General features: G+C 55.1%; 107 protein-coding genes, 1 other RNA gene and 1 other annotated feature (1 of these 109 cut by a window edge). Of the genes, 62 read left to right on the top strand and 46 right to left on the bottom strand.

Going from position 1 to position 113284, the window contains the following annotated elements; genetic code table 11:
* Positions 1–162 precede the first annotated feature (162 nt).
* The gene (gene rdgC, locus HFD95_RS03470; RefSeq protein WP_022625153.1) at positions 163–1074 is read right to left on the bottom strand and encodes a recombination-associated protein RdgC; all 912 of its coding nucleotides are present in this window, start codon (positions 1072–1074) and stop codon (positions 163–165) included.
* A 146-nt stretch (positions 1075–1220) separates the two neighbouring features.
* Here rdgC and mak point away from each other — a divergent pair, with 146 nt between their 5' ends.
* Entirely contained in the window at positions 1221–2132 is a 912-nt protein-coding gene (gene mak, locus HFD95_RS03475) for a fructokinase (RefSeq protein WP_010255298.1), read from the top strand.
* Between the two features lie 83 nt (positions 2133–2215).
* Here mak and eat read toward each other — a convergent pair whose 3' ends face one another.
* Positions 2216–3580: an ethanolamine permease gene (gene eat, locus HFD95_RS03480; RefSeq protein WP_010671181.1), complete on the bottom strand. Its 1365-nt coding sequence runs from the start codon at positions 3578–3580 to the stop codon at positions 2216–2218.
* Between the two features lie 249 nt (positions 3581–3829).
* On the opposite strand from eat, the gene HFD95_RS03485 reads away from it, so the two are divergent.
* Both HFD95_RS03485 and HFD95_RS03490 read left to right on the top strand, forming a co-directional pair.
* Positions 3830–4834 (top strand): phosphotransferase enzyme family protein, encoded by a 1005-nt coding sequence (locus HFD95_RS03485; RefSeq protein WP_010671182.1) that lies wholly within the window; start codon positions 3830–3832, stop codon positions 4832–4834.
* 162 nt (positions 4835–4996) lie between these two features.
* The gene (locus tag HFD95_RS03490) at positions 4997–6064 is read left to right on the top strand and encodes an AraC family transcriptional regulator (protein ID WP_167429835.1); all 1068 of its coding nucleotides are present in this window, start codon (positions 4997–4999) and stop codon (positions 6062–6064) included.
* Here HFD95_RS03490 and HFD95_RS22025 read toward each other — a convergent pair.
* The 3 genes from HFD95_RS22025 to sbcD form a co-directional block, all read right to left on the bottom strand.
* The gene (locus tag HFD95_RS22025) at positions 6061–6291 is read right to left on the bottom strand and encodes a cell envelope integrity TolA C-terminal domain-containing protein (RefSeq protein ID WP_010255303.1); all 231 of its coding nucleotides are present in this window, start codon (positions 6289–6291) and stop codon (positions 6061–6063) included. The two genes, HFD95_RS03490 and HFD95_RS22025, sit on opposite strands and share 4 nt — an antisense overlap.
* A 286-nt stretch (positions 6292–6577) precedes the next feature.
* A complete protein-coding gene (locus HFD95_RS03500; protein ID WP_167429836.1) occupies positions 6578–10252 on the bottom strand; it encodes an AAA family ATPase in 3675 nt (1224 codons plus the stop codon).
* The gene (sbcD, locus tag HFD95_RS03505; RefSeq protein WP_167429837.1) at positions 10249–11448 is read right to left on the bottom strand and encodes an exonuclease subunit SbcD; all 1200 of its coding nucleotides are present in this window, start codon (positions 11446–11448) and stop codon (positions 10249–10251) included. Before sbcD ends, HFD95_RS03500 begins: the two co-directional genes overlap by 4 nt.
* A gap of 197 nt (positions 11449–11645) precedes the next feature.
* Here sbcD and phoB point away from each other — a divergent pair, with 197 nt between their 5' ends.
* From phoB to HFD95_RS03540, 7 genes are all read left to right on the top strand, one after another.
* A complete protein-coding gene (gene phoB, locus HFD95_RS03510; RefSeq protein ID WP_003852491.1) occupies positions 11646–12335 on the top strand; it encodes a phosphate response regulator transcription factor PhoB in 690 nt (229 codons plus the stop codon).
* 14 nt (positions 12336–12349) lie between these two features.
* Positions 12350–13663: a phosphate regulon sensor histidine kinase PhoR gene (gene phoR / locus HFD95_RS03515; protein ID WP_010255313.1), complete on the top strand. Its 1314-nt coding sequence runs from the start codon at positions 12350–12352 to the stop codon at positions 13661–13663.
* Between the two features lie 19 nt (positions 13664–13682).
* A complete protein-coding gene (locus HFD95_RS03520; protein ID WP_010671186.1) occupies positions 13683–14603 on the top strand; it encodes a PstS family phosphate ABC transporter substrate-binding protein in 921 nt (306 codons plus the stop codon).
* Between the two features lie 165 nt (positions 14604–14768).
* Positions 14769–15875: a cobalamin-independent methionine synthase II family protein gene (locus tag HFD95_RS03525; protein ID WP_167429838.1), complete on the top strand. Its 1107-nt coding sequence runs from the start codon at positions 14769–14771 to the stop codon at positions 15873–15875.
* A 391-nt stretch (positions 15876–16266) separates the two neighbouring features.
* Complete coding sequence (brnQ, locus tag HFD95_RS03530; RefSeq protein ID WP_010255323.1) at positions 16267–17586, top strand: branched-chain amino acid transporter carrier protein BrnQ; 1320 nt, start codon at positions 16267–16269, stop codon at positions 17584–17586.
* A gap of 70 nt (positions 17587–17656) precedes the next feature.
* Positions 17657–19009, top strand: a complete 1353-nt coding sequence (proY, locus tag HFD95_RS03535; protein WP_010255326.1) for a proline-specific permease ProY — start codon at positions 17657–17659, stop codon at positions 19007–19009.
* A gap of 441 nt (positions 19010–19450) precedes the next feature.
* Complete coding sequence (locus HFD95_RS03540) at positions 19451–21019, top strand: sensor domain-containing diguanylate cyclase (RefSeq protein ID WP_194709460.1); 1569 nt, start codon at positions 19451–19453, stop codon at positions 21017–21019.
* Positions 21020–21086: 67 nt separating this feature from the next.
* Here HFD95_RS03540 and HFD95_RS03545 read toward each other — a convergent pair whose 3' ends face one another.
* Together HFD95_RS03545 and HFD95_RS03550 are read right to left on the bottom strand one after the other, a co-directional pair.
* Positions 21087–21545 carry a hypothetical protein gene (locus HFD95_RS03545; RefSeq protein ID WP_010255330.1) on the bottom strand — a complete coding sequence of 153 codons (459 nt, stop codon included), beginning with the start codon at positions 21543–21545 and terminating at the stop codon, positions 21087–21089.
* Positions 21538–22461 carry a winged helix-turn-helix domain-containing protein gene (locus tag HFD95_RS03550; protein ID WP_022626131.1) on the bottom strand — a complete coding sequence of 308 codons (924 nt, stop codon included), beginning with the start codon at positions 22459–22461 and terminating at the stop codon, positions 21538–21540. Before HFD95_RS03550 ends, HFD95_RS03545 begins: the two co-directional genes overlap by 8 nt.
* 391 nt (positions 22462–22852) lie before the next feature.
* On the opposite strand from HFD95_RS03550, the gene HFD95_RS03555 reads away from it, so the two are divergent.
* The 6 genes from HFD95_RS03555 to HFD95_RS03580 all read left to right on the top strand — a co-directional run bounded on the left by HFD95_RS03555 (position 22853) and on the right by HFD95_RS03580 (position 29048).
* Positions 22853–23407 (top strand): fimbrial protein, encoded by a 555-nt coding sequence (locus HFD95_RS03555; protein WP_010255336.1) that lies wholly within the window; start codon positions 22853–22855, stop codon positions 23405–23407.
* A 38-nt stretch (positions 23408–23445) separates the two neighbouring features.
* Positions 23446–24117: a molecular chaperone gene (locus HFD95_RS03560; protein ID WP_010255337.1), complete on the top strand. Its 672-nt coding sequence runs from the start codon at positions 23446–23448 to the stop codon at positions 24115–24117.
* An 18-nt stretch (positions 24118–24135) separates the two neighbouring features.
* Positions 24136–26619, top strand: a complete 2484-nt coding sequence (locus HFD95_RS03565) for a fimbria/pilus outer membrane usher protein (protein WP_010255338.1) — start codon at positions 24136–24138, stop codon at positions 26617–26619.
* A 10-nt stretch (positions 26620–26629) separates the two neighbouring features.
* On the top strand, positions 26630–27919 hold the full coding sequence (locus HFD95_RS03570; RefSeq protein ID WP_010255339.1) for a fimbrial protein: 1290 nt from the start codon (positions 26630–26632) through the stop codon (positions 27917–27919).
* On the top strand, positions 27919–28656 hold the full coding sequence (locus tag HFD95_RS03575; protein ID WP_010255341.1) for a molecular chaperone: 738 nt from the start codon (positions 27919–27921) through the stop codon (positions 28654–28656). The genes HFD95_RS03570 and HFD95_RS03575 overlap by 1 nt, the downstream gene beginning before the upstream one ends.
* A gap of 104 nt (positions 28657–28760) precedes the next feature.
* A complete protein-coding gene (locus HFD95_RS03580; protein WP_010255342.1) occupies positions 28761–29048 on the top strand; it encodes a helix-turn-helix transcriptional regulator in 288 nt (95 codons plus the stop codon).
* 333 nt (positions 29049–29381) lie between these two features.
* On the opposite strand, the gene HFD95_RS03585 is transcribed toward HFD95_RS03580, so the two are convergent.
* From HFD95_RS03585 to HFD95_RS03595, 3 genes are all read right to left on the bottom strand, one after another.
* Positions 29382–30638, bottom strand: coding sequence for a histidine-type phosphatase (locus tag HFD95_RS03585; protein WP_060679580.1), 1257 nt, complete (start codon positions 30636–30638; stop codon positions 29382–29384).
* Positions 30639–31451: an inositol monophosphatase gene (locus HFD95_RS03590; RefSeq protein ID WP_064689915.1), complete on the bottom strand. Its 813-nt coding sequence runs from the start codon at positions 31449–31451 to the stop codon at positions 30639–30641.
* Between the two features lie 207 nt (positions 31452–31658).
* Positions 31659–32240, bottom strand: a complete 582-nt coding sequence (locus HFD95_RS03595; RefSeq protein WP_064689916.1) for an ACP phosphodiesterase — start codon at positions 32238–32240, stop codon at positions 31659–31661.
* Between the two features lie 103 nt (positions 32241–32343).
* Here HFD95_RS03595 and queA point away from each other — a divergent pair, with 103 nt between their 5' ends.
* The 5 genes from queA to secF all read left to right on the top strand — a co-directional run bounded on the left by queA (position 32344) and on the right by secF (position 37825).
* Positions 32344–33414: a tRNA preQ1(34) S-adenosylmethionine ribosyltransferase-isomerase QueA gene (queA, locus tag HFD95_RS03600; protein WP_167429839.1), complete on the top strand. Its 1071-nt coding sequence runs from the start codon at positions 32344–32346 to the stop codon at positions 33412–33414.
* A 78-nt stretch (positions 33415–33492) separates the two neighbouring features.
* Entirely contained in the window at positions 33493–34641 is a 1149-nt protein-coding gene (tgt, locus tag HFD95_RS03605; RefSeq protein WP_010255351.1) for a tRNA guanosine(34) transglycosylase Tgt, read from the top strand.
* On the top strand, positions 34641–34973 hold the full coding sequence (gene yajC, locus HFD95_RS03610) for a preprotein translocase subunit YajC (RefSeq protein WP_010255353.1): 333 nt from the start codon (positions 34641–34643) through the stop codon (positions 34971–34973). The genes tgt and yajC overlap by 1 nt, the downstream gene beginning before the upstream one ends.
* 25 nt (positions 34974–34998) lie before the next feature.
* On the top strand, positions 34999–36846 hold the full coding sequence (gene secD, locus HFD95_RS03615) for a protein translocase subunit SecD (protein WP_010255355.1): 1848 nt from the start codon (positions 34999–35001) through the stop codon (positions 36844–36846).
* A 10-nt stretch (positions 36847–36856) separates the two neighbouring features.
* A complete protein-coding gene (secF, locus tag HFD95_RS03620) occupies positions 36857–37825 on the top strand; it encodes a protein translocase subunit SecF (protein WP_010255357.1) in 969 nt (322 codons plus the stop codon).
* 66 nt (positions 37826–37891) lie between these two features.
* Here the strand turns inward: secF and HFD95_RS03625 are convergent, their stop codons facing one another.
* Positions 37892–38461 carry a DUF3251 domain-containing protein gene (locus tag HFD95_RS03625; RefSeq protein ID WP_050680158.1) on the bottom strand — a complete coding sequence of 190 codons (570 nt, stop codon included), beginning with the start codon at positions 38459–38461 and terminating at the stop codon, positions 37892–37894.
* A gap of 16 nt (positions 38462–38477) precedes the next feature.
* Entirely contained in the window at positions 38478–38915 is a 438-nt protein-coding gene (lysM, locus tag HFD95_RS03630; RefSeq protein WP_010671197.1) for a peptidoglycan-binding protein LysM, read from the bottom strand.
* 188 nt (positions 38916–39103) lie between these two features.
* Between lysM and nrdR the strand changes: the two genes are divergently transcribed.
* From nrdR to pgpA, 6 genes are all read left to right on the top strand, one after another.
* Positions 39104–39553, top strand: coding sequence for a transcriptional regulator NrdR (gene nrdR, locus HFD95_RS03635; protein WP_009091750.1), 450 nt, complete (start codon positions 39104–39106; stop codon positions 39551–39553).
* A 3-nt stretch (positions 39554–39556) separates the two neighbouring features.
* Positions 39557–40657, top strand: a complete 1101-nt coding sequence (gene ribD / locus HFD95_RS03640) for a bifunctional diaminohydroxyphosphoribosylaminopyrimidine deaminase/5-amino-6-(5-phosphoribosylamino)uracil reductase RibD (RefSeq protein ID WP_010255367.1) — start codon at positions 39557–39559, stop codon at positions 40655–40657.
* A 90-nt stretch (positions 40658–40747) separates the two neighbouring features.
* The gene (ribE, locus tag HFD95_RS03645; protein ID WP_010255369.1) at positions 40748–41218 is read left to right on the top strand and encodes a 6,7-dimethyl-8-ribityllumazine synthase; all 471 of its coding nucleotides are present in this window, start codon (positions 40748–40750) and stop codon (positions 41216–41218) included.
* Positions 41219–41237: 19 nt separating this feature from the next.
* Entirely contained in the window at positions 41238–41657 is a 420-nt protein-coding gene (nusB, locus tag HFD95_RS03650; RefSeq protein ID WP_010255372.1) for a transcription antitermination factor NusB, read from the top strand.
* Between the two features lie 55 nt (positions 41658–41712).
* Positions 41713–42690 (top strand): thiamine-phosphate kinase, encoded by a 978-nt coding sequence (gene thiL / locus HFD95_RS03655; RefSeq protein ID WP_010255374.1) that lies wholly within the window; start codon positions 41713–41715, stop codon positions 42688–42690.
* Positions 42680–43174, top strand: coding sequence for a phosphatidylglycerophosphatase A (gene pgpA / locus HFD95_RS03660; RefSeq protein WP_031293112.1), 495 nt, complete (start codon positions 42680–42682; stop codon positions 43172–43174). Before thiL ends, pgpA begins: the two co-directional genes overlap by 11 nt.
* 64 nt (positions 43175–43238) lie before the next feature.
* On the opposite strand, the gene HFD95_RS03665 is transcribed toward pgpA, so the two are convergent.
* The 4 genes from HFD95_RS03665 to xseB all read right to left on the bottom strand — a co-directional run bounded on the left by HFD95_RS03665 (position 43239) and on the right by xseB (position 47322).
* On the bottom strand, positions 43239–44213 hold the full coding sequence (locus tag HFD95_RS03665) for an aldo/keto reductase (RefSeq protein WP_010255378.1): 975 nt from the start codon (positions 44211–44213) through the stop codon (positions 43239–43241).
* Positions 44214–44295: 82 nt separating this feature from the next.
* The gene (dxs, locus tag HFD95_RS03670; RefSeq protein WP_010255380.1) at positions 44296–46161 is read right to left on the bottom strand and encodes a 1-deoxy-D-xylulose-5-phosphate synthase; all 1866 of its coding nucleotides are present in this window, start codon (positions 46159–46161) and stop codon (positions 44296–44298) included.
* A 19-nt stretch (positions 46162–46180) separates the two neighbouring features.
* The gene (gene ispA, locus HFD95_RS03675; RefSeq protein ID WP_122459138.1) at positions 46181–47080 is read right to left on the bottom strand and encodes a (2E,6E)-farnesyl diphosphate synthase; all 900 of its coding nucleotides are present in this window, start codon (positions 47078–47080) and stop codon (positions 46181–46183) included.
* On the bottom strand, positions 47080–47322 hold the full coding sequence (xseB, locus tag HFD95_RS03680; protein ID WP_010255382.1) for an exodeoxyribonuclease VII small subunit: 243 nt from the start codon (positions 47320–47322) through the stop codon (positions 47080–47082). Before xseB ends, ispA begins: the two co-directional genes overlap by 1 nt.
* 235 nt (positions 47323–47557) lie before the next feature.
* Between xseB and thiI the strand changes: the two genes are divergently transcribed.
* Positions 47558–49006 (top strand): tRNA uracil 4-sulfurtransferase ThiI, encoded by a 1449-nt coding sequence (gene thiI / locus HFD95_RS03685; protein WP_033766637.1) that lies wholly within the window; start codon positions 47558–47560, stop codon positions 49004–49006.
* A gap of 80 nt (positions 49007–49086) precedes the next feature.
* Here the strand turns inward: thiI and yajL are convergent, their stop codons facing one another.
* Together yajL and panE are read right to left on the bottom strand one after the other, a co-directional pair.
* The gene (gene yajL / locus HFD95_RS03690; protein ID WP_010671202.1) at positions 49087–49683 is read right to left on the bottom strand and encodes a protein deglycase YajL; all 597 of its coding nucleotides are present in this window, start codon (positions 49681–49683) and stop codon (positions 49087–49089) included.
* A complete protein-coding gene (panE, locus tag HFD95_RS03695; protein ID WP_033756769.1) occupies positions 49637–50557 on the bottom strand; it encodes a 2-dehydropantoate 2-reductase in 921 nt (306 codons plus the stop codon). The genes yajL and panE overlap by 47 nt, the downstream gene beginning before the upstream one ends.
* 135 nt (positions 50558–50692) lie before the next feature.
* Between panE and HFD95_RS03700 the strand changes: the two genes are divergently transcribed.
* On the top strand, positions 50693–51184 hold the full coding sequence (locus tag HFD95_RS03700; RefSeq protein ID WP_003852530.1) for a YajQ family cyclic di-GMP-binding protein: 492 nt from the start codon (positions 50693–50695) through the stop codon (positions 51182–51184).
* Positions 51185–51869: 685 nt separating this feature from the next.
* Here the strand turns inward: HFD95_RS03700 and HFD95_RS03705 are convergent.
* The 8 genes from HFD95_RS03705 to HFD95_RS03740 all read right to left on the bottom strand — a co-directional run bounded on the left by HFD95_RS03705 (position 51870) and on the right by HFD95_RS03740 (position 60698).
* The gene (locus HFD95_RS03705; protein WP_010255391.1) at positions 51870–53234 is read right to left on the bottom strand and encodes an MFS transporter; all 1365 of its coding nucleotides are present in this window, start codon (positions 53232–53234) and stop codon (positions 51870–51872) included.
* Positions 53235–53366: 132 nt separating this feature from the next.
* A complete protein-coding gene (gene cyoE / locus HFD95_RS03710; protein ID WP_010255394.1) occupies positions 53367–54254 on the bottom strand; it encodes a heme o synthase in 888 nt (295 codons plus the stop codon).
* Between the two features lie 13 nt (positions 54255–54267).
* Complete coding sequence (locus HFD95_RS03715; protein WP_008924889.1) at positions 54268–54597, bottom strand: cytochrome o ubiquinol oxidase subunit IV; 330 nt, start codon at positions 54595–54597, stop codon at positions 54268–54270.
* Positions 54597–55214: a cytochrome o ubiquinol oxidase subunit III gene (locus tag HFD95_RS03720; protein WP_009091720.1), complete on the bottom strand. Its 618-nt coding sequence runs from the start codon at positions 55212–55214 to the stop codon at positions 54597–54599. The genes HFD95_RS03715 and HFD95_RS03720 overlap by 1 nt, the downstream gene beginning before the upstream one ends.
* Positions 55214–57196, bottom strand: coding sequence for a cytochrome o ubiquinol oxidase subunit I (gene cyoB, locus HFD95_RS03725; protein ID WP_010255400.1), 1983 nt, complete (start codon positions 57194–57196; stop codon positions 55214–55216). The genes HFD95_RS03720 and cyoB overlap by 1 nt, the downstream gene beginning before the upstream one ends.
* A 4-nt stretch (positions 57197–57200) precedes the next feature.
* Positions 57201–58127, bottom strand: coding sequence for a cytochrome o ubiquinol oxidase subunit II (gene cyoA, locus HFD95_RS03730; protein ID WP_010255402.1), 927 nt, complete (start codon positions 58125–58127; stop codon positions 57201–57203).
* 444 nt (positions 58128–58571) lie between these two features.
* The gene (ampG, locus tag HFD95_RS03735; RefSeq protein ID WP_010255404.1) at positions 58572–60062 is read right to left on the bottom strand and encodes a muropeptide MFS transporter AmpG; all 1491 of its coding nucleotides are present in this window, start codon (positions 60060–60062) and stop codon (positions 58572–58574) included.
* Positions 60063–60119: 57 nt separating this feature from the next.
* The gene (locus HFD95_RS03740) at positions 60120–60698 is read right to left on the bottom strand and encodes a lipoprotein (protein WP_010255406.1); all 579 of its coding nucleotides are present in this window, start codon (positions 60696–60698) and stop codon (positions 60120–60122) included.
* Positions 60699–60984: 286 nt separating this feature from the next.
* Between HFD95_RS03740 and bolA the strand changes: the two genes are divergently transcribed.
* The 9 genes from bolA (at position 60985) to HFD95_RS03785 (ending at position 71400) form a co-directional block, all read left to right on the top strand.
* Positions 60985–61299 carry a transcriptional regulator BolA gene (bolA, locus tag HFD95_RS03745; RefSeq protein ID WP_008924895.1) on the top strand — a complete coding sequence of 105 codons (315 nt, stop codon included), beginning with the start codon at positions 60985–60987 and terminating at the stop codon, positions 61297–61299.
* Positions 61300–61592: 293 nt separating this feature from the next.
* On the top strand, positions 61593–62897 hold the full coding sequence (gene tig / locus HFD95_RS03750) for a trigger factor (protein WP_010255408.1): 1305 nt from the start codon (positions 61593–61595) through the stop codon (positions 62895–62897).
* Positions 62898–63233: 336 nt separating this feature from the next.
* Positions 63234–63857, top strand: coding sequence for an ATP-dependent Clp endopeptidase proteolytic subunit ClpP (gene clpP / locus HFD95_RS03755; protein ID WP_010255410.1), 624 nt, complete (start codon positions 63234–63236; stop codon positions 63855–63857).
* Positions 63858–63991: 134 nt separating this feature from the next.
* Positions 63992–65263, top strand: coding sequence for an ATP-dependent protease ATP-binding subunit ClpX (gene clpX / locus HFD95_RS03760; protein WP_010671205.1), 1272 nt, complete (start codon positions 63992–63994; stop codon positions 65261–65263).
* 186 nt (positions 65264–65449) lie between these two features.
* A complete protein-coding gene (lon, locus tag HFD95_RS03765; protein ID WP_010255415.1) occupies positions 65450–67804 on the top strand; it encodes an endopeptidase La in 2355 nt (784 codons plus the stop codon).
* A gap of 214 nt (positions 67805–68018) precedes the next feature.
* Positions 68019–68291, top strand: coding sequence for a nucleoid-associated protein HU-beta (hupB, locus tag HFD95_RS03770; protein WP_009091701.1), 273 nt, complete (start codon positions 68019–68021; stop codon positions 68289–68291).
* A 247-nt stretch (positions 68292–68538) separates the two neighbouring features.
* Positions 68539–70407: a peptidylprolyl isomerase gene (gene ppiD, locus HFD95_RS03775; RefSeq protein ID WP_064689920.1), complete on the top strand. Its 1869-nt coding sequence runs from the start codon at positions 68539–68541 to the stop codon at positions 70405–70407.
* Positions 70408–70547: 140 nt separating this feature from the next.
* Positions 70548–70901 (top strand): helix-hairpin-helix domain-containing protein, encoded by a 354-nt coding sequence (locus HFD95_RS03780; protein WP_167429840.1) that lies wholly within the window; start codon positions 70548–70550, stop codon positions 70899–70901.
* 100 nt (positions 70902–71001) lie between these two features.
* Positions 71002–71400 (top strand): YbgC/FadM family acyl-CoA thioesterase, encoded by a 399-nt coding sequence (locus HFD95_RS03785; RefSeq protein ID WP_010255851.1) that lies wholly within the window; start codon positions 71002–71004, stop codon positions 71398–71400.
* Between the two features lie 50 nt (positions 71401–71450).
* On the opposite strand, the gene queC is transcribed toward HFD95_RS03785, so the two are convergent.
* Positions 71451–72146: a 7-cyano-7-deazaguanine synthase QueC gene (queC, locus tag HFD95_RS03790; RefSeq protein WP_167429841.1), complete on the bottom strand. Its 696-nt coding sequence runs from the start codon at positions 72144–72146 to the stop codon at positions 71451–71453.
* Positions 72147–72187: 41 nt separating this feature from the next.
* Positions 72188–73906, bottom strand: coding sequence for an SgrR family transcriptional regulator (locus tag HFD95_RS03795; RefSeq protein ID WP_167429842.1), 1719 nt, complete (start codon positions 73904–73906; stop codon positions 72188–72190).
* Positions 73907–73998: 92 nt separating this feature from the next.
* On the opposite strand from HFD95_RS03795, the gene cof reads away from it, so the two are divergent.
* The gene (gene cof, locus HFD95_RS03800) at positions 73999–74820 is read left to right on the top strand and encodes an HMP-PP phosphatase (RefSeq protein WP_167429843.1); all 822 of its coding nucleotides are present in this window, start codon (positions 73999–74001) and stop codon (positions 74818–74820) included.
* Positions 74821–74854: 34 nt separating this feature from the next.
* Here the strand turns inward: cof and HFD95_RS03805 are convergent, their stop codons facing one another.
* On the bottom strand, positions 74855–75889 hold the full coding sequence (locus HFD95_RS03805; RefSeq protein ID WP_167429844.1) for a PLP-dependent cysteine synthase family protein: 1035 nt from the start codon (positions 75887–75889) through the stop codon (positions 74855–74857).
* Positions 75890–76006: 117 nt separating this feature from the next.
* Here HFD95_RS03805 and HFD95_RS03810 point away from each other — a divergent pair, with 117 nt between their 5' ends.
* From HFD95_RS03810 to amtB, 5 genes are all read left to right on the top strand, one after another.
* Positions 76007–76468, top strand: coding sequence for an Lrp/AsnC family transcriptional regulator (locus HFD95_RS03810; protein ID WP_031592177.1), 462 nt, complete (start codon positions 76007–76009; stop codon positions 76466–76468).
* Positions 76469–76492: 24 nt separating this feature from the next.
* Entirely contained in the window at positions 76493–78262 is a 1770-nt protein-coding gene (locus HFD95_RS03815; protein WP_045140709.1) for a SmdA family multidrug ABC transporter permease/ATP-binding protein, read from the top strand.
* Positions 78255–80030 (top strand): SmdB family multidrug efflux ABC transporter permease/ATP-binding protein, encoded by a 1776-nt coding sequence (locus HFD95_RS03820; protein WP_167429845.1) that lies wholly within the window; start codon positions 78255–78257, stop codon positions 80028–80030. Before HFD95_RS03815 ends, HFD95_RS03820 begins: the two co-directional genes overlap by 8 nt.
* A 257-nt stretch (positions 80031–80287) precedes the next feature.
* A complete protein-coding gene (gene glnK, locus HFD95_RS03825) occupies positions 80288–80626 on the top strand; it encodes a P-II family nitrogen regulator (protein WP_003850469.1) in 339 nt (112 codons plus the stop codon).
* 34 nt (positions 80627–80660) lie between these two features.
* Positions 80661–81947, top strand: a complete 1287-nt coding sequence (amtB, locus tag HFD95_RS03830; RefSeq protein ID WP_010255877.1) for an ammonium transporter AmtB — start codon at positions 80661–80663, stop codon at positions 81945–81947.
* 49 nt (positions 81948–81996) lie between these two features.
* Here amtB and tesB read toward each other — a convergent pair whose 3' ends face one another.
* On the bottom strand, positions 81997–82860 hold the full coding sequence (tesB, locus tag HFD95_RS03835; RefSeq protein ID WP_045140707.1) for an acyl-CoA thioesterase II: 864 nt from the start codon (positions 82858–82860) through the stop codon (positions 81997–81999).
* A gap of 190 nt (positions 82861–83050) precedes the next feature.
* On the opposite strand from tesB, the gene HFD95_RS03840 reads away from it, so the two are divergent.
* Complete coding sequence (locus HFD95_RS03840; protein ID WP_010255881.1) at positions 83051–83608, top strand: YbaY family lipoprotein; 558 nt, start codon at positions 83051–83053, stop codon at positions 83606–83608.
* A gap of 39 nt (positions 83609–83647) precedes the next feature.
* Here HFD95_RS03840 and HFD95_RS03845 read toward each other — a convergent pair whose 3' ends face one another.
* Positions 83648–83959: an MGMT family protein gene (locus tag HFD95_RS03845; RefSeq protein ID WP_031293095.1), complete on the bottom strand. Its 312-nt coding sequence runs from the start codon at positions 83957–83959 to the stop codon at positions 83648–83650.
* Between the two features lie 175 nt (positions 83960–84134).
* Between HFD95_RS03845 and ffs the strand changes: the two genes are divergently transcribed.
* Positions 84135–84231, top strand: an RNA gene (gene ffs, locus HFD95_RS03850) — signal recognition particle sRNA small type.
* Between the two features lie 134 nt (positions 84232–84365).
* Here ffs and HFD95_RS03855 read toward each other — a convergent pair.
* The 3 genes from HFD95_RS03855 to HFD95_RS03865 form a co-directional block, all read right to left on the bottom strand.
* Positions 84366–84581 carry an HHA domain-containing protein gene (locus HFD95_RS03855; protein WP_003850458.1) on the bottom strand — a complete coding sequence of 72 codons (216 nt, stop codon included), beginning with the start codon at positions 84579–84581 and terminating at the stop codon, positions 84366–84368.
* 24 nt (positions 84582–84605) lie between these two features.
* Positions 84606–84983 (bottom strand): Hha toxicity modulator TomB, encoded by a 378-nt coding sequence (gene tomB / locus HFD95_RS03860; protein WP_003850455.1) that lies wholly within the window; start codon positions 84981–84983, stop codon positions 84606–84608.
* A 147-nt stretch (positions 84984–85130) separates the two neighbouring features.
* Complete coding sequence (locus HFD95_RS03865) at positions 85131–85484, bottom strand: hypothetical protein (RefSeq protein ID WP_010255885.1); 354 nt, start codon at positions 85482–85484, stop codon at positions 85131–85133.
* Positions 85485–85825: 341 nt separating this feature from the next.
* Between HFD95_RS03865 and HFD95_RS03870 the strand changes: the two genes are divergently transcribed.
* From HFD95_RS03870 to HFD95_RS03880, 3 genes are read left to right on the top strand one after another with little or no spacing between them, the layout of a single operon-like run.
* Positions 85826–86494 carry a metal ABC transporter ATP-binding protein gene (locus HFD95_RS03870; RefSeq protein WP_033766689.1) on the top strand — a complete coding sequence of 223 codons (669 nt, stop codon included), beginning with the start codon at positions 85826–85828 and terminating at the stop codon, positions 86492–86494.
* On the top strand, positions 86491–87330 hold the full coding sequence (locus HFD95_RS03875) for a metal ABC transporter permease (protein ID WP_045140706.1): 840 nt from the start codon (positions 86491–86493) through the stop codon (positions 87328–87330). The genes HFD95_RS03870 and HFD95_RS03875 overlap by 4 nt, the downstream gene beginning before the upstream one ends.
* A 15-nt stretch (positions 87331–87345) precedes the next feature.
* On the top strand, positions 87346–88224 hold the full coding sequence (locus HFD95_RS03880; protein WP_010255893.1) for a metal ABC transporter substrate-binding protein: 879 nt from the start codon (positions 87346–87348) through the stop codon (positions 88222–88224).
* A gap of 45 nt (positions 88225–88269) precedes the next feature.
* Here HFD95_RS03880 and ykgO read toward each other — a convergent pair whose 3' ends face one another.
* From ykgO to HFD95_RS03900, 4 genes are all read right to left on the bottom strand, one after another.
* Positions 88270–88410 carry a type B 50S ribosomal protein L36 gene (ykgO, locus tag HFD95_RS03885; protein WP_010255896.1) on the bottom strand — a complete coding sequence of 47 codons (141 nt, stop codon included), beginning with the start codon at positions 88408–88410 and terminating at the stop codon, positions 88270–88272.
* Positions 88411–88421: 11 nt separating this feature from the next.
* Positions 88422–88676, bottom strand: a complete 255-nt coding sequence (locus tag HFD95_RS03890; protein WP_010671219.1) for a type B 50S ribosomal protein L31 — start codon at positions 88674–88676, stop codon at positions 88422–88424.
* Positions 88677–88838: 162 nt separating this feature from the next.
* Positions 88839–91994, bottom strand: a complete 3156-nt coding sequence (locus HFD95_RS03895) for a multidrug efflux RND transporter permease subunit AcrB (protein WP_010255902.1) — start codon at positions 91992–91994, stop codon at positions 88839–88841.
* A gap of 16 nt (positions 91995–92010) precedes the next feature.
* Positions 92011–93204, bottom strand: coding sequence for an efflux RND transporter periplasmic adaptor subunit (locus tag HFD95_RS03900; RefSeq protein WP_010255904.1), 1194 nt, complete (start codon positions 93202–93204; stop codon positions 92011–92013).
* Positions 93205–93346: 142 nt separating this feature from the next.
* Between HFD95_RS03900 and acrR the strand changes: the two genes are divergently transcribed.
* Entirely contained in the window at positions 93347–93985 is a 639-nt protein-coding gene (acrR, locus tag HFD95_RS03905; RefSeq protein ID WP_010255906.1) for a multidrug efflux transporter transcriptional repressor AcrR, read from the top strand.
* On the opposite strand, the gene rsmS is transcribed toward acrR, so the two are convergent.
* From rsmS to priC, 3 genes are read right to left on the bottom strand one after another with little or no spacing between them, the layout of a single operon-like run.
* The gene (gene rsmS / locus HFD95_RS03910; RefSeq protein ID WP_010255907.1) at positions 93982–94134 is read right to left on the bottom strand and encodes a pleiotropic regulatory protein RsmS; all 153 of its coding nucleotides are present in this window, start codon (positions 94132–94134) and stop codon (positions 93982–93984) included. The two genes, acrR and rsmS, sit on opposite strands and share 4 nt — an antisense overlap.
* A gap of 8 nt (positions 94135–94142) precedes the next feature.
* Positions 94143–94388 (bottom strand): membrane protein, encoded by a 246-nt coding sequence (locus tag HFD95_RS03915; RefSeq protein ID WP_010255909.1) that lies wholly within the window; start codon positions 94386–94388, stop codon positions 94143–94145.
* 57 nt (positions 94389–94445) lie between these two features.
* Complete coding sequence (gene priC, locus HFD95_RS03920; RefSeq protein WP_010671220.1) at positions 94446–94967, bottom strand: primosomal replication protein PriC; 522 nt, start codon at positions 94965–94967, stop codon at positions 94446–94448.
* 57 nt (positions 94968–95024) lie between these two features.
* Between priC and HFD95_RS03925 the strand changes: the two genes are divergently transcribed.
* The 6 genes from HFD95_RS03925 (at position 95025) to htpG (ending at position 101330) form a co-directional block, all read left to right on the top strand.
* Positions 95025–95414, top strand: a complete 390-nt coding sequence (locus tag HFD95_RS03925) for a DUF454 family protein (RefSeq protein WP_167429846.1) — start codon at positions 95025–95027, stop codon at positions 95412–95414.
* A gap of 144 nt (positions 95415–95558) precedes the next feature.
* The gene (gene apt / locus HFD95_RS03930; RefSeq protein ID WP_010671221.1) at positions 95559–96110 is read left to right on the top strand and encodes an adenine phosphoribosyltransferase; all 552 of its coding nucleotides are present in this window, start codon (positions 95559–95561) and stop codon (positions 96108–96110) included.
* Between the two features lie 158 nt (positions 96111–96268).
* Positions 96269–98365 carry a DNA polymerase III subunit gamma/tau gene (dnaX, locus tag HFD95_RS03935; RefSeq protein ID WP_033766645.1) on the top strand — a complete coding sequence of 699 codons (2097 nt, stop codon included), beginning with the start codon at positions 96269–96271 and terminating at the stop codon, positions 98363–98365.
* Positions 97707–97768 (top strand) — a sequence feature (DnaX frameshifting element). (Overlaps the previous gene by 62 nt.)
* 55 nt (positions 98366–98420) lie before the next feature.
* Positions 98421–98753: a YbaB/EbfC family nucleoid-associated protein gene (locus HFD95_RS03940; protein WP_003850423.1), complete on the top strand. Its 333-nt coding sequence runs from the start codon at positions 98421–98423 to the stop codon at positions 98751–98753.
* A complete protein-coding gene (gene recR / locus HFD95_RS03945) occupies positions 98753–99358 on the top strand; it encodes a recombination mediator RecR (protein ID WP_167429847.1) in 606 nt (201 codons plus the stop codon). Before HFD95_RS03940 ends, recR begins: the two co-directional genes overlap by 1 nt.
* 97 nt (positions 99359–99455) lie before the next feature.
* The gene (gene htpG, locus HFD95_RS03950) at positions 99456–101330 is read left to right on the top strand and encodes a molecular chaperone HtpG (RefSeq protein WP_029519428.1); all 1875 of its coding nucleotides are present in this window, start codon (positions 99456–99458) and stop codon (positions 101328–101330) included.
* Between the two features lie 280 nt (positions 101331–101610).
* On the opposite strand, the gene HFD95_RS03955 is transcribed toward htpG, so the two are convergent.
* Entirely contained in the window at positions 101611–102480 is an 870-nt protein-coding gene (locus tag HFD95_RS03955) for a LysR substrate-binding domain-containing protein (RefSeq protein WP_167429848.1), read from the bottom strand.
* Positions 102481–102666: 186 nt separating this feature from the next.
* Here HFD95_RS03955 and HFD95_RS03960 point away from each other — a divergent pair, with 186 nt between their 5' ends.
* The 4 genes from HFD95_RS03960 to HFD95_RS03975 all read left to right on the top strand — a co-directional run bounded on the left by HFD95_RS03960 (position 102667) and on the right by HFD95_RS03975 (position 106734).
* Positions 102667–103527 (top strand): DUF6024 family protein, encoded by an 861-nt coding sequence (locus HFD95_RS03960; protein ID WP_010255933.1) that lies wholly within the window; start codon positions 102667–102669, stop codon positions 103525–103527.
* A gap of 129 nt (positions 103528–103656) precedes the next feature.
* Complete coding sequence (gene adk, locus HFD95_RS03965) at positions 103657–104301, top strand: adenylate kinase (RefSeq protein WP_010671225.1); 645 nt, start codon at positions 103657–103659, stop codon at positions 104299–104301.
* A gap of 113 nt (positions 104302–104414) precedes the next feature.
* On the top strand, positions 104415–105374 hold the full coding sequence (hemH, locus tag HFD95_RS03970; protein WP_060679599.1) for a ferrochelatase: 960 nt from the start codon (positions 104415–104417) through the stop codon (positions 105372–105374).
* Between the two features lie 58 nt (positions 105375–105432).
* Positions 105433–106734 (top strand): inosine/guanosine kinase, encoded by a 1302-nt coding sequence (locus HFD95_RS03975; protein WP_010255936.1) that lies wholly within the window; start codon positions 105433–105435, stop codon positions 106732–106734.
* Positions 106735–107093: 359 nt separating this feature from the next.
* On the opposite strand, the gene ybaL is transcribed toward HFD95_RS03975, so the two are convergent.
* Entirely contained in the window at positions 107094–108788 is a 1695-nt protein-coding gene (ybaL, locus tag HFD95_RS03980; RefSeq protein WP_010259074.1) for a YbaL family putative K(+) efflux transporter, read from the bottom strand.
* A gap of 531 nt (positions 108789–109319) precedes the next feature.
* Here ybaL and ushA point away from each other — a divergent pair.
* Positions 109320–111086, top strand: a complete 1767-nt coding sequence (gene ushA / locus HFD95_RS03985) for a bifunctional UDP-sugar hydrolase/5'-nucleotidase UshA (RefSeq protein ID WP_167429849.1) — start codon at positions 109320–109322, stop codon at positions 111084–111086.
* A 34-nt stretch (positions 111087–111120) separates the two neighbouring features.
* Here ushA and HFD95_RS03990 read toward each other — a convergent pair whose 3' ends face one another.
* Positions 111121–111552, bottom strand: coding sequence for a multidrug/biocide efflux PACE transporter (locus tag HFD95_RS03990; protein ID WP_022626100.1), 432 nt, complete (start codon positions 111550–111552; stop codon positions 111121–111123).
* Between the two features lie 89 nt (positions 111553–111641).
* Here HFD95_RS03990 and HFD95_RS03995 point away from each other — a divergent pair, with 89 nt between their 5' ends.
* A complete protein-coding gene (locus tag HFD95_RS03995; RefSeq protein WP_010259071.1) occupies positions 111642–112511 on the top strand; it encodes a LysR family transcriptional regulator in 870 nt (289 codons plus the stop codon).
* On the opposite strand, the gene ybaK is transcribed toward HFD95_RS03995, so the two are convergent.
* Both ybaK and HFD95_RS04005 read right to left on the bottom strand, forming a co-directional pair.
* Positions 112508–112987 carry a Cys-tRNA(Pro)/Cys-tRNA(Cys) deacylase YbaK gene (ybaK, locus tag HFD95_RS04000; RefSeq protein ID WP_010259070.1) on the bottom strand — a complete coding sequence of 160 codons (480 nt, stop codon included), beginning with the start codon at positions 112985–112987 and terminating at the stop codon, positions 112508–112510. The genes HFD95_RS03995 and ybaK overlap by 4 nt on opposite strands.
* Before the next feature lie 174 nt (positions 112988–113161).
* A protein-coding gene (locus HFD95_RS04005) for a TraB/GumN family protein (RefSeq protein WP_064704609.1) crosses the window boundary here: on the bottom strand, positions 113162–113284 show its 3' end. The gene runs 681 nt beyond the window's last position; 123 of the gene's 804 nt are visible here — the last part of the coding sequence; the start codon falls outside the window, past its right edge — the gene reads right to left on this strand; the stop codon is at positions 113162–113164.

A 113284-nucleotide genomic window follows, 5' to 3' on the forward strand; every position in this document is an offset into this window, starting at 1 on the left:
CAGGCGAATGAAGTGAAGGAACCGCGCAGCGGCGCGAGGACCGCCAGCCCCTGAGCGGCACCAGACTGCGTTATCACCTGTCGCTTAACTGACTGACATTACCGCTAAGCGGCCCTTTTTTTGGCGAATATCGTCTGTCAGGATGATTCTGCCGGTGGCTGATTAACGCTGGGCTTCGCCGCCCAACGCTTCTACCAGATTGCTGGTCAGTGCGGCCAGTTCGCTGGTCATCAGAATAAAATCCGCATCAAAGCGCTGTGCAAAATCTTCGCGGTCAATATCGTCGTTCTGGTCGCGCAGGGTGTCGCTGAACTTCAGACGCTTCACTGAACCATCATCGGCCAGCACGAACTGAATGCGCTCCTGCCAGTCGAGCGCCAGTTTGGTTACCAGCTTGCCCGCTTCGATGTGGTTGGCGATCTCATCGCACACCAGATCCTGTTTCTTGCAGCGGATAACGCCGCCATCTTCCAGCAGCGCTTTCAGCTCCGCTTCATCCATCAGGGCGAATCCGGCAGGCAGCTCGCCTGAACGTACCCATTCTGTCAGGGTCAGTTCAATCGGGCTTTCCAGCGTCAGCGGCACCACCGGCAGTGAGCCCAGGCTTTTGCGCAGTAGCGCCAGGGTATCTTCCGCTTTTTTTGCGCTGGCACAGTCAACCATAATCAGGTTGTTGACCGTGTCGATCCACAGGTAGGTCTGGCTGAAACGGCTGAAGGCGCGCGGCAGCAGGCTATGCAGCACTTCATCTTTCAGCGAATCTTTTTCGGTCTTTTTGAGCTTGCGGCTCTGCTCAGATTCCAGCTTGTCGATTTTCGCTTCCAGCGCCTGTTTCACCACCGGCGAAGGCAGGATTTTCTCTTCTTTGCGAGCGCAAATCACAATCTGGCCTTTGTTTTCATGGGTCAGCGCATCGCTGCGGTTGCCCATCGGCGAGACCCAGCCGGTCTTGCTCATATCCTGACTGCCACACGGTGAAAACGTGAAGGCGTCGAGCTGCTTTTCCATCTCATCTGCGGACAGCGGAATGTCACGATTCAGACGATAAACCATCATATTTTTAAACCACAACATCGGGATTCCTTACCGTGGCGCGATCGGGCGCACAAGTCTGCGAGAGTCAGCGCGCATGATAGCGAAACATCGGAGTGGTTTCATTGCCTTTCCGGCAGACGCCTTTTACTGTATCTCTCACCTGAACGAATAACGAGGACGTAATCTTGCGCATAGGCATAGATCTGGGTGGCACCAAGACAGAAGTGATCGCATTGTCGGATAAGGGAGAGGAGCTGTTCCGCCACCGGGTGAATACCCCGCGTGATGACTATCAGGCAACGGTACAGGCGATTGTCGATCTGGTCACGCTGGCGGAGCAGAAAACCGGCGAAACCGGCACGGTCGGCCTCGGTATTCCCGGCACGCTTTCGCCTTACAGTAAGCGGGTAAAAAATGCCAACTCCACCTGGCTCAACGGTCAGCCGCTGGATAAAGATCTGGCGCAGGCGCTGAACCGGGAAGTGCGTATCGCCAACGACGCCAACTGCCTGGCGGTGTCGGAAGCGATCGACGGTGCCGGTGCCGGACAGTCGCTGGTGTTTGCCGTGATCATCGGCACCGGATCGGGCGCCGGTGTGGCGATCAACGGTGAGTCGCGTATCGGGGGCAACGGCAATGCCGGTGAGTGGGGCCACAATCCGCTGCCGTGGATGGATGAGGATGAGCTGCGCTACCGTCAGGAAGTGCCCTGTTATTGCGGGCAGCAGGGCTGTATTGAGACCTTTGTTTCAGGCACCGGTTTTGGTATCGACTATCAGCGGCTGAGCGGCGTGCATCGCAAAGGTGCGGAGATCGTCTCGCTGCTGGCGCAGCAGGATCCGATCGCCGAACTGGCGATGAGCCGCTATGAGTTGCGGCTGGCAAAATCGCTGGCGCAGGTGGTAAACCTGATCGATCCCGATGTGATTGTACTGGGCGGTGGGATGAGCAATGTGGATCGTCTCTATCAGACCGTGCCGGTGCTGATGAAGAAGTGGGTATTTGGCGGGGAGTGTGAAACGCCGGTGCTGAAGGCGCAGCATGGCGACTCCAGCGGCGTACGCGGTGCGGCGTGGCTCTGGCCGCTTAACGGCTGAGTTACCCGAGCATCCGCTGACGATTCAGCGCCAGAGAGACCCGGCGCTGAATCGTTAACCCAAGGCACTCACCCGCGCCGCTTTTATTCGCCGACCAGCATACTGTCCTGCGGCGCCCGATCGCGCTGCGCTTTGGTGGCGAGGAAGTAGAGATAGCCTGCCAGCATGATGGCGAAAAACAGCGCGCCAATCACCGGATTAAACCACAGCATCGCCAGCAGACAGACTACCGACAGCAGCAGGGCGATGCCCGGAACAATCGGATAGCCCGGCGCGCGGAAACTGCGGACCATCTCCGGCGCGCTGCGGCGCAGTTTAAACAGGCTCAGCATACTCATGATGTACATCACAATCGCGCCAAATACCGCCATGGTGATCATCGCCGCCGTCAGCGTCATCCCCTGCAGATTAATCACACCATCGCTGTAAATCGCCGCGATACCCAGCACGCCGCCGAGAATAATCGCCCGATGCGGGGTCTGGAAACGCGACAGTTTGGCCAGAGAAGGTGGCAGATAGCCCGCGCGTGCCAGGGCAAAAAACTGCCGTGAATAGCCGAGGATGATGCCGTGGAAGCTGGCAATCAGGCCAAACAGTCCAATCCACACCAGCATATGCATCCAGTTAGAGTGTTCGCCGACAATCATTTTCATCGCCTGCGGCAGCGGATCGTTAATATCGGCAAGTTTGCGCCAGTCGCCCGCGCCGCCCGCCATCAGCATCACACCTATCGCCAGCACCACCAGCGTCAGAATTCCGCTGATGTAGGCGCGGGGAATGGTCCGGGTCGGATCTTTCGCCTCTTCGGCCGCCATCGCCGCGCCTTCAATGGCCAGGAAAAACCAGATGGCAAAAGGAATGGCGGCGAAAATGCCGGAGAAGGCGGGCAGTCCGAAGCTGTCACTGCCTGCCCAGCCGTGCGCGGCGAAGTTCGCCAGGCTGAAGCCGGGTGAAACCACACCCATAAACACCAGCAGTTCAATCACCGCCAGCACCGTCACAACCAGTTCAAACATCGCCGCCAGTTTTACGCCGAGAATATTCAGCGTCATAAACAGCAGGTAAGCCCCGACCGCCGCAGTTTTCGGGTTCAGTTCGGGATACTGCACGTTGAGATAAGCCCCTATCGCCATGGCAATCGCCGGTGGCGCAAAGACAAACTCAATCAGCGTCGCCAGACCGGCAATCAGTCCGCCGGTTTCGCCAAAGGCGCGGCGACTATAGGCAAATGGCCCGCCTGCATGGGGGATCGCGGTGGTCAGTTCGGTGAAGCTAAAGATAAAACAGGTATAGAGTGTGGCGATCAACGCGGTGGTAACCAGAAATCCCAGCGTGCCCGCCACGGCCCAGCCGTAACTCCAGCCAAAATATTCGCCTGAAATGACCAGGCCAACCGCAATCCCCCACAGATGCAGGGTGCCCAGAGTGGGCTTGAGTCTGTTTGTCATTCTGTTATCCCCGTCGTTGTTGGTCTCACGCGGCGTTACACCGCCATTACGCTACAGTAAGGGGATAATGCCGTTGCATTACTCGCCACGACTTGACGCGGGCGCAGTGACTTCTGTCCTCCACGGTCAACTCACGGGCAACAACCGGGCCAGCTGCACGCTGCGGTCAACTTTGTCTCTTCCGGAGTCAAGCAGCTCACCTTCCGGCAACGCATGCTGAGATAACGCAAGTGACAAGGAGCCGGACTGATGAGCGCTAAACAATATGACAACCTGACTGATTCCCAACTCACCCTGATGGCGCAGCAGGCGCTGGCCTGTTATCCCGCCGCGCTGCAGGGCCAGCTCAGCCTGCTGTGCCGCTCAGAGAACGCCACGTTTCTGCTGCAGGCGGCAGGCCGGCGTTATGCGCTGCGACTGCATCGCGGCGATTATCATCAAAAAGCCGACATCGTCAGCGAACTGCTGTGGCTCAATGCGCTGCGCGAAACCGGCATTATGGTGCCGGAAGCGGTGCCGGACAAAGAGGGCGAAACCGTGCTGACGCTGCGGCTGCCGGAGGGCGGTGAACGCTACGTGGTGCTGTTTCACTGGATCGACGGAGAGATGCCGACCACCGACGTCGATCCCCGCGCTTTTCAGCAGCTCGGCCAGATCACCGCGCGGCTGCATCAGCACAGTAAACAGTGGCAGCCGCCTGCGGGTTTCCAGCGCATCATCTGGGATCACCACACCATGACCAGCGCAGAGAGTCACTGGGGACGCTGGCAGGATGCGCCGAATCTGAATCCTGCCGATCATGGCGTGGTAGAGCAGGCGATAAGCCAGGTCGGCGCGGCGATGACGCAGTTCGGTAAAGGATCGGATCGCTATGGCCTGATCCACGCCGATCTGCGGCTGACCAATCTGCTGCTGCACAAGGGCGAAACGCGGGTGATCGATTTCGATGACTGCGGGCTCGGCTGGTATCTGCACGATCTGGCGGCGGCGATCAGTTTTGTTGAGCATCATCCGCGCGCGCCAGAGTGGATCGATCACTGGATCCGCGGCTATGAGCAGGTGGCGCATATCAGCGATGCGGAGATGGCCATGCTGCCCGCGCTGTTAATCCAGCGTCGTATCCAGCTCACCGCGTGGGTGGGATCACATGCCGAAACCGAAATGGCGCGCAGCCTGGGATCGGCGTGGGCCAGCCACTCGGTCCGCCTCTGCCGCCGTTATCTGGAAGGTGAGCAGCTGCCGGTCGGCGTCTGATGCACCAGCGGCGGGCGTCGCTGCGCCGCCGCAGTGCCCTGCGCGTAGCCCGCGCGCCGCCCGGACAGTCCGCAGGCGGCGCGTCGGGCATCAGGGACCTGGTATGGAAATTGCTCGGATAGAAGTGACGGGTGATCCACCTGAATTCTGACTGAGGCGACCATGAATCCGACACTGATAAAGCCCGATGCGTTTGCGGCCTGCTCGGCAGCGGCGGGGGCAGGCAATCACGGCGTGCTGGCAGCGGCGGCGACCGGCTTAGGCGACTTTATTCATACCCAGGGCGGCGATGTTGATCGTATCTTCGGCATCAGCGGCATCGATCCGGAGCGCCTGGCCAGTCCGACGCTCAGCCTGGGGCTGGTTAACTACTGTCGGGTGCTGGAGGAGGCGGCGCGTCACTCCGGTTTTGATAACTTCGGTTTGCACTACGGCAGGCAGTTTAAACCGCAGTCATTAGGCCTGATCGGCTACATCGGTTTGTGCTCCGCCACGCTGGAACAGGCGCTGCATAATGTGGTCAACGCATTTCCCTGGCATCAGCACGACACCTTAACCCGGCTGGTGGATAAGGGAGAGTGTTGGCGGCTGGATTATCAGGTGCGACATGGCGCGATCCTGTCGCGCCGACAGGATGCAGAGCTGACGCTGGGGATGTTTATGAATCTGATCCGCCACGTGGCAGGCAGACACTGGGCGCCGCGCGAAGTCCACTTTGAGCATCCGCGTCCCGGCCAGTGGCACGATCACTGCAAAGTGTTTGATGCGCCGGTCTGGTTCGATCAGCCGTTTAATTCACTGGTGATCCCCAAGCGCGATCTGCTGCGCGCCATGCCGGAGAGCGATCCGATCCTGTTAATGGTGATGCAGGATGCGATCCGACGGCTTAACCGTGTGACGTCACAGCAGAGCATGATTGAGCAGGCGCGTTCGCAGGTTAATTTATCGCTGATGCAGTGTGAGCCGGTGCTGGAAGAGGTGGCGGATAAGCTCGGACTGTCGAGCTGGTCACTGCAGCGGCGGCTGCGCGAAGAGGGCAGCAGCTTTACCGCGCTGGTCGATCAGGTGCGCTGCGAAATGGCGACATACTATCTGCAGCAGAAGCAGCTGCCCATCTCTGAGATGGCGCTGCTGCTGGGCTACTCGGAAGTCAGCGCGTTTTCACGCGCGTTTCGTCGCTGGTTTGGCATCAGTCCGCGCCAGTGGCGTCAGGAAGGTCTGGCCAGCTAACCGCGCGGCGCAAAGCCGAACCACGCCGGTTGTCCAGGCTCCGGCGGCGGCGGCAGATCGCGGGTCTGCGCGACCAGTTGCCAGGCGCGCAGGCAGAGCGCTTCATCACCCTGCGTCTGGGTCACCGCATAATGTCTGCTGTGTGGTTGCCACTCCATCCGTACCAGACATTGCTGACCGGCGTAACGCGCCGCATCGCTGAACTGCCGGTTCAGTACTGGCTGCATTTGATTAGTCCAGTGACAGGATTGGCTGTCTGGATCTTTCGACGGCTGACAAAGGTTTGCCACGCTATCCCGTTGCTTTGTCACAGGTTGCTGACAGGCGCTGAGCGACATTGCAATAATCACTCCCGGCAACATTCTCATCGTTATATTAATTAAATTCATTTAACTGGCCAACTTTCCTTAAAGATCTTCCGGTATGCTGCCGACAGTCTACAGACCGGCATCATGAATGCTATGGCATTACTCCGACTGTCGACAGAACCAGAATTTACCGCCCTGGCGCCCGCTATCCCTGCGGCAGTTCCAGCTGGCTGTAACCCAGCCCATTCATCTTGCGTACTTTAATCTGAACCGGAATGCGCTCTTTCATCGCTTCCACGTGGCTGATCACCCCAATGGTTTTGCCGCTGGCGTTGAGTGCATCGAGTGCGTCCAGCGCGGTGTCGAGCGTCTGCGCATCCAGCGTGCCAAATCCCTCATCCAGAAACAGCGATTCGATGCGCGTTTTGTGGCTGACCAGATCCGACAACGCCAGCGCCAGCGCCAGACTCACCAGGAAGCTCTCACCACCCGACAGCGTGCGGGTATCGCGCGCCGCATCGGCTTGCCAGGTATCGACCACATCCAGCTCCAGCAGATCCTGCGCCCGTCGCTGCAGCAGATAGCGGCCATGCAGCCGATCGAGCTGACGGTTAGCCAGGGCCACCAGGTGATCCAGCGTTAAGCCCTGGGCGAAGCGCCGGAATTTATCGCCGCTGGCGGAGCCAATCAGATCGTTGAGCAGGCTCCACTGCGCCAGCGTCACACCATCCTGTTCAATCTGTGTCATCAGGCTCTGCTGGCGCACACGAAGGCTGGCATCGCTCTGTAGCTGCTGCTGAATCTGACCCTGCTGGCTGGCGTTGTCGCGCAGTGCCAGCCGTAACTGCTCCAGCTGTTGCGCCAGCGCCTCGGCGGATTCCGGCATCGCAGCGGGTTTCGCCTGCTGATGGAGACTGAGCCGCTGACGCAGATCCGCCAGTCGCGCCTGCTGCTGCTGGCATTGCTGATCGAGCTGCTGCAACTGCTGACGCAGTTGCACTGCGGTCTGCTCATCCAGCAGCGCCGCGCGCAGGCTGGCTTCATCCGCGAATCCGGCGCTCTCCAGTGCCTGCTGCAGCGCGCTTTCCGCCTCTGCCAGTTTGCTATTGAGCGTCTGCCGCTGATTTTCCAGTCCCGAAAGCTCACCCTGCAGGCGACTGACCTCGGCCTGCGCCTGTTGCAGGGCCGTGAGCTGCTGTGCCAGTTGTTCATCAGCCTGCTGAACGCGGGCCTGCATCTGCTGACGGGCGTGGGTGACCTCGCGGTCGCCAAACAGCGCCTGACGGGCACGGCGCATCTCGCTGAGCTGCGTCTGGCGCTGGTTTTGCTGCTGCTGACGAGTGGTGAGCTGCTGCTGCTCCAGTTCTGCCTGCTGTTGCAGGGCAGTGAGCTGGGTTTCCCCCTTTAACAGCTGCGGTTGCAGGTTAGCGAGCAACCGCTCACTTTCCTGCCAGCGCTCCCAGCGCCGCTGCTGTTCTGTCAGCCATGCATCGCGATGGGCGGCGTCGGGCAGGGCAAGGTTGTGTGCACTGAACTGCTGCTCCAGACGACTCTGCAATTGCGCCATGGCCTGCTGGTCCTGCTGCTGACGCTGTTGCAGCGCATCCAGCGCCTGTTGCAGGCTGGACAGCGACTGCTGCGCCAGCTGTTCTGCCTGCAAATGCTGCTGCCAGGCCTGTGACTGCTGAAGATAGTAATCCTTTGCGGCCTGACGCGCCTGTTCGGCGGCTTCCTGCGCCTGTCGCTGTTGCTCAAGCTGGCTTTCACGTTCGCTTTGCTGCTGCTCCCACGCGGTTAAGGTATCCCGATCGGCGAGCGGGAAGGTAAGTGCCAGCTCACCGCTCAGCGCCTGCCATTGCTGCTCAAGCCGATCGAGCTGTTGCTGCATCTCCGCGATTTCATCGCGCAGGGTCTGCTGCTGCACGGCTGACTGTTTCAGCTGTTCGCTTTTTGCCGTGCCCGCTTCGCGCAATGCCTCGGTTTGTTGTTGCAGTGCAGCCCGGCGCTGCTGGTTAGCACTTACTTCCAGCGTGCTGTAGGCCTCAACGGCGGGATGCGTGCAGGAGCCGCACAGCGGACAGGGCTGATCGGCGGCGAGCCGGGCGCGGTAATCGCTGAGATCGACAATCTGCTGCTCCAGCGCGCAGATTTTTTCGACATCATCCAGCTGCTGTTTCTCGCGTTTCCACGTCTCGCGCAGAGCCTGGAGTTCCGCTTCACTCTGCTGATGCGCTTTTGCGAGCGTAGCCAGCCGCTGCTGGCGCTGGCCCAGCTGCTGGTGCAGCGGCTGCCACTGGGTTGAAAGCAGCAGCAGTTGCTGACGAGCCGGACGGCTGTTCTGCAACTGGCTTAATGCCTGACGCAGTGCGGCAGGCGGATGCTGTTCCTGTAGCGAAGTTAGTACTTGCTCCGCCTGCGAGAGTGCCTGGCGGGCCTGTTGCTCCGCCTGCTGGCGCGGGAGCGCCTGTTCTGCCTGCTGCTGCTGTTCCGCCTGCTGGGCAGCGATCTGTCGCTGCTGCTGCTCGCGCTGTTGCGCCAGTCCGGCCAGGGTCGCTTCACGCTGCGCCAGCAGGGCAAAGTTCTCCTGCCACACCGGCAGCGAAGCGCCCCATTGGGCGAGATCGGCAAGCTGCTGGCGTAACTGATGCTGTTCGGCAATCGCCTGCTGCCATGTCTCAACCTGGCGCTTCTGCTCTGCCAGGCTGGCCTGTGTCTGATCAGCATGCTGCTGCTGCCGGGCGTTTTCCTGCTGCTGCTCCGCAAGCTGCTGCTGCAGTGCGCTGATCCGCTGATCCAGCGGCAGCACCTGTTCTGTCAGCAGACTTTCCTGCTGCTGCTGTTCCTGCAGCGCCTGCTGGCGGGCACTCTGGGTCGTCGCGTAGTGCTGTTGATGCTGCTGCTGTTGGCTCTGCGCCTGCTGCTGCGCCGACGTGAGTTGCTGACAGCGGCTCACGACCTGCTGCTGTTCGGTGCGTAACGCGTCGCGCTGCTGCAGTTTTACCCGCAGCTTTTCAGCCGGTTCGCTGCGTGCAAGACGCTGACGATCGGCCTCTGCCGCCTGGGATGCAGCCTGGGCCTGCTGCAGCGCGACGTCAGCCTGCGCATCTTCCTGCTGTAACTGCTGCGCCTGCTGTTGCCACTGCTGCTGTTGCTGCGCCTGCTGATAGTGCGCGCTGAGCTGCTGTTCCGCATCGGTCAGATCGGTGAGCTGCTGTTGCAGCGCGGCGCGTGCGTCGCTATCCAGCAGCGCCATCGCTCCCGCCTGGCTGCGCAGCAGATCCAGCTGGGTTTTTGCCTCTTTGTGGCGCTCGTAGATGGCGGCGGAAATCAGACCGTAAATTTCGGTGCCGGTCAGCTCCTCAAGCAGTTCCGCGCGCTCACTGGCTTTCGCGTTGAGAAAGGCGGCGAACTGGCCTTGTGACAGCATCATCGAGCGGGTAAACCTTTCAAAATCTAGCCCGGAGAGGGTTTCGATCAGCTTCAGCTTGTCACCGACTTTATCGGCAACAATAGTGTTGTCAGCGCAGCGTGCCAGCTCAACGCGCGGCGCCTGAAGTTTGCCGTCGGCAGTGCCGCGCGCGCGGTTCTGGCTCCAGAAGGCGCGCCAGGCTTCTCCTTTGATCTCAAACTCCACCTCGGCCAGACATTCGGCACAGTCGCGGGTCATCAGCGCATTCTGGCTCTGTGAAATCGCGCCCAGGCGCGGCGTCTGGTGATAGAGCGCCAGGCAGATGGCGTCCAGCAGGGTGGTTTTACCGGCGCCGGTGGCACCGGTAATGGCGAACAGGCCGTTGCTGGCGAAAGGTTCGGCGCGGAAGTCGATGAACCATTCACCGCGCAGGGCATTGAGGTTTTTGAACCGTAGCGTGAGGATCTTCATTGGGTCTCTTCCATGGCGGCTAGCGTCTGGCGGAACAGGGTGGTCATCTCGGCGATTTGCTCTGGTTGTAGCTCCTCATCCAGCGCCAGCCGGCGGGCAAAGACCTCCTCCACCTTCAGCTCACTCAGGGTTTCGTTGTCGAGCCGCGCCAGGCTCTGTTGCCGCTGTTCACGGCTGCGGCGGAGCAACAGGACTTCGACCGGCAGCGTGGCGGTCAGGGTTTCTACCTGACGCTGCAGATCGCTGAGGTACTCTTGGGTGGTGACTTCGATGTCGAGCCAGGTCGGCTTCTCCTGCTCTGCCGTGCTGAAGGCATTTAACTGTTCTGCAATCTGCGCCAGCGATCCTTTCAGCACCTGCATCGGCTGCGCCTGTGGCACCACCAGCGGCGTGACTGATTGCAGGCCGCTGGTGGTGAGTTCCAGCAGGAAGACGCTTTTTTCTGTGCCCAGCTCATCAAAGCTCAGCGGAATCGGTGAGCCGCTGTAGCGGATATGCTCGCTGCCCGCGACGCGCTGGGCGCGATGAATATGCCCCAGTGCGATATAGTCAGCCGCGGGAAACGCGCTGGCCGGAAAGGCATCCAGCGTGCCGATATAGATGTCGCGCACCGAATCGCTCTGGCTGACGCCGACGGTGGTGAGATGGCCGGTGGCGATAATCGGCAGTGCATGGCCCAGCGCCTGGGCGGCGGCGAATCGCTGCTGATAGTGGTGGGCGATCGCTTCCAGCAGCGAGGTCTGCTTGTCGCGTCCCGACTGACCCGCCCGGCTGCGCAGGATATCGCGCGGCCGCAGATAGGGAATCGCACACAGCAGCGCGCCCGGCTCGCCCTGGCGGGTGTTGAGCAGCAGCACATCATCCTTCTCCTGCGGGGTGGCGATCACCCGGGTATTGAGACAGGCGAGCAGCTCACGCGACTCATTCAGCGTGGCAACGGAATCGTGGTTGCCCGCCAGCACAATCAGCTGACAGCCGCTGGGCTGCAGCGCCACCACAAAGCGGTTGAACATTTCGCGGGCGTAGCTGGGCGGTGTACCGGTATCAAACAGATCGCCTGCGATGATCAACGCATCCACCTGATGCTGTTCAATCTGGATCAACAGCCAGTCGAGAAATGCCTGATGTTCGGCTGCCCGACTTTTGTTGTAGAAGAACTGCCCCAGATGCCAGTCCGCAGTATGAATGATGCGCATGATGAGTCCCTGCCGTTGTGATTCGCCCGGCGATTATACTGGCTCTGCGGCCAAAGCAAAAAATTGTCGCTGCGCTGTCATAAATGATTACCAGTGAGGTTACAGGCAGGTTATGTTTTTCATAAAAGTGTCACAAATCTGACGCATAATGGCGCCGCGAATCTCAGTGACATCCGTCATAATCAGCAGGAGTAATAATGGCTAAGCGCATTTTGGTTGTGGAGGATGAAGCCCCCATCCGTGAAATGTTGTGTTTTGTTCTGGAGCAGAACGACTATCAGCCAATCGAGGCGGAAGATTATGACAGCGCCGTTGGCAAGCTGATTGAACCCTGGCCCGATCTGATTTTGCTGGACTGGATGTTACCCGGTGGCAGCGGTATTCAGTTTATCAAACATCTGAAACGCGAGGCGATGACACGCGATATCCCGGTGATGATGCTCACCGCGCGCGGCGAAGAGGAGGATCGGGTGCGCGGCCTGGAAGTGGGTGCCGATGATTACATTACCAAACCCTTTTCACCTAAAGAGCTGATGGCGAGGATCAAAGCGGTGATGCGCCGTATTTCGCCGATGGCCGTGGAAGAGGTGATTGAGATGCAGGGGCTGAGTCTGGATCCCTCCTCACATCGCGTGATGTCCGAAACCACGCCGCTGGAGATGGGGCCTACCGAATATAAGCTGCTGCACTTCTTTATGACCCACCCGGAACGCGTTTACAGCCGCGAACAGCTGCTGAACCACGTCTGGGGCACCAATGTGTATGTGGAAGATCGTACTGTCGATGTTCACATCCGCCGTTTACGTAAAGCGCTGGAAGTGTCCGGCCACGATCGCATGGTACAAACCGTTCGCGGAACAGGGTATCGTTTCTCTGCCCGCTACTAAACGGAGCCTTTACCGTGCTGGAACGCCTCTCCTGGAAGAGATTACTGACAGAACTGCTGCTGGTCTGTCTGCCCGCAGTGCTGCTGGGCCTGCTCTTCGGCGGTCTGCCCTGGTGGCTGCTGCTGAGCGTGCTGACGGTGCTGTTGTGGCATTTTCACAATCTGATGCGGCTATCGCACTGGCTGTGGCTGGACCGCACCATGACGCCACCGGCCGGGCGTGCCAGCTGGGAACCGCTGTTTTATGGTCTTTACCAGATGCAGCTCCGCAACCGGCGGCGACGGCGTGAACTGGGCAATCTGATTAAGCGTTTCCGCAGCGGTGCCGAGTCGCTGCCGGATGCGGTGATCCTGACCACCGAAGAGGGCACCATTTTCTGGTGTAACGGCCTGGCGCAGCAGCACCTGGGTCTGCGCTGGCCGGAAGATAATGGCCAGAATATCCTCAATCTGCTCCGTTATCCGGAGTTCTCGCGCTATCTTCGCCAGCGCGATTTCGACAAGCCGCTGACGCTGGTGCTGAACAACAAACTTCATATGGAGTTCCGCGTCATGCCCTACAGCGAAGGGCAGTGGCTGCTGGTGGCGCGTGATGTCACGCAGATGCATCAGCTGGAAGGGGCGCGCCGCAACTTCTTTGCCAACGTCAGCCATGAATTGCGCACACCGCTCACGGTGCTGCAGGGCTATCTGGAGATGATGAACGACTCGGTGATGAGCGAGCCTTCGCGCAGCAAAGCGCTGCACACCATGTCGGAGCAGACGCGCCGCATGGACAGCCTGGTCAAACAGCTGCTGACGCTATCGCGCATTGAAGCCGCGCCCGCAATCGATCTGAAAGAGAAGGTCGATGTGCCGGTGATGCTGAAACTGCTGCAGCATGAGGCGGCAACGCTGAGTGGCGGCCGTCACGACATCCACTTCCATACCGATCCCCATCTGAAAGTGTTCGGCAACGATGAACAGCTGCGCAGCGCCATCTCCAATCTGGTTTACAACGCGGTAAACCACACACCGGATGGCACGCGAATTGATATCAGCTGGCTGCGCGGCAAACAGGGGGCTATCTTCCGGGTGTGCGACAACGGGCCGGGCATCGCCTCAGAACATATTCCGCGTCTTACCGAGCGTTTCTACCGGGTCGATAAAGCGCGTTCGCGTGCGACCGGCGGCAGCGGGCTGGGGCTGGCGATAGTGAAACATGCTCTGAGCCACCATAACGCCCGGCTCGATATCACCAGCGTGCCGCACAAGGAGACCTGTTTTACCTTTACGCTGCCAGCGAGGTTGATTGTCAGCAGCGTGATGCAGGAGAATGCCGTTCATTAATCGCTGCCGGATCTCCCTGATGCGCATCCTTCTTTTGTTGATCGTTACTCTGCTGCCGGGCCTGGCACTGGCCCAGCCCGGCGCGCTCTCCGGCAATCTCAGCAGCGTCGGATCCGATACGCTGGGTTATCTGATGACGCTGTGGGGCGAAGATTTCAGTCGCCAGGCGCCGGGCGTCAATGTCCAGGTTCAGGCCTCCGGCTCTTCTACTGCGCCGACCGCGCTGGCGGCGGGTGCAGCACAACTCGGTCCGATGAGCCGCCCGATGCAGGCAGATGAACGCCAGGCCTTTGAGGCGCGCTACGGCTATCCGCCGCTGGCGGTTCCGGTGGCTATGGATGCGCTGGTGGTAGTGGTGAATCAGCGCAATCCGCTACAGCAGATTGAACCGCGACAGCTCGATGCCATCTTCTCGATTACCCGTCTGTGTGGCGCACACAGCGTGCCGCTGCGCTGGGGCGATCTCGGCTTAACCGGCGCGCAGTGGAGCAAACGGCCGATTCAGCGCTATGGACGTAACTCCGCCTCCGGCACCTGGGGTTTCTTCAAGCAGCAGGCGCTGTGCAAAGGTGATTTTCGCAGCGACGTGGCGGAGTTTCCCGGTTCGGCCGCAGTGGTGCAGGCGGTGGCCGGTAATTCACGCAGCATCGGCTACGCCAGTTTTGGCTTTCATCTCAGCGGCGTAAAAATGCTGGCGGTGATGAATGATCAGGGGCAGGCGATTACCCCGGATGCCGAGGCCATCCGCAGTGGCCGCTATCCCTGGGCGCGCCCGCTCTATCTCTATGTGAATAAAGCGCCCGGCAAACCTTTGCCGCCGCTGGTGGCCGCGTTTCTGCAGCAGGTACTTTCGGCGCAGGGACAGCGGCGGGTCAGCGAAGCGGGCTATCTGCCGCTCTCTGACAGTCAGATGACGCAGGCGCGCGCCGCGCTGCGCTAATCCCCCGAACGTGAATTTTTTTCATCATCACTGAATTTTCTTCAGTTGCAGAAGAAAGCCGCCCATGCCACTCTGTGTTCAGACATGTAGCCATCCAGATGGCTATTTATATCAGGATGCAACTATTTCCTGCCGTCATTACCGGCAGGGGAGACAGGAGTGATCATGCAAAGAGAAACCGCCCCGTTCCGTGCCGATACCGTTGGCAGCTTTCTGCGTCCCGCCGCCATTAAGCAGGCGCGCGAACAGTTTGCAGCCGGAGAGATCGATGCGGCTGCCCTGCGCCAGGTTGAAGATGAGGCGATTCGCGATGTGGTAGCGAAACAGCGGGAAAATGGCCTGAAAGTGGTCACTGATGGCGAGTTTCGTCGCGGCTGGTGGCACTTCGACTTCTTCTATGGCCTGAATGGCGTAGAGCGCTATGAAGCGGAGCAGGGCATTCAGTTTAATGGCGTGCAGACCAAAGCGCATGGCGTGAAAGTGGTGAGCAAACTCGGTTTCCCGGCGGATCATCCGATGCTGGCGCATTTCCGCTTCCTGCAGAGTATTGCCGGTGATGCGATGCCGAAGATGACCATTCCCAGCCCCAGCGTGCTGCACTTTCGTGGTGGCCGTAAGGTGATCGACGCGGAGGTCTATCCCGATCTGGCGGACTACTTCGACGATCTGGCGCAGACCTACAAAGCGGCTATTCAGGCGTTTTATGACGCGGGCTGCCGCTATCTGCAACTGGATGATACCGTCTGGGCTTACCTCTGTTCTGAGGATCAGAAGCGCGATATCCGTGCGCGTGGCGACGATCCTGACCAGCTGGCACAGACTTATGCTCAGGTGTTGAATAAAGCGCTGGAAGGTAAACCTGCCGATCTGACCGTGGGTCTGCATGTCTGTCGCGGCAACTTCCGCTCAACCTGGATCTCTGAAGGCGGCTATGGGCCGGTCGCAGAAATCCTGTTCGGCAGCGTCAACGTGGATGCCTTCTTCCTGGAGTATGACAACGCCCGTTCCGGCGGTTTTGAACCACTGCGTTACATTAAGCCAGGTCATCAGCAGGTGGTGCTGGGCCTCATCACCACGAAAGTGGGTGAACTGGAAGATCCGGCGCAGGTGAAAACCCGGCTGGAAGAGGCGGCGCAGTATGTCAGTCTGGATCAGATCTGCCTCAGTCCGCAGTGTGGTTTTGCCTCAACCGAAGAGGGCAACAGCCTGACCGAGGCGCAGCAGTGGCAGAAGATTCGCTTAGTGGTCGATATCGCGAATCAGGTATGGTAGTGCTGTAACGTTGTGCAGACAGGCGCGTAAAACGCGCCTTTTGTGTATCTTCAGGCCCGTTTATGCGGGGATTTCTCGCGCTCTGTCTATTATTTAGGCACATCATCTTGTGTGCCTGCTGCAAAAATTAACGCTATCCACTGCCTTTTGAAAAAATGGCGGCATAACCTTCTGGTTTTCCGATCCCGTATTGCCTTTCACCGCTATAAACGTTTTACTTAGCGCCGTTGTCGATCCATCCCTCTGTGAACAGAATAAAAGCAGCTCAAATCACCTGTGCTTTACCCTGCGACGAGCATAATGCGCTGACATTGTCAGCCTGGTCGCGGTTTACACGCAGCGAGGGGACAACACTAACCCAACTTCCACCGCAACATCAGTGACAGGCCGTATGACACATCGTTTAACTTCGAAGGACATTCTCGCGCTGGGCTTTATGACATTCGCCCTGTTTGTTGGCGCGGGCAACATCATTTTCCCGCCCATGGTCGGTATTCAGTCTGGCGAACACGTCTGGACTGCCGCGATTGGTTTTCTGATTACCGCAGTCGGTCTGCCCGTGATGACCGTGATTGCGCTGGCCCGCGTCGGCGGCGGCGTGGATGCACTCAGCACCCCGATTGGCAAGGTCGCTGGCATCGTGCTGGCCACCGTTTGCTATCTGGCTGTCGGGCCGCTGTTTGCCACACCGCGTACGGCCACGGTCTCGTTTGAGATGGGTATTGCCCCGCTGACCGGTGATGGCGCGCTGCCGCTGTTTATCTATAGCCTGATTTACTTCACGCTGGTGATTGGCGTATCGCTCTATCCCGGCAAGCTACTCGACACGGTAGGGCACTTCCTTGCGCCATTAAAAATTATTGCGCTGACCGTGCTGGGCGTTGCTGCTTTGGTGTGGCCTGCTGGCGGCACGGTTCCGGCTACCGCTGATTATCAGCGTGCGGCCTTCTCCAGCGGTTTCGTCAATGGCTATCTGACCATGGATACGCTGGGCGCGCTGGTATTTGGTATCGTAATTGTCAACGCCGCCCGTTCGCGTGGCGTCGATAATGCCGCGTTGCTGACCCGTTACACCGTGCTGGCGGGGTTAATCGCCGGTCTGGGCCTGACGCTGGTCTACCTCTGCCTGTTTAAGCTGGGCGCGGGCAGCGGTGCGCTGGTGGATCAAAACGCTAACGGCGCAGCGATTCTGCACGCGTATGTTCAGCACACCTTTGGCAACATGGGCAGCTTCTTCCTTGCCGCGCTGATCTTCGTCGCCTGTATGGTGACCGCCGTTGGCCTGACCTGTGCCTGTGCGGAATTTTTTGCGCAATACCTGCCGTTATCGTATAAAACGCTGGTGTTTATTCTGGGTCTGTTCTCCATGGTGGTGTCGAATCTCGGCCTGAGCCACCTGATTCAGATCTCCATCCCGGTACTGACGGCGATTTATCCGCCCTGTATCGTGCTGGTGGTGCTGAGTTTCACCCTCAACTGGTGGAATAAGAGCAGCCGGATTATCGCGCCAGCCATGTTAATCAGCTTGCTGTTCGGTATTGTTGATGCGATTAAAACCACCGGGTTTAAAGATTTGCTGCCCGCTTTCAGTCAGAATCTGCCGCTGGCCGATCAGGGTCTCGCCTGGTTGCCGCCGTCGCTGGTGATGCTGCTGATTGCCGCTGTTGTTGATCGGGTGAAAGGGCCGGAACAGGTGACCGTTCACTCGTAGCAGAGAGCACTGATTTTTCTTTAACCACGGGCCTGCCCGTGGTTTTTTCATTTCACAGGTACAGGTTGTTATGCAAGAAACCAACAAGCTCAAACGCGGACTGAGCACGCGCCACATCCGCTTTATGGCGCTGGGATCGGCGATTGGCACCGGGCTGTTCTACGGTTCCGCTGACGCGATAAAAATGGCCGGACCGAGCGTGCTGCTCGCCTATATCATCGGCGGGGCAGTGGCTTACATCATCATGCGCGCACTGGGTGAGATGTCCGTTAACAATCCTCAGGCCAGCTCCTTCTCACGTTACGCGCAGGACTATCTTGGGCCGATGGCAGGCTACATCACCGGCTGGACGTACTGTTTTGAAATCCTGATCGTGGCGATTGCGGATGTCACGGCGTTCGGCATCTATATGGGCGTCTGGTTCCCTGAGGTGCCGCACTGGATTTGGGTGCTGAGCGTGGTGCTGATCATCGGTGCCGTCAATCTGATGAGCGTGAAGGTGTTCGGCGAAGTGGAGTTCTGGTTCTCCTTCTTCAAAGTCGCCACCATTATCGTGATGATTCTGGCCGGTTTCGGCATGATCATCTGGGGTCTCGGCAACGGCGGCCAGCCGACCGGCATCCACAATCTCTGGACTAACGGCGGCTTCTTTGCGCACGGCGTAGTCGGTATGCTGCTGTCGCTGCAGATGGTGATGTTTGCCTATGGTGGCATCGAAATCATCGGTATTACCGCCGGTGAAGCGAAAGATCCGGAGAAGTCGATTCCGCGCGCCATCAACTCGGTGCCGTGGCGCATTCTGGTGTTCTACGTCGGCACGCTGTTTGTGATTATGTCGATCTACCCGTGGAATCAGGTAGGAACTTCGGGCAGCCCGTTTGTGCTGACCTTCCAGCATCTGGGTATTGCGGCGGCTGCCTCTATCCTCAATTTTGTGGTGCTGACCGCGTCACTCTCGGCGATTAACAGCGATGTGTTTGGCGTGGGCCGCATGCTGCACGGGATGGCGCAGCAGGGACATGCGCCGAAGGTCTTTATGAAGGTCTCCTCGCGCGGGATTCCGTGGGTGACGGTGGTGGTGATGATGTTCGCCATGCTGATTGCGGTTTATCTCAACTACCTGATGCCGGAAAAAGTCTTCCTGGTGATCGCCTCGCTGGCGACCTTTGCAACAGTGTGGGTCTGGATCATGATTCTGCTGTCGCAGATCGCGTTCCGTCGCAAAATTGGCAAAGAGGCTGCCAGTAAGCTGCAGTTTGCGCTGCCAGGCGGCAGCTGGACTGCTGGCGTCGGCGTAGCCTTCCTCTGCTTTATTATCGGTCTGATTGGTTATTTCCCCGATACCCGCATTTCCCTCTATGTCGGTATGGTGTGGATAGTGGTGCTGCTGCTGGGCTATAAGCTGGTTCGTAAAGTCCGCTAAGGATGTTTTCCATGCTGGCTGGAGTGAGACTGTTGAAGCCCGGCTGCAGATAATGCTGCGGCTGGGGCTGTTTTTTTGGCCTCCCTGATCGGGTTTTGTCTGAAGGCGTTCGTCAGCGCCCGGAGGGGAATTCTGGCCGCGAGCCTGGCCACTGGCGCAGGGGAGTGAAAGTAATGGTCATCGGGCGTTAGCGGGACTATCGTTCAGGCGCGCAGACGGGCGTAACCGGCCGTCCATCTGTAGTGATCGATATCGATGTGGCGCTTATGACAGTCAATCCGCGCTTTATTTCGCTGGATTGACGCCTGCAAATGCGTCTCAGGCTCTATTCGTATCAACAATAATGCTGATTTACTAATTGCCTGACCGCCCCTATCTTGTTAACTGTCCGTGCCAGCATTAATTCGGCAACACAAATAACAAGTCATTCAGGGACAAACCATGTTCAACAAGCCCTCACTAAAGAGTCTGCTGTGCCTGCACTCTGTGTGCTGCATACTCCTTACAGCAATTCTGCTTTCCACAGTGACCGGCTTTGTGCTGAGGAACCAGGCAGAACAACGTCTCCTTGAATCCAGCACTGCATATGCACGTAAACTGGCCAACACTGCCGATAACATGTTCCGGACGGCCCAGAAGGAACTGGCTTTCAGCGCCGCACAGATAACCAGCTACAGGGATTTGCAGGTTCTGCAGCATGAAACCGACAGGCTACGTCTGCAGTCAGACATGTTCAGTTCCGTGCTGGCCCTGTCGCCCGAGGGGCGGGTCGTGGCCGCTTCTCCCTTAAATTTCATTCCATCCGGTACGTCGCTGAGTGTGGCGTCCGGGCAGCTGGAGGCCGTAAAAAAAGGCCCTTTTGTTTCTGACCCACTCACCCCCTATACGGGAAACTATCTCGTCTTTTTGTCGAACCCGGTCTATTCGCCGTCAGGCGAATATCTGGGGTATCTGGCAGGCTCAATCTATCTGACCAGGAGCAGTATGCTGAGCCGTCTTCTGAACCAGCACTTCTATGCTGATAAGACGACTGTCAGCATTGTTTCCGATACCGGTGAAGTGGTTTACTCCGCGGATGAGGCTCTGACCGGAAAAAGCATCAACCTGAGTGCGGATCTGTCGGCGCAACTGAAACAGAAAAAATATGGCGCAGTGAAAACCCTGTTTAATCAACAGAGTTGCCTGCTGGGTTATTCGGACGTTGTGAAAACGAACTGGCATGTATTCGTCTGCGTTTCATCTGACGTGACGAGCGCAATTCTCAACCGCATCGTAAGTGATGTGATCCTCTACGGGCTGGTGCTGGCGCTTCTGTTGGTCATTGTGAGTCTTTACATCTCCGCCAGAATTTCACAGCCACTCGAAAATCTGGCCCGCCTGACCAGCTCAGGCGCGATCGGGCGATTATCAGGAAAAATGGACGGAATTAAAACGTGGTACAAAGAAGCTGACAGGCTAAAAAAAGCATTTCAGGCTTATTCAGCAGCCATCGATAAAACATTTTCTATACTGCGCGATGATGCTCTGACGGATCATCTGACGAAATTACACAACCGGCGGGGCTTCGATCAACTCACGGCACCTTTTGTCGGGGGACAGGGTTCACACAGCCTGGCTCTGTTTGATATCGACCACTTTAAACAGGTTAATGATCAGTTCGGACACGATACAGGGGACGAGGTACTGGTGGCCGTATCAGATCTATTAAAAAAAGGATGCCGTACTCAGGACATCATCTGCCGGTTTGGCGGTGAAGAGTTTGTCATTTTTTTTCCAGACACAACGCTGACCGAAGCCGGATTGGTTGTAAACCGTATACGTGAAAACATTGCAAACGCGCAGTTTCCCGCAGTGAAGCACATTACGATTTCAGCAGGCGTTTGTGGGCTCGCTCACGATGGCGATGACAGAGAAAAAGCGCTGGTTGTGGCAGACCACCTTCTGTACAGGGCCAAGCATGAAGGCCGGAACCGGGTGGTGACCCAGGCACATTCGGTTCACTCACCCTGAGGTACGTTTTTATGATCCGCTTCAGTCGAATGCAGAGTCCGCGTGTAGTTACCCGTCAGCCTGGCCGTTAATTGCTTCTCTCACAGATGAAAAGCGGTGTGTTTTCGGCATAAAAAATCCAGGCATCTTTACCATAAGGCCTGATCTTGAGTACCAGCGGCATATTGTTATCTGTAAAAAAGTCGGGTAACCATTTCTTCTGATCGGAAAGGCTCATCGTCATCTGAGGGGAGTTCATGATCAGCTCAGACCTGAAGTAGTAAAAAAATTGGTTCTGTAAGTATGAAAATGAAATCGTTTTACTCAGATAAGATTTTGTTTCATTTTTATCATATAAGATCCCAGACATTGAAAGAACGCCTTTTCCGTCAAGAAGGGTTTGCGTAATAAGTAAGTCCATCCGGTCCTGCTTCCATTGATAGGACACATCAGCTGTACAAGAAATGGTGTTTTCACCGTTCCTGCTGAATGGCGCGAAAGAATAGATGACAATGCACAAGATAATCAGGAGGATAACTTTAATCATTATTCAGTTTCTTCACAAAGTAATACGAACGGCAATTTGCTCTGACATGTCCATTCAACGGATGCTCGCAGTTAAAATAAGAAAGACTGTCTGCATGTTTGAATGCGGTAAGGTAGATATAAGGTGCTATACTGCAATTTAATTTCATCTCATCAACCTGTTCCTTCACCTCATCCTTTTTCAGCCACCCATCCGCATTATTGAAGATTATGCAGCCTTTGTAGTTAGTGCTGTAAATAAACACAGTGTCATTATGATTCGGTCCGGATCTGAAATATAAAAAAGACGAAAAAAAAAGTGCCAAAAAAAGCATAAAGGTTGCGATCATCATTTTTTTTGACTTAAAAAAAGCTGAAAAAAACGGATGTTGTGTCAGGGGTGAATATGAAGAAATCTTGTTTTCAGAATCTGATTTTTGCTCATTCTGAGTATTCCTCATTCTTTCATCATGGAGGCTGTGCTCTGGCATTTCATTGCCGCCGGCGGAGAGAGAATGGGCACTTTCCGACTCAGTGCTGACAGATGTAAAGGAAAAAAGACTTTCTCTCTCAACGGTTGTCTGTGGAGAAAGGAGAAACCCCTTCCGCGGCATGGTCCGGATGATATCTTCCTGAAGACCGGCTTTATTCAGCGCGCGTCTCAGCGCCGAGATATTCTGATAAAGAGTCGTTGAGGCCGGTTCCGTACCAAACCGACGCCATACATAGTCATAGAACTGTTGATGTGTGACAAGTTGCCCTACATTATCAATGAGAAGTTCCAGACACAGTGATGCGGATGCGCTGATAACCGCCGGGTTGCCCCTGCCGGTAATTCTTTTTTTATCCGGTTCAAATATCAGAAAACTGTTAAGAGTGATTTTTCTGCTCAAAGCATTCTCCACCAGTGAAAGAAATAAAGACCCCGCATAAAACATACGGCTAATGCGCAGGTGAAAGTTTTGTGAAATAGAAAAATTGTAAGCCTGAAGCTAATCAGATCAGTTTAAATAAGTATATCACATCTTTTTATTGCAAATTTATTTTTATGTTTTGCATGATTTTTTATGTGGGTACTGCAAGTAACTCATTGTTTTTTATGAAGATAATATTGAATATAAAATTCATATAAATTTAAACAAGATTAGAGAAATTCAAAGGTGTGTTTATCTCACTTCGCTCGTAAGATGCTTTCGCTGGCTTAATTGTGTCTATGAATTTAAGTGCCCTGACAGTATTAACCATGTTGGATTTTCTCTCTCCTGGTTTATTTACTCAGGCATCAGTCAGCATGTCTATTAACAGAAAAAAATTTCAAGGAGTACTGGAATGTTTAAAAAAACTTTATTGACCGGGTTCGTTGCCCTGACCGCATTATCGGCCAGCAGTGTATATGCAGCACAGGAAAACAGTATCCGCTTCAAAGGTGAAGTTTCTGCCCAGACGTGTAACGTCAGCGTCAACGATTCAACTTCAGCTGCACCTGTTATCTTGCTGCAGACGGCAAAGGTCAGCGATCTTTCCGCGACGGGGAATACGTCTACACCCACAAATTTCAGCATGAAGCTGACAGGATGTACGGATCCTAAAACAGCGACTCAGGACATTAAAATTCATTTTGCATCATCCAATGTTGATGCTTCCGGTAACCTGAAAAATATTGCAACTGACTCTCCGGCAAGTAACGTCGCGATTCAGTTACTGGACCCTGACAATAATGTCATTGATTTAAAATCAGGCGAAGCAACTGCTAAGGCATTCTCGCTCAATCCGAATGAAACCAGCGGAGAAGCACAGTATACCGCTCGGTATATTGCTACCGGTGGGGCTGCAACAGCCGGTAAGGTTGAAGCGACCGTTCAGTACGCTATCAGTTATCTTTAAAAACTGCGCCCCGCGTTTTCGCGGGGCTGGAATAAATTATGAAACTTGTGACTTATCTGAAAATAATTTCAGTTTTCTTTTTTTTAATCAGTGGCGTAACTCAGGCTGCGGTAGTCATGAATGCTTCGCGTATTGTGATGGCGGGTACGCTTGAGAAGACCATTATGTTTGATAACACCAGTGACAATCCGTTTATTGTTCAGGTTGAATCGGATAATAAAGACAAACCAGATTTTGTTGCCGTGCCGCCTGTTTTTAAAATTAAAGAGAAAGGGGGGCAGACGGTAAAAGTTAAACTGTTATCCAGTGAGTTGCCTCAGAATAGAGAGTCGCTCTTTTATCTGGACTTTACTCAGATTCCGGGCGTCAGGAAAAATGAAAATGACGATGACCGGCTTAATATCATCATCCGGAGTCGGCTGAAAGTTATTTACAGACCGGCTGCAGTCAATGCTTTTTCTTCGAAAGATGAAAATAAAGTTTCATACCGATTGCAGGGAGGAGCTTTAGTGATCAGCAACAAATCGCCGAATATTCTATCCATCAGAGATATCAGCAATGGAAAGCGGATCCTGGCAGAAAAATTGACGCTATTGCCGGGTGACGATTATTCCGCAGTCCTCAAGGGCGATCGTCTTAGTGGTCCGCTTAATGCGGTGATGATCAATGATTATGGCACGCCAGTAAATTTCCTGATTAAAGATAAATGATGTGATGTTGTTACGAAAATGAAAATCAGAATTTATTACCTGCTTATTTCTCTCTGCTCGTTTTCTATTTATGCGGAAGAATATGAATTCAGCCCCGCCATGCTCAGTGCGGGCGGCCTGAGCGATATTTCCGCATTGTCAGGAGAAGACACATTTTATAACCCCGGTGAATATGACGTTTCTGTTTACATAAACAATAAATTATTTTCAAAAAAGTCGCTGACTTTTGAACGGAAAGGTAAGTCGCTGACGCCGTTATTTACAGGTGAGTTTATCAACAGTTTACCTCTTAAAAAGAAGCCAGAAGCCCTGGTTAATGACAGAAAATACGCGCTTGAAGCTGTTCTGCCGGAGGTAAAGACTTCGCCCGACCTTTCTTCTCTGCGGGTAAACATTACTGTGCCTCAGTCTCTGCTGGTATACCGTCCGGATGATTATATTCCCTCAAGTGAGTTTGAGGCAGGCAGTACCGCCTTATTTTCGAATTACACGGTCAACCAGTATGAGTCACATAGCACCCATACAGGCGGAGTGAGTTCGACGTATGTTGGACTTAGCAGCGGCTTTAACGCAGGAAAGTGGCAGTTCCGGCAGCAGGGGAATTTCAACCGTAACCGTTTTGGGTCCAGATGGCACTCCTCACGCCTGTACGCCAGTCGGGGCTTGCCGTCACTGCGAAGTGAGCTGCTGCTAGGCCAGCTCAGTTCGGGCTCTGATGCATTCAGCGGGCTCGGTTTTACCGGTGTAAGTCTCAGGACCGATAACCGCGTGTTACCCCCTTCCATGGTTCAGTATGCGCCGACGGTGAGAGGTACAGCGAGAACCAATGCGAAAGTCGAAGTCTTTCAAAAAAAATACAAAATCTATGAGACGACTGTTCCACCGGGTAACTTCAGAATTGATGACCTGGCACCGGCTTTCTACGGTGGAGACCTCAATGTCAGGGTGACGGAAAGTGACGGAAGCCTCACTGAGTATTCAGTACCTTACTCTACACTACCGGGTTCCGTCCGCCCCGGACGCCTGGACTATAGCTTTTCAGCCGGCGAGATCAATGATTACAGCCGTGACAACCAGTTTACCGAGCTTTCCGTCAAGTATGGCGTTTCTAATGCGGTAACGGCAAACAGCGGGTTACGTATCGGCAGTGGTTATCAGGCGGCCAGCGGTGGGGCCATCTATTCTTCGTCACTCGGTGCATTCGGTTCTTCTGCAACCTGGTCCAATGCGCGACTCAGAAATGGCAGCGCCACGCAGGGGTGGATGGTGAATACCGAGTACAGTAAAACGCTGGGTCCGGTTGGCACCACCATCAGTTTTGCCGGCTACCGGTATTCCACCCGTGGCTACCGGGATCTTCAGGATATCGTTGCCCTGAACAACTCGGACACCCCGCTGTCGTCGGTGGAGGGGGGAACGTACATGCAAAAAAACCGTCTTCAGCTCAATGTCAGCCAACCGCTAGGTTCACTGGGCAGCATTTACGTTTCCGGCTCATCGCAAAATTACTATGACGGACGAAACAAAGACACCTCTTATCAGGTGGGATACAACACGGCATTGCCTTACGGCATTCACATGGATTTCAGTATTTCCAGACAGTACCGCACCCGGATTTCTGACGCGCAGAGATGGGGAGTACCTGACGAAAAACGGCACAAGGAATATTACAAAGACACCCAGTTTGCGCTGAATTTTTCTGTGCCTATCGGGCGTGATACCCGTAATACAACCCTGTCTGCGTCATACATCAATAGTAATAGTGAACACAGCTACCAGACCTCGCTGTCCGGCAGCGCAGGTAAAGACAACACGACCCAGTGGGGTGTGAATTACAGTCGCGACCGCTCAGGAAACAGTTCGGGTCTGAATCTGGCGACCATTCTGCCCAAAGCCAACGTGAGTGGAACGGTCTCAAAATCTCCGGGAAACTGGCAGGCATCCGGTTCGATGAGCGGTGCCATCGCGTTGCACAGTGGCGGGATCACACTGGGGCATACCGTGAGTAACACGTTTGCCATTGTGGAAGCAAAAGGGGCAGAGGGCGCCACGGTACTCAATGGCCAGAACATTAAAATCGACAGTTCAGGTTATGCAATCGTTCCTTCGCTGATGCCTTACAGACGTAACAACATCAACCTTGATGCGCCGGAAGGGGCATCCGCGGATGTCGATATTATTGACAGCCAGCACGTTGTGACGCCATACGCGGGTTCCGTCAACCGGGTGGTCTTCAAAACGCGCCAGGGCATACCGGTCATGATGCAGCTCAGGCGGGCGAATGGCAGCTATGTCCCCCTGGGGTCAGATATTTTCGATTCCGGTGGAAATAACGTTGCAACGGTAAGCCAGGCCGGTAATACCTATCTGCGGCTGGAAAACCGTCAGACACTGACCGCCCGGTGGGGCAGCGCGCCCGATGAACAGTGCACCATCCGTTATACGCCTGTAGATACTCAGTCCACGAAAGCGCTGAATTATATTACCGCAGTCTGTCAATAAGGCCTTATGCATGAAAAAGTATGCAGTCATTTTTTCCCTGCCGATCGTGGCGTTTTTTACATCGTCAGCCTTCGCCACATGCCAGCCTGTCTATAAAGCCAGACAGGGCGATGACAGTAAAGGCGGTGTGCCTCTGATTTTTGGTTCAATAAAACTTCAGCCCGCGGAGTTTATGCCAACTGGACTGATTGGCTCCACTACGGCCACGGTAGGGCAGGCTCAATCCTTGCCTGAAGGGGAGAACCAGCTGTTATACACCTGTGATCTTGCCGATCAGGGACAGACCTATGAGTATTTTGCCACTAACGGCGACAGTAACGTGGGGGGCAATATCAGCGCGGGAGAGGGCGTCTATCAGACCTATTTTCCTTTTATCGGCATCAAACTGATTCGTGACAGTGACGGTAAGGTGTTCTCAAGGTACTGGCAGCATTCACCAATTGAAGGGCACCGGGAGGGTAACAAGCTCAACTTTTATGCCCGTGACTTCAGCGGTGTGACGGCAGAAATTTACCGCTTACCATCCACAATGAGAGGAGGCGATCCGGTTGCGTATTGGGGATGTAATGGCCCTGCGGATGATTCCGCCAGCGGTATTGCATATACCTGTCCCCAGCCCAACGGCTATACGGTTTTTGTCGGGCCGGGCTGGAACGACAAAAAAAATATCACTATCCCAGGTGCTGACAGTAACACGAACTGGGACGGGTTCAGTAACTGGAACTGGATTGGCTTTGGGATGCAATACTCTACGGCAAACACGTTCGTGCAAACGCCCTGGGGATGTCGCGTCTACAGCTATACAAATCCTGTCATTTTACCGCCAGTCACTGTCACTGCGTTGAAGTCTGATTTTGAAACAATAGGTAAGGACTTTACTGTAACCTATCGGTGCGGTGGGGAGCTCGTTAATGGCTTTATCAACCGGAATGCAGGTGTTGGACCTGATAAAATTTCGGTCGCATTCAGCACTGATCATCCTATGTCCGGGAACAACGTTTTGTGGTCACGTTATGCGTTATCGGATAATTATGGACAGGATGGATATGCGTCAAACGTCGGCATAGGTGTGTCTGTTGCCGGTAAGACGGTCGGATTTATAACCAACGCATACACTAATGATTATACAAAAGGCTGGTTTTCTCTTCTGGATGGGGAAATCTCGCGTTCTCAAAATACCCCCACTCAGGTAGATATCACGTCTCAGTATTTCGCATTCTATGGCATCGTTGACCCCGCAAAACCTGTCACGCCTGGGAAAATAGATGCGACGGCGCATATTATTGTGAGGTACTGGTGATGAGATATTTTTTATATTGGGTGAGTTTTATTTTTCTGTTTAATGCGGCGGAACTCCATGCCACGATTATGCCGTTGCAGGACAGGGTGCTGTTCAGCAGCAAGGACAGCGGCAGGCGCCTGCTCATCGTCAACAACGACAGTCAGGCGCCGGTGTTACTTCAGAGCTGGGTTGATGATGGAAGCGCCGGCGATATTAATAAAGAAAAAAATTACCCTTTTGCTATTATTCCAGCAGTCGCCAGGATGACACCGGGTAAAATTCTGAACCTTAAGATACTGCCGACGGAAAAAATACTTGATTTACCCCGTGATCGTGAGTCCGTATTCTGGATAAATCTCTATGAAATTCCGGGTGTCAAATCTTCTCAGCAGGAGAAAACGGCCAATAAAATAGAAGTCGGATTAAACACCCAGCTGAGAATTACCTATCGGCCTTTCAATAGCAGTATGGACATTAACAGTATTGGCGGCGCTATAAACGTCCGCATTGCCGACAACGGTCATTCACTCGAGCTGAGTAATCCTACGCCCTATTTTGTGACGCCTGTTTCATTAAAAGTTACGTCATTGGCTGGAGAGCAGTCACTAAAACTGGGCATGGACAGAATGATTGCTCCTTATGACAATAAAGGTTTTAGTTTGCCTGAAGTAATAAAAAATAAAAAAATGACCGTTGAATACACGCTGGTCGATGACGTCGGAAAAGAGGCCGTTTTCACTAAAAACCTGAATTAGTTTTCACCTTATATACGCTGGTTCCAGACTGGCAGAATAACGCTGTTTACAGCTTTTACAACATTATTTAATCCGTTTTAAGCAATGGAGGAACTGTGACGTTTATGGATAATACCCAACGCTGCATGTCATTTACTGAGAATGAAGTCGCTGTCACCTGGTTCTTTATGACCGGCATGACCCTGAAGCAGATAGCCGAATGGTTAGGGCTGACTGAGAAGTCCGTTAGTTATTACAAAAGAAGGGTGATGAGGAAAATAGGAGTAAAAAACAATAATGAATTTATTATGTGGTATCTGGGGAATCGATCGATATATCAGGACAGTGCCGCGGAATTCAGTATTCTGCGCCGAAGTGTTCCTGACTCCCGTAATCAGCAGGTAAGGGATTAACAGGTTGATTTTAAGGAGGCAATTAAATTCAACCTTACTATTTTCCAGGCCGGGTATGTAGCTTCAGGCGAGAGCGCGTGTGGGTACATGGGCACAGGGGGAGAAGACAGAAAGAGAGAAATAAAAAACGGCGAAACCAGTCGCCGAAATACTCAAGAATTACAGGAAAATAGTTAATAAAGGGATGATTGACGGGTCTATCGTAAAACAAAACGAGTGGCGCTGATAGTCAGGCGATTTAAATAAGAAAAGGTCGGAATGGCGTTAATTAACAGCGGTTAACATTATTCAGGCCGCGTTGATGCTGCGGCCTGAATTTGATTAGCCACAGACTCAGGGCAATATAACCGAAACCGGCAGCACAGCGCTGTTATCCAGCTTTTTTCGTAGCTGAGTCAGCGTGGATTGATAAGGGCAGAGCAGGCCGACATCGGTGATTCTGCAGTCATGCTGATGCCACTCCTGACGTAATAACGGATGTTTATCATCAATCGGTTGCAGCTGACGAATCCCATCCAGACTCTGCGCCTGGAAATAGAGCCGCAAAAAACGTTCGCCGCTGTGGGTGTCGCGCCAGCGCTCCAGCACCAGACTACTGCCCGGTGGAATGTTGCCGCGTGAATAGCCTGGCAACTGCCAGCTAAAGCCCATCAGGGTGCGCACCATCGCAATATTGGTGTCATGTGCCACCAGAATCAGCCAGCGGCCCGGCGCGCTATCGGAAGCAATCGCCTCCAGCAGGGCGTTGAGCAATATTGAGCCACGGCGCTGTGCCTGATAGAGCACGTCGTTGCTGAGATCGTAGTTTGCGGTCAGCAGCGGCAGCAGCGTGGTGATCTGCGCGGCCGAGGTGATGTGTCCCCAGGCGAGCTGGTCCAACGGCAGGTTTTCGCTGTAGCCCAGTCGCAGCGTCTCCACCATGCTTGCCATCACACTCAGCCCGTAAACGTATGTGTTGCCGTTACGGGTTTGCCGGAACGACCAGGGCGCATCAAAGAGGGGGCAGTCAGTCGCGGGCGGGCAGACGGCGGCTTTCAGCTGCTGAATGGCGGGTTGCAACTGCTGTTGCAGCCGCGCCAGATCGCCCGCTTTCTGCTGCTTAGCCGCCAGCTCCTGAGCAGGATCGCTCTGGGTGATCGTCAGCTTTTCACTCTGAAACAGGGGATCGACTTCGCCCGCTACGTGATGCACCGGCACGCCGCAGCCGGGAAAGGCCCCATCAGTCAGCGCTGTGGCCGTGGCACGGGTGCGCTGCAGCGGACTGGCGCGCACGTAGACCTGTGCCGCATCAGGACAGCCCGCGCCCAGCAGGCCGAGCTGGCGATAGTGCTCGCCTTGCCAGCGTCCTTTATTGACCACCGCGCTGTAGCCATGACCGGTCAGCTCACCATCGGCGGTGGTCCACTGCGTCCAGGGTTGCTGGCTGGCGGCTTCAATCTCTTTACGATTGCCGGGGGTGGGCGGACGGACACCGTGACGGCTCAGTTCGACCACTTTCTCCAGCTGGTAATCCGCCGCCTGTGACACCGGACTTAACAGCCAGAGAGAACAGAGGATCAGCGCGCAGCGGTACAGGCCTGGCAGCGTCATTTACTCCTCCAGCGCGCGATTATCGGTCAGCGCTTTGATTTTTGGATAAAGAGTCGCATTGGCCAGCAACACCGGGTTGCCGTTTTTGAGTCCTTCGTTGCGCAGATAATCATTAGTAACGCCGCCCGCTTCGCGCATCAGGACGATGCCCGGCAGACTATCCCAGGGATGCATATGCGCTTCATAGTAGCCAATCAGTCGCCCGGCGGCCGCCCAGGCGCTGGTCAGCGCGCCAGAACCGATGCGGATAAACATGCCACCCTGTTCAGTTAAGCCGCTAATCAGGCGCGAGACGCTTTCGGCAGGGGTGCGACTGGAGTTGCTGATGCCGAGCAAACCCTCGTTGAGATGCGTCGCGCTATGAACCTGCAAACGGCTCTCATTAACCCACGCACCCTGACCTGCTCGTGCGTGAAACAGCTCCTGATGATTGGGATCGCAGACCACGCCGATCACTGGTTCGCCGTCACAGACCACCGCCAGCGAGACGCACCAGTTAGGCAGGCCGTTGACGAAGCAGGCGGTGCCGTCGATGGGATCGACCACCCAGATAAAGGGCGCGCCCTGAACCTCACCGCCGCTCTCTTCGCCATAGACAGCATCGTCAGGAAAGCGCTCAGCGATTAATGTCTTAATCAATGCCTCAACGTTACGATCAGCCTCGCTGACCACGTCCTGCAAATCCCTTTTGTGTTCCACCACCAGTGTCTGACGCTGCTGATACCACGAATAAGCCCGGCTGGCCGCCGCACGGGCGATGTCGCAGGCGTAACGGTAACGCGCGTCAATTTCAGAATGCGAAGCGGATGACATCTTTTCCTCTTATGTCTTTTGGTCAAAACGAACGGAAGGCACGCCTGAACAGGCGGTCTGGCTGTGATATTTACTTAACTATTGTTAAGAAAGGCTTCATTAAGCCGCAGATAGGCAGCAATGGCAAGATGATGCGGGGGTCGGGTGAGGCGCTTTCCCGGCGGACGAAAGCTGGCGTCCGCCAGCCCGGCAGCAGAGGATCGTGTTTTACAGGGTTCTGCTGGTCGCCAGCGCCATTAAACGCGGATAAAAAACAAAAAACAGCGCTTCCAGCTGATCATAGTGTTGCGTGAAATCGTGGTAGGAGTCGCGCAGGGCCGCCAGGCGTGGACGGCGGCTGGCCATGCCGTGCAGCACCCGCTCCAGCCGCGCGGGCTGGGCATAATGCTCAAACCAGCGCTCGCGCCACATCACCGCGTTGAGTTCCTGAAACTCGATGGGGGTGTCTGTCAGTTGCGGCATGATCTCGCGCTCGGCGGCGGCAGAAAAGTGCACCAGGGTCTGGCCGGGCGTGAAGTGCTGCCAGTGCCGGGCCAGAAAATGGTCCCAGATGACGTCCAGCGTAATGGGTGCCACGCGATAGGTTTCGGCACGGAATAGCTGACGGGCGCTGCGCACTTCCGGCAGCGCATCGGTCATCACATCGAGACGACGGTGCATCAGAATGCCGTCCGCGACGGGCGCAGACCAGTGCTGGTGCGGGTTGCCACGCACAAAATCGGCCATTAAATTGCCGAGTAAGGAGCTGTCGGCCAGCTTAGCCAGATGGAGATGAGCAAGAAAGTTCATGCCGCATTATAGGCTGAACTGCCTTTGCGCAGCCAGTTGTTCAGAATTGGTCGATTTTCCGCTAAACTGTGCCGCCTGTTTTTGCCTGAGAAAGAACTCTTTCATGCGTGTCGCCGATTTTGCTTTTGAACTGCCCGAATCCCTGATTGCTCACTATCCCCAGGCGCAGCGCAGCGGCTGTCGTCTGCTGTCGCTCGAGGGTCCCAGCGGGACGCTGTCGCACGGTGTGTTCACCGACGTGCTGGATAAGCTGAATCCGGGCGATCTGCTGGTGTTCAACAACACCCGTGTGATTCCGGCGCGCGTCTTTGGCCGCAAAGCCAGTGGCGGCAAAATCGAGATGCTGGTGGAGCGGATGCTTGACGACAAGCGTGTGCTGGCCCATGTGCGCGCCTCGAAAGCGCCGAAGCCGGGAGCAGAACTGCTGCTGGGCGAAGATGAGAGCGTGAAAGCGACGATGGTGGCGCGTCACGATGCGCTGTTTGAGATTGTGTTTGATGATGAGCGCGCGGTGCTCGACATCCTCAACAGCGTCGGCCATATGCCTCTGCCGCCTTATATCGACCGTCCGGATGAAGAGGCGGATCGCGAGTTGTATCAGACGGTTTACAGCGCCCGTCCGGGTGCCGTTGCGGCACCGACAGCCGGTCTGCATTTTGATGAACCGCTGCTGCAGGCGCTGAAAGAGAAGGGCATTGAGATGGCGTTTGTGACGCTGCATGTCGGTGCGGGAACCTTCCAGCCGGTGCGCGTCGACACCATCGAAGAGCATCACATGCATGCTGAATATGCCGAAGTGCCGCAGGAGGTTGTTGATGCGGTGCTGGCCTGTAAAGCACGCGGCAATAAAGTAGTCGCTGTCGGCACTACCTCTGTCCGTTCGCTGGAGAGCGCCGCTAAAGCGAGTCAGGATGCCCTGATTGCGCCGTTCTTCGACGATACCCAGATTTTTATCTATCCGGGCTATGAGTATCAGGTGATTGATGCGCTGATCACCAACTTCCATCTGCCCGAATCGACTCTGATTATGCTGGTCTCGGCGTTTGCCGGTTATCAGCACACCATGACCGCGTACCGCGCAGCCGTGGCTGAGCAATATCGTTTCTTCAGTTATGGTGACGCGATGTTTATCAGCAAAAATCCGCAGGCGCCGCTGGAAAAAGTGGGCGACTGATTTATTAACCGATAGCCGGAATCGACTGAGAGCGACTGAAGGTTATCTGCATCGGACTGTTTCTCCGATGGAGGCTTTGTGAAATTTGAACTTGATACCACAGACGGGCGCGCACGCCGTGGCCGTCTGATTTTTGATCGCGGTGTGGTGGAAACCCCTGCGTTTATGCCTGTTGGCACCTATGGCACCGTCAAAGGCATGACGCCGGAAGAAGTGCAGGAGACCGGCGCGCAGATCATTCTGGGCAATACCTTCCACCTCTGGCTGCGTCCGGGCCAGGAGATCATGAAACTGCATGGCGATCTGCATGACTTTATGCAGTGGAAAGGGCCGATCCTGACCGACTCCGGCGGCTTCCAGGTCTTCAGCCTGGGCGACATCCGTAAAATCACCGAAGCGGGCGTGCATTTCCGTAACCCGATCAACGGCGACCCGATCTTCCTCGATCCGGAAAAATCGATGGAGATTCAGTACGACCTCGGTTCCGACATCGTAATGATTTTCGATGAATGTACGCCCTATCCGGCGGACTGGGACTATGCCAAACGCTCGATGGAGATGTCGCTGCGCTGGGCGCAACGCAGTCGTGACCGTTTTGACAGCCTGGGCAATAAAAATGCGTTATTTGGCATTATTCAGGGCTCGGTTTACGAAGATTTACGAGATGTCTCGGTGAAAGGTCTGGTAGAGATTGGCTTTGATGGGTACGCTGTGGGCGGCCTGGCGGTGGGTGAGCCTAAGCAGGACATGCACCGTATTCTTGAGCACGTCTGTCCGCAGCTTCCGCAGGATAAACCGCGTTATCTGATGGGTGTCGGCAAGCCAGAAGATCTGGTCGAGGGCGTCCGTCGCGGCGTCGATATGTTTGACTGCGTGATGCCGACCCGTAATGCCCGAAATGGTCATCTGTTTGTGACTGAGGGTGTGGTGAAAATCCGCAACGCCAGATACAAAGATGACACTGCGCCACTGGATGCGGAGTGTGATTGTTACACCTGTCGCAATTATAGTCGTGCCTACTTGTATCATCTCGACCGTTGTAACGAAATACTGGGCGCGCGTCTGAACACTATCCACAATTTGCGCTATTACCAGCGCCTGATGGCAGGTTTACGCCAGGCCATCGAAGAGGGTAAATTAGAGCGCTTTGTAAACGAGTTCTACCAACGGACGGGCAAAGAAGTTCCGCCTTTAACGTCTGATAATTCATCAATGAGGGAAATTTAATGAGCTTTTTCATTTCTGACGCCGTGGCCGCAGCAGGCGCACCGTCTCAGGGAAGTCCGTATTCTCTGGTGATCATGCTGGTGGTGTTTGGTCTGATTTTCTATTTCATGATCCTGCGTCCGCAGCAGAAACGTGCGAAAGAGCACAAGAAGCTGATGGATTCTATCTCTAAGGGTGATGAAGTGCTGACCAGCGGTGGCCTTGTAGGCCGCGTAACAAAAGTCTCTGACACGGGCTACGTAGCTATCGCGCTGAATGACACCAATGAAGTCGTCATTAAACGTGATTTCGTCGCCGCCGTGCTGCCTAAAGGCACTATCAAGGCGCTGTAATTCTTTCTTCCCTAAGGGAACTGCCGTGTTAAATCGTTATCCTTTGTGGAAGTACGTGATGCTGGTCGTCGTGATTCTCGTCGGCCTGCTCTATGCGCTTCCCAACCTGTATGGTGAGGATCCGGCCGTTCAAATCACTGGTGCGCGCGGAAGCGCCGCCAGTGAGCAGACGTTGGATCAAATTCAGTCCGCATTAAAACAAGACAATATCCAGAGCAAATCTGTTGCGCTGGAAAATGGTGCGATTACCGCGCGCTTCAATAATACGGATGTGCAGTTACGCGCCCGTGAAGCGATCATGAAAGCGCTGGGTGAAAACTACGTTGTTGCGCTGAACCTCGCGCCAGCCACGCCTCGCTGGCTGTCGATGCTGTCAGCAGAACCGATGAAACTCGGTCTCGATCTGCGTGGTGGTGTGCACTTCCTGATGGAAGTGGACATGGACACCGCACTCGGCAAACTGCAGGAGCAGAATGCTGACTCGCTGCGTAGCGACCTGCGCACCAAAAGTATCCCTTACACCACCGTCAACAAAATCGCGAACTACGGCGTGGAAATTCGTTTCCGTGACGCAGCCAGCCGCGATGCGGCGATCTCCTGGCTGACCTCGCGTCATCAGGATCTGGTGATCAACAGCAGCGGCAGCGATGCCCTGCGTGCCACCATGAGCGATGCTCGTCTCAGCGAAGCGCGTGAATATGCGGTTCAGCAGAACATTACTATTCTGCGTAACCGTGTGAACCAGCTGGGCGTGGCCGAACCGCTGGTACAGCGTCAGGGTTCCGATCGCATCGTAGTTGAGCTGCCGGGTATTCAGGATACGGCACGCGCTAAAGAGATTCTGGGTGCAACGGCGACGCTGGAATTCCGTCTGGTAAACACCAGCGTGGATCCAACCGTAGCGGCCAGTGGTCGTGTACCGGGTGACTCTGAAGTTAAAGACATGCGTGATGGCCAGCCGGTGGTGCTCTACAAGCGGGTGATCCTGACCGGTGACCATATCACCGACTCGACTTCCAGCATGGATGAGTACAACCAGCCACAGGTGAACATTTCACTGGATGGCGCAGGCGGTAACATCATGTCGAACTTCACCAAGGACAACATCGGCAAGCCGATGGCGACCCTGTTTGTGGAGTACAAAGACAGCGGTAAGAAAGATGCCAACGGCCGTTCAATTCTGGTGAAACAGGAAGAGGTGATTAACGTCGCCAACATCCAGTCTCGTCTGGGGAACAGCTTCCGCATCACCGGTATCAACAACCCGAACGAAGCGCGTCAGCTCTCGCTGCTGCTGCGTGCCGGTGCGTTGATTGCGCCCATCCAGATTGTGGAAGAGCGTACTATCGGGCCGACGATGGGTCAGCAGAATATTACTCAGGGTCTGGAAGCCTGCCTGTGGGGTCTGCTTGCGTCGATCCTGTTTATGGTGGTGTTCTACAAGAAGTTTGGTCTGATAGCGACCAGCGCGCTGCTGGTTAACCTGGTGCTGATTGTCGGCATTATGTCGCTGTTGCCGGGTGCGACCCTGACCATGCCGGGTATTGCCGGTATCGTGTTAACGCTGGCGGTGGCGGTGGATGCCAACGTGCTGATTAACGAACGTATTAAAGAAGAGCTGCGTAACGGGCGCTCGGTTCAGCAGGCAATTCATGAGGGCTATAAAGGCGCCTTCTCCAGTATTGTCGATGCAAACGTGACCACCCTGATCAAAGTTATCATTCTTTATGCAGTCGGCACCGGTTCGATCAAAGGCTTTGCTATTACCACCGCAATTGGTATCGCAACCTCAATGTTCACCGCGATTGTCGGTACCCGTGCCATTGTTAACCTGGTTTACGGTGGCAAACGCATCAACAAGCTGTCTATCTGAGGAGTGCGTTGTGGCACAGGAATATAACATTGAGCAGTTGAACCACGGGCGTAAAGTCGTCGACTTTATGCGCTGGGATAAGCTGGCCTTCATCATTTCGGGACTGCTGATTCTCGCCGCGATTGCTATCGTGGGTGTGCGTGGTTTTAACTGGGGCCTCGATTTCACCGGTGGTACGGTGATTGAGATCGCGCTGGAAAAACCGGCCGATCTTGAAGTCCTGCGTGGTGATCTGGTGAAAGCGGGCTTTGACGAGCCGCTGGTGCAGAACTTTGGCAGCAGCCGTGACGTCATGGTGCGTATGGCACCGGTTACCGGCCCGGCGGGCACCGAGTTAGGCAATAAAGTGGTGTCGGTGATTAACCAGACCACCCAGCAGAATGCTACCGTTAAGCGCATTGAGTTCGTGGGTCCGAGTGTGGGCAGCGACCTGGCGCAGGCGGGTGCGATGGCGCTGTTGTCCGCGCTGATTGCGATTCTGATCTACATCGGTTTTCGCTTTGAGTGGCGTCTGGCGCTGGGTACCGTGCTGGCGCTGGCGCATGACGTGATCATCACCTGCGGCCTGCTGGCGCTGTTCCGCATTGAAATCGACCTGACGATTGTTGCCTCACTGATGTCGGTGATTGGCTACTCGCTTAACGATAAAATCGTGGTGTCGGACCGTATTCGTGAAAACTTCCGCAAGATCCGTCGCGGCAGCTCTTACGATATTACTAACGTGTCACTGACCCAGACGTTAAGCCGTACGCTGATTACCTCGCTGACCACGCTGGCGATGATCCTCATCCTCTTCGTGTTTGGTGGTGCGCTGCTGAAAGGCTTCTCACTGACCATGCTGATTGGTGTGACGATTGGTACGATTTCATCAATTTATGTCTCTTCGGCGCTGGCGCTGAAGCTGGGCATGAAGCGTGAACATATGCTGGTGCAGAAAGTCGAGAAAGAGGGCGCCGATCAGCCTTCTATCCTGCCTTAATCGCCGCAGAGAAATAAAAACGGGCAGCCATGTGGCTGCCCGTTTTTTTTTGCACCTGTGATCAGATCAGGGTGCAGCAGGAGAGGTCTGGGCAGGTGCGTCGCCGGTGACGTTATGCACGCGGACATAACCTGATTGATCCGGCGTAAGGCCGCTGAGTCGCAGCGGTATGCTCACCGAATGCTGGGGCAACAGCGAGGCAGGCACCGCTATTGTCTGACTCAGACTGCCGTTACTCAGTGGTTTACCGGTTGCCGGATCGAGTTCGCCCCAGTTCACCGTAGCGTGCAGGGCGGGCAAAGGGCGATCGTCCATTGAGCGTACCGTCAGGGTTGCCCGCGAGCCGCTGGCTTCAGCGGTGACAGGCGAGAGCGTCAGTCGCAGCGTGCCGAGCTGGGTTTGCAGCGCCACCGGCGTGTTCGCCTGCGGGATCAGCCACGCGCCTTGCTGCGAATGGCTGTTTAGCTGCCCCTGAATCTCCAGCGCGCTGGCCTGCGTGGTCAGGTGCTGCATCTGCTGATTAAGCTGACTCACTTCCTGATGCAGCTCTCTGACCTGCGGGTTGCTGGCGCTACTGCTGCAACCGCTCAGCATCACCAGAGAGAGCGCCACCGGAACCCAAACCATCCTGCTCATAAGTTATCCTTGTCCGTTATTTTGGAATACGTAAAACCTGGCCAGGATAGATCTTATCAGGATGAGAGAGCATTGGCTTATTCGCTTCGAAAATCTTGTTGTATTCGTTGGCATTTCCATAAACCTGTTTGGAAATTGCGCTCAGCGTGTCGCCTTTTTTCACGGTGTAAAGTTCTGACTCGGCCGCGCTGTCTGTCACAGTCACCTTATCTTCTACTTTGGTGATGCCTGCAACGTTACCGGCTGCGATCAGAATCTTCTCTTTCAGCTCCTGGGAAAGGCCATCGCCCGTCACGGTCACGGTATCGCCGTTGACCTTCACATCCACTTTGTCGCTGTCGGGTAAACCGAGCTTGTTGATGTGATCCTGCAGCTTTTTATTCTGGTCATCGCCGCCATTCACGGCATCCCATAATTTCTCACCGGCTTCTTTCACAAAATTAAACAGACCCATACAACCTCCAGTGTGTTAGTGGATATACGCCGTCTTTCGGCTCTATAAGCGTAGACCCTTTTGCCGTCGCTGATATTTAACATCATTTATGCTGTGCGTGGTGGCACAGGAAAGGCACGGAAGAGATTTTGTTGATTCGCAGTTCGCGCTACACTGTCTGGCCCATCTCTCTCGCGTCAGGAAACGTCATGCATTGCCCATTCTGCTCCGCTGTGGACACCAAAGTGATTGATTCTCGTCTGGTTAGTGAAGGCTCTTCGGTGCGCCGCCGCCGCCAGTGTCTGATGTGTCATGAGCGTTTTACCACCTTCGAGGTGGCGGAACTGGTGATGCCACGCGTGGTGAAAAGCAATGACGTGCGCGAACCGTTTAATGAAGACAAAATGGCCAGCGGGATGATGAAAGCGCTTGAGAAGCGTCCGGTCAGCGCCGATGCGGTTGAAAGCGCCGTAAACCATATTAAAACCCAGCTGCGTGCCACCGGTGAACGTGAGATCCCCAGTAAGCTGATCGGCAATCTGGTGATGGATGAGCTGAAGAAGCTCGATAAAGTCGCCTACATCCGTTTTGCCTCGGTTTACCGCAGCTTTGAAGACATTCGTGATTTTGGCGAAGAGATCGCCCGGTTACAGGATTAAACCATGGATGAACTTTACATGGCGCGTGCGCTGGAACTGGCGCGACGCGGCCGCTTTACGACGATGCCGAACCCCAATGTGGGCTGCGTGATTGTGCGCGATGGCGAGGTGGTCGGTGAGGGCTGGCATCAGCGCGCCGGTGAACCGCATGCTGAAGTCCACGCCCTGCGCATGGCGGGTGAGAAAGCGCGTGGCGCAACCGCCTATGTCACGCTGGAGCCCTGCAGCCATCATGGCCGTACGCCACCCTGCTGTGATGCGCTGATCGCCGCTGGCGTTACCCGTGTCGTGGCCGCCATGCAGGATCCGAATCCGCAGGTGGCGGGGCGCGGACTGCACCGTCTGCATCAGGCGGGCATTGAGGTCAGCCACGGTCTGATGATGCCGGAAGCGGAGGTGCTGAATCGCGGTTTCCTCAAACGCATGCGCACTGGCTTCCCCTGGATCCAGCTCAAGCTGGGTGCCTCACTGGATGGCAGAACGGCAATGGCCAGCGGCGAAAGTCAGTGGATAACCTCGCCGGCTGCCCGTCGTGATGTGCAGCGCCTGCGTGCGCAGAGCGCCGCCATTCTCAGCAGCAGCGCCACGGTGCTGGCGGACGATCCTTCCCTGACGGTACGCTGGTCTGAACTTAATGCGGAGAGCCAGGCACTGCTTGATGAGCAGCAACTGCGTCAGCCGGTGCGGGTGATTATCGACAGCCAGAATCGCGTGACGCCGCAGCATCGGCTCATTGAGCAGCCAGGCGAAACCTGGCTGATGCGTCATCAGCCCGATCAGCAGAGCTGGCCCGCTGACGTGACGCAAATCGCTGTTCCGCTGCGCGAACAACAGCTGGACCTGGTGGCGATGATGATGCTGCTGGGACAGCGACAGATTAACAGCGTCTGGGTTGAAGCGGGCGCAACGCTGGCCGGTGCCCTGTTGCAGGCCGGACTGGTCGATGAACTGATTGTTTATCTGGCGCCTAAGCTGTTAGGTCATGAAGGACGCGGGCTGTGTAAGCTGCCGGGACTAAGCCAGCTGGCTGACGCACCTGCCTTCCGTTTCAGTGATGTCCGCCAGGTCGGTGACGATTTACGCCTGACCCTGACACCACAATAACACGGTCGGAAAAGCGAGAGCACGCCGCCCAAGAGTATGATAGAATCCGCCCCCCTGCGCGGGGCCAACCAAACCCCTGAAAGGATAAGTATGAAAGTTATCGAAGCTGCTGTTGCAACGCCTGAGGCCAATGTTGCCATCGTTATCGCGCGTTTTAACAACTTCATTAATGACAGCCTGCTGGATGGCGCAGTTGATGCCCTGAAACGTATCGGCCAGGTCAAAGATGACAATATCACCGTAGTCTGGGTGCCTGGTGCATACGAACTGCCTCTGGCAGCACGCGCGCTGGCCAACACCGGCAAATATGATGCGATTATCGCACTCGGTACGGTTATTCGTGGTGGCACTGCGCACTTCGAATATGTGGCGGGTGAAGCCAGCTCCGGTATCGCCAGCGTTGCCATGAACAGCGAGATTCCTGTCGCGTTTGGCGTGCTGACCACTGAAAGCATCGAGCAGGCCATTGAGCGTGCCGGCACCAAAGCGGGTAACAAAGGTGCTGAAGCGGCTCTGACTGCGCTCGAAATGATCAACGTATTGAAAGCCATTAAAGCCTGATTTTTGTAAGGGGAATTTTGTGAAACCTGCTGCTCGTCGTCGCGCCCGTGAGTGCGCTGTTCAGGCGCTTTACTCCTGGCAGTTGTCGAATAACGACATTGCCGATGTGGAATACCAGTTTCTGGCGGAACAGGACGTCAAAGACGTCGACATTACCTACTTCCGCGAACTGCTGTCCGGTGTGGCGACCAACAGTGCGTATCTGGATGGACTGATGAAGCCCTATCTGTCGCGTCAGCTCGAAGAGCTGGGCCAGGTAGAAAAAGCTATCCTGCGCATCTCGCTGTATGAGCTGAGCAAACGTAATGATGTGCCTTATAAAGTGGCCATCAACGAAGGGATTGAGCTGGCGAAAGTCTTCGGTGCCGAAGACAGTCATAAATTTGTTAACGGCGTGCTTGATAAAGCCGGTCCACAAATTCGACCCAATCGCAAATAAACAAAAAGGCCGGCTTGCCGGCCTTTTTTCATGAAGGGTTAAGCGGAACGCAATTATGTCTTGTGGTGAATTTGAACTCATCGCACGCTACTTCAACCGCAGAACACGCAGCCGCCGTGATGTCGAACTCGGCATCGGTGACGATTGTGCGTTACTTAGCGTGCCGGAAAAACAGACGCTGGCGATCAGCACCGATACCCTGGTCGCGGGTGTGCACTTCTTAAGGGATATCCATCCTGCCGATCTGGGTTACAAAGCCCTGGCTGTGAATCTCAGCGACCTTGCTGCCATGGGCGCCGACCCTGCTTGGCTGACGCTGGCCTTAACGCTGCCGCAGGTCGATGAGAGCTGGCTCTCTGCCTTCAGCGAAAGCCTGTTTGAACTGCTGGAATATTATGACATGCAGCTGGTCGGCGGCGACACCACCCGTGGCCCGCTGAGCCTGACGCTGGCGATTCACGGTCTGGTGCCGCAGGGCCGTGCCCTGAAACGTTCAGGCGCGAAGCCGGGTGACTGGATTTACGTGACCGGTACGCTGGGTGACAGCGCGGCGGGCCTGGCGCTGCTGCAGCATCACTGCCGCATCAGCGATCCGGCGGTGCATGAAGCGCTGATTAAACGTCATCTGCGTCCTATGCCGCGCATTCTGCAGGGCCAGGCGCTGCGTTCGCTGGCCTCCTCAGCGGTGGATCTTTCCGACGGCCTGATTTCCGATCTCGGCCATGTGCTGAAAGCCAGCGGCTGTGGCGCACGGCTTAATCTGGATGCGTTGCCCCTTTCGGCTGCGCTGCGCGATCATTTCGACCCTGAGCAGGTCCTGCGCTGGGCGCTGAGTGGCGGAGAAGATTACGAACTCTGCTTTACGGTGCCCGAGGTCAATCGCGGCGCGCTCGATGTGGCGCTGGGTCATCTGGGCGTGCCCTATACCTGCATCGGGCAGATGGCACCGGAGTCGGAAGGCTTAACGCTGCTGGATAATGGCAAGCCCGCCACATTCCGTCATAAAGGGTTTGATCACTTTGATGCTAAATAACGACGTGGCGAAGAGTCGCCTGCGGATGAGCAATCCCTGGCATCTGCTGGCGACCGGTTTCGGCAGCGGATTAAGCCCGGTCGTGCCTGGCACCATGGGATCGCTGGCGGCCATTCCGTTCTGGTGGCTGATGACCTATCTGCCGCAGGATCTCTATTCGCTGGTGGTGCTGGTCGGTATCTGCGTTGGCGTCTATCTCTGCCATCGCACCGCTAAAGATATGGGCGTACACGATCACGGCAGTATTGTCTGGGATGAGTTTATCGGCATGTGGATCACGCTGATGGCGATTCCGGTCAACAGCTGGCAATGGGTTCTGGGTGGCTTTGTGCTGTTCCGTATTCTTGATATGTGGAAGCCGTGGCCGATTCGCTGGTTTGACCGCAATGTGCATGGCGGCATGGGCATTATGGTGGATGACATTATTGCTGGCGTGATTTCAGCTGCCATGCTGTATGGCTTTGGGGTCTGGCTGGCAGGTTAACTGCCAGGGCTCATCACACCGCGACAGAAGGTGACGCCCGGGCAGGGCGTCTCCTTCTCTGATTTTATTCGAATCCTACCGGCTGATGCGGCTGATAGACCTCTTCCAGCAGTGCAACTTCCTCGTCACTCAGCGTGACATCCACCGCCTTCACCAGATCCTCAAACTGCTCAGCACGCGACGCACCAATAATCGGTGCCGTGACGGCAGGCTTGCTCAGCAGCCAGGCCAGAGCCACCTGCGCCCGCGTTACACCTTTATCTTCCGCCACCTGCGCCAGCCGCTCTGCAATCACAGCATCATTCTCTTCGGTATTGTCATAGAGCGACGCCATCACTTTGTCAGAGGCGGAACGCGCGGTATTTTCCCCCCACGGGCGGGTCAGCTTACCGCGTGCCAGCGGACTCCACGGCAGCACGGCAATCTGCTCTTGCAGGCAGAGCGGATGCATTTCACGCTCCTCTTCGCGCTGAATCAGGTTGTACTGATCCTGCATGCTGACAAAGCGATGCCAGCCCTGTTCCGACTGCATCTGCAACGCCTGAGCAAACTGACTGGCGTGCATCGACGAGGCACCGATATAACGTGCTTTGCCAGACTGCACGACTTCATGCAGCGCTTCCAGCGTCTCTTCCAGCGGCGTCTCATAATCCCAGCGGTGAATCTGCAGCAGGTCGACATACTCCATGCCGAGACGCTGCAGGCTGTCATCAATGGATTGCAGAATATTCTTGCGCGACAATCCCTGTGACAGATTGGTCAGCGGGAAATAGACTTTGGTGGCGACCACGATCTCTTCACGGCGGGCAAAGTCTTTCAGCGCCCGGCCCAGGATCTCTTCGCTGCTGCCATCTGAATAGCTGTTGGCGGTATCGAAAAAGTTGATCCCCGCGTTCAGCGCCTGCTGGATCAGCGGACGGCTGCTCGCTTCCGGCAGCGTCCAGGCATGGTTGCCGCGCGTGGGTTCGCCATAAGTCATGCAGCCAAGACAGAGACGCGACACCTGTAGATCGGTGGTACCCAGTTGAATCGTTTTCATGGTGGAGGCTCCTGCGAAAGTGCAAAGGTCTTAGCATAGCAGGATGTTGCGCTCCCCGAGGGGGGAGCGCAGAGAGGGGAGGTTACTGCGCCAGCCAGTGGGCGATCTGCTGCTGAATGCCCTCCGCGTCCAGCAGATAGTCATGACGCACTTCATCCTGCGTCCCCTGCGGGATGAACTCATCAGGCAGACCGATGTTCAGCACCGGAACAGCCAGACGTTTCGCCATGACAAACTCATTGACGCCACTGCCGGCACCGCCTTTGATGGCGCCTTCCTCCAGCGTAATCAGCGAGTCGTGCGTGGCGGCGAGCTCGGCGATCAGCGCCTCATCCAGCGGCTTCACAAAGCGCATGTCGACCAGAGTCGCATTCAGCGCTTCCGCCGTGGCGGCCGCTTCCGGCAACAGGGTGCCGAAATTCAGAATCGCCAGCTTTTCACCCTGACGTTTCACCACGGCTTTACCCAGCGGCAGGCTCTGCAGCGGAGCCAGTGGCGTACCGACACCAGTGCCGCGCGGATAGCGCACCGCACTTGGACCATCCTGATAGTGATAGCCGGTGTAGAGCATCTGCCGACACTCATTTTCATCGCTGGGGGTCATGATCACCATATCCGGCACGCAGCGCAGATAGGCGAGATCAAACGCGCCCTGGTGAGTCTGACCATCCGCGCCAACAATACCACCGCGATCGATAGCAAACAGGACCGGCAGTTTCTGGATGGCGACGTCATGGATCAGCTGATCGTAGGCGCGCTGCAGGAAGGTGGAGTAGATAGCAACAATCGGTTTATAGCCGCCAATCGCCATACCGGCAGCGAAGGTCACGGCGTGCTGCTCGGCAATCGCCACATCGAAATATTGTTTCGGAAATTCGCGTGAGAAGGCCACCATGCCGGAGCCTTCGCGCATTGCTGGCGTAATCGCCATCAGTTTCGGATCGTCGGCGGCCATTTCGCACAGCCAGTTACCGAAGATTTTAGAGTAGCTCGGCAGGCCTTCCGCGCTTTTTGGCAGTTCGCCAATCGCAGGATCGAATTTAGGCACGGCGTGCCAGGCAATCGGATCTTCCTCTGCCGGGGCGTAGCCTTTACCTTTCTTCGTCATGATATGCAGGAACTGCGGCCCTTTCAGGCTGCGCATGTTGCTCAGTGTATTGACCAGCGTCAGCACATCGTGACCATCTACCGGGCCGATATAATTAAAGCCCAGCTCTTCAAACAGCGTACCCGGCACGACCATGCCTTTGAGATGTTCTTCGGTGCGCCTTACCAGCTCTTTGATCGGTGGCAGGCTGGTCAGCACACGCTTGCTGCCTTCGCGCAGTCGCGCATAGGTTTTACCCGACAGGATCTGCGCCAGACGGTTATTCAGCGCGCCGACGTTTTCGGAGATCGACATCTCGTTGTCGTTGAGGATCACCAGCATGTCCGGCTTGATATCACCGGCATGGTTCATCGCTTCAAACGCCATGCCAGCGGTGATGGCGCCATCGCCAATAATACAGGCGGTGCGACGACCCTGACCTTCACGTTCTGCCGCCGCGGCCATGCCGAGACCGGCACTGATGGAGGTTGACGAGTGTCCGACGCTCAATACGTCATATTCACTTTCGCCGCGCCATGGAAACGGGTGTACGCCATTTTTCTGACGAATCGTACCGATGCGATCGCGGCGACCGGTCAGAATTTTATGGGGATAAGCCTGATGACCCACATCCCATACCAGATGGTCGAAGGGGGTGTTATAGACATAATGCAGCGCGACCGTCAGTTCGACCACGCCCAGACCCGACGCAAAATGGCCGCTGGAGCGGCTTACACTGTCTAACAGATACTGACGCAGTTCATCACAGAGCGCAGGCAACTTCTCTTTCGGCAGGGCGCGCAGCTCCTGAACCGTGTTTGCCAGCGCCAGTGTCGGGTATTTAGCAATATCAAAACTCATCAGAGACTCATTATGGAAGTTATTTGTCGCGTTCAATTATGAAGCTCGCCAGCGCCTGCAGTGCTGTAGTGTTATAAGAGTGCGCAGCGAGCATTTCTAACGTATCAAGTGCTTCCTGATACAAATCCCGCGCTTTAGCTTGGGCATTTTCAAGGCCTAACAGTGAAGGATAGGTGCTTTTTCCCAGATGCTGATCGGCACCCTGGCGTTTTCCTGTCACCGCTGTGTCACCGATCACATCCAGAATGTCGTCCTGCACCTGAAACGCGAGACCAATGGCCTCTGCATAGCGGTCGAGCAGCGGCAGGGCTTCCCGGCCAGCATCGCCCGCCGTTAAGGCGCCTAACCGTACCGCTGAACGGATCAGCGCGCCGGTTTTATGACGATGGATCTGCTCCAGCTGGTCCAGATCCACAGATTTACCTTCCGCCGCTAAATCAAGCGCCTGTCCGCCACACATGCCGGCCACGCCGCTGGCTTTCGCCAGTTCAGAGAGCATCATCAGACGATATTCAGCGCTGACACCGGGCATTGCTTCGTCGGCCAGAATTGAAAAGGCCAGCGTCTGCAGGGCGTCGCCCGCCAGAATCGCGGTATCTTCGCCATATTTAATGTGACATGTTGGCTGCCCGCGACGCAGTGCATCGTCGTCCATTGCGGGGAGATCGTCATGAATCAGAGAGTACGCATGAATGCATTCAACCGCGGCGGCGGGGGCATCCAGACTCGCCGGGTCGGCGTGGAGCATTTCGCCGGTAGCGTAGACCAGAAAAGGACGCAGGCGTTTACCGCCTAATAATGCCCCATAATGCATGGCATTCACCAGAGGAGAACTCTGAAAAGGAAGTGGCTCTATAAAACGCGTCAGCGCGGCATTAACCTGCTGCTGATACGCGTCGAGTAATCGGGCGAAATCCATTAGCTGTTTTCCGGCGTGAAAGCAGTGAGGTCGGCATCTTTATCATCGTTCAGCAGAATACGGACCCGCTGTTCAGCCTGCTGCAGCGTCTGCTGGCCAGTCCGCGCCAGCTGCACGCCGCGCTCAAATTCGTTCAGGGCTTCTTCCAGCGGCAGTTCACCACTTTCCAGACGGCTGACAATCTGCTCCAGCTGCTGCAATGACGTTTCAAAGCTGGCTGGCTGTTCGGCTTTTTTCGGCATATTTCGTGTCGACTCACGGTTGGGACATTATCTCGCAATCGGTCATGGTAGCTGAGACCCTATGATTAGCAAAATAATCAATGCGGCGGCTGATGAAGAAGCAGTCACCTGACAAAGGTGATATACTCCCGCGCCTCGGATGCGGTTGCGCCTTGCAGCCCGCAATTTTGTGATTTTACCAGCTAAGTGCTGCCTGTTTTAGCACTTATTTGCCCAACGAAGCTGTGTCGCCGCCATGAAGTTTATCATCAAGTTATTTCCTGAAATCACCATCAAGAGTCCGTCGGTGCGTTTGCGCTTTATTAAGATTCTTGCCAGCAATATCCGCAATGTCCTGAAAACCGTTAGCGACGAAATCGCCGTTGTGCGTCACTGGGATCACATTGAAGTGCGTTCGAAAAATCCGGTGCTGCGGGACATTATTCCCGATGAGCTGACGCGCATTCCGGGGATTCATCACGTTTTAGCGGTTGAAGATCGTGAGTACACCGATATTCATCACATCTTTGAACAGACTTTAGTGCAGTATCGCGACAGCCTTGAAGGGAAGAGCTTCTGCGTGCGTGTTAAGCGTCGTGGTAAGCATAGCTTCAGTTCACAGGATGTGGAGCGCTATGTTGGCGGTGGTCTGAATCAGCATATTGAAAGCGCCCGCGTACAGCTTAAAAACCCGGACGTGACGGTGAATCTTGAAGTTGAAGAGAATCGTCTGACGCTGGTGACTGCGCGCTACGAAGGTCTGGGCGGGTTCCCGATCGGCACGCAGGAAGATGTGCTGTCACTGATTTCCGGTGGCTTTGACTCCGGCGTCTCCAGCTATATGCTGCTGCGTCGCGGCAGTCGCGTACATTACTGCTTCTTTAATCTTGGCGGTGCCGCCCATGAGATTGGCGTCCGTCAGGTTGCGCACTATCTGTGGAATCGTTTTGGTCGTTCACACCGCGTGCGGTTCGTGGCGATCAATTTTGAGCCGGTAGTGGGTGAGATCCTCGAAAAAGTGGATGACGGCCAGATGGGCGTGGTGCTGAAGCGCATGATGGTGCGTGCCGCCTCGACGATTGCTGAGCGCTACGGCGTGCAGGCGCTGGTTACCGGTGAAGCGGTGGGTCAGGTGTCGAGCCAGACGCTGACCAATCTGCGCCTGATTGATAACGCCTCTGATACGCTGATTCTGCGTCCGCTGATCTCTCATGACAAAGAGCACATCATCAGGATTGCCCGTGAGATTGGCACCGAAGATTTCGCCAGCACCATGCCTGAATATTGCGGTGTCATCTCAAAAAGCCCGACCGTGAAAGCGGTGAAAGAGAAGATCGAGGCTGAAGAGCAGAATTTCGACTTCACGATTCTGGATCGGGTCATTGAAGAGGCGACCAACGTCGATATCCGTACCATCGCTGAGCAGACAGAAGAGGAGGTGGTTGAAGTTGAGACCGTCGCCATGCTGAGTGAGAACGACGTGGTGCTGGATATCCGCTCTATTGATGAGCAGGAAGAGAAGCCTCTGGCACTGAAAGCTACGGAAGTGAAATCGCTGCCGTTCTACAAACTCAGTACGCAGTTTGGCGATCTCGATCAGAACCGGACCTGGTTGCTCTACTGCGATCGTGGTGTGATGAGCCGTCTGCAGGCACTCTATCTGCATGAGCAAGGCTTTAAAAACGTCAAAGTCTACCGCCCGTAGTGACAGTTTAGAGCCAGTCAGCGCCTGTTCAGGTCTGACTGGCTGCATTGCCTTAAACAGAGCGTTTTAACTCAGCGTGTTTACGCCTGATAGTCATAAATGCCGGGAGCAAGCACCAGCTGTGCGGCCACTTCGCGCGCCATCTCTTTTCCCACCAGCAGATCGATCAGCTTCAGCGCAAAATCCATTGCCGTGCCAGGCCCCTGGCTGGTCAGCAGATTGACGCGCGGATCCCAGACCACACGCCGCTCCATCCACTTGTCTGACGGAATGGTCTCTTTTAAGCCGGGAAAGCCAGTCATGTTACCGACCGGGAAGAGATCGTGGGGGATGAGTACCGTGCCTGCTGCTGCGCAGATAGCGGCGACGATCCTTTCATTGAGGTGAAACTGGCGTACCGTTTCGACTAACAGCGGACTGTCACGGAAGGTTTCGGCGCCTTTCAGGCCGCCGGGCAGGACGATGGCGGCGAAATCATTGTCGGCGACTTCAACCAGCGTCACGTCAGCCAGCAGACGAACACCGCGTGAGCAGACGATCTCCCGGTTGCCGTCGCTTTCGACGCTGGCGGTGACAACGTTCAGCCCGGCGCGTACCAGCAGGTCGATGGTGGTGACAGCTTCGGTTTCTTCACTGCCATGTGCCAGGCAAACCAGCACTGATGCGTTCGCGGTCATAATGGGACTCCTTGCGTTTTACAATGTCATACAGACGGGTATTCTCCGTCAGCACCAGGCCGTGCGTCCGGGCGCGGCGCAGCAGAAAACCGCTGATATAGTCGATTTCGGTGAGACGCTGGGCGCGTATGTCCTGCAGCATCGAAGAGGTGTTGGCCGCGGTGCTTTCAATCACGTCGAAGATGATGTCCTGCAGGCTTTCGCTGGCAACGTTCTGACCTTCGCGCTCCATGACCCAGCTGATCTCTTCGCACAGTTGCGCGATCTGCTCCGGATAAGCGCGCAGGGCACCGTTCTGGCACTCATACTCCACGCTAAGCGGATTGATGATGCAGTTCACTGCCAGCTTGCGCCAGCAGGCCGCCCGGATGTTGTCATGCCAGGCGACATCAGGCAGGGCATGATGCAGGATATCGGCGAGATCGCTGTAAGCGGCGCTTTTGCGGTTACCGGGGCCGATGTGGGTAATGCCACTGGCAATGTGTTTAATAACGGTGCCGTCGCGCATCGCCGCATGGGTGGTGACGCCGCGCAGCAGCGGCTGAGTCAGCCCTTTCAGCTCTTCCAGCGTTCCCATGCCGTTGTGCAGCAGGAGCACCGGGCAGTTTTCTGGCAGCACGCTTTCCAGATTTTTCACCGCGGGCGAGACCTGCGGGGCTTTGAGCGTAACCAGCAGCAGCTGGCTTTCTGCCAGAAACAGCGGATCGTTGGCGATAAACGTGCGGTTCGAAATGTTACCCTGTGGATCAATCACATTGGCTGAACAGTAGGGCTGCGGCACCCGCAACCATCCCTGCACCTCATGTCCCTGGCGGGCAAGGGTTGTCATCCAGATCTGACCCAGAGCACCGCAACCTAACACGGTAATTTTCATGCTGCCTCCCGCTGGCGGGCTATCCATCTATTATTTACTGTCACACTGTCATTATAGCGTTGTGTGCAGCCTGATTTTATTTAGCACCTTAAGACGCGTATTATGCATGTCACTTTAGCGTCAGGAGAAGAAGAGATGCCATCTTTCGATATCGTTTCAGAAGTCGATCTGCAGGAAATTCGCAATGCGGTGGAAAATGCCAACCGTGAAGTGTCTACCCGCTTCGATTTCCGCAACGTGAGCGCCGAGTTTGAGCTCAACGAAAAGAATGAAACCATCAAAATCACCAGCGAGTCCGATTTTCAGGTTAAGCAGCTGGTGGATATTTTGCGTGAGAAGTTACTGAAGCGCGGGATTGAAGGCGGTGCTTTAGAGGTGCCGGAAGAGATTGAGCACAGCGGCAAAAGCTGGGCGGTCGATGCCAAACTGAAAAAAGGCATTGAAAGCGACGTGGCGAAGAAGCTGGTGAAGCTGATCAAAGACAGCAAGCTGAAAGTGCAGACCCAGATTCAGGGTGAAGCATTGCGTGTAACCGGCAAAGCGCGTGATGATTTGCAGGGTGCGATGGCAATCGTGCGCGGCAGCAATCTGGGGCAGCCCTTCCAGTTTAAAAACTTCCGCGATTAAGCGGGGGCCGGCTGAATTTCAGCATGAATGCAGTGATAAAAACCCGGCTAAGGCCGGGTTTTTTGTTGTTGAGTTTGGGTGGGCTTCTGTCGCTTTAAACAAGTCGAAATTCTGGAGAGAGTTGGGAGCTGTAGGGCGTCTGTGCGATCGCGCGCTTGCTCAGGGAGCCTGTGCCTTTCGCAAAGACGCAAAAGCGCCATCCATGGCGGCTCAGCGCGGGCGATTACGCACCTCATCCCTGAGGTGCGCCCGTAGCCGGGCCAACGCGTTGCGTTGTTCAAAAACGCTCCCGGCGTTTTTGTCCCTGGTCCGCGATGCTTTGCTACAGGCACAGGCTCCCATCGCCTTGGATTTATGAGTTGTCTGTAAGAAGGCTTGTGCCGGGTTTGGCGCGGTTGAGCCTATGCTGGCCCCCTTGCTTTGAGTTTATAAGCTGTCTGAAACCAGGATTGAGTTGGATTTGAGTCTATTAACAGATTCAAATCCTGGGGGAACTTAGCAGCAACTCAAAAGCTCAGGGGCGCAGGGAACACGGTCAGAGGAGGAAAGCGTCCCGCGCCAGGAACGGCGCGGGCCGAGCGTGCCATGGATGGCGGCTTTTGCGACTTTCCGATCTGACCGTGTTCCCTGAGCCAGCTCGATCCTGAAGCGAAACGAGCTGACGTCATCACTAAACTTTTTTAAGCTAACAACTACCCAGCAGAGCTTCCAGCTCAGGGCGGCTGGTAACCTTGCTATCAATTTTGATGTAGGCGCTTTTCTCTTCGGGCACGATAAACACAGAGTTAACGCCCGGCTGCGCTTTCAGGCGCTGCTCCAGATTCGGCACGGCCAGTGCGGCATCACTCAGCACGATGCGCAGGCTGCTGACATAAGGCGGTTCCTGCATTGTCATGCTGACAAACAGCCAGGCTGCGGCCACCATCGCGCCAACCAGGAATACGGTCTGCGCATCGAAATGACCAAATACCCAGCCACCCATGCTGCCGCCAACGGCCACGCCCAGGAACTGGCTGGTGGAGTAGATTCCCATCGCCGTGCCTTTGTAGCCTGCGGGCGACTCTTTACTGATCAGCGAAGGCAGAATCGCTTCCATCAGGTTGAAGGCGAAGAAGAAGAGCTGAACACCCACCACCAGCGTCCAGAAATGTCCTTCCGCGCCCCACAATACGATCTCAGCAATGACAATCATCCCGACGCAGCCGACAAAGACACGCTTCATGCGGCGCTTCACTTCGGCATAAATAATGAAAGGTACTACGCCGGCAAAAGCGATCAGCATGGTGGAGAGATAGACTTTCCAGTGTTCGGGAGCCGGGAAGCCTGCCTGTTCAAACTGCCCGGGCAACGCGACAAAGCTCGACATCAGCAGGACGTGCAGGCAGAAAATACCGATATTGAGCTTCACCAGACGTGGGTTAGCCAGCACTTTGCGGAAGCTGCCTTTAACCATGCCTGATTCACGGTTCAGAACATGATGGGAGGCCGATGGCACCACCAGCAGAGTGATCACGATACCCAGCGACGCGAGAATCGCAATCATCCAGAACAGCGCATGCAGGCCCAGTGCGTGAGTAACAATCGGGCCGACCACCATGGCGATCGCGAAGGTAACGCCAAAACTGATGCCGATAAACGCCATCGCTTTGGTGCGGTTCTGCTCACGGGTTAAATCGGATAACAGCGCCATCACGGCAGCGGCAATCGCGCCTGAGCCCTGAAGTGCACGGCCCAGAATAATGCCCCAGATGGAGTCGGTGCAGGCAGCAATAATACTGCCCAGGACAAACAGCAACAGTCCGCCAACGATCAGCGGCTTACGCCCGATGCGATCGGAGAGCAGACCAAAAGGAATCTGAAATATCGCCTGGGCAAGGCCATAAATGCCGATTGCCAGGCCAATTAAGGTTTCACTCGCGCCCTGTAATGCCATGCCATAAGTGGTCAGTACCGGCAGGACCATAAACATTCCCAGCATGCGCAGGGAAAAGACCGTACCGAGGCCCCATGTGGCGCGCAGCTCCACCGGAGTCATTTTATTATCGTTCATTCCAACCTCTGTTAATGTGCTGCATTTATTCTAGGGGGCGGGGCAGGGCGGGTAAAACAATAGTTTTTAAGCAGTGGTAACAAAAAGAAAGGGCGCGAAAATCGCGCCCTTTTCATGCTGTATCGGTGCCGGTTACCAGACGTAAGTCAGCAGGTCCTTCGAGGCCGGAGCCATCGAATCCACCGACATCATCACGCTCAGTGCGGTGATGGTCACGATAGAGAAGACAAACAGTTTACGCGCCCAGACACGGTCATCAGCGGTTTTATAACCCGATAACGCCATGCCCAGCCACCAGACGCTGACCGCAGCAGCCACCACCAGATATTTGTAGCCCGCGTAGCCTCCCAGCGTCAGCATCAGCGTGGCAATCATAAACGCCAGGATATAGAGCGTAATATGATTTTTAGCCACGGAAATGCCTTTCACCACCGGCAGAACCGGGATGTTCGCTGCCTGGTAATCTTTAAAGCGGAAGATGGCAATCGCGTACGAATGCGGCATCTGCCACAGGCTAAAGATCGCCAGCAGGATGAGTGCGCCAGCATCAAACTGGTTAGAGACCGCGCAGTAGCCGATAACCGGCGGCGCAGCACCCGACAGACTGCCAATCAGCGTACCGTAAACGGAATTACGCTTCATGTAGAGACTGTAGATGCCCACGTACACCACGAAGCCCATCACCGCCAGCCACATGGCCAGCGGATTAGCACCGAAGTAGAGCAACGCAAAGCCAGCAATACCCAGCACAGTGGCATAAACCAGGCTTACTTTCGCGGAGATGAGGCCTTTTACCAGCACCCGATTCCTGGTTCTCTCCATCTTGATGTCAATGTCGCGGTCGATCACGTTGTTAAACACACAACCCGATGCAACCACCAGTGACACGCCCACCAGGGTGATGAGAAACAGGGCGTAATCCGTGTTGCCTTTGGAAGCCAACAGAAATCCGCCGATCACAGAAATTAAATTCCCGAAAATAATTCCTGGTTTTGTAACTTGCAGGTATTGCTTAAACATTACGCGTGACTCTTTAGTGAGGCATCATGTTGTAGTTGAGGTTCCACATGATCCACAGTGAGCCTACTACGACAATCAGGATGATGATGGCCGAGAAGACAATGGCTACCATGTTCCAGCCACCCTCAGATTTGCTGTCTAAGTGCAGGAAGTAGACCAGGTGAACCAGCACCTGAATCACCGCACATACCAGAACAACACCAAGGATAGTACCGTGAGATGCACTGCCATCCATTACCATCCAGAACGGGATCGCCGTCAGGATGATAGAGAGGATGAAGCCGATCATGTAGGACTTCACGCTACCGTGTGAAGCGCCATGTTCGTTAACAGAATGACTCATTACATGGCTCCCATCAGGTAAACAACGGTGAAGACGCAAATCCAGACCACGTCCAGGAAGTGCCAGAACAGGCTCAGACACATGATACGAGTGCGGTTAGTCGCGTTCAGGCCACGTTTGGAAATCTGGAACATCAGAACCAGCATCCAGATCAGACCTGAGGTCACGTGCAGACCGTGGGTACCGACCAGCGTAAAGAAGCCAGACAGGAAGCCACTGCGATCCGGACCAAAGCCTTCAGCAATCAGGTGATGGAATTCATAGATTTCCATTCCGATGAAGCCCAGACCGAACAGGAAGGTCAGCGCCAGCCAGCCGATAACGGCACCTTTTTGCTCCTTGTTCATGGAGATAACAGCCATGCCGTAAGTGATCGAACTCAACAGCAGCAGGGCGGTTTCTACCAGAACAAACGGCAGCTCAAAGATATCTTTACCTGCCGGGCCACCGGCAGTGTTGTTGACCATGACAGCATAGGTCGCAAACAGGGTTGCGAAGATAATGCAGTCACTCATCAGGTAGATCCAGAAGCCAAAGACTTTATTGGCTCCTGCATCGTGATGCCCATGCTCCGCATGGGCGTCGTGGTGATGTTTAATCAGAGTTTCAGTTGACATTATTTCAGACCTGCTTTGCTGATTTCGTCAAAGTGCTGGTTCTCAATCTTCTGAACTTCGGCAACCGGAACGTAGTAATCCACGTCTTCGTCGAAGCTCTTCACGATCCAGGAAACGATCATGCCGAGGAATGAAACACCCGCCAGCCACCAGATATGCCAGATCAGCGCGAAACCCATTACCGTTGCAAATGCGCAGATGATAATTGCGGCACCGCTGTTTTTCGGCATATGAATCTCTTCATAAGATTCCGGCTGTTTGTACGCTTCGCCTTTCTCTTTCATTTCCCAGAAAGCGTCACGCTCATGCACATGCGGGATGACAGCAAAGTTATAGAACGGTGGTGGTGAAGAGGTTGCCCACTCCAGCGTACGACCGCCCCATGGGTCACCCGTCACATCACGGTTCTGATCGCGGTCACGTACCGAGACGTAGAACATGGTCAGCTGACACAGAATACCCAGCGCAATCAGACCGGCACCGCCCGCAGCTACCACCAGTAAGGTGTGGAACTGTGGATCGATATCCTGGCTCAGACGACGCGTCATACCCATGAAGCCCAGTGCGTACAGCGGCATAAAGGCAACGAAGAAGCCAATGATCCAGAACCAGAATGCGCGCTTGCCCCAGGTTTCGTTCAGGGTGAAGCCAAATGCTTTCGGGAACCAGTAGGTCACGCCCGCCATACAACCGAACACCACACCACCGATGATAACGTTATGGAAGTGTGCAATCAGGAACAGGCTGTTGTGCAGAATAAAGTCAGCACCCGGAACGGCCAGCAGTACGCCGGTCATACCCCCTACAGAGAAGGTTACCAGGAAGCCAACGGTCCACAGCATGGCAGAGTGCATCTGAATGCGGCCCTGATACATGGTGAACAGCCAGTTAAAGATTTTAACCCCGGTCGGAATCGCGATGATCATCGTCATGATACCGAAGAAGGCGTTAACGTTGGCACCCGCACCCATGGTGAAGAAGTGGTGCAACCAGACGATAAACGACAGCACGGTAATGGCGATGGTCGCCCACACCAGTGAGGTATAACCAAACAGACGTTTTTTGGAGAAGGTCGCGGTAATTTCTGCGAACACACCAAACACCGGCAGTACCAGGATATACACTTCCGGATGGCCCCAGACCCAGATCAGGTTGACGTACATCATCATGTTCCCGCCCATTTCATTGGTGAAGAAATGGAAGCCGAGATAACGATCAAGAGTCAACAGCGCCAGGGTCACGGTCAGAACCGGGAACGCAGCGATGATCAGGACGTTGGTGCACAGCGCGGTCCAGGTAAATACCGGCATTTTGAACAGGCTCATGCCCGGTGCACGCATCTTCAGGATGGTCACGAAGAAGTTAATACCGGTTAAGGTCGTACCAATACCTGAAAGCTGAAGGCTCCAGATCCAGTAATCGACCCCGACCCCGGGACTGTACTCCGCGCCGGAGAGCGGCGGATAAGCCAGCCAGCCGGTCTGTGCGAACTCGCCCACACCCAGAGACAGGTTAACCAGGATCACACCGACCGCAGTAAACCAGAAGCTCAGGTTGTTCAGGAACGGGAACGCAACGTCACGTGCACCAATCTGCAACGGAACCGCGATGTTCATCAGGCCAACCACGAACGGCATCGCCACGAAGAAGATCATAATCACGCCATGCGCGGTAAAGATCTGGTCGTAGTGGTGCGGTGGCAGAATGCCCGCTTCACCGGCCGAAGCCATAACCTGCTGGGTACGCATCATAATGGCATCAGCGAAACCACGAATCAGCATGACGAACGCCATGATGATGTACATGATACCCAGGCGTTTGTGGTCGACTGACGTCAGCCATTCAGACCACAGATATTTCCACTTACCAAAATAGGTGAGCGCAGCAACCAGCGCTGCACCACCTATCAGGATAGCGGCAACCGTAACCATGATAATCGGCTCATGGTACGGCACTGCATCAAGTGTTAATTTTCCGAACATCGTATTATTCCTCGGCTCCCGCGGAAGCGGCGTGACTCATGTCCATACCTTCATGTTTTGGCATGTCCATTTTCCCGTGGCTCATCTTGAACTTGTCGATGACTTGCATGAACAGTTTCGGATCAGCTGAAGAGAAATATTCCACCGGGTGATTTTCGCTTGGCACAGCCACTTTCTCGAAATCATCCATGGTGTTCAGCGTGTTAGGGGCTGCTTTAACTTTAGCCACCCACTGCTGGAATTCCGCATCGTCTTTGGTTGCAATGGCTTTAAACTTCATGCCAGAGAAACCACGACCACTGAAGTTCGCAGAGATACCGTCGAAAATTCCCGGCTCATTTGCAATCAGATGCAGCTTGGTCTGCATACCAGCCATCGCATAAATCTGGCTGCCGAGCGTTGGGATGAAGAAAGAGTTCATGACGGAGTTAGACGTGATTTTGAAGTTCACCGGAGTATTTGCCGGGAAGGCAATCTGGTTCACGGTCGCAATACCCTGTTCCGGGTAAATGAACAACCATTTCCAGTCCAGTGCAACCACATCGATCTCAACCGGTTTCACATCAGATTGCAGCGGTTTGCTGGGCTCCAGTGCGTGGGTTGATTTCCAGGTCAGCACGCTGAGGAAGAGAATGATCAGGATCGGAATGGTCCAGACCACGGCTTCCACTTTGTTAGAGTGTGACCAGTTAGGGCTGTACTTCGCATTCGTGTTGGACGCCCGATATTTCCAGGCAAACACCACGGCCATCAGGACTGCGGGGATGACGACGATCAACATCAGGCCAAAGGCAGTCAGTATCAGCGAACGTTGCTCCAGTGCAATCTGTCCTTTGGGATTTAACAATGCACTATCGCAGCCACTCATTAATAAAGTGCCTGCAATTAATGACAAAATCCCCAAACTTTTATTGTATTTACTGAGTCTCATTTAACGACCTCAATGACAAAGGGCTCTATTGTCGTTTAAGTGTGCGCGCATTTTACGGGAAGGTTTATGCAGTGTAAACCAGCTTAAGGATGTGTCAGATACGTGTTGACACCTTTTGCTAAGGGTGTCACAGATGTTGCGCCAGGTGACAAATAATTAACGCAGACAAGCAGTTGGCATCAATATAACAAAAACCAATGGAAGTAACCGTAAAAAAATCAGGGAAAGGAATAACCCTTACTTTTAACTCCCAAATATTTAACAAGTCTGCATCATTTGCGCGATGAAATTTAACTAAAGTAATTGCTCACCGGTTTTTAGTATTTCCGCTACGCCTCCTCAGGTCATATTGTTATTTTTAAAAAATAACACGCGATGATAAATGGCGGCGACTTATCGGGGTGTCATAAAATAAGCCGCAGCCCGTAAACCTATCGATTTCACTTAAGCATCTGATGCAGGCAACGCAGGGGTTCTCTTCAGCGCCCGATAGTCCAGCAACACTCCCGAAAGCACCGCCAGCAGGGAGAGTGTCATACCCAGCTCAAACAGCCGGGTAAGCAGCGGTGTCAGCGCCGTCACGCCCAACGCATTCAGTGCCAGAGCCACCAGCCAGAGCGCCAGCACGCCGCATCCGGCTGCAAACAGACGATTAGTCCAGCGATAGCCATGAGGATAGTAGCTACGTGTCAGAAAATTGCCACTTTGCTCGACCTGATTCAATGTTTGTCGGCAAAAAGCCAGCAGCACCAGGCCCGGCAGACCCGCCATCACCGTGAATGCATAAAAGGTCGGCCAGCCCCAGAGTTCCACCAGCCAGCCCGCCGCCGGGCCCACATAGACCCGACCCACCGCTGAGAGCGCCGACAACAGGGCGAACTGGGTAGCGGAGAACGACTTATTGCACAGCGTCATTAACAGCGCCACAAAGGCCGCGGTGCCCATGCCGCCACAGAGATTTTCAACAAAGACCGCGCTGGCCATGCTCCACAACTGTTTATCGGTCACCGCCAGCAGCCAGTAACCAAAGTTCGAGACAGCCTGCAGCAGACCGAAAATCATTAGCGCCCGGAACAGGCTCAGACGCTGCATCAGTACGCCGCCATAGAGCGCGCCGATAATGGTCGCCAGCAGACCCAGCGTCTTGTTGACCAGACCGACGTCACCGGCGTTGAAGCCCACGCCGCGAATCAAAAAAGTGGTGGTCAGCGAGGCGGCAAACGCATCGCCCAGCTTGTAAAGAATAATCAGGGTAATCAGCAGCCAGGCGTTGTTGCGCTGAAAGAAATCTTTTAGCGGATCGACCACCGCCTGACGCAGTGAATGGGGTGTGGAGATACGGGTATCTGGCTCGCTCGCCACCAGCGTGGCGATAATGCCCGGCACCATCATCAGCGCCATCAGCCAGTAGGTTGCCTGCCAGCCGAGGTAGCGGTCAGCCAGCCACAACGCCAGCCCGCCGGAAATCAGCATTGCCAGTCGATACCCCAGCACGGTAATCGCCGCGCCGCTGCCACGCTCTTCAGGCGGCAGGATGTCCGTTTTCCATGCGTCAAAAACGATGTCCTGTGAGGCGGAGCAGAAGGCAATCAGCACGGCCAGCGCGGCCATCAGGGTAAGATCGCGTCCCGGTTGCAGAAATCCCATCGCGATTATCCCGCCAACCAGCGCCAGCTGACTGACCAGTAACCAGCCGCGACGCCGGCCCAGAAACGGCGGCGTATAGCGGTCCATCATCGGTGACCAGAGAAACTTAAAGACATAGGCCTGGCCGACCAGCGAAAAGAAGCCGATGGTTTTCAGGTCGACATTTTCCACCGTCATCCACGCCTGCAACGTGCCCGATGTCAGGGCCAGCGGCAGTCCGGAAGCAAAACCAAGAAGCAGCAATACGGCGGCGTTTTTCTGGCTGAAGAGGCGAAGATAGTGGTTCATGCGGATCCTGCAGATAACAAAAAGCCCTGCGCAAGGCAGGGCAGAGGAGAGACTGAATTAACGGGCGTTCTGCTTGATGAAGTCGTTGACGCTGGTGTCCTGAGCCATATCCGCGATCACATCGCTCATAGTGGCGTTCACCGCGTTGGTAATCTTCTGGTTATTGGCGTTGAACGCGCCTTCTACGCTGTAAGTCTGGCGGTAGTTTTTAACCTGTTTGTTGCCGTTTTTCGCTGTTGCGATAATAGAGATGTCCGCTTTGGTGGTGATGCTGTAGCGCACATTGCCCTGAGTGACGTCGGCATAGAGGTTGTTCACCACAATCTGCAGATCGACCGCGCCATTAGGACCAATCATATAGCCGCGTGCTGTCATCTGCTTCTCCAGCACTTCCTGCAGCAGGAAGCGCAGGTCACGCGATGACGTTAAGGTCACTAACTGACCATCACGGTTTACTTTTGCCAGCGCCTGATCTTTACGCTGGTCGGCACCGTTGATGCTGACAGTCACGCCCATCAGGCCTGGGTCCTGCTGCGGTAACTGAATTTTAGGCTGGATAGTCAGGGTATTATTGCTGGTTGCACAGCCGGCTAAAATGAACGCAGCCAACAGTGGGAATAACAGTTTTTTCAACATACTTTTTCTCGTTGGTGTCAGGGGGTTGGTTTGCAAAAACTGCGGTCATCATAGCATTGCCCGGCAGTGAAAAAAGCCCTGTTGCCGGGGAAATTGTGTCTGAAACCGTTTTAAGCCTCTTCTCTGACAGGTCGGTTTGCTGTTCGTTTCAGCTGCGTTATTATGCGTGCCGGAAGCGGCCTGACATAAAATGCAATATTTAGCGTCGGCTTGCGGGTAAGCGCACTAAAAGCGACTAAGATTGAATGAGATGGGGCACTGCGCTCGCCATTGAGGAGTAATAGCCATGATCCGCGAACAAATAGAAGAAAAGCTGCGTGTGGCGTTTCAGCCAGCTCATCTGGAAGTGCACGACGAAAGTTACCGGCACAATGTTCCTGCCGGATCGGAAAGTCACTTCAAAGTGGTCATCGTGAGCGACTGCTTTGCAGGCCAGCGCTTTCTGGCGCGTCATCGCCTGATTTATGGCGAACTGGCCGCTGAGTTAGCGGGCAGCGTACACGCCTTAGCCCTGCATACTTACACCCTGAAAGAGTGGGAAGGGTTGCAGGATACCGTACTGGCTTCGCCTAACTGTCGTGGTGCCGGAACACTCGCCTGATCTCCCTTCTCTGAAACGGCCTGCGGGCCGTTTTTTCTGTTATTTAGCGAAAAACGCGATCCCTGGCTCAAAAAAGCAGCAAACCTGCTGAAAAGTGGTGAGTTAGCATCCTCGACTCATTCCAGCGATGCCGCTATAATGCTGCGTCTATTTTTCCGGAATGTCTTCGGGACGCTTCTGGTAACAGGGATCAGGTTCTCTTCACGGAAGCCGTCCCGGTTGTTGGATACGGCGCATTTCACTATGTGTGGTGTCTGAAGTTGACCGAGCACGTGATTTTTTGAGGTAACAAGATGCAAGTTTCTGTAGAAACCACTCAGGGCCTGGGCCGTCGCATTACGATTACTGTCGCTGCTGACAGCATCGAAAGCGCTGTAAAAAAAGAACTGGTTGACGTTGCCAGGAAAGTTCGCATCGATGGTTTCCGTAAAGGCAAAGTGCCGATGAACATCGTGGCACAGCGTTACGGCGCTTCTGTCCGTCAGGACGTGCTGGGCGAGCTGATGACGCGCAACTTTGTTGACGCCATCATCAAAGAAAAAATTAATCCGGCTGGCGCACCGAACTACGTGCCAGGCGAATACAAAGAAGGTCAGGATTTCACCTACGCGGTTGAATTCGAAGTCTATCCGGAAGTTGAGCTGAAAGGCCTGGAAAACATCGAAGTCGAAAAACCTGTCGTTGAAGTAACTGATGCTGACGTTGATACCATGCTGGACACTCTGCGCAAGCAGCAGGCCAACTGGATCGAAAGCGACGCTGCAGCAGGTCCGGAAGATCGTGCCACTATCGATTTCAACGGTTCTGTGGACGGTGAAGAGTTCGAAGGCGGCAAAGCCTCTGATTTCGTTCTGGCCATGGGCCAGGGCCGCATGATCCCAGGCTTTGAAGAAGGCGTTGTGGGTCACAAAGCGGGCGAAACTTTCACTATCGACGTGAAATTCCCGGACGACTACCACGCAGAAAACCTGAAAGGGAAAGATGCGAAGTTCGAGATCGTGCTGAAGAAAGTTGAAACGCGCGAACTGCCAGAGCTGACTGAAGAGTTCATCAAACGTTTCGGCGTTGAAGATGGTTCAGTTGCCGGTCTGCGTACTGAAGTGCGTAAGAACATGGATCGCGAGCTGAAAGGCGCTATCCGTAATCGCATCAAAACTCAGGCAATCGACGGTCTGGTTGAAGCGAACGAAATCGACGTGCCAGCTGCGCTGGTTGACAGCGAAATCGACGTTCTGCGTCGTCAGGCTGCACAGCGTTTCGGTGGCAACGAACAGCAGGCGCTGGAACTGCCACGCGAACTGTTCGAAGAGCAGGCTAAACGCCGTGTTGTTGTCGGTCTGCTGCTGGGCGAAGTGATTCGTACCCACGAGCTGAAAGCTGACGAAGCGCGCGTAAGCACCATGATCGAAGAGATGGCTTCTGCGTATGAAGATCCGCAGGAAGTGATCGAGTTCTACAGCAAGAATAATGAGCTGATGAACAATATGCGCAACGTTGCGCTGGAAGAGCAAGCGGTTGAAGCGGTCCTGGCGAAAGCTAAAGTGACCGAGAAAGAGACCAACTTCCAGGATCTGATGAATCAGACCGCTCAGGCCTGATCACGCATTTAACCGTCTGTGCTAAGCCCGTGACTGCAAAGTCGCGGGCTTTTTTGTGTTTTGCGTCCGGATAGCCACTCTTCGCCGCTATTTGTTTAATAAACAGGCGAATTATTCACGCATCGCTTTTTCCGGGTTAGCGAACAGGGAAAAGATTGTTATGCTTGAAACATGCGTGCAGCATCCCCAGATACAGGGAGTATGCAGAAATAAGAGTGAGGCTGGCTGATTAACCGTCCTGAAGGTGTCGGAAAAAGGCGCGGCGTGGAGTTTCCCGCGCGTCTTACGTAGAATCGGTACAGAATGTTGCCAATGAAATTTATCCAGGAGACGGTAATGTCATACAGTGGCGATCGTGAATATACAGCACCGCACAATGCGCTGGTGCCAATGGTGGTTGAACAAACTTCGCGTGGTGAGCGTTCTTACGACATCTACTCCCGTCTGCTTAAAGAGCGCGTCATTTTTCTGACTGGCCAGGTCGAAGACCACATGGCTAATCTGATTGTGGCGCAGATGCTGTTTCTGGAAGCTGAAAACCCGGAAAAAGATATCTATCTCTACATTAACTCGCCAGGCGGTGTCATCACGGCCGGTATGTCGATCTACGACACCATGAAATTTATCAAACCGGATGTCAGCACTATCTGTATGGGTCAGGCCTGTTCTATGGGTGCTTTCCTGCTGACGGCGGGGACCAAAGGCAAACGTTTCTGTCTGCCAAACTCACGTGTGATGATCCACCAGCCGCTGGGCGGTTATCAGGGTCAGGCGTCAGACATCGAGATCCATGCGCGCGAAATCCTTAAAGTTAAGCAGCGTATGAATGAGCTGATGGCTGAGCACACCGGTAAAACGCTGGAAGAAATTGAGCGTGACACCGAGCGTGACCGTTTCCTCTCTGCAAATGAAGCGGTAGAGTATGGATTAGTCGATTCAATTCTGACGCATCGCCAATAAGACCCGACTTACCGTTGTCCCTGGTCTATAGTTAACAGGACAACGGTACTATTATGGGTTGAATGAATTTCGGCCGTCTCCGCACGGCCTGAGCCGTACGCGGGTATGGCCTGAGAACAAGAAGAGGTTAACTGATGACAGATAAGCGCAAAGACGGTTCAGGAAAGTTGCTGTACTGCTCTTTTTGCGGCAAAAGCCAGCATGAAGTGCGAAAGCTGATTGCCGGGCCGTCAGTGTATATCTGCGATGAGTGTGTTGACCTGTGCAACGACATCATTCGCGAAGAGATTAAGGAAGTTGCCCCGCATCGTGAACGTAGTGCGTTGCCAACCCCACATGAAATTCGCCATCACCTCGATGATTATGTCATCGGTCAGGAAAGAGCGAAGAAAGTGCTGGCGGTTGCGGTTTACAACCACTACAAGCGTCTGCGCAACGGCGATACCAGCAATGGTATCGAGCTGGGCAAAAGCAACATTCTGCTGATTGGCCCGACCGGTAGTGGTAAAACGCTGCTGGCAGAAACGCTGGCACGCCTGCTGGATGTGCCGTTTACCATGGCTGATGCCACCACGCTGACTGAAGCCGGTTACGTGGGTGAAGATGTTGAAAACATCATCCAGAAACTGCTGCAGAAATGCGACTACGACGTACAGAAAGCACAGCGCGGCATCGTTTACATCGATGAAATCGACAAAATCTCACGTAAGTCTGATAACCCGTCGATTACCCGTGACGTGTCAGGCGAAGGCGTACAGCAGGCACTGCTTAAACTGATTGAAGGCACCGTGGCTGCCGTTCCCCCGCAGGGTGGACGTAAGCATCCGCAGCAGGAATTTTTGCAGGTTGATACCTCTAAAATTCTGTTTATCTGCGGCGGCGCATTTGCCGGCCTGGACAAAGTGATCGCCCAGCGTGTTGAAACCGGATCCGGTATCGGCTTCGGCGCGACCGTGAAAGGGAAATCGCAGAAAGCCAGCGAAGGCGAACTGCTTGCGCAGTGTGAACCAGAAGATTTGATCAAATTTGGTCTGATCCCTGAGTTCATCGGTCGTCTGCCTGTTGTTGCGACCCTGAGCGAGCTGAGCGAAGAAGCGCTGATTCAGATTCTGCGTGAGCCTAAGAACGCCCTGACCAAACAGTACCAGGCGCTGTTTAACCTGGAAGGCGTTGAGCTGGAGTTCCGTGACGAGGCGTTAACCGCCATTGCTAAGAAAGCGATGTCACGTAAAACCGGTGCACGTGGTCTGCGTTCAATTGTAGAAGGCGCGTTACTGGAAACGATGTATGACCTGCCTTCCATGGACGACGTGGAAAAAGTAGTGATTGATGAATCAGTTATTGAAGGTCAGTCTGAGCCCATGTTGATCTACGGTAAGCATGAAGCCCAGGCATCTGGCGAATAATTAAACAGATCGTCCATCTTGTCGTAATAAAAAAGGGGAAAATGTTTCCCCTTTTGCTTTTCTCGCCTCTGTGACGTTGAATGTCGGACAATCATCCCCATATACTCAGATACCTGTGGGTTTAACTGCATACCTGCCTGATGCGGTTCCCATCACCTGGCGGACATTAAACAAAGAGAGAGCTCTATGAATCCTGAGCGTTCTGAACGCATTGAAATCCCCGTGTTGCCGCTGCGCGACGTGGTGGTTTATCCGCACATGGTAATTCCGTTGTTTGTTGGCCGGGAAAAATCAATTCGGTGCCTTGAAGCCGCAATGGATCATGATAAAAAAATCATGCTGGTCGCACAGAAAGAGGCTTCAACGGATGAACCTGGCATTAACGATCTCTTCTCAGTAGGGACCGTTGCATCAGTATTACAAATGCTGAAACTGCCGGATGGCACCGTCAAAGTCCTGGTCGAAGGTTTACAGCGCGCCCACATTACGACGCTGGCCGATAACGGTGACCATTTTGTGGCACAAGCTGAATATCTGGTTTCGCCAGAGATCGAAGAGCGCGAGCAGGAAGTGCTGGTGCGCACGGCGATCAATCAGTTTGAAGGCTACATAAAACTCAACAAGAAGATCCCACCCGAGGTTTTAACCTCGCTGAACAACATTGACGATGCGGCCCGCCTTGCCGACACCGTCGCAGCACATATGCCACTGAAGCTGGCAGACAAACAGTCTGTGCTGGAGATGTCCGACGTCAACGAACGTCTGGAATATCTGATGGCGATGATGGAATCTGAAATCGATCTGCTGCAGGTTGAGAAGCGCATTCGCAACCGTGTTAAGAAGCAGATGGAGAAGAGCCAGCGCGAGTACTATCTGAATGAGCAGATGAAGGCGATTCAGAAAGAGCTGGGCGAGATGGACGACGCGCCCGACGAGTACGAAGCGTTAAAACGCAAAATCGACGCGGCAAAAATGCCGGAAGAAGCGCGCGAGAAAGCGGAAGCTGAGCTGCAGAAGCTGAAGATGATGTCCCCGATGTCCGCTGAAGCAACCGTGGTTCGCGGCTATATCGACTGGATGGTGCAGGTTCCGTGGAACGCGCGCAGCAAAGTGAAGAAAGATCTGCGTAAAGCGCAGGAGACGCTGGATACCGACCATTACGGGCTGGAGCGCGTGAAGGATCGTATTCTTGAGTATCTTGCAGTTCAGAGTCGCGTCAGCAAAATCAAAGGGCCGATTTTGTGCCTGGTCGGACCGCCAGGGGTAGGTAAAACCTCTCTCGGTCAGTCGATCGCCAAAGCGACCGGACGCAAATATGTGCGTATGGCGCTGGGTGGCGTGCGTGATGAAGCTGAAATCCGCGGTCACCGTCGTACTTACATCGGCTCTATGCCGGGTAAATTAATCCAGAAAATGGCGAAAGTCGGGGTTAAAAACCCACTGTTCCTGCTGGATGAAATCGACAAAATGTCCTCTGACATGCGCGGCGATCCGGCTTCAGCGCTGCTGGAAGTGCTTGATCCTGAGCAGAACATTGCGTTCAACGACCACTATCTGGAAGTCGACTATGACCTTTCTGATGTGATGTTCGTTGCTACATCGAACTCAATGAACATCCCGGCACCGCTGCTGGACCGTATGGAAGTGATTCGTCTGTCGGGTTACACCGAAGATGAAAAACTGAACATCGCTAAGCAGCATCTGCTGACCAAGCAGATTGAGCGCAACGCCCTGAAAGCCAATGAAATTACGGTTGAAGACAGCGCGATTGTGGGCATTATCCGTTACTACACCCGTGAAGCCGGTGTGCGTAGCCTTGAGCGTGAGCTGTCGAAACTGTGCCGTAAAGCGGTTAAATCGCTGCTGATGGACAAGACGAAAAAGCACATCACCATCAATGGCGAAAACCTCAAGGATTTCCTGGGCGTTCAGCGCTTCGACTACGGTCGTGCGGACAGCGAAAACCGTGTGGGTCAGGTAACGGGTCTGGCATGGACGGAAGTGGGTGGCGATCTGCTGACCATCGAAACCGCCTGCGTACCAGGTAAAGGCAAGCTGACTTACACCGGTTCTCTGGGTGAAGTGATGCAGGAGTCGATTCAGGCTGCGCTGACCGTGGTGCGTGCCCGTGCCGAGAAGCTGGGCATCAATGGTGACTTCTACGAAAAACGTGATATTCACGTTCACGTACCTGAAGGCGCTACGCCGAAAGATGGTCCAAGTGCCGGTATCGCCATGTGTACTGCGCTGGTCTCCTGTCTGACCGGTAACCCGGTGCGGGCGGATGTGGCGATGACCGGTGAGATCACCCTGCGTGGTCAGGTGCTGCCGATTGGCGGGCTGAAAGAGAAACTGCTGGCAGCGCACCGTGGTGGCATTAAAACCGTGCTTATCCCTGACGACAACAAGCGCGACCTGGAAGAGATTCCACAGAACGTGATTGCCGATCTGGAGATTCATCCGGTGAAACGCATTGAAGAGGTGCTGAATCTGGCACTGGAAAATGCGCCATACGGTATGCAGGTCGTAACAGCAAAATAGTGATTAACGGCAAAAACCGTTAAAAAGCGGAGCTGGCAAGGCAATTGGCGCTTGCCAGCTTTTTTTTGTGCCGTTAATTTAGGTGGCTGCCGACGCGACGTTCTCAGAGAAATTCCGTTGTTTCGGCTCCACAGGCTTGATATAACTTGCTGCGCGTTCGCACCCTGCCGGATGCAGGGTACGATGTGAAATAATAAAAGAGGGGATGAAGAGAGTGAATAAGTCACAATTGATCGACAAAATTGCTGCCGATGCTGATATTTCTAAAGCTGCAGCGGGACGTGTTTTAGATGCATTTATGGGCTCAGTTTCAGATGCGCTGAAAGACGGTGATGAAGTGGCTCTGGTAGGTTTCGGCACATTCTCTGTGCGTGACCGCGCTGCACGTACTGGCCGCAACCCGCAAACCGGTAAAGAGATCACCATCCCGGCCGGTAAAGTACCAGGCTTCCGTGCTGGTAAAGCATTGAAAGACGCTGTCAATTAATAACAACGAATAGATTCATTGACGCATTTTCTTCAGTGGATTAGAGGACGATTAACCCGTTCTCATGTAACATACGGGCACATCAATCAGATGTGCCTTTTTTGTTTTAACCGGTGAGAATCGGGCCGTAAGATGGACCTGGACCGGATTGAGACTGCCAGCTAAGCCAGCAGTTGCGTGAGTCGCCAGCCAATGGCGAATTGCGACCGAGCTTTACATTCACACTACAGCGGAGTGTTGCCATACCATGATGGACAATTTACGCGCGGCGTCGAACCATGTCGTGCTCAAGATTATTTTGGGGCTGATTATCCTCTCCTTTGTGCTGACGGGCGTTGGCAACTATCTGATTGGCGGCAATAACGACTATGCGGCCAAAGTTAACGGCCAGGAGATTAGCCGGGGACAGCTGGAGCAGGCGTTCAACAGCGAGCGCAGTCGTCAGCAGCAGATGCTGGGCGATCAGTTCTCACAGCTGGCCAGCAACGATGGCTACATGCAGCAGATTCGGCAGCAGGCGCTGTCGCAGCTAATCGATCAGGCGCTGCTTGATAGCTACATCAAAGATCTCCACCTCAGCATCAGCGACGATCAGGTGAAGCAGGCTATCTTCAATCAGCAGGCTTTTCAGACCAACGGTAAATTCGACAATGCCAAATATCTGAGTCTGATCAGCAATATGGGCTTCAGCGCCGACCAGTATGCCGAAGCGTTGCGTAAGCAGCTCTCCAATCAACAGCTGATCAATGCCGTGGCTAACACCGACTTCACGCTGAAAGGCGAAGCCAGCAAACTGGTGGACCTGGTTTCACAGCAGCGTGAGATTCGTCAGGCGACGCTGGACGTCAATGCACTGGCGGCGAAGCAGGCCGTTACTGACGACGAAATCAGTCAGTATTATCAGCAGCATAAAACCAGCTTTATGGCACCAGAGCAGTTCCGTGTCAGCTACCTCCTGATGGATGCAGCCAGCATGCAGCAGGATGCCAGCGAGGCCGATATTCAGGCCTGGTACGACCAGCATAAAGCGGACTATTCGCAGCCACAGCGTACGCGCTACAGCGTCATTCAGACCAAAACTGAAGCCGATGCCAATGCGGTCCTGGCGCAGCTGAAAGCGGGTGCCAGCTTCGCTGACGTGGCAAAAGCCAAATCCATTGACCCGATCTCTGCGCGTAAGGGCGGCGATATGGGCTGGCTGGAACCCTCTACGACGCCGGATGAGCTGAAAAATGCCGGTCTGACTGAGAAAGGCCAGATGTCAGGCGTGATCAAATCTTCAGTGGGCTTCCTGGTGGTTCGTCTTGACGATATTCAGCCAGAGCAGGTTAAGCCACTGGATGAAGTGCGCAGCGCCATTGCAGCGAAAGTGAAGCAGGAGAAGGGCGTTGATGCCTTCTACAAAGTGCAACAGAAAGTCAGCGAAGCGGCCAGCAATGACAATGAGTCACTGGCGGGTGCAGAGCAGGCTTCTGGTCTGAAAGCGAAAGAGACTGGCTGGTTCAGTCAGGATACGCTGCCAGATGAGCTTAACTTTGATGCGGTGAAGCAGGCGATCTTTAATGGCGGTCTGGTCGGGCAAAACGGCGCGCCGGGCAACAACTCCGATATCATCACTGTCGATGGCGACCGTGCCTTTGTGCTGCGTATCAGTGAGCATAAACCGGAAGCGGTAAAATCGCTTGAGCAGGTTAAGGCGCAGATCACTGACACGCTTAAGCATGATAAAGCGACGCAGCAGGCGAAAGCTCAGGCTGATAAGCTGCTGGCCGATCTCAAAGCCGGTAAGCAGGATGCGCTGACTGCCGCAGGTCTGACGCTGAGCGCCAGCAAGACCGTTGATCGCAATGCGCAGGATCCGGTGGCACAGACTGCCTTTAACCTGCCTCAGCCTGCGGAAAATAAACCTTCCTGGGGTGTCAGCGAAGATATGCAGGGCAATGTGGTACTGGTGGCGGTTGATAAAGTTAAAACCGGCAGCATGCCGCAGGCGCAGATTGACGAAATGGTCAAAGGCGTCACGCAGAATAATGCCCAGCTGGCGTTTGAAGCGTTACTGCAAAACCTGCGTAAAGAGGCCAAAATTAAGTACGGCGCTGCCGCACAAATGCAGTAAGCCTCGCAGAAACTGCGCAACGACTGTAACAATCAAAGGCCGCATTCGCGGCCTTTTCCATTTCTGAAATCCCGCTTTTGAGCCTTGTGTGCAGTAGTGCCACTCTGTCGCTGCTGTTTACACACAAGGAGAAACACAGCATGGCTAAACCTAAACTCGTTGCCTTTTATCTTTCACTCGCGCTGGGCGGCGCACTCTGTCACAGCAGCGTCTCTGCGGCACCTGAACCTGTCAGCGCAGCCATCACGCAGAGCTCACATCCTGCGTCGAAGCCGGAAGCCGCCGCGCAGCCACAGCAGGATCAGGTCAGCATTAATGAAGCAACAGCCGAACAGCTCTCTGCCGTTATGAATGGGGTGGGGCTGAAAAAGGCGCAGGCAATTGTGAGCTATCGCGAACAGTACGGACCGTTTAGCGCAATTCAGCAACTCAGTGAAGTACCGGGTATCGGCAATGCGTTGATAGAGCGAAATGCGGCCCGGCTGAAATTGTGAAGCAGTACACATCTGTGATGCTTAACCCACGATAGACAGGCGACTCTGCTAAAGTGAACAGGTCCAACCAGTTAATTCACAGCAGCAGGAGAGCATGACCATGCAGACCACCATAAAAGTGCGCGGCTATCATCTGGATGTCTATCAGCACGTCAATAATGCGCGCTATCTTGAGTTTCTTGAGGAGGCGCGCTGGGAATGGCTGGAAGAGGTGGAAGCATTCCACTGGTTGCAGGAACAGAAACTGGCTTTTGTGGTGGTAAACATCAACATCAACTACCGTCGCCCGGCCGTGCTGGGCGACGTACTGACTATCGAAAGTGAGATCACGCAGTTGAATGGCAAAAGCGGCATTATTGCGCAGCGGGTTTTGCTGGCAGGGCAGGAGACCGTGGTGGCGGATGCCGCACTCACTTTTGTCTGTATTGATTTGCGGACTCAGAAGGCGGTTGCGCTGGAAGGGGAGTTGCGTGAGCGACTGATGCGTCTGATGGCATGAGTCGATAAAAAGGCGGCAACCCGGATTCTCTGCCGCCACCTCAGACACTCTTAGTTAAGACCGCTTTTTGCTTTCATTGCCGCCATTACGCCAGCACGATCGTTGAGATAACCCTGCAGGCCATTGGCCCGTAAATGACAGGCTGCACACTCACCACATCCATCACCTTTCACGCCGTTATAGCAGGTCAGCGTCTGCTCGCGTACCAGCGCAAGCTGCTGCCAGTAATCCGCCAGCGCCCAGGTTTCCGCTTTATTGAGCCACATCAGCGGCGTCTCAAAACGAACATCGCGCGCCATGCCCAGCGACACCGCATGGTTCAGCGCTTTGACAAACTCATCGCGACAATCGGGATAGCCGGAGAAATCGGTCTCACAGACGCCAGTGATCACCGCTTCCGCTTCGACCTGATAAGCGTAAACCGAGGCCAGCGTCAGAAAGAGAATATTGCGTCCCGGCACAAACGTACTGGGTAATCCACTGGCCTCGGGATTATAAGTCGGCACCGGAATGTTATCCCGCGTCAGGCTGCTGACGGCGAGTTCGTTCAGCATGGTGACATCCAGCACTTTATGCGCGCGCGCGCCCAATTTAATCGCCAGGTCGCGGGCCACATCGATCTCTTCCCGATGGCGTTGTCCATAGTCGAAAGTGACGCAATGAACGTCATCATATTGCTGTAATGCCTGAATCAGGCAGGTAGTGGAGTCTTGTCCACCGCTGAAAACTACAACAGCGCGTTTCATGGTGTTTTCCTGATAATTAATTTTGCGCTTATGGTAATGCCTCAGTCCGCCGCTGAACAGCTGCATGGCAGATCAATGGGCGGCGGGATCCATGCGCGGCTGAAATCGAACCAGCCCAGCGTATTCAGTTCAATCCCTTCAACGCCCGGCGGCGCGTAGATTTGATAGCGATAATTGAACAGTGGCAGCAGGATGCCGCCCGTCATCAGCTGATGATAAAGCTGATGCAGCGAGCGGGCACGGGTTTCGTTGTCAGCAATTTGCTGGATAGCCAGCAGTTGCGCCTGAATCTCTTCGCCCTGCGGCGTGGGCCACAGCGGCCGCCATAGCGGGTCAGTCTGCAACCAGCTGGTCAGCGTAAAGACCGGCGCATCACCAATCAGTCTGTCGCCCATCACGATATCTGCCTCATCAAGCGGGTCGATGCCGTGCCAGTTTTTTACCGGATGAAAAACTACCTTCAGGGTGCAGCCGTGCTGTTTTAACAGTGCAACCAGCGCCTGTGACATCTGGTGCAGCTCAACCGGCAACTGATAATGCAGCGTCAGGGTCGCCGGTAAGGGAACCGTGACAGCATCAATCAGCGGCACACTCCAGCCAGGTAACAACTCTTTACTGGGAGTGATGAGTCCCTCATCCAGAGGCAACCGGCTGACAATGCCGCTTTGCTGGATCAGCTGGAAAAGCGTGCGCGCCTGATCAGGGGTAAATCCGGCTCGTGGTCGGCAGACCAGATAACAGAAGCCGAGGCTGATACTGCTGCTGACCGGTTGCAGCGTCCTGAGCTCTGTGGCATCGCCTATCGCAATCTGCACCGGATGACGACAGCTGCTGCCGAGAGCGGGATCAAACAGCTGAGGGGTAATCCAGTACTCCACCGCCTGCAGCAGAGGACGCTGCAGATGCCAGCGCGCGTGACTTTCAATCCTGACCAGCTCGGCGCTGAAGTGCCTGAGTTTCCACGGCCCGCTGCCCGTGACGGGATCGATGGGATGGGGCAGCAGGCACAACAAGTGGGCGAGCCGATGGGGCAGCCAGAAATCAGGGCGTCGCAGTACGAAACGCACCGCAAGCGGATGGGGCGCATCCACGCTGACCACATCGGCCAGCAACACACTGACGCGCGTATCCCGCAACAGCTGGCGGAATTGCGCCACCAGTTGTGCGGCCTGCAGAGGCTCGTCGTTGTGCCACATCAGCTGAGGCCGTAACCAGAATAACCAGCCAGATGACGCCTCGTCATATTGCCAGTGATGCGCCAGATCGCCGACCGGCTCATCCTGCTCAAAGCGAGTCAGACCGGAATAGATCTGGCGAGCCAGGTGCTGCTCGGCCCGACCGGTAATCTGGCGCGGCTCTGTGCTCTCCATCGGACGATAGTAGGGGATGCGCAGAACCGGCGTATCGTTCTGCCACTGTCCACCCATTAATGGCCGCAGCATATTGATCAGCCTTTCCGGCGGCAGATCCAGCAGCTGCAAGGCCTCAGCGGCGTCTCCGGCGTCGAGCTGTTGTTGCAGCAACTGCTGCCGTAATTGTTCAGGTGAGCGCAGAAACACTATTTGTCCCTGTTTGCCACGGCCAGGCTCGCCGCGCCAGCTGAGCCAGCCTGCATGCTGCCACAGTGACAGCAACGTGCGCAGATGACGCTCGCTGCAGATACAGTGGCGGGCCATCTCCGCCACGCAGGTTTGCTGTGGGGCGCCCTGACTCTGCTGCCACAGACGCTGGAACTGATTAAGACGGTTAAGCTGGCGCATGTTAAACCCGGAACAGTTTTTTAAAAGTATTCACTATTAGTTCCGCAATTAACAGGCAATAGTGGAGTTCATCTTTCAGCAGGAGGTAAATCATGGTGCGTTTAGCCGCGTTCGATATGGATGGCACATTATTGCTGCCGGATCATCAGCTGGGTCAGCAGACGCTGGATAGCCTGCAGGCGTTGCATCTGCGTGGCGTTAATCTGGCGCTAGCGACGGGCCGCCATCTGCTGGAGATGCAGATCTTACGGGAAAAAATGACACTGCCCGCGTGGCTGATTACCGGTAATGGTACCCGTGTACACGACAGGCAGGGCAATCTGATCTTTGCGCGTGATCTGCCCTCTTCGGTCGCCGAAGAGGTGATTCACCGCCGCTGGTATACGCACGCCACCCTGCATGTTTTCAACGATCAGGGGTGGTTTACCGATCACCCACAGCCTGAACTGCTGGTGGCCCATCAGATCAGCGGATTTGGCTATCAGCTGTGCGATCTTAAAAGGTTGCCCGCGCATCAGGTGACAAAAATCTGCTTTATCGATCAGCATCAGCGCCTCTGTCAGCTAAAAACAGAGCTGGATGCCGCACTGGGCGAGCAGGCTAACATCTGCTTCTCTGCTGTGGATTGTCTGGAGGTGTTGCCCGCCAGCTGCAATAAAGGCAGCGCGCTGGCACTGTTATGTGACCATCTGTCGCTGACCATGGCGGAGTGTATGGCGTTTGGTGATGCGATGAACGATCGCGAGATGCTGGCGCAGGCCGGACAGGGTTTCATCATGGGCAATGCGATGGCGCAGCTGAAAGCCGCGCTACCGCATCTGCCGGTATTAGGGCATTGCGAGACACAGGCGGTGTCTCACTATTTAAATCACTGGCTGGCAACACCCGACCTCGCGTATTCCCCCGAATGCTGAGGATTGCCGTGAACCGGACAGGATGTCCGGTTTTTTATTCCAGCTCGCGCTGCCATGGCGTGATATCGCCAATATGTTTTGCCACCCACTCAGGCTGATAGTAGCTATCGGGATAACGTTCGCCGCTGTCGCACAGCAGTGTCACCAGCGCTCCCTGCTGATTCGCTGCCCGTAGGCGTTTTGCCACCTGCATCATGCCCCAGAAATTGGTGCCGGTAGAGGCGCCAGGCTTGCGTCCCAGAATCTTTTCCATTTTCAGCATGGCGGCCAGCGTTGCACCATCCGGCACTTTGATCATTTCGTCGATCACGTCAGGCATAAACGACGGCTCCACTCGCGGACGGCCAATTCCTTCGATCATGCTGCCGCGCGCGCTGGTCAGGGTAGCATCACGCTGCTGCCAGTAATCAAAAAACACCGAATGCTGCGGATCAACCACCAGCAGTTTGGTTTCCAGTCCCTGATAACGGATATAGCGGCCCAGCGTGGCTGAGGTGCCGCCGGTGCCCGCACTCATGATTATCGTATGGGGAATCGGATAAGGTTCATGCTCCATCTGACGGAAAATGCTCTCTGCAATATTGTTATTGCCGCGCCAGTCGGTGGCACGTTCAGCATAGGTAAACTGATCCATAAAATGGCCATTGAGCTCCCGCGCCAGCCGTTCAGATTCAGCATAGAGCTGGCAGGGATCTTCAACAAAATGGCACTGTCCGCCATAAAAGGTGATCTGCTCAATTTTACGCTTCGCTGTGCTCGCCGGCATCACCGCAATAAAGGGCAGACCCAGCAGCCTTGCGAAGTACGCCTCAGAAACGGCAGTGCTGCCTGACGAGGCTTCGATAATCGGCGTATCCTGTTTAATCCAGCCGTTGGAGAGGCCGTAGAGGAACAGGGATCGTGCCAGCCGGTGTTTGAGACTGCCACTGGGATGGGTACTTTCATCTTTCAGATAGAACCAGATGCCGGGAAAGTCCGCCAGATCGAAACGGATCAAATGGGTCTCAGCCGATCGTTGAAAATCAGCGTTAATTTCGTTGATAGCGTGGCGAATCCAGCAGGTGTGCATCTCAGGCGTCCGGTAAAAAAGTGATGCGGCTATTTTATGGCACGTGCAGGAAAAAGAGATTGCACAATTACCGCTAAAATGGCGGTAATGGAGAAAATGATTCTCCCGGAGCCGCGAATGTTAGATAAAACTGACCTTAAATTGCTCTCACTGCTGCAGCATGACTGCACGCTGTCGCTGCAGGCGCTGGCGGATGCCGTCAACCTCACCACCACACCCTGCTGGAAGCGCCTGAAAAAGCTTGAAGATGATGGCATTATTCGCGCACGGGTGGCGTTGCTGGATGGAGATAAAATCGGACTGTCACTGACGGCGTTTATGTTTGTTAAAACGCAGCAGCACAGCCGCGACTGGTATCAGGCATTTGTCTCGGTGGTGAGCAGCATGCCGGAGGTAATGGCCTTTTACCGTATGGCAGGCGAGTATGATTACCTGCTGCGCATTCAGGTGGCCGACATGAAAAGCTATGATGCTTTCTACAAGCGAGTAGTGAATGGGGTGCCCGGCCTGATTGATGTGACATCCAGCTTCGCCATGGAAGAGATTAAATACACCACGGCTTTACCTGTCGCCCCCTGAGGGCCTGAGATTGAGAGCAGCGTTGTGCGATTATTCAGTCAATTAAGTTGGTATTTTCTGCGGGAGTGGCGGCGCTATCTGGGCGCGGTCCTCCTGCTGATTGTTATTGCTATTCTGCAGCTGCTGCCACCGCATGTGGTCGGGGTGATTGTCGATGGCGTGACGCGTGACAACATGAGCACCAGCCGCATCATGATGTGGATTGGGATCATGCTGGCAACGGCAGTGGTGGTCTATCTGCTGCGCTATGTCTGGCGCGTGCTGCTGTTTGGTGCCTCCTACCAGCTGGCGGTTGAGCTGCGCGAAGATTTCTATCGCCAGCTGAGTCGTCAGCAACCGGCATTTTATCTGCGTCACCGCACCGGCGACCTGATTGCGCGCGCCACCAACGACGTGGATCGGGTGGTGTTTGCTGCCGGGGAAGGAGTACTGACGCTGGTCGACTCGCTGGTCATGGGCTGCGTGGTGCTGCTGGTAATGAGCACGCAGATCAGCTGGCAGCTGACGCTGCTTGCGCTGGTGCCGATGCCCATTATGGCCATCGTGATCCATCGCTACGGTAATCAACTGCACCATCGCTTTAAGCTGGCACAGGCCGCCTTCTCCAGTCTCAACGATCAGACGCAGGAGAGCCTGACCAGCATCCGGATGATTAAATCCTTTGGCCTTGAACAGCATCAGTCGCAGCAATTTTCCGATATCGCCCGCGATACCGGTGAAAAAAACCTGCGCGTGGCGCGGGTCGATGCCCGTTTCGATCCCACTATCTATATCGCTATCGGCTTCTCAAACCTGCTGGCGATTGGTGGCGGCAGCTGGCTGGTCTGGCATGGAGAGATGACGCTGGGGCAGCTCACCAGCTTTGTGATGTATCTCGGCCTGATGATCTGGCCGATGCTGGCGCTGGCGTGGATGTTTAATATTGTTGAACGCGGCAGCGCCGCCTGGAGCCGCATCGGCGCGCTGCTGGCGGAAGCGCCAGCGGTGGAAGATGGCGATAAGTCACTGCCATCTGAACCGGGCACGCTGCAGGTCGCGATTCGTGCCTTTAACTATCCGGCCAGCGTGGGTCCGGTCTTAAGCGATGTCAGCTTCCAGCTGAAACCCGGCGAGATGCTGGGGCTGTGCGGGCCAACCGGCAGTGGCAAAAGTACGCTGCTTAGCCTGATTCAGCGCCACTTTGATATTCAGCAGGGCGACATCCGTTATCACCAGATCCCGCTGCCGCAGTTGCGGCTGGACAGCTGGCGCAGCCGTCTGGCCGTGGTGAGCCAGACACCGTTCCTGTTCTCAGACAGCGTGGCGAACAATATTGCGCTGGGGAAACCGGGCGCAACCCAGCAGGAGATTGAGCATGCCGCCACGCTGGCCTGCGTTCATGACGATATCCTGCGTTTGCCGCAGGGCTATGAAACGGAAGTCGGGGAGCGCGGTGTGATGCTGTCGGGTGGGCAGAAGCAGCGTCTTTCGATTGCCCGGGCGCTGCTGCTGAATGCGGAAATCCTGATTCTGGACGACGCGCTTTCCGCGGTCGATGGCCGTACCGAACACGAAATCCTGCATAACCTGCGCATCTGGGGGCAGGGACGCACGCTGATTATCAGCGCGCACCGCTTATCGGCGCTGACGGAAGCCAGTGAAATCCTGGTCCTGCAGCAGGGCAGAGTGGCGCAGCGGGGCGACCACGACGCCCTGACCGGCAGTGCTGGCTGGTATCGGGACATGTACCGTTACCAGCAACTGGAAGCGGCGCTGGATGATGATGAAAATGAGAAAGGAGTGCCGTATGGCTAAGTCTGCACGCTTGTGGCCTACCCTGAAGCGTCTGCTGAGCTACGGTAAGCCGTGGCGTAAATCCCTGTCGCTGGCGGTAGGGATGCTGTGGATCGCTGCCGCGGCGGAAGTGACCGGACCGGTGCTGGTCAGCTACTTTATCGATAACCTGGTGGCGAAACATCAGATGCCCTGGGGAGTGGTCGCCGGACTGGTGGTCAGTTTTATCCTGCTTCAGCTGCTGGCCGCCGGGCTGCACTACTGGCAGGCGCTGTTGTTTAACCGAGCCGCTATCGGCGTGGTACAGCGGTTACGCAGTGACGTGATGAATGCCGCACTCTGTCAGCCGCTGAGTGCCTTTGATACCCAGCCGGTCGGGCAGATTATTTCACGCGTGACTAACGACACCGAAGTCATCCGCGATCTCTACGTCACGGTGGTTTCAACCGTGCTGCGCAGTGCCGCACTGGTCGGCGCCATGATGGTGGCGATGTTCAGCCTTGACTGGCGTATGGCGCTGGTGGCGATGATGATCTTCCCGCTGGTACTGGTGGTGATGTTCATCTATCAGCGTTACAGCACGCCCATTGCCCGTCGGGTTCGCAGCTATCTGGCAGACATCAATAATGGCTTTAACGAAGTGATCAGCGGTATGAGCGTGATCCAGCAGTTTCGTCAGCAGGCGCGATTTGGTGAGCGTATGGGCGAAGCGAGCCGTTCTCACTATCTGGCGCGAATGGAAACGCTGCGTCTGGATGGTTTTCTGCTGCGTCCGCTGTTGAGCCTGTTTTCAGCGATGGTGTTGTGTGGGCTGCTGATCCTGTTTAGTTTCTCGATGCCTGGCGTGTTTGAAGTGGGGGTACTCTATGCCTTTATTACCTATCTGGGGCGTCTGAATGAGCCGCTGATTGAGCTGACCACTCAGCAATCGATGCTGCAGCAGGCGGTAGTTTCAGGTGAGCGTATTTTCGAACTGATGGATGCTGCACAGCAGCAGTATGGTGCCGATCAACAACCGCTGGCTTCAGGTCGTATCACCCTGAACAATCTGAGCTTTGCCTACCGTGAAAACCGCGATGTGCTCAGTGATATCAATCTTGAGGTTGCCCCACGCGAGTTTGTGGCGCTGGTGGGACATACCGGCAGCGGTAAAAGCACGCTGGCGAACCTGTTAATGGGTTACTACCCGGTAACGCGTGGCGAGATCCGCATTGATGATCGACCCATCAGCAACCTGAGCCATGCCGTGCTGCGCCGCGGTATTGCGATGGTGCAACAGGATCCGGTGGTGCTGGCCGATACGCTGCTGGCGAATGTGCGGCTGGGACGTGACATCAGCGAAGAGGCCGTCTGGACGGTGCTGGAACAGGTGCAGCTGGCTCCGCTGGCGCATGCGTTGCCGGAGGGAATACATACCCGGCTGGGCGAGCAGGGTAATAATCTGTCGGTCGGGCAGAAACAGCTGCTGGCACTGGCCCGGGTGCTGGTTGATCTGCCGCAGATACTGATCCTCGACGAAGCGACGGCCAATATTGATTCCGGCACCGAGCAGGCCATTCAGCAGACGCTTGAGACGCTACGCCAGCACAGCACGCTGGTGGTGATTGCTCACCGCCTCTCAACGATTATTGAAGCAGACAAGATTCTGGTGCTGCATCGTGGTCGTGTGGTTGAGCAGGGTACGCATCAGCAACTGCTGGCGATTCAGGGACGTTACTGGCAGATGTATCAGCTGCAGCAGGCAGGTGAAGATCTGGTATCGGGCGTCGCTGTAACAACTGAAGGCTGAGTTGCACCTTTTTTGCGCACCTTTATCAGATTAATCTGTATAAATGCACTCCTTTGACGCCTGAAGCACCAAAGGAGTGCAGCCCTCCGCTGCAATTACCCCTGTACGGCCTCTCTGTTTCCCATCCTCTTTAAAGCATCCCTTGTCGCGTCTCGCCTGAACAACGGATTACCGTCATTTTCACACTCTGGCACAGGCTTTGCTTATATCCCTGCGTGTCCGTAAACGTTACCTATTTACTCGCTGGAGGGGATCCAATGAAGCTGGTTACCGTCGTAATTAAGCCATTCAAGCTGGAGGATGTACGTGAAGCTTTATCCTCTATCGGCATTCAGGGACTGACCGTCTCCGAAGTGAAAGGTTTTGGCCGTCAGAAGGGCCATGCAGAGCTTTATCGTGGCGCAGAGTACAGCGTGAACTTCCTGCCTAAGGTCAAAATTGATATCGCTATTGCCGACGATCAGTTAGACGAAGTGGTGGATGTCATCAGTAAAGCAGCTTACACCGGCAAAATTGGCGACGGTAAAATTTTCGTGGCTGAACTGCAGCGCGTCATCCGTATTCGTACCGGCGAGACCGACGAAGCCGCTCTGTAATAAAGACTCAGTACTGTGATGGGATGGAATAAAAATGAATAAAATTTTCGCTAAGTTGGGCCTCACCAGCCTGGCACTGTTACCCTCACTCGCAATGGCTGCGCCTGCCGTTGCGGACAAGGCTGATAACGCATTTATGATGATTTGCACCGCGCTGGTGCTGTTTATGTCAATTCCAGGTATCGCGCTGTTTTATGGTGGTTTGATTCGCGGTAAAAACGTGCTGTCGATGCTGACTCAGGTTGCCGTCACCTTCTCACTGGTCTGCGTATTGTGGATGGTTTACGGCTATTCACTGGCGTTCAGTGAAGGCAACGCCTTCTTTGGCAGCTTTAACTGGGTGATGCTGAAAAACATTCAGCTGACCGCCGTCATGGGCAGTTTCTATCAATATATTCATGTCGCGTTCCAGGCCTCGTTTGCCTGTATCACGGTGGGCCTGATTGTCGGTGCTATCGCAGAACGCATCCGTTTCTCTGCCGTACTGATTTTTGTCGGCGTCTGGCTGACCCTGGCTTACCTGCCTATCGCGCACATGGTGTGGGCTGGCGGTTTCCTGGCACAGGATGGCGCGCTGGACTTTGCTGGCGGCACCGTGGTGCATATCAACGCCGCTGTCGCCGGTCTGGTGGGCGCTTATCTGGTGGGCAAACGTGCCGGCTTTGGTAAAGAGGCCTTCAAACCACACAACCTGCCAATGGTATTCACCGGCACCGCCATTCTGTATGTCGGCTGGTTCGGTTTCAACGCCGGTTCTGCTTCTGCAGCAAACGAAATCGCGGCGCTGGCCTTCCTGAACACCGTTGTCGCCACAGCGGGCGCCGTGTTGTCATGGACCTTTGGCGAGTGGGCGGTACGTGGTAAGCCTTCGCTGCTGGGTGCCTGTTCAGGCTTTATTGCCGGATTAGTAGCGATTACGCCTGCCTGTGGTTACGTCGGCGTCGGCGGTGCATTAATCATCGGCCTGGTCGGCGGACTGGCGGGACTGTGGGGCGTGACCACCCTGAAAAAATGGCTGCGCGTGGATGATCCCTGCGATGTGTTCGGCGTGCATGGCGTGTGCGGCATTGTCGGCTGTATCCTGACTGGCGTGTTTGCCTCCTCTTCACTGGGCGGCGTAGGCTACGCAGAGGGTGTCACCATGGGCCATCAGGTTTGGGTACAGCTCTTCAGCGTGGGCCTGACTATCGTCTGGTCGGGCGTTGTCGCCTTCATCGGCTTCAAGCTGGCTGATTTGATTGTCGGTCTGCGCGTTCCGGAAGAGCATGAGCGTGAAGGTCTGGATGTAAACAGCCACGGCGAGAATGCTTACAACCAGTAATGGATGGGCAGTGAAAAGATCAATCGGGGGCGAGTAATCGCCCCTTTTTTTATTCGCTGCGCTGACGCATGACCCCTTCCTGAACCGTTGAGGCCACCAGGACACCCTTCTGATTGTAGAACTCGCCCCGGACAAAACCCCGTGCGCCTGACGCCGAAGTACTGACTACGCTATAGAGCAGCCATTCACTGAAGTCGAACGGGCGGTGGAACCACATTGAGTGGTCGATAGTGGCGACCTGCATGTCCGGCTCTAAAAAGCCTTTGCCGTGCGGCTGGAGCGCGACCGGCAGGAAATTGAGATCGGAAGCATAGCCGAGCAGATACTGATGGATACGTAAGTCGTCGGGCAGTGGGCCGGTGGCGCGGATCCAGACCTGGCGCTCCGGCTTATCCACATGGCCCCGAAGAGGATTGTGAATCTGTACCGGGCGGATCTCCAGCGGACGCTCAGCAATGAATTTTTCACGTAGCTTTTCTGGCAGCAGATGCGCCATTTTCTGCGCCATCGCCTGTTCAGTTAACAGATTCTCTGGCCCCGCCACCTGTGGCATCGGATTCTGATGTTCAAAGCCGCTTTCCGGTGACTGGAACGAGGCGGTCATATAAAAAATCGGCTGCCCATTCTGAATGGCACTGACCCGCCGGGCACTGAAACTTTTGCCATCACGCAACGTTTCAACATCATAAATAATCGCTTTCTGACTATCGCCGGGCCGCAAAAAATAGCTGTGAAAAGAGTGAATAATGCGATCTTCCGCCACGGTTTGCTTTGCGGCATACAGCGCCTGACCCACCACCTGACCGCCAAACACCTGACGAAGGCCAATATCTTCGCTCTGGCCGCGATATAAACCCTCTTCCAGTTTTTCCAGATTTAATAAATTCAGCAGATTTTGCAGTGCCTGACTCATGGCGCGTTCCTCAATATAGTGACCTGCTCAGTGTGAAAGATCGGACCAGTTGACGTCAATCAGACTTTCTCCATTGTCGGTGCCAGGCAAAATTTCATTTTTGTGCCAACATTAAGGACATACGGCGAGTGAAGCGCTGTAAGCAGGATTCGCTGCCGACAATCATTTTGATCAAATGGAGACGACATCAATGAAACTCAGGCATGTGTTCAGTGGAGTAGTTATGGCGGTTGCTGTTGTAGGATGCGCCGACAAGAGTAAACCCGTGCCAACGCCAACTCTGGGTTCTGCGGTTGCAGGACAGACGGCGGCGATTGCGCAGCCCAACGTAAGTGGTTCAGTCTTTATCCGCCAGCGCATTGCGCTGCCGCCGGATGCGGTATTAACCGTGACGCTCTCTGATGCGTCCGTCGCCGATGCACCCTCAAAAGTGCTGTCGCAGCGCGTGGTGCGAACCGAAGGCAAACAGGCACCGTTCCAGTTCGTGCTGCCGTTTAACCCAGCCGACATCAAGCCTGATGCACGCATTCTGTTAAGCGCAGCCATCTCAATCGACGGTAAGCTGGCCTTTATCACTGAAGGCGTGAAGCCAGTGATTAACCAGGGTGGCACCAAAGCAGAGCTGCTGCTGGTACCGGTACCGTCTATGGCGATGCCAACCCAGCCGGGCGCAGCGACCACCGTTCCTTCGACCTCACCGACTCAGGTGACGCCGTCTGCTGCGGTTCCTGCTCCAACCCGTCTGTAATCTCTTTTCGGGGCGACATTGTCGCCCTTTTTTCCCTGTCTAAAATCGCCAGCGATAAGTCTCGAGATCGAGCTGTCCGTCGTCACTCACCTCTATACCTTCCGCTTCCAGTGCATCCCGCTGCCGCAACAGACGGTCACCCTGAAGAGAAATTGTGCCGTGTCGGTTTACGACGCGATGCCAGGGAAGGGTAGTGCCCTCGGGTAAGCGGCTCAGCACGCCACCGACCTGACGCGCCGCGCGCGGAGAACCGGCCAGTAGCGCCACATCGCCATAGGTGGTGACGCGGCCAGCCGGAATAGCGGCAACAATTTGCCAGATGCGTTGCTGGAAAGTGTCTGGCTGATTCATGTACTTATTTCATCAGGAAAAAGGGTTTTAACTTTAGCACGGGGAAAAGGCGGAGAAAGCGTAAAAGCGGTGGTTGTTCAAGAAAACAACGGTTGTCCCGACTACGCTTGCAATTGCTACCTCCTTCCCAGATAATGCCCCCGCTCTCGTAAAGAGGGCTTGTCAATGGGGGCCCTGTTGGTTCTCCCGCAATGCTAGCTTGTGAACTCGGTCAGATCCGGAAGGAAGCAGCCGTAGCAGGTGACGCGTGTGCCGGGATGTAGCTGGCAGGGCCCCCACCACTTTCTCCCTTCGATATTCTCCCCCTAAGCTGCAGACAGGCAAAACCCGCCTGGGCCGATCCTTTGCCGGCAGGCAGGATTATCCGGTACTTTATTGGGGTAAAACTGAGCAGTAAGCGATCAGATTAACGGACAAATTTCCATACTGAACCCGGGACTTTATCGTAGAGCTTGTTCATCGTCAGTTCCGCCAGGCGATGGTCAGCTGCTGAGTAAAATACCGCTAATTCATCTTCCGGTAATTCATACTTATTTTTTTCAATCACCCTTTCCAGGGTATCAAGAGAGCGGCAGCGCCGCAGTCGCATCAAATAATCGGTTTTAGTCAGGGTTTTGTTCATAAATAAACCGTTCTCATGTCTTTACTATAATGAATGGCTCGGTTGCTGGAGAAAAGCGCACTCTTCAGTGAACAGATTAAATAAGCGTTTTGCTGAACGTTGCCACCGCTGAAGATCCGGACTATTGACACCATAATTGCTGAATAGCATAAAAGTATCATCAAGATATTCATCGATTTGCGAAATCAGCGCTTCATCTTCAACGTGCTTAATTTTGTAATTCATGGTGAAAGAGGCGATATGCTCAATCAAATCGTTAAGCTGTAGATTGCTTTCAGAAGTGGGATCATTAACCCAGCCATGATGACTGTCGGTTAATGTTGCCATGCTGTCGTCAAACAGACTCTCACAAAGGTATTTAAGCTGGGCAATATCATGCCGTTTCGGTGAGTATTCGTCCATCTTTTTCCCCTCCATAGCTAGCACAGTTGCCGCAGGGCGGCGAGAGAAGATCACGCGGCCAGGAAGCGATTATTCGGGCAGTTATTAAACGGGATACCTTAAAGATAGTGTAAAACCATTAGTTCTGCTCACCTCCATTACTAAATATTACAATTCATCGCCAGGGGAGGGTTGCTCATTGTCGATCACATCAAACTCAAGTGCACCGGGCTTAATGTGAAAGTTTACCTGTTCTGACTGCGTCACGGTTTCATTTAGATCCAGGCAGGGACTAAATAAATTCCAGTCAAAATCGTAAAGTAATTTAAAACTATTCAGATCCTGGTATTCAACCGAAATGATTTTTAAACTGCCTGGAACTAACCGGGCATTTTGTGAGTACCAGCGTAAATCCCCTACCAGCAAATCGGTTATTTTGAGAATATTCCGCTGAACAATCTCTGCTATTTTTGCGCAGTCCGATTCACCCGCGGCAATATCACATTCAATGCGTGACAGCATATCTGTTCCACTTATAACCGTTAATAAACCTATCATTGGTTTTCTGCAACTGGTTTGCAAGTCAGTTGAGCACAAAACTCTCAGTTTATGAGATTTGCCAGACGCAGCCGCAGGCCTTATCGCCAGCGCGGGTCTGCCAGTGCGTGCAGCTGGTATTTATCTTTTGATACACAATCCCACATTCAACAGAGAGCAACATTAGGTATCTTTACTGTTATGTTATAACATTATGGTGAAGTAATGCGTCAGAGTGGACTACTTATGTCACTGGGCGGGCGGCTGGGAGTAGCACTGCTATTTATCACGCTGCTTGCTGTGGCAATAAAATGGGGGATCAGCGCATGATCCTGTTTAACGCGCTTCGCGCGGGCTACCAGGGACAGGTTGTGACCCCGGCTATTACCGGCCAGCTCGCAGCCGGCTCGATGACCGCGCTGGTCGGCGCGAACGGTAGCGGCAAATCAACCCTGTTAAAAACCATTGCTGGCTTACTGCCACCGATAGCCGGGCGCTGCGAGCTGCAGGTTGCACGCCGGGATATCGGCTGGTTGCCGCAGCGCACCGAACTTGAGACCCGCTTTCCCCTGACGGTATTTGAACTGGTCTCTATTGGCTGCTGGCCACGCTGCGGCTGGTTCGGCGGCATTAACCGGATACTGCGTCGGGAGATCTGGCAGGCGCTGGAAGCGGTTCAGATGAGTGATTATGCGGATGCGCAGCCCGCGACGTTATCCGGCGGACAACTGCAGCGGGTATTGTTTGCGCGGCTGATGCTGCAGCGCAGCCAGCTCTGGCTTCTGGATGAGCCTTTTAACGGCATTGACAGCCAGACGGTGACGCTACTGATGTCGATCCTTGAGCAGCAACAGCAGGCTGGAACAACCCTGCTGGTGGTGCTGCACGATCGTCCGCTGGTGGCGCGCTACTTCAGTAACGTGATGTCGATGGATGAACGTGAGGTTAACTGCACCTGCCTGCCTGCTTCCTCTCTGGGGAGTCGTGCGCCGTGACTCTCATTCAACCCTTTATTGAGTTTGGTTTTATGCGACGCGCGCTGGTGGCCTGTCTGGCGCTGGCCGTCAGCGCCACGCCGCTCGGGGTATTCCTCTCCCTGCGACGTATGAGCCTGATTGGCGATGCCTTATCACACGCGGTGCTGCCCGGTGCCGCCATTGGCTATCTGATCTCCGGATTGTCACTGGTCGCGATGGGTGTTGGCGGCCTGATCGCTGGTTTAGCCGTGGCGCTGCTCTCTGGCGCGGTCAGTCGCTACACGCCGCTGAAAGAGGATGCCAGTTTTGCCGGGTTCTATCTGGGTTCACTGGCGCTGGGCGTCACGCTGGTTTCATTACGCGGCTCAAGTGTGGATCTGCTGCACGTTCTGTTTGGCTCGCTGCTGGCGGTAGACAACGCAGCGCTGTTGCTGGTGGGCGGCATCGCTGCCTTTACGCTGATTCTGCTGGCGGTGATCTATCGTCCGCTGGTCATCGATGCGTTTGACGGCGACTTCCTGCGTGCGCAGGGAAAATGGAGCGCGCCGCTGGTGCATGGTCTGTTTTTAATGCTGGTGGTGCTGAATCTGGTGGCGGGTTTTCAGGTGCTGGGCACTCTGATGTCGGTGGGTTTAATGATGTTGCCCGCCGCCAGCGCCCGCTTCTGGAGTCGCCATCTCGCCGCGATGCTGGTTTTCGCCATTTTCATGGCAATGATTTCGGCGCTGGCCGGGCTGATGCTCTCCTGGCACTTCTCATTGCCGGCGGGTCCCGCTGTAGTGCTAAGCGCCGCCATGCTGTTTTTTTTCTCCATTCTTACAGGGCCGTGCGGCGGAATTTTACGCCGCCATTAATCTTAAGGGGTATCTATGAAAAAATTACCGGTTAGCCTGGCGCTCGCTGCGCTGTTTGCCACGCCTCTGGCGATGGCCAAAACGGTGGATGTCGTGGCCAGCTTTACCGTGCTGGCTGACATCGTTAAGCAGGTCGGCGGCGATCATGTAAAGGTTAAAAGCCTGGTGGGGCCGAATGGCGATCCTCATACTTTTGAACCGACACCGCAGGACAGTCAGGCGCTGGCGAAGGCCGATCTGGTGTTTGTCAGCGGACTGGGACTGGAAGGGTGGATGGATCGGCTGGTCAGCGCCTCAGGGTATCGCGGTCAGCCGGTTGTCGCCTCAACCGGTGTCACCACTCGCAGCATGGAGGAGGAGGGTAAAACCGTTACCGATCCTCACGCCTGGAACAGCATGCAGAACGGCGTTATCTACGCGACCAACGTGATGAATGCGCTGGTCAAAGCCGATCCTGAAGATGCTCCGGCCATTCGTCAGCGTGGACAGAATTACATTCAGCAACTGCAGGCGCTGGATCGCTGGGCAAAAACCGCCTTTGACGCTGTGCCAGCCGATAAGCGTAAAGTGCTGACCAGTCACGATGCGTTTGGTTACTTTGGACAGCGATATGGCGTGACTTTCCTGGCGCCGGTAGGGTTCTCTACTGAGGCGGAAGCGAGTGCCAGCAACGTGGGTAATTTAATCACCCAGCTGAAGCAGCAGCACATCAACCGCTATTTCATCGAGAACCAGACCGACCCGCGTCTGGTAAAACAGATTGCCAGCGCCACCGGGGCTGAGCCGGGTGGTGAGCTCTACCCGGAAGCGTTATCCACGGCCTCTGGCCCCGCAGCCACCTATCAGGCGGCTTTTAAACACAACGTGAATGCGATGCTGAAGAGCATGCACTAAGCATAAAAAAGGCCGGGCAAGCCCGGCCAGTCATCACGACACAAACTAGCGTTTTTTCTTTCTTCCCTGTACTGCTTTAAACCGCGGGTTCGATTTACAGATCACGTAAATACGGCCTTTGCGGCGGACCACTTTACAATCCCGATGGCGATTTTTTGCTGAACGCAGCGAGCTTAATACCTGCATGATCCTCTCCTCTATTTCTTTCCAAGAAAGCGCCCGAAACGCTGGTTAAAGCGCGCGGTGCTGCCCTCTTTGGCAAAATCTTTCTGTTTGCCGGTGTAAAACACATGTGAGGCAGACGACACATCCAGGGTGACGTAGGGCAGCGTTTCGCCTTCGAACTCCACGGTGCGATCGGTTTTGATGGTTGATCCGATTTTGAACCAGACATCAGCCGATGTGTCATGGAAGACCACGTGACGATAGTGAGGATGAATATTCGCTTTCATAATGCACACCTATGTAATGTTATAATATAACAATATTATGCGATGCACAGGCCAGGATTGCAACTGTCCGTGAGACAGGAAAAGCAAGGGGACAGGAAAGGAGAAGGGCAGAATCGCAGGCATAAAAAAAGGCCGCTTGCGCGGCCTCAGATGATTTACAGCTTAGTGAGTCTGGTTATGCTCAACCGGATGACTGTTCGCTGATTCTTCTTTTTTCTTGCCAAAGCGGCGGCGTACCACCACAAAGAACACAGGAACGAAGAAGATCGCCAGTATGGTCGCGGTGACCATACCACCGATAACACCGGTACCTACGGCGTTTTGCGAACCGGAACCGGCACCGGTACTGATCGCCAGCGGCAGTACCCCGAGAATAAACGCCAGTGACGTCATCAGGATAGGACGCAGACGCATACGGCACGCTTCCAGCGCAGCTTCAATCAGCCCTTTACCCTCTTTATCCATCAAATCTTTAGCAAATTCGACGATAAGGATGGCGTTCTTGGTGGAGAGGCCGATGGTTGTCAGTAACCCCACTACGAAGTAGACGTCATTACTCAGGCCACGCAGGGTGGTAAAGATCAGTGCACCAATGACCCCGAGCGGGACAACCAGCATAACCGAGAATGGAATCGACCAGCTCTCGTACAGTGCGGCGAGACACAGGAAGACCACAATCAGCGAGATGGCATAGAGCGCAGGGGCCTGGTTACCTGACAGGCGTTCCTGATAGGACATACCGGTCCAGTCATAGCCGATACCGGCAGGCAGTTTCGCCGCCAGCTCTTCCATCAGGTCCATTGCCGCACCCGAGCTTTTGCCTGGCGCAGCCTGTCCCAGGATTTCCATCGCAGGCAGACCGTTGTAACGCTCAAGGCGCGGTGAACCATATTGCCATTTCGCTGACGAGAAGGCAGAGAAGGGCACCATGGTTCCGCTGCTGTTGCGCACGTACCATTTACCAATGTCGTCCGGCAGCATGCGGGCGTCCGCTTTACCCATGACGTAAACTTTCTTCACGCGACCGCGGTCAATGAAGTCATTGACGTAGGAACCGCCCCAGGAAGCCGCCAGCGTGGTGTTGATATCACTCAGTGATACGCCCAGCGCCTGTGCTTTCTCCTGATCGATCGTCAGCTTGTACTGCGGCGTATCTTCCATCCCGTTAGGACGGACGCCAACCAGCGTATCAGGATGCTGCGCAATCATGCCGAACAGCTGATTACGCGCTTCCGTCAGCTTATCGTGGCCAAGGTTATTCTGGTCGATCAGCTCAAAGTCGAAGCCGGTCGCGTTACCCAGTTCAATAATGGCTGGCAGGTTGAAAGGAATGACCATTGCATCTTTGATCGCGCCCAGCGCCTGCATGGCACGGCCAGCAATCGCCGGTACTTTCATGTCGCTGCCGGTACGCTCATCCCACGGTTTGAGACTGACGAAGGCGATACCGGTGTTCTGTCCACGACCGGCAAAGCCGAAGCCGTTAACGGTAAACACCGATTTAACCGTGTCTTTCTCCTGGGTCAGGAAGTAATCCGTCACCTGATCCAGCACTTTCTGCGTACGCTCCTGGGTTGCACCAGCAGGCAGCTGCGCCTGAGCCAGCAGCAGACCCTGATCCTCTTCCGGTAAGAATGAAGAGGGCAGTCGCACAAACAGAAACGCCATACCGACCACGATCACCAGATAGATCACCATATAGCGACCCGTACTGCGAACCATGTGGCCCACACCATCCACATAGTGGTTGGTGCTTTTGTCGAACATGCGGTTGAACCAGCCGAAGAAACCGGTGGTTTTACCGTGCTCGCCTTTTTTAATCGGTTTCAGCATGGTGGCACAGAGTGCCGGCGTCAGAATAAAGGCGACCAGCACCGATAGCGCCATTGCCGAAACGATAGTGATGGAGAACTGACGGTAGATAACACCGGTCGAACCACCAAAGAACGCCATCGGAATAAATACGGCAGCCAGCACCAGCGCGATACCGACCAGTGCGCCCTGGATCTGCTCCATAGAACGCTTAGTCGCTTCTTTTGGCGGTAATCCCTCTTCCGCCATTACGCGCTCAACGTTCTCGACCACCACGATGGCGTCATCGACCAGCAAGCCGATGGCCAGCACCATCCCGAACATCGTCAGGGTGTTTATCGAATAGCCAAAAGCGCTGATAACGGCAAACGTACCCAGCAATACCACGGGGACCGCAATGGTAGGAATGAGCGTGGCGCGGAAGTTCTGCAGAAACAGATACATGACCAGGAACACCAGCACGATCGCTTCGATCAGCGTTTTCACCACTTCGAAAATCGAGATCTTAACGAAAGGCGTAGTGTCATACGGATAGACCACTTTCAAACCGGCCGGGAACGTCGGCTGCAATTTGGCCAGTTCTTCTTTCACCGCATTGGCGGTATCCAGCGCATTCGCACCGGTGGCCAGCTTGATACCGATACCGGAAGCAGGCTTGCCGTTATAACGGGCAACGATCTCGTAGTTTTCTGCACCAAGTTCAATCCTTGCCACATCACGCAGACGAACCTGAGAACCATCTTCATTCACTTTCAGCAGGATTTTGCCGAATTCATCGGTAGAGGTGAGACGGGTTTGCGCAATGATAGAGGCGTTAAGCTGCTGTCCCGGAACCGGAGGCGTACCGCCCAACTGACCGGCAGCGACCTGGGTGTTCTGCGTATTCAGGGCGCTGATAACATCAACCGGCGTCAGGTTGTAGTTGTTCAGCTTGTGCGGATCCATCCAGATACGCATCGCGTACTGCGCACCGAATACCTGGGTATCACCCACGCCTTTGGTACGGCTGATTGGATCTTTGATGGACGATGAAATAAAGTCAGAAATATCATTCTGCGTCATATTGTCATCGTCGCTGATGAAGCCCGCTACCATCAGGAAGCTACTGGAAGATTTCTTAACCTGAATCCCCTGTTGCTGTACTTCCTGCGGCAACAGCGGCGTCGCCAGCTGCAGTTTGTTCTGCACCTGAACCTGCGCGATATCGGCATCTGTTCCTGACTCAAAGGAGATCGTCAGGGTCAGCGTACCGGATGAGTCGCTGCTTGAGGACATATACATCAGTCCATCAATGCCGTTCATATTTTGTTCGATGACCTGGGTCACCGAGTCCTGCAGCGTTTTAGCATCTGCACCAGGGTAGGTGGCCTGAATCTCAATCGCCGGCGGTGCAACATTGGGATATTGCTCAATCGGAAGTTTGAGAATCGATAGCGCACCGACCAGCATAATGATGATGGCGAGCACCCACGCAAAGATGGGCCGATCGATAAAGAACTTAGCCATGAATCAACGGCTCCTGTTATGACGATGACTTGTCAGACTGCGGCTTTGAATCGGGTGCCGCTTTCGCATCGTCTGAGACTTCTTGTGGGGTAACCTGTGCGCCCGGCTTGGCTCGCTGCAGACCCGTGCTGATCACACGTTCACCCGCTTTAACACCGTCGGTGACTAACCACTTGTCGCCAATCGCCTGAGAGGTGGTGACCTGACGAGCTTCCACTTTGTTATCTGCACCTACCACCATGACCGTTGCCTGACCCGTTGGGGTGCGGGCTACCGCCTGTTGCGGAACCAGCAACGCATTAGGATTGGTACCTTCATCCAGACGAGCGCGAACAAACATGCCCGGTAACAGCGCATGGTTCGGGTTCGGGACAATGGCGCGCAGGGTGATAGAACCCGTGGTTTCATCAACGGTAACGTCAGAGAACTCCAGCGTACCTGTCTGTGGATAGCTGTTGCCGTTCTGCATCAGCAGGGTCACGTTGGCTTTGCCATCGTTCTGCTTCAGCTGACCCGACTCCAGTTCTGAACGTAAGCGCATGAAATCTTCGCTCGACTGGGTGACGTCGACATACATCGGGTCAAGTTGCTGCACAGTGGCCAGAGCGGTGGTTTGTGCGTTTTGTACCAGCGCACCTTCCGTTACTGACGATTTGCCGATGCGGCCACTGATAGGCGAGGTGACTTTGGTATAAGCCAGGTTAATGCGGGCCGTTTCTACATTGGCTTTTGCTACCTGAACCGCAGCATCGTTTTGCGCGGCCGTGGCAACGGCGGTGTCGTAATCCTGCTGACTGATATATTTGGTGCCGAGTAAAGGCTTATAACGTTTGACTGTCAGCTGAGCGATGCGTGCATTGGCCTGCGCCTGAGTTAAATCACCTTTGGCGCTGTCATAGGCAGCCTGATAGGTAGCTGGATCGATCTGATAAAGAGACTGACCCGCTTTGACATCGCTGCCTTCAACAAAGTTACGCTTCAGAATGATACCGGAAACCTGCGGACGGACTTCGGCGACACGATATGCCGAGGTGCGGCCAGGTAATTCAGTCGAGATTTTCAGGGGTTCAGTTTTCAGTGTTACAACCCCCACTGCTGGCGGTTGCTGGGCGGCTTGTTCGGATTTATTGTTGTCACATCCTGTTAACAAAAAGCTGCCTGATAGCATCAGGACGGCCGCCAGAGGCGATAATCCTCTGATTTTATTCATAAATAAACCTCTAGTGTCCGATATCAATTGGTCAATGGATCACAAACTGAAAAACCCATTGCTGTGTCAAGTCGCAGGTCATGCTATGGTACATACATTCGCAAATGTATGTAAACTTACCTGTTTGTAAAAAAAGCCCCTTATGGCACGAAAAACCAAAGCGCAAGCACTTGAAACGCGACATCAAATTCTTGATGCCGCCATTGTTCTGTTTTCGCAGCAGGGCGTTTCAGCCACTTCTCTGGCGGATATTGCAACCGCTGCCAGCGTCACGCGAGGGGCCATCTACTGGCACTTCAAAAATAAAGCCGATGTATTACATGAAATATGGCTTCGTTGTGATGCTGGTCTGGACGATGTGGAACTTGAGTATCAGACAAAATACCCTGGCGATCCACTCTCTGTGTTGCGAGCGATGCTGGTCTATATCTTTGACGCGACAGCAAAGGATCCGCAGCGCCGCGCCTTGATGGAGATCATTTTCCACAAATGTGAATTTGTGGGCGAAATGTCGGCGCTGAAGAATATGCAGCAGAGCTTACTGCTGGAATGCTACGACAAAATTGAAGATGTGCTGCGCCAGTGTATCGAAGCCGGACAACTTCCGGGCAGTCTCAGCACGCGTCAGGCCGCTCTTATCCTGCGCGGTTACGTCAACGGTATGATGGAAAGCTGGCTGTTTGCGCCGGACAGTTTTGATTTAGCCGGAGACGCGCCGACGCTGGTCAATGCTTTTATCGATATGCTGCGCCTCAGTCCGACGCTGACTGCCCACCACTAAGCCGATGGGCGATCACGCTTGTTTTCGAAATCGCGCTGCACCATGGCCAGCGCTGAGAGCACGGTTTCTACTGGCAGTTGATGCTCTTCCAGTAGCTGAATCAGATCAACTGCCAGTTTGACGTCGTCAGGGGCATTTTCCAGTGACATCTCTTCTCCTAAATACGTAGTCGGGCCGCGACCAGCAGCATCACTAATGCACCGAGAATCGCCATGCCCAGTGCGCCAATATGCAGCGTTGCCAGGGTACCCAGGTCAAAATAGGTGGCGATATAGCCGCCAATCAGTGCCCCGATCATCGACAGCGTCAGGGTAGCAACCAGGCCGCCCGGTGGTCCCGGCATCAGCAGGCGCTTCAGCAACCCCAGCAGTAAACCGCTTAACAGCCACACAAGTAAAGCCATGGTTCTTCTCCGCGCCGAATCACACCCAGTATAGGAGCGCTTTTGTCACGCTGCGCTTTATTCGCTGCCGCGCAACGACGAGGCCCATTCGACAGAGCGAATCGCCTGCCGACAGCGTGCCAGTCGCTGCTCTAACGTTTCCAGATCCTGTTTCAGCTGATGCTGTACCGCCAGCGTTTCGGCCAGCGCCAGGCGCTGCTCACGCTGATCGATCATTGCCAGTAAACGCCGTTCAAATTCACGGTACTCCTGATATTTTGCGGCGCGTGGGTTCCTGATGGGCTGTTCGCGTCGGGTACGCAGCTGTTGCGTACTCGCCTCGCGTTGCAGGGCGGCAATCTGATCGACCAGGCGTTCAGCCAGCCACGCACTGCGGGCCAGATCGTGGCTGCTGTCGCACAGGCGGGCAAAATTCTGTTCCACTTCCAGCAGGTAATCAGCCAGCCGCGTGCCTTTGGTGCGAAACAGCTGAGTATCAAAACGTGGCAGACGGCAAACCCCATCTGAATGGCAGGCGAGTTCCTGCCGCAGGGCGATAAGGAGCTGTTGCAGACGCTGTTGTATGGCGATCGCACTCATCGCGTCACGCTCAATTGTGCTAACGTACGCTGATGAGGAAAGAGTTGGGCGGCATTCATGCAACGCATTCTGTTATTAACCCTCGGCTGGCTGGCGATTGTGCTGGGGACGCTGGGCATTGTATTACCTTTATTACCTACCACGCCATTCATGCTGCTGGCTGCCTGGTGTTTTGCCCGTTCATCGCCGCGTTTTCATCGCTGGCTGCTGTGGAAATCGCCATTTGGCCGCTATCTGCGCCACTGGCAGCAGCATCGCGCGATGCCGCCAGGGGCTAAAGTACGCGCTATCTGCCTGATAGTCGCCACCTTTAGTCTCTCACTCTTCCTGGTGCATCAGCTCTGGGTACGCATCATGCTGCTGATCATGCTGGCGGCGCTGCTGCTGTTTATGTGGCGTATTCCGGTGGTGGCAGAAGCAGCGGACGCACCGCCGCCGCCGCGATAAAGTTGCATTTAGCCGGTCATTTGCTTAGATTTGGGCGTCTTCGTGCGTGGCTTCCCTTTGTGAATTGACTTCCGCTGAGCCTGTTATCAGGTATTAGCGCTTTTGAAGCTGCGCGAAACAGAATTTTTTACCAGGCGTATCATTATGACCGACACTGCGCAGCAGCTTGAATTCATTAAAAACAGCATTAAAAGCATTCCCGATTATCCTAAGCCAGGCATCCTGTTCCGCGATGTCACCAGCCTGCTGGAAGATCCCAAAGCCTATGCCGCGTCGATTGCGCTGCTGGTTGAGCGTTACCGTAATAAAGGCATCACTAAGGTGGTGGGGACGGAAGCGCGCGGTTTCCTGTTTGGTGCACCGGTGGCGTTAGGCCTCGGCGTCGGTTTTGTTCCGGTGCGTAAGCCCGGCAAACTGCCCCGTGAAGTCTACAGCGAATCCTATGAGCTGGAGTACGGCACCGATAAGCTGGAATTGCACAAAGATGCCATCCAGCCAGGCGATCTGGTGCTGGTGGTTGACGACCTGCTGGCGACCGGCGGGACGATTGAAGCGACCGTTAAACTGATTCGTCGTGCAGGCGGTGAAGTTAAAGACGCGGCTTTCATTATTAATCTGTTCGATCTGACCGGAGAAACGCGTCTTAATGCCATGGGCGTTGAGAGCTACAGCCTGGTTAAATTCCCCGGCCACTAAGCCACTCTTTCGGCCTTGCCATCCGGCGAGGCCGTCACGCCTTCGGCGTCAAGATAACGAGTGCCAGCCAAAAGCGTAGCTGATAGACTACTGCAATCTTATACAGGGGTTGCAGAGCGTCTGCGCTCATCTTTCCATCCAACTTCGTCGAACTCCACATGAGCTATCAGGTACTTGCGCGAAAATGGCGTCCCCAGGCTTTTGCTGATGTTGTCGGTCAGGAACATGTTCTGACGGCGCTGGCGAATGGATTGTCTCTGGGACGCATCCATCATGCTTATCTCTTCTCCGGCACCCGCGGAGTAGGGAAAACCACTATTGCGCGTCTGTTGGCCAAAGGCCTTAACTGCGAAACCGGTATCACTGCCACCCCCTGTGGTCAGTGTGATAACTGCCGTGAAATTGAGCAGGGCCGCTTTGTCGATCTGATTGAGATTGACGCCGCATCGCGTACCAAAGTTGAAGATACCCGCGATCTGCTCGACAACGTGCAGTACGCCCCGGCGCGTGGCCGCTTCAAAGTCTATCTGATCGATGAAGTGCATATGCTGTCGCGTCACAGCTTCAATGCGCTGTTAAAGACGCTGGAAGAGCCCCCTTCACACGTTAAATTCCTGCTGGCGACCACCGATCCGCAGAAACTGCCGGTGACCATTCTCTCGCGCTGCCTGCAGTTCCACCTCAAAGCGCTGGATGTGGATCAAATCCGTCAGCAGCTTGAGCATGTTCTGAAGCAGGAACAGATTGAGAGTGAAACCCGGGCGCTGCAGCTGCTGGCGCGGGCTGCCGATGGCAGTATGCGCGATGCGCTGAGCCTTACCGACCAGGCCATTGCCATGGGGCAGGGCGCGGTGACCAGCAGTACGGTCAGCGTCATGCTCGGCACGCTGGACGATGAACAGCCGCTGGGGCTGCTGGAAGCGCTGGTCGACGGTGACGGTCAGCAGGTGATGAATCTGTTGAGCCAGGCCGCGTCACGGGGTGTGGAATGGGAAGCGCTGCTGGTAGAAATGCTGCGCCTGCTGCACCAGATTGCGATGGTGCAACTGCTGCCGACCTCGCTTAATGACGATGATGAGAGTAACGCCCTTCGCTTGCGTGAACTGGCGCGGGTGGTGCCGCCCGCCGATCTGCAACTCTATTATCAGACTCTGTTGATGGGCCGCAAGGATCTGCCGATTGCGCCCGATCGTCGCATGGGTGTGGAGATGACGCTGCTGCGTGCACTGGCGTTTCATCCTAAAGCTGCCGTAGCTGAACCCATTGCGCGTCCCGCATTAACTCAGCAGACGGCGCCTGTCGCCCCTGCGCAGACATCACCGGCAGCATCCGGGCCATCGCCGTTAGCACGGCAACCGGCAGCACAGCCAGCCTCACCGTCACCTGCCGCTGCGCCGCCGTCGCACACCGCGTCGCCCGTCGCGCAGCAGACTCAACAGCAGATGCCGGAGCAGACGCAGCAGCAGGTTGCTGCTCAGCCGCAGATGGCCGCGCCCGATGCTGCACCGCAGCATTCGCCGTCGCCAGATGTCACACCGGATACCGCACTTTCCAGTTCCACCAGTCAGCTCCTGCAGGCGCGCACTCAGTTGTTGCGTCAGGGAGCGAACAAGCCAAAAAAGCGTGAGCCGGCAGCGCCAGGTGCGCGGCCGGCCAACTCCGCGCTGGAGCGGCTGGCCTCGGTCACCGAGCGCAGTCAGCAGCGTATCCGCGATCGCGAGCCTGCCGCCCCGGTAAAAGAGGAAGCGTACCGCTGGAAAGCGGTTAATCAGCCGGTGGAAGTGGCGGAGCCGGTGGCGACGCCAAAGGCCTTGCGTTCTGCGCTGGAGCATGAGAAAACCCCTGAGCTGGCGGCGCGTCTGGCCGAAGAAGCGCAGCAGCGCGATCCCTGGGCCGCAGAGATTGCGATCCTGCCGCTGCCGAAACTGGTGCAGCAGCTGGCGTTAAATGCCTGGAAAGAGACCACCGAAACTGGGGTCTGCCTGCATTTGCGTAGCAGCCAGCGTCACCTTAATTCACCGTCGGCGCAGCAGGTATTAAGTGATGCGCTGAGTGAGCATGCCGGGCAGAGAGTTGAACTCTCGGTAGTTGAAGACGATAATTCATCGGTGTTGACGCCACTTGAATGGCGTCAGGCCATTTACGAAGAGAAACTGGCGCAGGCGCGTCAGTCAATCACCTGTGATACCCACATCCAGACGCTGCAGCGCTTTTTTGATGCCGATCTGGATGAGGAGAGTATCCGACCTGTTTGAACACGCTGCTGCTATCTTAACGATAGCGTTGTAGCCTCAGCTGAGAGAGAAAACTATGTTTGGTGGTAAAGGCGGATTGGGCAACCTGATGAAACAGGCCCAGCAGATGCAGGACAAAATGGCCAAGGTTCAGGAAGAGATTGCCGCGATTGAAGTGACCGGTGAGTCTGGTGCTGGCCTGGTAAAAGTCACCATTAACGGCGCGCACAACTGCCGTCGCGTGGAAGTCGATCCCAGCCTGCTGGAAGATGACAAAGATATGCTGGAAGATCTGATTGCAGCCGCGTTCAACGATGCGGCACGTCGCATTGATGAAACCCAGAAAGAGAAGATGGCTTCTGTCTCTTCAGGCATGCAGCTGCCACCAGGCTTTAAGATGCCGTTCTGATGCAAACCAGTCCACTGCTTGAATCTTTGATGGAGTCGCTGCGCTGTCTGCCCGGCGTTGGGCCGAAGTCGGCGCAGCGCATGGCGTTTCAGCTGCTGCAGCGCGATCGCAGCGGTGGCATGCGGCTGGCGCAGGCGCTGACCCGGGCGATGTCGGAGATCGGACACTGCGCCGATTGCCGGACATTCACCGAGCAGGAAATTTGCACCATCTGCGCCAATCCAAGGCGTCAGCAGAATGGTCAAATCTGCGTGGTGGAAAGCCCGGCGGATATTCACGCCATTGAGCAAACCGGCCAGTTTGGCGGTCGCTACTTTGTGCTGATGGGACATCTCTCGCCGCTCGACGGCATCGGTCCGGCTGATATTGGCCTGGATCGTCTGGAGCAGCGACTGGAGAGTGAAGCCCTGCAGGAAGTGATCCTCGCCACCAACCCGACGGTGGAAGGCGAGGCGACCGCGAACTACATCGCGGAACTCTGTGGTCAGTATGGCGTCGACGCCAGCCGTATCGCGCACGGCGTGCCGGTGGGCGGTGAGCTGGAGATGGTTGATGGCACCACGCTGTCCCATTCACTGGCGGGCCGCCAGAAGTTTAAATTTTAATCACTTGCCGGTGTTGTGACAGACACCGGCTTGAAAATCTCCCTGTCACCCCCACATCAACCTCAACGTTTGTTCAACCTGTTTTGTTGAGGTAGCAATGACCATGAAAGGACAAGAGACCCGTGGCTTTCAGTCGGAAGTAAAACAACTTCTGCACCTGATGATCCATTCTCTCTATTCAAACAAAGAAATTTTCCTGCGTGAGCTGATCTCCAACGCCTCGGATGCGGCAGACAAACTGCGCTTCCGTGCCCTGTCAGATTCCAGCCTGTATGAAGGTGATGGCGAGCTGCATGTTCGTCTCTCTGTTGATAAGGACAACCGTACCATTACGCTCAGCGACAACGGTATCGGTATGCGTCGCGATGAGGTCATTGAGAACCTCGGGACTATCGCCAAGTCAGGCACCAAATCCTTCCTTGAATCGCTGGGCTCCGATCAGGCGAAAGATAGCCAGCTGATTGGTCAGTTCGGTGTCGGTTTCTATTCTGCATTCATCGTGGCGGATAAAGTCACTGTGCGTACCCGTGCCGCGGGCGCGTCAGCCGAAGAAGGCGTGTTCTGGGAATCCGCAGGCGAGGGCGAATATACCCTGGCTGAGATTGAGAAAGCCGATCGCGGTACCGAGATCACCCTGCATCTGCGCGAAGGCGAGGATGAGTTCCTGGATGCATGGCGCGTGCGCAACATCATCAGCAAATATTCCGATCACATCGCGCTGCCGGTTGAGATCGAAAGCAAAGATGAAGAAGGCGAAGGGACACACTGGGAGAAGATTAACAAAGCCCAGGCGCTGTGGACCCGCAACAAATCTGAGATCAGCGACGAAGAGTACAACGAGTTCTACAAGCATATCGCCCACGATTACAGCGATCCGGTCGCCTGGAGCCACAATCGGGTGGAAGGTAAGCAGGAATATACCAGCCTGCTCTACATTCCGGCGCGTGCGCCATTTGATATGTGGAACCGCGATCAGAAACATGGCCTGAAACTCTACGTACAGCGCGTCTTTATCATGGATGACGCTGAGCAGTTTATGCCGAACTATCTGCGCTTTGTGCGTGGCCTGATTGACTCCAACGATCTGCCGCTGAACGTCTCCCGTGAGATCCTGCAGGATAGCCGCGTGACCCAGAGTCTGCGCGCCGCGCTGACGAAGCGGACCCTGCAGATGCTGGAAAAACTGGCGAAAGATGACAACGAGAAATACCAGACCTTCTGGAATGAGTTTGGTCTGGTGCTGAAAGAGGGCCCGGCGGAAGATCACGCTAACCAGGAGACGATCGCTAAGCTGCTGCGTTTCGCCACTACCCAGAGCGAAGGTTCAGCACAGACCATTTCGCTGGAAGATTACGTCAGCCGCATGGTGGAAGGTCAGGAGAAGATTTACTACATCACCGCTGACAGCTATGCCGCCGCGAAGAGCAGCCCGCATCTGGAACTGTTCCGCAAAAAAGGCATTGAGGTGCTGCTGCTCTCCGATCGCATCGACGAATGGATGATGAGCTATCTCACTGAGTTCGATGGTAAAACCTTCCAGTCAGTCAGCAAAGCGGATGAATCGCTGAGCAAGCTGGCGGATGAAGAGACTGAAGAGCAGAAAGAGGCGGAAAAAGCGCTGGAGCCTTTTGTTGAGCGGGTGAAAACTCTGCTGGGCGAACGTGTGAAAGAGGTGCGTCTGACGCATCGCCTGACCGATACTCCGGCGATTGTCACCACCGACGCCAACGAGATGACCACGCAGATGGCGAAGCTGTTTGCCGCGGCCGGACAGGAAGTGCCGGAAGTGAAGTACCTGTTCGAAATCAACCCGGATCATCCGCTGGTGAAACGTGTTGCGGATACGCAGGATGAAGCACGCTTCGGTGAGTGGATTGAGCTGCTGCTGGATCAGGCCTTGCTGGCCGAGCGCGGCACGCTGGACGATCCTAACCAGTTTATCCGCCGCATGAACCAGTTGCTGACCGCATAACGGCAACAGGCCGGTGGTTTTCACCGGCCTGAAGTTGCAGCTACGATGCTGGCTCAGGGAGCATACGCCCTCCGCAAAGACGCAAAAAGCCGCCATCCCTGGCGGGCTCAGCGCGGGCCATCCATGGCCCGCGATGCTTTGCTCCAGGCGTATGCTCCCATCGCATTGACTCTGATGCCGTCTGTCTGAATCAGTCAGCGCTGATTGTGAGCGGGATTTCAGGGTTAAAAAGCAGTAAATTTGTCAGCTGTCTGAAGCCGGTGACCCTCACCGGCTTTTTTTATGGTTTTGCGGCATCCTGCAGCCAGTCGCGAAACAGGCTGATCTCCGTATCGTGCCGACGGCTCTGCTTTATCATCATCCATGTGGCCCGCTCGACGCGTACAAAGCCAAGCGGCGCAAGCAGCGTGCCATCCTCCAGCTCTTTGCGTACCAGCAAACGGGGTGCCATCAGGACGCCAAGACCACTTCGTGCGGCCTGAATCCCCAGTGTCAGACTCTCAAAATGCTTTCCGCCGTTAAAGCGGCCACTGACCCCAGCTTTGTCCGCCCACTCTGACCAGGCGTGCAGCCGGGTATCCGCATGCAGCAGGGGCATCGCGGCCAGATCCTCGCCGACCCGCAGTTGCGAAGCAAAGTGAGGTGCGCAGAGCGGCCCAATCTCATCCTCGCTGACCAGCGTGGCGTCTATGTCAGATTCAGGGGGCTCGCCGTGACTGAGGATCAGCACATCCACATGTTCGCTGCGCAGTTGCGAGATCTGCGTCAGCGGCTGGAAGTGAACCTCAATCTCCGGATAGCGTTGATAAAAACTGGCGATACGGGGAATCAGCCATTGCGACAAAAAGCTGGGGGCGCAGGAGACCCGAATCTGCTGAAGCAGCCCGGTACGAATGCTTTCGCAGCTGCTGCGCAACTCACTGAACGCCTGCTGACAGCTCAGCAGCAGACGTTCACCGTGTGAGGTCAGTTTCACGCGGCCATGGCTGCGGATAAAAAGTGGTTTGCCCATCCAGCTCTCCAGCTGGCGAATCTGATGGCTGATGGCGCTGTGCGTAACATGCAGATGTTCAGCCGCCACGCTAAAACTGCTGTGTAAGGCTGCCTGGTGAAAATAGTGCAGCGCTCTCAGTGGCGGCAGTCTGTTCATCCTCTTCCCCTGTGCAAAAATCTAACAGGGATTGTCAATTTATATCATTTTAAAGTCCAGCCGCATTGACCTACTCTGTAGGGCAAATTATGGCGGGTTGACTCAGCCTTATATCTGTGATTTTTCAGGGTATTCCGCCTCGCTTAACCTGCGTTCACGCCGCACACTCCCCGAAGCGAGACAACCATGGCACACCGCTCTTTATCCTCTGAAACTTCAGCAGAGGCGCGCCATCGGTTACGCCTGGCGCTCTCACGCTTTTACCGGCTGGAGCAGTTCGATCTCTTCTTCGCGCCCTCGCTGCATGTGGCGCAGGTCCTTCTTTCTCAGCTCTTTCTGCGGCAGGAACAGGCGCGCAATCAGCACCGTTACGCCTCGCACTTTCCGGTAACCGAACTCAACATCCTGCCAGCAGTTCCGCTGATCGCAGGCAGCATCATGCTGGTACCACATGTCGAATTGCCCAATGGCCGCGTGCGTCCGCTGCGGGATTGCCAGAACCAGGGCGTGACGGAGGCGAGCGAGAGTTTTGCCAGCGTGCTGCATCAGAAACTGATCGACGAAGCCCATCTGTTTGTCACCCGACTGGATCGCCACGCCGAGATCTGCAGCGATCTGGTGCTGGTGGCGTTGCGGACACATGACTTCAGTACGCTGGTGCGCAGCGAACTGCGGCTTTTCGAACAGGGGCTGACCCTGACCGCCACGCATGAGGCACTGCGCCGCTTCGACGATCCGCACTGGCGGCCTTACAATGCCGCCACCGTCGATGCGCTCTCCCTGTCAGACCCGCTGCCGCTGAACTCCTGCCATCAGCCCGGTTTGCCGTTTGCCAGCTTTAATGTCCCGGCCTCCGTGATCACATCGCTGTCAGATGCGGAAGATGTGGTGAAATGGCCGCAGCAGGCGCGGCTGCTGCTGAATGCTAACGTGCGCGGCAGCGGCAAAAAAAGCGTGAATATGACCCATCATCTGAGCCGACGACTGCAATTCCTGCTCGGCTCAGGCGGTAAATCTGAAAAAGCGTCCGGCAGGCCAGGCGGGTAGGGGGCAGGGCCAAAAAGCAGCTCAGGTCGCCCTGCGCGATCCGCGCCCTTCCTTGTGATGAGCGGGTCATAATGGTATGTTCTTTCGCTTCTAAGATAGATCAATGCGATTCGCAAGGGGATTTACGCAATGCGTATTATTCTGCTCGGAGCTCCGGGCGCAGGTAAGGGGACTCAGGCCCAATTCATCATGGAGAAGTATGGCATTCCGCAAATCTCCACCGGCGACATGTTGCGTGCAGCAGTAAAAGCAGGCAGCGAGCTGGGCAACCAGGCGAAAGCCATCATGGATGCTGGCAAACTGGTGACCGATGAGCTGGTGATTGCGCTGGTCAAAGAGCGTATCACCCAGGAAGACTGCAAAAACGGTTTCCTGCTGGACGGTTTCCCGCGCACCATTCCTCAGGCAGATGCAATGAAAGAGGCCGGGATCACCGTTGATCACGTGCTGGAGTTCGCCGTACCGGATGAACTGATCGTTGAGCGTATCGTGGGCCGTCGCGTTCACACGCCATCAGGCCGCGTTTATCACGTCACTTTTAATCCACCGAAAGTGGAAGGCAAAGATGATGTGACCGGCGAAGAGCTGACCATGCGTAAAGACGATCAGGAAGAGACCGTGCGTAAGCGCCTGGTGGAATATCATCAGATGACCGCGCCGCTGATTGCTTACTACAGCAAAGAAGCGGAAGCGGGCAACACTGCCTATCACAAAATCGACGGCACCCGTAAGGTGACCGAAGTCAGTGCCGAGCTGGCTAAGATCCTGGGCTAAGTTCATAGGGGCCGGTATTACTGGCCCCTTTTGCAGTAATCGCTTTTACCTCCCACTAATTCCGCTACAATTTTCCCGTTTTCACGCATCCCCGTTGTTATCAAGGAACTCAAATGAGGCAAGATAAGGCCGGCGTGTTATTGGTTAATTTAGGTACGCCAGACGCGCCCACCACACCTGCAGTTAAACGCTATCTGAAACAGTTTTTAAGCGATCCGCGCGTGGTCGATGCGCCGCGCTGGCTCTGGTGGCCGGTTCTCAATGCCGTTATTCTGCCGTTTCGCTCGCCGCGCGTCTCTAAGCTCTACGCATCGGTCTGGATGGAAGGCGGTTCACCGCTGCTGGTTTACAGCATGCGTCAGCGCGATGCGCTGGCGGCACGGGTCGATATGCCCGTCGAGGTGGGCATGAGCTACGGTAATCCAAGCCTGAAAAGCGCGGTTGATAAGCTAATGGCGCAGGGCGTGACCCGCCTGATTGTGCTGCCGCTCTATCCGCAATTCTCCTGCTCCACCGTGGCGGCAGTGTGGGACGGCCTGACCGCGGTATTCAAAGATTACCGCTCGCTGCCTGATGTGCAGTTTATCCGCGACTACGCCGAACATCCGGCCTATATCGCCGCGCTGAAAGCGACGGTGGAGCGATCCTTTGAGCGGCACGGTCAGCCCGATCTGCTGGTGTTATCCTTCCACGGCATTCCGCAGCGTTTTGCTAACGAAGGCGATGACTACCCGCAGCGCTGTGCGGATACCACGGCGGCCCTGGTCAAAGCGCTGGGCCTGCGTGATGATCAGTATATGATGACCTTCCAGTCGCGTTTTGGTCGTGAGCCGTGGCTGATGCCCTACACCGATAAAACCATGGAAAGCCTGCCCGCTAAAGGGATCAAACATGTTCAGGTGATGAGCCCGGGCTTCTCGTCAGACTGCCTGGAGACGCTGGAAGAGATCAGTGGTGAAAACTGCGAAATCTTTATGCATGCCGGGGGTGAGAAGTTTGAGTATATCCCTGCGCTGAATGCCGATGAGGCGCATATCGACATGATGGTGCAACTGGTCGACGCACGCCGTTAAAGCGCAGGCGGAGAGTGTGATATCATTCTCCGCCTGTTTTTCCAGACGGCACCTCCCGATGAAATTTCCCGGCAAACGCAAATCCAAACACTACTTTCCCGTCAGCGCACGCGACCCCCTGTTACAGCCCGCCCAGCACGACGTTGATGCAGGCAGCTGGGTAGTGGGTATCGACCAGACGCTGGTGGATATCGAAGCCAAAGTCGATGACGCTTTTCTCGCACGTTATGGCCTGAGTGCCGGGCACTCGCTGGTTATCGATAATGCCGTCGCGGAAGCGTTGTACAACGAGCTGATGCAGGAAGCGCTGATCACCCATCAGTTTGCTGGTGGCACCATCGGTAACACGCTGCATAATTTCTCGGTGCTGGCCGATGACCGCTCCGTGCTGCTGGGCGTCATGTGCAATAACATCCAGATTGGCGGCTACGCCTATCGCTATCTCTGTAACACCTCAAGCCGGGTCGATCTTAACTATCTGCAGGGCGTGGATGGCGCCATTGGACGCTGCTTTACGCTGATTGGCGAACATGGCGAGCGAACCTTTGCTATCAGCCCCGGCCAGATGAACCAGCTGCATCCGGATAACGTACCGGAAGAGGTGATCGCCGGAGCCTCTGCGCTGGTACTGACCTCCTATCTGGTGCGCTGTGCCGAAGGTGAACCGATGCCTCAGGCAACGTTACGGGCGATTGAGTATGCCAAACGCCACAACGTGCCGGTGGTGCTGACGCTGGGCACCAAACATGTGATTGGCGACAATCCTCAGTTCTGGCGCGATTTCCTGCGCGAGCATGTCAGCATCGTGGCGATGAATGAAGAGGAAGCGCTGGCGCTGACCGGCGAAAGCGATCCGCTGCTCGCCGCCAATATGGCGCTGGACTGGGTCGATCTGGTGCTGTGTACTGCTGGCCCGATTGGGCTCTATATGGCGGGTTACACCGAAGAAGAGTTCAAACGCAAAACCAACCATCCGCTGCTGCCTGGCGCGATTGCTGAATTCAACCAGTATGAGTTCAGCCGGGTGATGCGCCAGCAGGATTGCCAGCAGCCGCTGCGCATTTTCTCGCACATCGCGCCTTATATGGGCGGACCGGAAAAGATCATGAACACCAACGGCGCCGGAGATGGTGCGCTGGCGGCGTTACTGCATGACATCACCGCCAACAACTATCACAGCCTGAATGTGCCAAACTCCAGCAAACATGCGCGTCCTTACCTGACCTACTCATCGCTGGCGCAGGTATGTAAATATGCCAACCGCGTCAGCTACCAGGTGCTGAATCAGCATTCGCCGCGTCTGACCCGCGGCCTGCCGGAGCGGGAAGACAGTCTGGAAGAGTCTTACTGGGATCGGTAAAGCTGGCAGCTGCCGCGCATAAAAAAGCCCTTCTGAAGAGAAGGGCCTTAGAAGACTGGCAATGTCTGGCTCGGTTAGCGATGAGATCGAGCCTGCTCAGGGAACACGGTCAGATCGGAAAGTCGGTTAAGCCATCCATGGCCGCTCGGCCCGCACGACTACGCACCTCATCCCTGAGGTGCGCCCGTAGCCGGGCCAACGCATTGCGTTGTTCAAAAACGCTCCCGGCGTTTTTGTCCCGGTCGGCGGGACGCTTTCCTCTTCTGCCCGTGTTCCCTGCGTGTTGAGTTTATTCGTTGCGGTAAAATTTACCCTGGTTTTGATAGATCAGTAGCCTGCCAGGTTTTGCTTAACACGAATCAGCGCACGACATCGCAGGGCTGTAAATCTTCGCCCTGGGTCATCTCATCCTGCAGGATTTGCAGCATACTGCTGGCGATCTCACGTTCGCCCATCACCACACGGGTGGCACCCCGTTCCATGATGTACTCGACTTCATCGTCATAGTGGGCGCGGGCGATAATCTCGATATTCTGATGTTTTTCACGCGCGGCGGTGACCACTTCACCCGCTTCATAGCCATTCGGAATAGTCAGTAACAGCCAGCGGGCGCAGTCGAGTCGGGCCAGTTCCATGGTGTCAGCGCGGGCTGCATTACCCAGCACCGCCTTAATACCGCGCTCGCGCAGCGCTTCAACACGGGCGCGGGAGTTTTCAACTACCACCAGCGGAACATTGGCCTCAAGCAGCTTCTGACCAATCAGACTGCCCACCCGGCCGTAACCTACAATTACCGCGTGATTGCAGAAATCCACCGGGATCTGCTTCTCTTCTTCAATCGCCTCTTCCAGCGTCTGCTCTTCCATCGTCTCCGTTTTCGCCAGGAAACGCTCCAGCAGGGTAAACAGGATCGGATTAAGCATAATCGACAGGATGGCGGCGGCCAGCACCAGGTTGCGGCCCTCGTCAGTCAGCAGGCCCAGCGAGATACCCAGACCGGCCAGAATAAAGGCGAATTCACCAATCTGCGCCAGACTGACCGAAATGGTCAACGCCGTACGACGTGAATGGCCGAGCAGCGACACCAGCAGCCAGGCGGCGACAGATTTACCCACCACAATAATCACCAGCGCGCCCAGCACTGCCAGCGGCTGCGTCACCAGAATCGACGGGTCAAACAGCATGCCGACCGAGACAAAGAACAGCACGGCAAAGGCATCACGCAGCGGCAGCGTATCGCGCGCGGCGCGGTGGCTCAGTTCCGATTCGTTCAGCACCATACCGGCAAAGAAAGCGCCCAGCGCAAACGAAACATCAAAGAATTCAACAGCACCAAAGGCGATGCCCAGCGCCAGCGCTAATACCGCCAGAGTAAACAGCTCACGCGAGCCGGTGGCGGCGCTGCGGGCGAGGATCCAGGGGACGGCACGCCGTCCCACCACCATCATCAGCACCATAAAGGCGGCGACTTTGCCGATGGTCCACAGCAGGTCCCAGGCCAGCAGTCCGGCGCTGGCATTGCCCTGTTCCATCATGCCGGCAATCGCAGGCAGCAGCACCAGTGTCAGCACCATCACCAGATCTTCAACAATCAGCCAGCCAATCGCAATCTGCCCGCGCTGGCTATCGATCAGTTGCCGCTCTTCAAGCGCGCGCAGTAACACCACGGTACTGGCGGTAGAGAGGCAGAGACCAAACACCAGGCCGGTCATCCACGACCATCCCAGCGTCCACGATAAGCCCATTCCCAGTAACGTCGCGACCGCGATCTGTGCGATGGCACCGGGAATGGCTATCGACTTTACCGACATGAGATCTTTCATTGAGAAGTGCAGGCCGACACCAAACATCAGCAGAATCACGCCGAGTTCTGCCAGTTCAGGAGCCAGATTGGTATCGGCAACAAAGCCGGGAGTAAAGGGTCCAGCCAGCACGCCTGCCATCAGGTAGCCAACCAGGGGCGAAATACGCAGGCGGTTCGCCAGCATCCCAAGGAGAAATGCCAGAACCAGTGCTCCGACAATGGTAGTGATCAACGGTGTGGTGTGATGCATGCCTGTCTCCTTGTATACAAATGTATCCGCTTGTAACAAATGAGTTTAAAACAAAATCTATTCTTTCGCTGAGCAATTTGCGGGAATACCCTAAAAAAGCAGGAAAAAAAGTCAAATGCACAATCGAAAGGGTGTTTTTGTTCATTATCCATAATATTGGCTGATTTGACGGTTTAAAGCGGTCCGGGTAAATAAAAATTAGCATCCTTAAATGCCGTGGGTATGACACAAATAAGGGTTAAATGCGCGCACAGACAGGGTAAAGCCCGTCAGCGGCACTTTTGCAGGAGTAAACAACTGGTTAACAACAGGTCTGGCTACCCGTTCTGGCTTATCCGGAACAAACCAGTCTGACACGGGCGCGGCCTTGCGGCTGTTGTCATGCTCAGCAAAAGCGGTCCGGAGATAAAAAGAGTGGCATACAGAGACAGGCGAATGTGCGTTGGCCTTGAGTTCGCCGGGGGAATGTGCGACACAGTGGGGCAAACCGGCAGTAAAATCGGGCCAGACGGCAAATTAAGGAGAATCACAGTGTTGTTATCTAAATGGACAGGGGCGGGCGTGGCACTACTGGTGGCCCTGATGCCGCTGTTTTCACAGGCCGCCCAGGCCGATCGCACCTATCGTTTCAGCCTGCTGCACACCAACGATGAGCATGGTCATTTCTGGTTTACTGAGCAGGGTGAATATGGTCTGGCGGCGCAGAAAACCTTGATGGATACGATGCGCTACGATGTGCAGTCCAGAGGCGGCGGCGCATTGATTCTCTCTGCCGGTGATGTGAACACGGGCGTACCGGAGTCCGATGAGCTGGACGCTGAACCCGATTTTCGCGCGATGAACCTGATTGGCTATGATGCCATGGCGCTGGGCAACCATGAGTTCGACAAGCCCATCGCGGTCCTGCGCAAGCAGGAGAAGTGGGCGCGATTCCCGCTGCTCGCCGCCAACGTTTATCAGAAAAGTACCGGTCAGCGCCTGTTTAAGCCCTGGGCGGTATTCAATCGTCTCGGGCTGAAAATTGCGGTGGTCGGGCTGATCACCCCGGATACGGCGAAACTGGCCAATCCGGCGGGCCTGACGGATACCGAGTTCCGCGATCCGATTGCGGAGGCGGAGAAGGCGGTTGCCGAACTGCGCGCCACAGAGAAGCCGGACGTGATTGTCGCGCTGACCCACCTTGGTCACTATGACGACGGTAAGCATGGCAGCAATGGCATTGATGACGTCACCCTGGCGCGCAGCCTGCCTGCCGGCACCATCGATCTGATTGTGGGTGGTCATTCGCATGATGCGGTCTGCATGGAAAAAGAGAACGTCAGCGTTAAAAATTATCAGCCGGGCCAGCCCTGCAAACCCGATCAGCAGAACGGGATCTGGATTATGCAGGCGGATAAATGGGGCAAATATGTCGGACGTGGTGACTTCACCTTCCGTAACGGGCAGGTGACGCTGGAGGCTTATCAGCTGGTGCCGGTCAACCTTAAACATCAGATAAAGAACGCGGATGGCAGCGAAACCTGGCTCACCTGGCAGGAAGAGATCCCGAAAAACACCGCCATGATGAAACTGCTGATGCCATTCCAGAAACGGGCTGAGGCGAAGTTAACCGTGAATGTCGGCAGCGCCGACGGCAACTTCAGCGGTGAAAAAGAGCAGGTTCGCTTTGAGCAGACGAATCTCGGCCAGCTGATTCTGCGCGCCCAGATGGCGCACACCAAAGCCGATTTTGCGGTGATGAGCGGTGGCGGTATTCGCACCTCGCTGAAATCGGGCAAGCTGAGCTGGCGTGACCTGCTGCAGGTCCAGCCGTTTGGCAATCAGGTGGTCTCGGTCAGCCTGACCGGGGCGGAGATCAAAAAATATCTGGATGTGGTCGCCAATATTCAGCCTGACTCAGGTGGCTACGCCCAGTTTGCCGGTATCAGCCTGACCGCAGACGGTAAACATGTCAGCGACGTCAGCATTAACGGTAAACCGCTGCAGGATGCGCAGCATTATCGCATGGCAACCAACAGCTTCAATGCGGCTGGCGGCGACGGTTATCCGCGTCTGGATAATCATGCGGGTTATCTCAACAGCGGGGCAGTCGATGCGCAGGTGTTGCGCGACTGGATCAAGACGCACTCGCCGGTCAAAGCCAGCGACTATCAGCCGAAAGGGCAGATTGTGCATCTGACCGATGAGCAGATCCGGGCGCGGGATGAAGCTGCGGAAAAAGCGCGGAAGCGTAACTATCCCAAAATGATCCTGGCGTGGATCTGGCCGTGGGGGAATGAAACAGCCGCCGCGCATTGAACTGACCGGGAGGCGCTTGCGCCTCCCGTTTTTCTTACGCCCGGCAGGGATGACGTCTGATCCAGCGCTCGCGCAGTTTGTCCCACACCCAGTTGTAGGCCATGGTGTAGGGCAGGAAGAAGAGGAAAAAAGCCACTTCGACCAGGAAAGCCTGACCCAGAGAGATATCCAGCATCCAGGCGGCAATGGGCAGACCAATCAGGATAAATCCGCCTTCAAATCCCAGCGCATGTAATACACGCACGCCCGGGCCACGTTTCTGGCCTGGCGCATAGAGGCGATCAAATCCGCTGTTGTAAATCATGTTCCATAGCATCGCGACCGTAGAGAGCATAATCGCCAGCGATCCCATCTGAAACAGCGGTTTATTCATTGCCCATGCCGCCAGCGGCGAAACGGTCAGAATCGCCAGCGTTTCAAAGCAGACAGCATGAAGAATACGTTCTTTAAGTGAGCGGGTACGCATTGTGAGTTCTCCTTCAATAATGCGGCACATTTTCACACGTCGGAATGCTAAGATAAAATGAACACCTATCGAAAAAAGCGATGGTTCAGATGCGTTACTCCCCGGAATCCCTTGAGGCTTTTATGCAGACTGTGGCGAGCGGTTCTTTCTCTGCCGCTGCGCGCGCGCTGGGTAAAAGTCAGTCCACCATCAGCGCGGCAGTAGCCAGTCTTGAAGACGATCTCGGCTTTGCGCTGTTTGAACGGGCAGGTCGGCAGCCGGTCCTCACCGAGCAGGGACGCCGCGTTATTCCTCAGGTTCAGCAGATCCTGGCGGCCAGCGAGCGGCTGGATGCGCTGGCGATACGTCTGTCGCAGGGCGTTGAACCCCGGCTCAGTTTTGCCATGTCAGACTTCTGGCAAACCGATCATCACGAGCATCTGCTCAGGCAATTTGATGCCCGTTATCCGGAGATTGAACTGGAGGTCATGATTGCCGAGGATGGTGATGTGCTGGATCTGCTGCAGGCCGGGCGGGTACATCTGGGCGTGGTGCGGGCACAGCCCAATCTGCCGGTGGATATTGCCGTGGCGCGACTGCAGGTTGAAGCGCAGATGGCGGTCTTTTTACATCGCGATCATGCGCTGGCCCAGCTTAAGACCCTGAGCGAGAGCGAGCTGGAAGGGGTTCGTCACCTGCGATTAAATACCTGGGTTGAGGCATCTGAACCCGCGCCAATGGGGCGCATCTGGTCGGCACCGACCTATCTGTTACTGCTGGAGATGGCGGAGCAGGGATTTGGCTGGACGATTCTGCCGCGCTGGCTGGTGAAACAGTTTGGTCATGGCGTTCTGAAAGAGTTGTCGATGCCGGGCTGGCCGCAGCATATCGCCATTGAGGTGGTCTGGTCACGCCGTACGCCACCCGGTCCGGCGGGTCGCTGGATGATCGATCAGCTCTGCGCACAGCCACGGGTTTAGTCGTGGCGGGCGATATCCGCAAACGGAGCGTCCAGCAGTCGTGAAAGATCCCGGGGAGCCAGTTCGATATCCAGTCCACGCTTGCCGCCTGAGATAAACATGGCGTCAAACGCGCTGGCAGAGTGGTCGATCACCGTAGGCAGCCGTTTTTTCTGGCCCAGCGGACTGATGCCTCCCACCAGATAGCCAGTGACCCGCTGGGCCAGCTGTGGGTCGGCCATATCCGCTTTCTTCGCGCCCAGCGCTTTTGCCACTTTCTTGAGATCCAGTTGCGTCGATACCGGCGTAATCGCCACTGCCAGCTGTTTTGCCTCGCCATTCAGCGCCACCAGCAGCGTCTTATAGACCTGGCGCGCATCCAGATTGAGTTTACGTACCGCTTCGTCACCAAAATGGGTTTCGCTGCTGTCATGCTCATAGGGATGCAGGGTGAAGCTGACTTTTTGTTTTTCCAGCAATTTTACGGCGGGCGTCATACAGGTTCCTTACTAAGAATAATCTTATTACGCAGAATCGTGGAAAAAGGTGGCGAAACTTTGTTCTTTGAGTGAAAATTAGCCGCGCGCCAGCAATCTGATTGCTGAGCGATAACCAAAATCATAAACAAATTCCTCTTTGACGGGCCGATAATATTATCGGCTCTCTTTTTTTCAGGGCTTCTTCAGCATCTCAGGCAGGTTATCTTCGCCGTAGAGATGCAGAGCACCGACCGCTACCACATAGTTTCCTGCTGATAATCCCTGAAGCCGGTCACGCCACTGCGCATTTCGCTG

The organism is Pantoea sp. EKM10T (assembly GCF_011800685.1).
Classification (GTDB): Bacteria; Pseudomonadota; Gammaproteobacteria; order Enterobacterales; family Enterobacteriaceae; genus Pantoea; species Pantoea agglomerans.

What these genes read in the sequence shown, in the direction of transcription:
- HFD95_RS03890 (WP_010671219.1), bottom strand. Translation starts at nt 88,676, where the DNA reads ATGAAAGCGAATATTCATCCTCACTATCGTCACGTGGTCTTCCATGAC.
- HFD95_RS03795 (WP_167429842.1), bottom strand. Translation starts at nt 73,906, where the DNA reads ATGCGCCAGCTTAACCGTCTTAATCAGTTCCAGCGTCTGTGGCAGCAG.
- HFD95_RS03560 (WP_010255337.1), top strand. Translation starts at nt 23,446, where the DNA reads ATGAAACTTGTGACTTATCTGAAAATAATTTCAGTTTTCTTTTTTTTA.
- HFD95_RS03625 (WP_050680158.1), bottom strand. Translation starts at nt 38,461, where the DNA reads ATGAGCAGGATGGTTTGGGTTCCGGTGGCGCTCTCTCTGGTGATGCTG.
- lysM (WP_010671197.1), bottom strand. Translation starts at nt 38,915, where the DNA reads ATGGGTCTGTTTAATTTTGTGAAAGAAGCCGGTGAGAAATTATGGGAT.
- rsmS (WP_010255907.1), bottom strand. Translation starts at nt 94,134, where the DNA reads ATGTCACTGGAAAATGCCCCTGACGACGTCAAACTGGCAGTTGATCTG.
- tomB (WP_003850455.1), bottom strand. Translation starts at nt 84,983, where the DNA reads ATGGACGAATACTCACCGAAACGGCATGATATTGCCCAGCTTAAATAC.
- HFD95_RS03700 (WP_003852530.1), top strand. Translation starts at nt 50,693, where the DNA reads ATGCCATCTTTCGATATCGTTTCAGAAGTCGATCTGCAGGAAATTCGC.
- HFD95_RS03940 (WP_003850423.1), top strand. Translation starts at nt 98,421, where the DNA reads ATGTTTGGTGGTAAAGGCGGATTGGGCAACCTGATGAAACAGGCCCAG.
- HFD95_RS03865 (WP_010255885.1), bottom strand. Translation starts at nt 85,484, where the DNA reads ATGCTGTCACGCATTGAATGTGATATTGCCGCGGGTGAATCGGACTGC.
- cof (WP_167429843.1), top strand. Translation starts at nt 73,999, where the DNA reads ATGGTGCGTTTAGCCGCGTTCGATATGGATGGCACATTATTGCTGCCG.
- HFD95_RS03925 (WP_167429846.1), top strand. Translation starts at nt 95,025, where the DNA reads ATGCAACGCATTCTGTTATTAACCCTCGGCTGGCTGGCGATTGTGCTG.
- HFD95_RS03570 (WP_010255339.1), top strand. Translation starts at nt 26,630, where the DNA reads ATGAAAAAGTATGCAGTCATTTTTTCCCTGCCGATCGTGGCGTTTTTT.
- ribD (WP_010255367.1), top strand. Translation starts at nt 39,557, where the DNA reads ATGGATGAACTTTACATGGCGCGTGCGCTGGAACTGGCGCGACGCGGC.
- ispA (WP_122459138.1), bottom strand. Translation starts at nt 47,080, where the DNA reads ATGGATTTCGCCCGATTACTCGACGCGTATCAGCAGCAGGTTAATGCC.
- lon (WP_010255415.1), top strand. Translation starts at nt 65,450, where the DNA reads ATGAATCCTGAGCGTTCTGAACGCATTGAAATCCCCGTGTTGCCGCTG.
- cyoB (WP_010255400.1), bottom strand. Translation starts at nt 57,196, where the DNA reads ATGTTCGGAAAATTAACACTTGATGCAGTGCCGTACCATGAGCCGATT.
- phoB (WP_003852491.1), top strand. Translation starts at nt 11,646, where the DNA reads ATGGCTAAGCGCATTTTGGTTGTGGAGGATGAAGCCCCCATCCGTGAA.
- thiL (WP_010255374.1), top strand. Translation starts at nt 41,713, where the DNA reads ATGTCTTGTGGTGAATTTGAACTCATCGCACGCTACTTCAACCGCAGA.
- HFD95_RS03595 (WP_064689916.1), bottom strand. Translation starts at nt 32,240, where the DNA reads ATGAACTTTCTTGCTCATCTCCATCTGGCTAAGCTGGCCGACAGCTCC.
- HFD95_RS03785 (WP_010255851.1), top strand. Translation starts at nt 71,002, where the DNA reads ATGCAGACCACCATAAAAGTGCGCGGCTATCATCTGGATGTCTATCAG.
- HFD95_RS03555 (WP_010255336.1), top strand. Translation starts at nt 22,853, where the DNA reads ATGTTTAAAAAAACTTTATTGACCGGGTTCGTTGCCCTGACCGCATTA.
- tig (WP_010255408.1), top strand. Translation starts at nt 61,593, where the DNA reads ATGCAAGTTTCTGTAGAAACCACTCAGGGCCTGGGCCGTCGCATTACG.
- HFD95_RS03525 (WP_167429838.1), top strand. Translation starts at nt 14,769, where the DNA reads ATGCAAAGAGAAACCGCCCCGTTCCGTGCCGATACCGTTGGCAGCTTT.
- HFD95_RS03855 (WP_003850458.1), bottom strand. Translation starts at nt 84,581, where the DNA reads ATGAACAAAACCCTGACTAAAACCGATTATTTGATGCGACTGCGGCGC.
- amtB (WP_010255877.1), top strand. Translation starts at nt 80,661, where the DNA reads ATGAATAAAATTTTCGCTAAGTTGGGCCTCACCAGCCTGGCACTGTTA.
- xseB (WP_010255382.1), bottom strand. Translation starts at nt 47,322, where the DNA reads ATGCCGAAAAAAGCCGAACAGCCAGCCAGCTTTGAAACGTCATTGCAG.
- queC (WP_167429841.1), bottom strand. Translation starts at nt 72,146, where the DNA reads ATGAAACGCGCTGTTGTAGTTTTCAGCGGTGGACAAGACTCCACTACC.
- HFD95_RS03705 (WP_010255391.1), bottom strand. Translation starts at nt 53,234, where the DNA reads ATGAACGATAATAAAATGACTCCGGTGGAGCTGCGCGCCACATGGGGC.
- HFD95_RS03720 (WP_009091720.1), bottom strand. Translation starts at nt 55,214, where the DNA reads ATGTCAACTGAAACTCTGATTAAACATCACCACGACGCCCATGCGGAG.
- yajL (WP_010671202.1), bottom strand. Translation starts at nt 49,683, where the DNA reads ATGACCGCGAACGCATCAGTGCTGGTTTGCCTGGCACATGGCAGTGAA.
- dxs (WP_010255380.1), bottom strand. Translation starts at nt 46,161, where the DNA reads ATGAGTTTTGATATTGCTAAATACCCGACACTGGCGCTGGCAAACACG.
- HFD95_RS03845 (WP_031293095.1), bottom strand. Translation starts at nt 83,959, where the DNA reads ATGAATCAGCCAGACACTTTCCAGCAACGCATCTGGCAAATTGTTGCC.
- yajC (WP_010255353.1), top strand. Translation starts at nt 34,641, where the DNA reads ATGAGCTTTTTCATTTCTGACGCCGTGGCCGCAGCAGGCGCACCGTCT.
- hemH (WP_060679599.1), top strand. Translation starts at nt 104,415, where the DNA reads ATGAGGCAAGATAAGGCCGGCGTGTTATTGGTTAATTTAGGTACGCCA.
- HFD95_RS03500 (WP_167429836.1), bottom strand. Translation starts at nt 10,252, where the DNA reads ATGAAGATCCTCACGCTACGGTTCAAAAACCTCAATGCCCTGCGCGGT.
- HFD95_RS03585 (WP_060679580.1), bottom strand. Translation starts at nt 30,638, where the DNA reads ATGACGCTGCCAGGCCTGTACCGCTGCGCGCTGATCCTCTGTTCTCTC.
- pgpA (WP_031293112.1), top strand. Translation starts at nt 42,680, where the DNA reads ATGCTAAATAACGACGTGGCGAAGAGTCGCCTGCGGATGAGCAATCCC.
- proY (WP_010255326.1), top strand. Translation starts at nt 17,657, where the DNA reads ATGCAAGAAACCAACAAGCTCAAACGCGGACTGAGCACGCGCCACATC.
- HFD95_RS03740 (WP_010255406.1), bottom strand. Translation starts at nt 60,698, where the DNA reads ATGTTGAAAAAACTGTTATTCCCACTGTTGGCTGCGTTCATTTTAGCC.
- HFD95_RS03550 (WP_022626131.1), bottom strand. Translation starts at nt 22,461, where the DNA reads ATGTTTTATGCGGGGTCTTTATTTCTTTCACTGGTGGAGAATGCTTTG.
- HFD95_RS03975 (WP_010255936.1), top strand. Translation starts at nt 105,433, where the DNA reads ATGAAATTTCCCGGCAAACGCAAATCCAAACACTACTTTCCCGTCAGC.
- HFD95_RS03590 (WP_064689915.1), bottom strand. Translation starts at nt 31,451, where the DNA reads ATGTCATCCGCTTCGCATTCTGAAATTGACGCGCGTTACCGTTACGCC.
- HFD95_RS03990 (WP_022626100.1), bottom strand. Translation starts at nt 111,552, where the DNA reads ATGCGTACCCGCTCACTTAAAGAACGTATTCTTCATGCTGTCTGCTTT.
- sbcD (WP_167429837.1), bottom strand. Translation starts at nt 11,448, where the DNA reads ATGCGCATCATTCATACTGCGGACTGGCATCTGGGGCAGTTCTTCTAC.
- HFD95_RS22025 (WP_010255303.1), bottom strand. Translation starts at nt 6,291, where the DNA reads ATGCAGCCAGTACTGAACCGGCAGTTCAGCGATGCGGCGCGTTACGCC.
- HFD95_RS03490 (WP_167429835.1), top strand. Translation starts at nt 4,997, where the DNA reads ATGAATCCGACACTGATAAAGCCCGATGCGTTTGCGGCCTGCTCGGCA.
- ybaL (WP_010259074.1), bottom strand. Translation starts at nt 108,788, where the DNA reads ATGCATCACACCACACCGTTGATCACTACCATTGTCGGAGCACTGGTT.
- htpG (WP_029519428.1), top strand. Translation starts at nt 99,456, where the DNA reads ATGACCATGAAAGGACAAGAGACCCGTGGCTTTCAGTCGGAAGTAAAA.
- HFD95_RS03840 (WP_010255881.1), top strand. Translation starts at nt 83,051, where the DNA reads ATGAAACTCAGGCATGTGTTCAGTGGAGTAGTTATGGCGGTTGCTGTT.
- apt (WP_010671221.1), top strand. Translation starts at nt 95,559, where the DNA reads ATGACCGACACTGCGCAGCAGCTTGAATTCATTAAAAACAGCATTAAA.
- HFD95_RS03545 (WP_010255330.1), bottom strand. Translation starts at nt 21,545, where the DNA reads ATGATTAAAGTTATCCTCCTGATTATCTTGTGCATTGTCATCTATTCT.
- panE (WP_033756769.1), bottom strand. Translation starts at nt 50,557, where the DNA reads ATGAAAATTACCGTGTTAGGTTGCGGTGCTCTGGGTCAGATCTGGATG.
- HFD95_RS03805 (WP_167429844.1), bottom strand. Translation starts at nt 75,889, where the DNA reads ATGCACACCTGCTGGATTCGCCACGCTATCAACGAAATTAACGCTGAT.
- nrdR (WP_009091750.1), top strand. Translation starts at nt 39,104, where the DNA reads ATGCATTGCCCATTCTGCTCCGCTGTGGACACCAAAGTGATTGATTCT.
- queA (WP_167429839.1), top strand. Translation starts at nt 32,344, where the DNA reads ATGCGTGTCGCCGATTTTGCTTTTGAACTGCCCGAATCCCTGATTGCT.
- HFD95_RS03915 (WP_010255909.1), bottom strand. Translation starts at nt 94,388, where the DNA reads ATGGCTTTACTTGTGTGGCTGTTAAGCGGTTTACTGCTGGGGTTGCTG.
- HFD95_RS03780 (WP_167429840.1), top strand. Translation starts at nt 70,548, where the DNA reads ATGGCTAAACCTAAACTCGTTGCCTTTTATCTTTCACTCGCGCTGGGC.
- bolA (WP_008924895.1), top strand. Translation starts at nt 60,985, where the DNA reads ATGATCCGCGAACAAATAGAAGAAAAGCTGCGTGTGGCGTTTCAGCCA.
- HFD95_RS03665 (WP_010255378.1), bottom strand. Translation starts at nt 44,213, where the DNA reads ATGAAAACGATTCAACTGGGTACCACCGATCTACAGGTGTCGCGTCTC.
- HFD95_RS03540 (WP_194709460.1), top strand. Translation starts at nt 19,451, where the DNA reads ATGTTCAACAAGCCCTCACTAAAGAGTCTGCTGTGCCTGCACTCTGTG.
- dnaX (WP_033766645.1), top strand. Translation starts at nt 96,269, where the DNA reads ATGAGCTATCAGGTACTTGCGCGAAAATGGCGTCCCCAGGCTTTTGCT.
- brnQ (WP_010255323.1), top strand. Translation starts at nt 16,267, where the DNA reads ATGACACATCGTTTAACTTCGAAGGACATTCTCGCGCTGGGCTTTATG.
- HFD95_RS03485 (WP_010671182.1), top strand. Translation starts at nt 3,830, where the DNA reads ATGAGCGCTAAACAATATGACAACCTGACTGATTCCCAACTCACCCTG.
- HFD95_RS03810 (WP_031592177.1), top strand. Translation starts at nt 76,007, where the DNA reads ATGTTAGATAAAACTGACCTTAAATTGCTCTCACTGCTGCAGCATGAC.
- rdgC (WP_022625153.1), bottom strand. Translation starts at nt 1,074, where the DNA reads ATGTTGTGGTTTAAAAATATGATGGTTTATCGTCTGAATCGTGACATT.
- HFD95_RS03575 (WP_010255341.1), top strand. Translation starts at nt 27,919, where the DNA reads ATGAGATATTTTTTATATTGGGTGAGTTTTATTTTTCTGTTTAATGCG.
- HFD95_RS03520 (WP_010671186.1), top strand. Translation starts at nt 13,683, where the DNA reads ATGCGCATCCTTCTTTTGTTGATCGTTACTCTGCTGCCGGGCCTGGCA.
- ampG (WP_010255404.1), bottom strand. Translation starts at nt 60,062, where the DNA reads ATGAACCACTATCTTCGCCTCTTCAGCCAGAAAAACGCCGCCGTATTG.
- acrR (WP_010255906.1), top strand. Translation starts at nt 93,347, where the DNA reads ATGGCACGAAAAACCAAAGCGCAAGCACTTGAAACGCGACATCAAATT.
- HFD95_RS03715 (WP_008924889.1), bottom strand. Translation starts at nt 54,597, where the DNA reads ATGAGTCATTCTGTTAACGAACATGGCGCTTCACACGGTAGCGTGAAG.
- HFD95_RS03895 (WP_010255902.1), bottom strand. Translation starts at nt 91,994, where the DNA reads ATGGCTAAGTTCTTTATCGATCGGCCCATCTTTGCGTGGGTGCTCGCC.
- adk (WP_010671225.1), top strand. Translation starts at nt 103,657, where the DNA reads ATGCGTATTATTCTGCTCGGAGCTCCGGGCGCAGGTAAGGGGACTCAG.
- priC (WP_010671220.1), bottom strand. Translation starts at nt 94,967, where the DNA reads ATGAGTGCGATCGCCATACAACAGCGTCTGCAACAGCTCCTTATCGCC.
- eat (WP_010671181.1), bottom strand. Translation starts at nt 3,580, where the DNA reads ATGACAAACAGACTCAAGCCCACTCTGGGCACCCTGCATCTGTGGGGG.
- ybaK (WP_010259070.1), bottom strand. Translation starts at nt 112,987, where the DNA reads ATGACGCCCGCCGTAAAATTGCTGGAAAAACAAAAAGTCAGCTTCACC.
- HFD95_RS03955 (WP_167429848.1), bottom strand. Translation starts at nt 102,480, where the DNA reads ATGAACAGACTGCCGCCACTGAGAGCGCTGCACTATTTTCACCAGGCA.
- ppiD (WP_064689920.1), top strand. Translation starts at nt 68,539, where the DNA reads ATGATGGACAATTTACGCGCGGCGTCGAACCATGTCGTGCTCAAGATT.
- ykgO (WP_010255896.1), bottom strand. Translation starts at nt 88,410, where the DNA reads ATGCAGGTATTAAGCTCGCTGCGTTCAGCAAAAAATCGCCATCGGGAT.
- cyoA (WP_010255402.1), bottom strand. Translation starts at nt 58,127, where the DNA reads ATGAGACTCAGTAAATACAATAAAAGTTTGGGGATTTTGTCATTAATT.
- clpX (WP_010671205.1), top strand. Translation starts at nt 63,992, where the DNA reads ATGACAGATAAGCGCAAAGACGGTTCAGGAAAGTTGCTGTACTGCTCT.
- HFD95_RS03880 (WP_010255893.1), top strand. Translation starts at nt 87,346, where the DNA reads ATGAAAAAATTACCGGTTAGCCTGGCGCTCGCTGCGCTGTTTGCCACG.
- thiI (WP_033766637.1), top strand. Translation starts at nt 47,558, where the DNA reads ATGAAGTTTATCATCAAGTTATTTCCTGAAATCACCATCAAGAGTCCG.
- HFD95_RS03565 (WP_010255338.1), top strand. Translation starts at nt 24,136, where the DNA reads ATGAAAATCAGAATTTATTACCTGCTTATTTCTCTCTGCTCGTTTTCT.
- HFD95_RS03580 (WP_010255342.1), top strand. Translation starts at nt 28,761, where the DNA reads ATGGATAATACCCAACGCTGCATGTCATTTACTGAGAATGAAGTCGCT.
- HFD95_RS03870 (WP_033766689.1), top strand. Translation starts at nt 85,826, where the DNA reads ATGATCCTGTTTAACGCGCTTCGCGCGGGCTACCAGGGACAGGTTGTG.
- cyoE (WP_010255394.1), bottom strand. Translation starts at nt 54,254, where the DNA reads ATGTTTAAGCAATACCTGCAAGTTACAAAACCAGGAATTATTTTCGGG.
- ribE (WP_010255369.1), top strand. Translation starts at nt 40,748, where the DNA reads ATGAAAGTTATCGAAGCTGCTGTTGCAACGCCTGAGGCCAATGTTGCC.
- HFD95_RS03995 (WP_010259071.1), top strand. Translation starts at nt 111,642, where the DNA reads ATGCGTTACTCCCCGGAATCCCTTGAGGCTTTTATGCAGACTGTGGCG.
- HFD95_RS03820 (WP_167429845.1), top strand. Translation starts at nt 78,255, where the DNA reads ATGGCTAAGTCTGCACGCTTGTGGCCTACCCTGAAGCGTCTGCTGAGC.
- clpP (WP_010255410.1), top strand. Translation starts at nt 63,234, where the DNA reads ATGTCATACAGTGGCGATCGTGAATATACAGCACCGCACAATGCGCTG.
- recR (WP_167429847.1), top strand. Translation starts at nt 98,753, where the DNA reads ATGCAAACCAGTCCACTGCTTGAATCTTTGATGGAGTCGCTGCGCTGT.
- glnK (WP_003850469.1), top strand. Translation starts at nt 80,288, where the DNA reads ATGAAGCTGGTTACCGTCGTAATTAAGCCATTCAAGCTGGAGGATGTA.
- HFD95_RS03900 (WP_010255904.1), bottom strand. Translation starts at nt 93,204, where the DNA reads ATGAATAAAATCAGAGGATTATCGCCTCTGGCGGCCGTCCTGATGCTA.
- tesB (WP_045140707.1), bottom strand. Translation starts at nt 82,860, where the DNA reads ATGAGTCAGGCACTGCAAAATCTGCTGAATTTATTAAATCTGGAAAAA.
- HFD95_RS03960 (WP_010255933.1), top strand. Translation starts at nt 102,667, where the DNA reads ATGGCACACCGCTCTTTATCCTCTGAAACTTCAGCAGAGGCGCGCCAT.